96 protein-coding genes and 1 riboswitch (1 of these 97 only partly in view) are annotated in these 115,343 nt (G+C 72.3%); of the genes, 72 read left to right on the top strand and 24 right to left on the bottom strand.

Annotation, left to right across the window (positions count from 1 at the left end):
• From secF to AMK18_RS23250, 3 genes are all read left to right on the top strand, one after another.
• Window positions 1-541: the final stretch of a protein translocase subunit SecF gene (gene secF / locus AMK18_RS23260; RefSeq protein WP_018103878.1), read on the top strand. The gene continues 554 nt to the left of window position 1, outside the view; 541 of the gene's 1,095 nt are visible here — the last part of the coding sequence; the start codon falls outside the window, past its left edge; its stop codon occupies window positions 539-541.
• Window positions 541-1,092, top strand: a complete 552-nt coding sequence (locus AMK18_RS23255) for an adenine phosphoribosyltransferase (protein ID WP_073864348.1) — start codon at window positions 541-543, stop codon at window positions 1,090-1,092. Before secF ends, AMK18_RS23255 begins: the two co-directional genes overlap by 1 nt.
• 150 nt (window positions 1,093-1,242) lie before the next feature.
• Window positions 1,243-3,801 carry a RelA/SpoT family protein gene (locus AMK18_RS23250; protein ID WP_018103880.1) on the top strand — a complete coding sequence of 853 codons (2,559 nt, stop codon included), beginning with the start codon at window positions 1,243-1,245 and terminating at the stop codon, window positions 3,799-3,801.
• Window positions 3,802-3,870: 69 nt separating this feature from the next.
• Here AMK18_RS23250 and AMK18_RS23245 read toward each other — a convergent pair whose 3' ends face one another.
• Entirely contained in the window at window positions 3,871-5,100 is a 1,230-nt protein-coding gene (locus AMK18_RS23245; protein ID WP_018103881.1) for a DUF349 domain-containing protein, read from the bottom strand.
• Between the two features lie 173 nt (window positions 5,101-5,273).
• A complete protein-coding gene (locus AMK18_RS23240; protein WP_073864346.1) occupies window positions 5,274-6,068 on the bottom strand; it encodes a peptidylprolyl isomerase in 795 nt (264 codons plus the stop codon).
• A 149-nt stretch (window positions 6,069-6,217) separates the two neighbouring features.
• On the opposite strand from AMK18_RS23240, the gene AMK18_RS23235 reads away from it, so the two are divergent.
• From AMK18_RS23235 to AMK18_RS23220, 4 genes are all read left to right on the top strand, one after another.
• Window positions 6,218-6,913, top strand: a complete 696-nt coding sequence (locus tag AMK18_RS23235) for an MBL fold metallo-hydrolase (RefSeq protein WP_073864344.1) — start codon at window positions 6,218-6,220, stop codon at window positions 6,911-6,913.
• An 11-nt stretch (window positions 6,914-6,924) separates the two neighbouring features.
• Complete coding sequence (gene hisS / locus AMK18_RS23230) at window positions 6,925-8,187, top strand: histidine--tRNA ligase (protein ID WP_073864342.1); 1,263 nt, start codon at window positions 6,925-6,927, stop codon at window positions 8,185-8,187.
• A 276-nt stretch (window positions 8,188-8,463) separates the two neighbouring features.
• On the top strand, window positions 8,464-9,099 hold the full coding sequence (locus AMK18_RS23225; RefSeq protein WP_073864340.1) for a vitamin K epoxide reductase family protein: 636 nt from the start codon (window positions 8,464-8,466) through the stop codon (window positions 9,097-9,099).
• A gap of 71 nt (window positions 9,100-9,170) precedes the next feature.
• Window positions 9,171-10,547, top strand: coding sequence for a replication-associated recombination protein A (locus tag AMK18_RS23220; RefSeq protein WP_073864339.1), 1,377 nt, complete (start codon window positions 9,171-9,173; stop codon window positions 10,545-10,547).
• A gap of 31 nt (window positions 10,548-10,578) precedes the next feature.
• On the opposite strand, the gene AMK18_RS23215 is transcribed toward AMK18_RS23220, so the two are convergent.
• Window positions 10,579-11,280 carry a DUF2470 domain-containing protein gene (locus AMK18_RS23215; RefSeq protein WP_026171626.1) on the bottom strand — a complete coding sequence of 234 codons (702 nt, stop codon included), beginning with the start codon at window positions 11,278-11,280 and terminating at the stop codon, window positions 10,579-10,581.
• Between the two features lie 188 nt (window positions 11,281-11,468).
• On the opposite strand from AMK18_RS23215, the gene rpsD reads away from it, so the two are divergent.
• A complete protein-coding gene (rpsD, locus tag AMK18_RS23210; RefSeq protein ID WP_018103888.1) occupies window positions 11,469-12,083 on the top strand; it encodes a 30S ribosomal protein S4 in 615 nt (204 codons plus the stop codon).
• Here rpsD and AMK18_RS23205 read toward each other — a convergent pair.
• Window positions 12,071-14,215 (bottom strand): ATP-binding protein, encoded by a 2,145-nt coding sequence (locus tag AMK18_RS23205; RefSeq protein WP_107422359.1) that lies wholly within the window; start codon window positions 14,213-14,215, stop codon window positions 12,071-12,073. The two genes, rpsD and AMK18_RS23205, sit on opposite strands and share 13 nt — an antisense overlap.
• A 218-nt stretch (window positions 14,216-14,433) precedes the next feature.
• Here AMK18_RS23205 and AMK18_RS23200 point away from each other — a divergent pair, with 218 nt between their 5' ends.
• The 14 genes from AMK18_RS23200 to nusB all read left to right on the top strand — a co-directional run bounded on the left by AMK18_RS23200 (window position 14,434) and on the right by nusB (window position 27,689).
• Window positions 14,434-14,874, top strand: a complete 441-nt coding sequence (locus AMK18_RS23200) for a DUF948 domain-containing protein (RefSeq protein ID WP_018103889.1) — start codon at window positions 14,434-14,436, stop codon at window positions 14,872-14,874.
• 7 nt (window positions 14,875-14,881) lie between these two features.
• Complete coding sequence (locus AMK18_RS23195; protein ID WP_018103890.1) at window positions 14,882-15,229, top strand: DUF6167 family protein; 348 nt, start codon at window positions 14,882-14,884, stop codon at window positions 15,227-15,229.
• Window positions 15,229-17,898, top strand: coding sequence for an alanine--tRNA ligase (gene alaS / locus AMK18_RS23190; RefSeq protein ID WP_018103891.1), 2,670 nt, complete (start codon window positions 15,229-15,231; stop codon window positions 17,896-17,898). Before AMK18_RS23195 ends, alaS begins: the two co-directional genes overlap by 1 nt.
• Before the next feature lie 8 nt (window positions 17,899-17,906).
• Window positions 17,907-18,380 carry a Holliday junction resolvase RuvX gene (ruvX, locus tag AMK18_RS23185; protein WP_198957065.1) on the top strand — a complete coding sequence of 158 codons (474 nt, stop codon included), beginning with the start codon at window positions 17,907-17,909 and terminating at the stop codon, window positions 18,378-18,380.
• A 95-nt stretch (window positions 18,381-18,475) separates the two neighbouring features.
• Window positions 18,476-20,254, top strand: coding sequence for an endolytic transglycosylase MltG (gene mltG, locus AMK18_RS23180; protein ID WP_073864337.1), 1,779 nt, complete (start codon window positions 18,476-18,478; stop codon window positions 20,252-20,254).
• Complete coding sequence (locus AMK18_RS23175; protein WP_073864333.1) at window positions 20,241-21,077, top strand: shikimate dehydrogenase; 837 nt, start codon at window positions 20,241-20,243, stop codon at window positions 21,075-21,077. Before mltG ends, AMK18_RS23175 begins: the two co-directional genes overlap by 14 nt.
• Window positions 21,078-21,222: 145 nt before the next feature.
• Complete coding sequence (gene aroC, locus AMK18_RS23170) at window positions 21,223-22,407, top strand: chorismate synthase (RefSeq protein WP_026171627.1); 1,185 nt, start codon at window positions 21,223-21,225, stop codon at window positions 22,405-22,407.
• Window positions 22,404-22,946: a shikimate kinase gene (locus tag AMK18_RS23165; protein WP_018103896.1), complete on the top strand. Its 543-nt coding sequence runs from the start codon at window positions 22,404-22,406 to the stop codon at window positions 22,944-22,946. Before aroC ends, AMK18_RS23165 begins: the two co-directional genes overlap by 4 nt.
• Window positions 22,943-24,037: a 3-dehydroquinate synthase gene (gene aroB / locus AMK18_RS23160; RefSeq protein WP_018103897.1), complete on the top strand. Its 1,095-nt coding sequence runs from the start codon at window positions 22,943-22,945 to the stop codon at window positions 24,035-24,037. Before AMK18_RS23165 ends, aroB begins: the two co-directional genes overlap by 4 nt.
• The gene (gene aroQ / locus AMK18_RS23155) at window positions 24,034-24,474 is read left to right on the top strand and encodes a type II 3-dehydroquinate dehydratase (protein WP_018103898.1); all 441 of its coding nucleotides are present in this window, start codon (window positions 24,034-24,036) and stop codon (window positions 24,472-24,474) included. The genes aroB and aroQ overlap by 4 nt, the downstream gene beginning before the upstream one ends.
• Window positions 24,475-24,599: 125 nt before the next feature.
• Entirely contained in the window at window positions 24,600-25,454 is an 855-nt protein-coding gene (locus AMK18_RS23150) for a Pro-rich N-terminal domain-containing protein (protein WP_018103899.1), read from the top strand.
• Between the two features lie 76 nt (window positions 25,455-25,530).
• Window positions 25,531-26,637, top strand: a complete 1,107-nt coding sequence (locus AMK18_RS23145; RefSeq protein ID WP_073864332.1) for an aminopeptidase P family protein — start codon at window positions 25,531-25,533, stop codon at window positions 26,635-26,637.
• 51 nt (window positions 26,638-26,688) lie between these two features.
• Complete coding sequence (efp, locus tag AMK18_RS23140; protein ID WP_018103901.1) at window positions 26,689-27,255, top strand: elongation factor P; 567 nt, start codon at window positions 26,689-26,691, stop codon at window positions 27,253-27,255.
• 2 nt (window positions 27,256-27,257) lie between these two features.
• Window positions 27,258-27,689, top strand: coding sequence for a transcription antitermination factor NusB (gene nusB, locus AMK18_RS23135; RefSeq protein WP_018103902.1), 432 nt, complete (start codon window positions 27,258-27,260; stop codon window positions 27,687-27,689).
• Window positions 27,690-27,851: 162 nt separating this feature from the next.
• Here the strand turns inward: nusB and bldD are convergent, their stop codons facing one another.
• Window positions 27,852-28,352 carry a transcriptional regulator BldD gene (gene bldD, locus AMK18_RS23130; RefSeq protein ID WP_018103903.1) on the bottom strand — a complete coding sequence of 167 codons (501 nt, stop codon included), beginning with the start codon at window positions 28,350-28,352 and terminating at the stop codon, window positions 27,852-27,854.
• A 221-nt stretch (window positions 28,353-28,573) separates the two neighbouring features.
• Here bldD and pyrR point away from each other — a divergent pair, with 221 nt between their 5' ends.
• The 14 genes from pyrR (at window position 28,574) to AMK18_RS23060 (ending at window position 45,184) form a co-directional block, all read left to right on the top strand.
• A complete protein-coding gene (pyrR, locus tag AMK18_RS23125) occupies window positions 28,574-29,158 on the top strand; it encodes a bifunctional pyr operon transcriptional regulator/uracil phosphoribosyltransferase PyrR (protein ID WP_018103904.1) in 585 nt (194 codons plus the stop codon).
• Window positions 29,159-29,245: 87 nt separating this feature from the next.
• Complete coding sequence (locus AMK18_RS23120) at window positions 29,246-30,229, top strand: aspartate carbamoyltransferase catalytic subunit (RefSeq protein WP_018103905.1); 984 nt, start codon at window positions 29,246-29,248, stop codon at window positions 30,227-30,229.
• A gap of 2 nt (window positions 30,230-30,231) precedes the next feature.
• On the top strand, window positions 30,232-31,518 hold the full coding sequence (locus AMK18_RS23115) for a dihydroorotase (protein ID WP_018103906.1): 1,287 nt from the start codon (window positions 30,232-30,234) through the stop codon (window positions 31,516-31,518).
• Complete coding sequence (locus AMK18_RS23110; protein ID WP_018103907.1) at window positions 31,515-32,090, top strand: PH-like domain-containing protein; 576 nt, start codon at window positions 31,515-31,517, stop codon at window positions 32,088-32,090. Before AMK18_RS23115 ends, AMK18_RS23110 begins: the two co-directional genes overlap by 4 nt.
• Window positions 32,087-33,226, top strand: a complete 1,140-nt coding sequence (gene carA / locus AMK18_RS23105) for a glutamine-hydrolyzing carbamoyl-phosphate synthase small subunit (protein ID WP_073864330.1) — start codon at window positions 32,087-32,089, stop codon at window positions 33,224-33,226. The genes AMK18_RS23110 and carA overlap by 4 nt, the downstream gene beginning before the upstream one ends.
• On the top strand, window positions 33,219-36,527 hold the full coding sequence (gene carB, locus AMK18_RS23100) for a carbamoyl-phosphate synthase large subunit (RefSeq protein ID WP_073864329.1): 3,309 nt from the start codon (window positions 33,219-33,221) through the stop codon (window positions 36,525-36,527). The genes carA and carB overlap by 8 nt, the downstream gene beginning before the upstream one ends.
• A gap of 55 nt (window positions 36,528-36,582) precedes the next feature.
• On the top strand, window positions 36,583-37,692 hold the full coding sequence (locus tag AMK18_RS23095) for a quinone-dependent dihydroorotate dehydrogenase (RefSeq protein ID WP_073864327.1): 1,110 nt from the start codon (window positions 36,583-36,585) through the stop codon (window positions 37,690-37,692).
• On the top strand, window positions 37,689-38,528 hold the full coding sequence (gene pyrF / locus AMK18_RS23090) for an orotidine-5'-phosphate decarboxylase (RefSeq protein WP_018103911.1): 840 nt from the start codon (window positions 37,689-37,691) through the stop codon (window positions 38,526-38,528). The genes AMK18_RS23095 and pyrF overlap by 4 nt, the downstream gene beginning before the upstream one ends.
• 245 nt (window positions 38,529-38,773) lie before the next feature.
• Window positions 38,774-39,097, top strand: coding sequence for an integration host factor (locus AMK18_RS23085; RefSeq protein WP_018103912.1), 324 nt, complete (start codon window positions 38,774-38,776; stop codon window positions 39,095-39,097).
• 38 nt (window positions 39,098-39,135) lie between these two features.
• Window positions 39,136-39,753 carry a guanylate kinase gene (gmk, locus tag AMK18_RS23080; protein WP_026171628.1) on the top strand — a complete coding sequence of 206 codons (618 nt, stop codon included), beginning with the start codon at window positions 39,136-39,138 and terminating at the stop codon, window positions 39,751-39,753.
• Between the two features lie 82 nt (window positions 39,754-39,835).
• Window positions 39,836-40,108: a DNA-directed RNA polymerase subunit omega gene (gene rpoZ, locus AMK18_RS23075; RefSeq protein WP_003970369.1), complete on the top strand. Its 273-nt coding sequence runs from the start codon at window positions 39,836-39,838 to the stop codon at window positions 40,106-40,108.
• A 147-nt stretch (window positions 40,109-40,255) separates the two neighbouring features.
• A complete protein-coding gene (gene coaBC, locus AMK18_RS23070) occupies window positions 40,256-41,458 on the top strand; it encodes a bifunctional phosphopantothenoylcysteine decarboxylase/phosphopantothenate--cysteine ligase CoaBC (protein WP_018103915.1) in 1,203 nt (400 codons plus the stop codon).
• A 239-nt stretch (window positions 41,459-41,697) separates the two neighbouring features.
• Window positions 41,698-42,921, top strand: coding sequence for a methionine adenosyltransferase (gene metK, locus AMK18_RS23065; RefSeq protein WP_073864325.1), 1,224 nt, complete (start codon window positions 41,698-41,700; stop codon window positions 42,919-42,921).
• 127 nt (window positions 42,922-43,048) lie between these two features.
• A complete protein-coding gene (locus tag AMK18_RS23060; RefSeq protein WP_073864324.1) occupies window positions 43,049-45,184 on the top strand; it encodes a primosomal protein N' in 2,136 nt (711 codons plus the stop codon).
• A 151-nt stretch (window positions 45,185-45,335) separates the two neighbouring features.
• Here AMK18_RS23060 and AMK18_RS23055 read toward each other — a convergent pair whose 3' ends face one another.
• Window positions 45,336-45,812 carry a hypothetical protein gene (locus tag AMK18_RS23055; protein ID WP_018103918.1) on the bottom strand — a complete coding sequence of 159 codons (477 nt, stop codon included), beginning with the start codon at window positions 45,810-45,812 and terminating at the stop codon, window positions 45,336-45,338.
• A 243-nt stretch (window positions 45,813-46,055) separates the two neighbouring features.
• Between AMK18_RS23055 and fmt the strand changes: the two genes are divergently transcribed.
• From fmt to AMK18_RS23035, 4 genes are all read left to right on the top strand, one after another.
• A complete protein-coding gene (gene fmt, locus AMK18_RS23050; RefSeq protein WP_073864322.1) occupies window positions 46,056-46,988 on the top strand; it encodes a methionyl-tRNA formyltransferase in 933 nt (310 codons plus the stop codon).
• A gap of 65 nt (window positions 46,989-47,053) precedes the next feature.
• Window positions 47,054-48,487, top strand: a complete 1,434-nt coding sequence (locus tag AMK18_RS23045; protein WP_073864320.1) for an RsmB/NOP family class I SAM-dependent RNA methyltransferase — start codon at window positions 47,054-47,056, stop codon at window positions 48,485-48,487.
• A gap of 114 nt (window positions 48,488-48,601) precedes the next feature.
• Entirely contained in the window at window positions 48,602-49,285 is a 684-nt protein-coding gene (gene rpe, locus AMK18_RS23040) for a ribulose-phosphate 3-epimerase (RefSeq protein ID WP_018103921.1), read from the top strand.
• Window positions 49,286-49,432: 147 nt separating this feature from the next.
• Window positions 49,433-50,449 carry a sugar-binding transcriptional regulator gene (locus AMK18_RS23035; RefSeq protein ID WP_018103922.1) on the top strand — a complete coding sequence of 339 codons (1,017 nt, stop codon included), beginning with the start codon at window positions 49,433-49,435 and terminating at the stop codon, window positions 50,447-50,449.
• A 77-nt stretch (window positions 50,450-50,526) separates the two neighbouring features.
• Here AMK18_RS23035 and AMK18_RS23030 read toward each other — a convergent pair whose 3' ends face one another.
• A complete protein-coding gene (locus AMK18_RS23030) occupies window positions 50,527-51,549 on the bottom strand; it encodes a terpene synthase family protein (protein ID WP_018103923.1) in 1,023 nt (340 codons plus the stop codon).
• Window positions 51,550-51,856: 307 nt separating this feature from the next.
• Here AMK18_RS23030 and AMK18_RS23025 point away from each other — a divergent pair, with 307 nt between their 5' ends.
• From AMK18_RS23025 to AMK18_RS23010, 4 genes are all read left to right on the top strand, one after another.
• Window positions 51,857-53,323, top strand: a complete 1,467-nt coding sequence (locus tag AMK18_RS23025) for a GuaB1 family IMP dehydrogenase-related protein (RefSeq protein ID WP_073864318.1) — start codon at window positions 51,857-51,859, stop codon at window positions 53,321-53,323.
• Between the two features lie 129 nt (window positions 53,324-53,452).
• Window positions 53,453-53,908: an Lrp/AsnC family transcriptional regulator gene (locus AMK18_RS23020; protein ID WP_018103925.1), complete on the top strand. Its 456-nt coding sequence runs from the start codon at window positions 53,453-53,455 to the stop codon at window positions 53,906-53,908.
• A 259-nt stretch (window positions 53,909-54,167) separates the two neighbouring features.
• On the top strand, window positions 54,168-54,965 hold the full coding sequence (locus AMK18_RS23015; protein ID WP_073864316.1) for a carbon-nitrogen hydrolase family protein: 798 nt from the start codon (window positions 54,168-54,170) through the stop codon (window positions 54,963-54,965).
• A 54-nt stretch (window positions 54,966-55,019) separates the two neighbouring features.
• A complete protein-coding gene (locus AMK18_RS23010) occupies window positions 55,020-56,720 on the top strand; it encodes a flavin monoamine oxidase family protein (protein WP_018103927.1) in 1,701 nt (566 codons plus the stop codon).
• A 12-nt stretch (window positions 56,721-56,732) separates the two neighbouring features.
• On the opposite strand, the gene AMK18_RS23005 is transcribed toward AMK18_RS23010, so the two are convergent.
• Window positions 56,733-58,124 (bottom strand): uracil-xanthine permease family protein, encoded by a 1,392-nt coding sequence (locus AMK18_RS23005; RefSeq protein WP_073864314.1) that lies wholly within the window; start codon window positions 58,122-58,124, stop codon window positions 56,733-56,735.
• A 332-nt stretch (window positions 58,125-58,456) separates the two neighbouring features.
• Window positions 58,457-59,683 (bottom strand): MFS transporter, encoded by a 1,227-nt coding sequence (locus AMK18_RS22995; protein ID WP_018103929.1) that lies wholly within the window; start codon window positions 59,681-59,683, stop codon window positions 58,457-58,459.
• Window positions 59,684-59,805: 122 nt separating this feature from the next.
• On the opposite strand from AMK18_RS22995, the gene AMK18_RS22990 reads away from it, so the two are divergent.
• The gene (locus tag AMK18_RS22990) at window positions 59,806-60,996 is read left to right on the top strand and encodes an ROK family transcriptional regulator (RefSeq protein ID WP_073864310.1); all 1,191 of its coding nucleotides are present in this window, start codon (window positions 59,806-59,808) and stop codon (window positions 60,994-60,996) included.
• A gap of 40 nt (window positions 60,997-61,036) precedes the next feature.
• On the opposite strand, the gene AMK18_RS22985 is transcribed toward AMK18_RS22990, so the two are convergent.
• Window positions 61,037-63,382 (bottom strand): chitinase C-terminal domain-containing protein, encoded by a 2,346-nt coding sequence (locus AMK18_RS22985; protein ID WP_073864309.1) that lies wholly within the window; start codon window positions 63,380-63,382, stop codon window positions 61,037-61,039.
• Window positions 63,383-63,657: 275 nt separating this feature from the next.
• Window positions 63,658-63,788, top strand: a riboswitch (FMN riboswitch).
• Window positions 63,789-63,943: 155 nt separating this feature from the next.
• Here AMK18_RS22985 and ribD point away from each other — a divergent pair.
• From ribD to AMK18_RS22935, 10 genes are all read left to right on the top strand, one after another.
• Window positions 63,944-65,044 (top strand): bifunctional diaminohydroxyphosphoribosylaminopyrimidine deaminase/5-amino-6-(5-phosphoribosylamino)uracil reductase RibD, encoded by a 1,101-nt coding sequence (ribD, locus tag AMK18_RS22980; RefSeq protein WP_073864307.1) that lies wholly within the window; start codon window positions 63,944-63,946, stop codon window positions 65,042-65,044.
• Window positions 65,045-65,662 carry a riboflavin synthase gene (locus AMK18_RS22975; RefSeq protein ID WP_073864305.1) on the top strand — a complete coding sequence of 206 codons (618 nt, stop codon included), beginning with the start codon at window positions 65,045-65,047 and terminating at the stop codon, window positions 65,660-65,662.
• The gene (locus AMK18_RS22970) at window positions 65,659-66,303 is read left to right on the top strand and encodes a nicotinamide mononucleotide transporter family protein (protein WP_018103934.1); all 645 of its coding nucleotides are present in this window, start codon (window positions 65,659-65,661) and stop codon (window positions 66,301-66,303) included. The genes AMK18_RS22975 and AMK18_RS22970 overlap by 4 nt, the downstream gene beginning before the upstream one ends.
• Window positions 66,300-67,598, top strand: coding sequence for a bifunctional 3,4-dihydroxy-2-butanone-4-phosphate synthase/GTP cyclohydrolase II (locus AMK18_RS22965; protein WP_073864303.1), 1,299 nt, complete (start codon window positions 66,300-66,302; stop codon window positions 67,596-67,598). The genes AMK18_RS22970 and AMK18_RS22965 overlap by 4 nt, the downstream gene beginning before the upstream one ends.
• A gap of 29 nt (window positions 67,599-67,627) precedes the next feature.
• Window positions 67,628-68,113: a 6,7-dimethyl-8-ribityllumazine synthase gene (gene ribH / locus AMK18_RS22960; protein WP_018524272.1), complete on the top strand. Its 486-nt coding sequence runs from the start codon at window positions 67,628-67,630 to the stop codon at window positions 68,111-68,113.
• 34 nt (window positions 68,114-68,147) lie between these two features.
• Window positions 68,148-68,420, top strand: a complete 273-nt coding sequence (locus tag AMK18_RS22955) for a phosphoribosyl-ATP diphosphatase (protein ID WP_018103937.1) — start codon at window positions 68,148-68,150, stop codon at window positions 68,418-68,420.
• 63 nt (window positions 68,421-68,483) lie between these two features.
• A complete protein-coding gene (hisG, locus tag AMK18_RS22950; RefSeq protein WP_073864302.1) occupies window positions 68,484-69,332 on the top strand; it encodes an ATP phosphoribosyltransferase in 849 nt (282 codons plus the stop codon).
• A 25-nt stretch (window positions 69,333-69,357) separates the two neighbouring features.
• Window positions 69,358-69,822 carry a PH domain-containing protein gene (locus tag AMK18_RS22945; protein WP_073864300.1) on the top strand — a complete coding sequence of 155 codons (465 nt, stop codon included), beginning with the start codon at window positions 69,358-69,360 and terminating at the stop codon, window positions 69,820-69,822.
• A gap of 186 nt (window positions 69,823-70,008) precedes the next feature.
• Window positions 70,009-71,370 carry a hemolysin family protein gene (locus AMK18_RS22940; protein WP_073864298.1) on the top strand — a complete coding sequence of 454 codons (1,362 nt, stop codon included), beginning with the start codon at window positions 70,009-70,011 and terminating at the stop codon, window positions 71,368-71,370.
• A complete protein-coding gene (locus tag AMK18_RS22935) occupies window positions 71,367-72,464 on the top strand; it encodes a hemolysin family protein (protein ID WP_018103941.1) in 1,098 nt (365 codons plus the stop codon). The genes AMK18_RS22940 and AMK18_RS22935 overlap by 4 nt, the downstream gene beginning before the upstream one ends.
• 48 nt (window positions 72,465-72,512) lie before the next feature.
• Here AMK18_RS22935 and AMK18_RS22930 read toward each other — a convergent pair whose 3' ends face one another.
• Window positions 72,513-74,402 (bottom strand): AAA family ATPase, encoded by a 1,890-nt coding sequence (locus AMK18_RS22930; protein ID WP_198957064.1) that lies wholly within the window; start codon window positions 74,400-74,402, stop codon window positions 72,513-72,515.
• Between the two features lie 389 nt (window positions 74,403-74,791).
• The gene (locus AMK18_RS22925) at window positions 74,792-75,376 is read right to left on the bottom strand and encodes a uridine kinase family protein (protein WP_073864294.1); all 585 of its coding nucleotides are present in this window, start codon (window positions 75,374-75,376) and stop codon (window positions 74,792-74,794) included.
• A gap of 192 nt (window positions 75,377-75,568) precedes the next feature.
• On the opposite strand from AMK18_RS22925, the gene AMK18_RS22920 reads away from it, so the two are divergent.
• Window positions 75,569-76,921 (top strand): peptidase C39 family protein, encoded by a 1,353-nt coding sequence (locus tag AMK18_RS22920; protein ID WP_073864293.1) that lies wholly within the window; start codon window positions 75,569-75,571, stop codon window positions 76,919-76,921.
• 25 nt (window positions 76,922-76,946) lie between these two features.
• Entirely contained in the window at window positions 76,947-77,996 is a 1,050-nt protein-coding gene (locus AMK18_RS22915) for a glucose 1-dehydrogenase (protein ID WP_073864291.1), read from the top strand.
• Between the two features lie 32 nt (window positions 77,997-78,028).
• Here the strand turns inward: AMK18_RS22915 and AMK18_RS22910 are convergent, their stop codons facing one another.
• Entirely contained in the window at window positions 78,029-78,679 is a 651-nt protein-coding gene (locus AMK18_RS22910; RefSeq protein WP_073864289.1) for a TetR/AcrR family transcriptional regulator C-terminal domain-containing protein, read from the bottom strand.
• 72 nt (window positions 78,680-78,751) lie between these two features.
• Between AMK18_RS22910 and AMK18_RS22905 the strand changes: the two genes are divergently transcribed.
• Entirely contained in the window at window positions 78,752-80,164 is a 1,413-nt protein-coding gene (locus tag AMK18_RS22905; RefSeq protein WP_073864287.1) for an FAD-dependent oxidoreductase, read from the top strand.
• A 22-nt stretch (window positions 80,165-80,186) separates the two neighbouring features.
• On the opposite strand, the gene AMK18_RS22900 is transcribed toward AMK18_RS22905, so the two are convergent.
• On the bottom strand, window positions 80,187-80,651 hold the full coding sequence (locus AMK18_RS22900; RefSeq protein WP_073864286.1) for an MSMEG_6728 family protein: 465 nt from the start codon (window positions 80,649-80,651) through the stop codon (window positions 80,187-80,189).
• Window positions 80,652-80,798: 147 nt separating this feature from the next.
• Here AMK18_RS22900 and AMK18_RS22895 point away from each other — a divergent pair, with 147 nt between their 5' ends.
• The 4 genes from AMK18_RS22895 to AMK18_RS22880 all read left to right on the top strand — a co-directional run bounded on the left by AMK18_RS22895 (window position 80,799) and on the right by AMK18_RS22880 (window position 85,334).
• Window positions 80,799-81,485 carry a response regulator transcription factor gene (locus AMK18_RS22895; protein WP_073864284.1) on the top strand — a complete coding sequence of 229 codons (687 nt, stop codon included), beginning with the start codon at window positions 80,799-80,801 and terminating at the stop codon, window positions 81,483-81,485.
• A gap of 121 nt (window positions 81,486-81,606) precedes the next feature.
• On the top strand, window positions 81,607-82,740 hold the full coding sequence (wecB, locus tag AMK18_RS22890; protein WP_073864282.1) for a non-hydrolyzing UDP-N-acetylglucosamine 2-epimerase: 1,134 nt from the start codon (window positions 81,607-81,609) through the stop codon (window positions 82,738-82,740).
• 46 nt (window positions 82,741-82,786) lie between these two features.
• Window positions 82,787-84,121 carry a glycosyltransferase family 2 protein gene (locus AMK18_RS22885; protein WP_073864280.1) on the top strand — a complete coding sequence of 445 codons (1,335 nt, stop codon included), beginning with the start codon at window positions 82,787-82,789 and terminating at the stop codon, window positions 84,119-84,121.
• Between the two features lie 37 nt (window positions 84,122-84,158).
• Window positions 84,159-85,334 carry a PP2C family protein-serine/threonine phosphatase gene (locus AMK18_RS22880; RefSeq protein WP_107422358.1) on the top strand — a complete coding sequence of 392 codons (1,176 nt, stop codon included), beginning with the start codon at window positions 84,159-84,161 and terminating at the stop codon, window positions 85,332-85,334.
• 58 nt (window positions 85,335-85,392) lie between these two features.
• Here the strand turns inward: AMK18_RS22880 and AMK18_RS22875 are convergent, their stop codons facing one another.
• A complete protein-coding gene (locus tag AMK18_RS22875) occupies window positions 85,393-89,682 on the bottom strand; it encodes a S8 family serine peptidase (protein ID WP_073864276.1) in 4,290 nt (1,429 codons plus the stop codon).
• Between the two features lie 338 nt (window positions 89,683-90,020).
• Between AMK18_RS22875 and AMK18_RS35700 the strand changes: the two genes are divergently transcribed.
• Window positions 90,021-94,118, top strand: a complete 4,098-nt coding sequence (locus AMK18_RS35700; RefSeq protein ID WP_073864274.1) for a S8 family serine peptidase — start codon at window positions 90,021-90,023, stop codon at window positions 94,116-94,118.
• Between the two features lie 45 nt (window positions 94,119-94,163).
• Here AMK18_RS35700 and AMK18_RS35525 read toward each other — a convergent pair whose 3' ends face one another.
• The gene (locus AMK18_RS35525) at window positions 94,164-95,015 is read right to left on the bottom strand and encodes a helix-turn-helix transcriptional regulator (protein WP_274535305.1); all 852 of its coding nucleotides are present in this window, start codon (window positions 95,013-95,015) and stop codon (window positions 94,164-94,166) included.
• Window positions 95,016-95,222: 207 nt separating this feature from the next.
• On the opposite strand from AMK18_RS35525, the gene AMK18_RS22860 reads away from it, so the two are divergent.
• Window positions 95,223-99,008, top strand: a complete 3,786-nt coding sequence (locus AMK18_RS22860; protein ID WP_073864270.1) for a S8 family serine peptidase — start codon at window positions 95,223-95,225, stop codon at window positions 99,006-99,008.
• A 194-nt stretch (window positions 99,009-99,202) separates the two neighbouring features.
• Complete coding sequence (locus AMK18_RS34510) at window positions 99,203-99,352, top strand: SCO1431 family membrane protein (protein WP_018103949.1); 150 nt, start codon at window positions 99,203-99,205, stop codon at window positions 99,350-99,352.
• A 66-nt stretch (window positions 99,353-99,418) separates the two neighbouring features.
• Here the strand turns inward: AMK18_RS34510 and AMK18_RS22855 are convergent, their stop codons facing one another.
• Window positions 99,419-100,693, bottom strand: coding sequence for a glycoside hydrolase family 18 protein (locus tag AMK18_RS22855; protein ID WP_018103950.1), 1,275 nt, complete (start codon window positions 100,691-100,693; stop codon window positions 99,419-99,421).
• Between the two features lie 395 nt (window positions 100,694-101,088).
• On the opposite strand from AMK18_RS22855, the gene AMK18_RS22850 reads away from it, so the two are divergent.
• Window positions 101,089-102,261, top strand: coding sequence for an acyl-CoA dehydrogenase family protein (locus AMK18_RS22850; RefSeq protein WP_018103951.1), 1,173 nt, complete (start codon window positions 101,089-101,091; stop codon window positions 102,259-102,261).
• 397 nt (window positions 102,262-102,658) lie between these two features.
• On the opposite strand, the gene AMK18_RS22840 is transcribed toward AMK18_RS22850, so the two are convergent.
• The gene (locus AMK18_RS22840; RefSeq protein ID WP_018103952.1) at window positions 102,659-103,054 is read right to left on the bottom strand and encodes a hypothetical protein; all 396 of its coding nucleotides are present in this window, start codon (window positions 103,052-103,054) and stop codon (window positions 102,659-102,661) included.
• A 202-nt stretch (window positions 103,055-103,256) separates the two neighbouring features.
• On the opposite strand from AMK18_RS22840, the gene AMK18_RS22835 reads away from it, so the two are divergent.
• The 4 genes from AMK18_RS22835 (at window position 103,257) to fxsA (ending at window position 107,491) form a co-directional block, all read left to right on the top strand.
• The gene (locus AMK18_RS22835) at window positions 103,257-103,697 is read left to right on the top strand and encodes an Lrp/AsnC family transcriptional regulator (protein ID WP_018103953.1); all 441 of its coding nucleotides are present in this window, start codon (window positions 103,257-103,259) and stop codon (window positions 103,695-103,697) included.
• A 212-nt stretch (window positions 103,698-103,909) separates the two neighbouring features.
• Window positions 103,910-105,550, top strand: a complete 1,641-nt coding sequence (locus AMK18_RS22830) for an amidohydrolase (protein WP_018103954.1) — start codon at window positions 103,910-103,912, stop codon at window positions 105,548-105,550.
• Window positions 105,551-106,077: 527 nt separating this feature from the next.
• Window positions 106,078-106,845 (top strand): polyprenol monophosphomannose synthase, encoded by a 768-nt coding sequence (locus tag AMK18_RS22825; RefSeq protein ID WP_018103955.1) that lies wholly within the window; start codon window positions 106,078-106,080, stop codon window positions 106,843-106,845.
• Window positions 106,846-106,900: 55 nt separating this feature from the next.
• Complete coding sequence (fxsA, locus tag AMK18_RS22820; RefSeq protein ID WP_018103956.1) at window positions 106,901-107,491, top strand: FxsA family membrane protein; 591 nt, start codon at window positions 106,901-106,903, stop codon at window positions 107,489-107,491.
• Between the two features lie 56 nt (window positions 107,492-107,547).
• Here the strand turns inward: fxsA and AMK18_RS22815 are convergent, their stop codons facing one another.
• The 4 genes from AMK18_RS22815 to yczE form a co-directional block, all read right to left on the bottom strand.
• On the bottom strand, window positions 107,548-107,922 hold the full coding sequence (locus tag AMK18_RS22815) for an RNA polymerase-binding protein RbpA (RefSeq protein WP_003959706.1): 375 nt from the start codon (window positions 107,920-107,922) through the stop codon (window positions 107,548-107,550).
• A gap of 274 nt (window positions 107,923-108,196) precedes the next feature.
• Window positions 108,197-109,564 (bottom strand): MFS transporter, encoded by a 1,368-nt coding sequence (locus AMK18_RS22810; protein WP_073864266.1) that lies wholly within the window; start codon window positions 109,562-109,564, stop codon window positions 108,197-108,199.
• A gap of 51 nt (window positions 109,565-109,615) precedes the next feature.
• On the bottom strand, window positions 109,616-110,380 hold the full coding sequence (locus AMK18_RS22805) for a glycerophosphodiester phosphodiesterase (protein WP_073864265.1): 765 nt from the start codon (window positions 110,378-110,380) through the stop codon (window positions 109,616-109,618).
• Window positions 110,377-111,039, bottom strand: a complete 663-nt coding sequence (yczE, locus tag AMK18_RS22800) for a membrane protein YczE (protein ID WP_073864264.1) — start codon at window positions 111,037-111,039, stop codon at window positions 110,377-110,379. The genes AMK18_RS22805 and yczE overlap by 4 nt, the downstream gene beginning before the upstream one ends.
• Before the next feature lie 102 nt (window positions 111,040-111,141).
• On the opposite strand from yczE, the gene AMK18_RS22795 reads away from it, so the two are divergent.
• Entirely contained in the window at window positions 111,142-112,641 is a 1,500-nt protein-coding gene (locus tag AMK18_RS22795; protein ID WP_073864262.1) for an SCO1417 family MocR-like transcription factor, read from the top strand.
• Between the two features lie 52 nt (window positions 112,642-112,693).
• Here the strand turns inward: AMK18_RS22795 and AMK18_RS22790 are convergent, their stop codons facing one another.
• Entirely contained in the window at window positions 112,694-114,283 is a 1,590-nt protein-coding gene (locus tag AMK18_RS22790) for a hypothetical protein (RefSeq protein WP_073864260.1), read from the bottom strand.
• 37 nt (window positions 114,284-114,320) lie between these two features.
• Entirely contained in the window at window positions 114,321-114,515 is a 195-nt protein-coding gene (locus tag AMK18_RS22785; RefSeq protein ID WP_018103962.1) for a hypothetical protein, read from the bottom strand.
• 243 nt (window positions 114,516-114,758) lie between these two features.
• Here AMK18_RS22785 and AMK18_RS22780 point away from each other — a divergent pair, with 243 nt between their 5' ends.
• Window positions 114,759-115,151: an ankyrin repeat domain-containing protein gene (locus tag AMK18_RS22780; protein WP_073864259.1), complete on the top strand. Its 393-nt coding sequence runs from the start codon at window positions 114,759-114,761 to the stop codon at window positions 115,149-115,151.
• Window positions 115,152-115,343: the final 192 nt, after the last annotated feature.

Genomic DNA, 115,343 nt, shown 5'->3' with positions numbered 1-115,343 from the left:
CGGCTTCGAGGTCACCCCGGGCACCGTGATCGGTCTGCTGACCATCCTCGGTTACTCCCTCTACGACACGGTCGTCGTCTTCGACAGCCTCAAGGAGGGCACGAAGGGGATCACCAAGCAGACCCGGTGGACGTACAGCGACGTCGCCAACCGCTCCATCAACAGCACGCTGGTCCGCTCGATCAACACCACCGTCGTCGCCCTGCTGCCGGTCGCCGGCCTGCTGTTCATCGGCGGCGGCGTCCTCGGCGCCGGCATGCTGAACGACATCTCGCTCGCCCTCTTCGTCGGCCTCGCGGCCGGTGCGTACTCCTCGATCTTCATCGCCACCCCGCTGGTCGCCGACCTCAAGGAACGCGAGCCGCAGATGAAGGCCCTGAAGAAGCGGGTCCTCGCCAAGCGCGCGGCCGCCGCCGCCAAGGGCGAGACCGAGGAGGACGAACGAGGCGAGGGCGACTACGAGGACGCCGCCCCCGCGGGTGCCGTCGTCGGACAGCGCCAGCAGCCGAGGGGCCACGGCCGGACCCCGGGGAAGCGCTGATGACCAGCACCACCGAGAGCACCAGGGAGCTGCTGCTCAGCCGCATCCGTGACGTGGCGGACTACCCGAAGCCGGGCGTGATGTTCAAGGACATCACCCCGCTGCTCGCGGACCCGGTCGCCTTCACGGCGCTCACCGACGCCCTCGCGGAGCTGTGCCTGCGGCACGGCGCCACGAAGATCGTCGGCCTGGAGGCCCGCGGCTTCATCCTGGCCGCGCCCGTCGCGGTCCGGGCCGGCCTCGGCTTCGTACCGGTCCGCAAGGCCGGGAAGCTGCCGGGGGCCACGCTCAGCCAGGCGTACGAGCTGGAGTACGGCACCGCCGAGATCGAGATCCACGCGGAGGACCTGTCCGCCGACGACCGGATCATGGTCATCGACGACGTGCTCGCCACCGGCGGCACCGCCGACGCGTCCCTGGAGCTCATCCGCCGGGCCGGCGCCCAGGTCGCCGGGGTCGCCGTCCTCATGGAGCTCGGCTTCCTGGCCGGCCGGGCCCGCCTGGCCGACAGCCTGCGCGGGGCCCCGCTGGAGGCCCTGATCACGGTCTGAGGACCTGCCGCACCGACGCCGACGGGCACCCGGGAACAACCGGGTGCCCGTCGGCGTTGTCAGGGCTCTCACGGTCCCCGGGGGAGGACCGGCCGCCGGGTCGTTACGATGGCCCTTCCGGGTGTGTCCGGATCCGCACGAGGAGCGCTCTTGCCAGACGAGGCCCAGCCAGTCGCCGCCCCGCAGCCCGACAAGCCCGGGGGCGCCTCCGCCACGCCCGCGAAGCAGCAGCCCGCGGAGAAGCCGAAGCCTCCGGCGCCCCAGCCCGGCACGGGCCCGGCGCCCGCCGAGGCCAACGGCCCCGCGCCCGCTTCCCCCGCCCAGCCGGCCGCACCCGCCCCGACCGCGCCCAAGCCCCCCGCGAAGCCCGCCGCCGGGTCCACCTCGCCCACCGGCCCGGCCTCCCGCTCCGGCGGCTCCTCCAACCGCGTCCGGGCCCGCCTCGCCCGGCTCGGCGTCCAGCGCTCCAGCCCGTACAACCCGGTCCTCGAACCGCTGCTGCGGATCGTCCGCGGCAACGACGCCAAGACCGAGACCGCCACGCTGCGCCAGATCGAGCGGGCCTACCAGGTCGCCGAGCGCTGGCACCGCGGCCAGAAGCGCAAGAGCGGCGACCCGTACATCACGCACCCGCTCGCCGTCACCACGATCCTCGCCGAGCTGGGTATGGATCCGGCCACCCTGATGGCCGGGCTGCTGCACGACACGGTCGAGGACACCGAGTACGGCCTGGACACCCTGCGCCGTGACTTCGGCGACCAGGTCGCCCTGCTGGTCGATGGCGTCACCAAGCTGGACAAGGTCAAGTTCGGCGAGGCCGCCCAGGCCGAGACCGTGCGCAAGATGGTCGTCGCCATGGCCAAGGACCCGCGCGTCCTGGTCATCAAGCTCGCCGACCGGCTGCACAACATGCGCACCATGCGGTATCTCAAGCGGGAGAAGCAGGAGAAGAAGGCCCGCGAGACGCTGGAGATCTACGCCCCGCTCGCCCACCGCCTGGGCATGAACACCATCAAGTGGGAGCTGGAGGACCTCGCCTTCGCGATCCTCTACCCCAAGATGTACGACGAGATCGTGCGGCTGGTCGCCGAGCGCGCGCCCAAGCGCGACGAATACCTCGCCATCGTCACCGACGAGGTCCAGGCCGACCTGCGCGCCGCCCGTATCAAGGCCACCGTCACCGGACGGCCCAAGCACTACTACAGCGTCTACCAGAAGATGATCGTGCGGGGCCGCGACTTCGCCGAGATCTACGACCTGGTGGGCATCCGCGTCCTCGTGGACACCGTCCGCGACTGCTACGCGGCGCTCGGCACCGTGCACGCGCGATGGAATCCGGTCCCCGGCCGGTTCAAGGACTACATCGCGATGCCCAAGTTCAACATGTACCAGTCGCTGCACACCACGGTGATCGGTCCCAGCGGCAAGCCCGTCGAGCTCCAGATCCGTACGTTCGACATGCACCGCCGCGCCGAGTACGGCATCGCCGCGCACTGGAAGTACAAGCAGGAGGCCGTCGCGGGCGCCTCCAAGGTCCGCACCGACGTCCCCAAGAACACCGGGCGCGGCCAGGACACCGTCAACGACATGGCGTGGCTCCGCCAGCTCCTGGACTGGCAGAAGGAGACCGAGGACCCCAGCGAGTTCCTGGAGTCCCTGCGCTTCGACCTCTCGCGCAACGAGGTCTTCGTCTTCACGCCCAAGGGCGACGTCATAGCGCTGCCCGCCGGGGCCACCCCGGTCGACTTCGCGTACGCCGTCCACACGGAGGTCGGCCACCGCACGATAGGAGCACGGGTCAACGGCCGGCTCGTGCCGCTGGAGTCCACGCTCGACAACGGCGACCTGGTCGAGGTCTTCACCTCGAAGGCGGCCGGCGCCGGGCCCTCCCGCGACTGGCTGGGCTTCGTCAAGTCGCCCCGGGCCCGCAACAAGATCCGCGCCTGGTTCTCCAAGGAGCGCCGCGACGAGGCGATCGAGCAGGGCAAGGACGCCATCGCGCGGGCCATGCGCAAGCAGAACCTGCCGATCCAGCGCATCCTGACCGGCGACTCGCTGGTGACCCTGGCGCACGAGATGCGCTACCCGGACATCTCCTCGCTGTACGCCGCGATCGGCGAGGGCCATGTGGCCGCCGCGGGCGTCGTGCAGAAGCTGGTCCAGGCCCTCGGCGGCGAGGACGCGGCCAACGAGGACCTGGAGGAGAGCACCCCGCCCTCCCGCAGCCGCACCAAGCGCCGCTCCAACGCCGACCCCGGGGTCGTCGTCAAGGGCGTGGACGACGTCTGGGTCAAACTCGCGCGCTGTTGTACGCCCGTGCCCGGCGACCCCATCATCGGCTTCGTCACCCGGGGCAGCGGCGTTTCCGTGCACCGCGCGGACTGCGTGAACGTCGACTCGCTCTCCCAGCAGCCGGAACGGATCCTGGAGGTCGAGTGGGCGCCCACCCAGTCCTCGGTCTTCCTGGTCGCCATCCAGGTCGAGGCCCTGGACCGGTCCCGGCTCCTGTCGGACGTCACCCGGGTCCTCTCGGACCAGCACGTCAACATCCTGTCCGCCGCCGTCCAGACGTCCCGGGACCGGGTGGCCACCTCGCGCTTCACCTTCGAGATGGGCGACCCGAAGCACCTCGGCCACGTCCTGAAGGCGGTACGGGGCGTGGAGGGCGTCTACGACGTCTACCGGGTGACCTCGGCCCGCCGCCCGTAGCACGCGTACAGGAGAGGGGCCCTTCCGCACCGTGCGGAAGGGCCCCTCTCCTGTACTACGGAAGCCGGATCAGCCGCCGAACTCCTCCAGGCCCTTGAGCGCCTGGTCGAGCAGGGCCTGCCGGCCCTCCAGCTCACGGGCCAGCTTGTCCGCGCGGGCGTTGTTGCCCGAGGCGCGGGCCGCGTCGATCTGGCCGCGCAGCTTGTCCACGGCCGCCTGGAGCTGACCGGTCAGACCCGCGGCGCGGGCCCGCGCCTCCGGGTTCGTCCGGCGCCACTCGGCCTCCTCGGCCTCCTGGAGCGTCCGCTCCACCGCCTGCATCCGTCCCTCGACCTTCGGACGGGCGTCACGCGGTACGTGGCCGATGGCCTCCCAGCGCTCGTTGATGCCCCGGAACGCGGCCCTGGCCGCCTTCAGGTCCCGCACCGGCACCAGCTTCTCGGCCTCGTCGGCGAGCTCCTCCTTCAGCTTGAGGTTCTCGCCCTGCTCCGCGTCGCGCTCCGCGAAGACCTCGCCACGGGCGGCGAAGAAGACGTCCTGAGCACCGCGGAAACGGTTCCACAGCTCGTCCTCGGCCTCGCGCTGGGCGCGGCCCGCCGCCTTCCACTGGGTCATCAGGTCGCGGTAGCGGGCGGCCGTGGCCCCCCAGTCCGTGGACCCGGAGAGCGACTCGGCCTCGGCGACCAGCTTCTCCTTGACCTTGCGGGCCTCCTCGCGCTGGGCGTCCAGCGAGGCGAAGTGGGCCTTGCGGCGCTTGGAGAACGCCGAGCGGGCGTGCGAGAAGCGGTGCCACAGCTCGTCGTCGGACTTGCGGTCGAGCCTGGGCAGGCCCTTCCACGTGTCCACGAGGGCGCGCAGCCGCTCGCCCGCGGAGCGCCACTGCTCGCTCTGCGCCAGCTCCTCGGCCTCGGCGACCAGGGCCTCCTTGGCGTGCTTCGCCTCGTCGGCCTGCTTCGCCTTCTGGGCCTTGCGCTCCTCGCGACGCGAATCGACCGTCGCGACGAGCGCGTCCAGCCGCTTGCGCAGCGCGTCCAGGTCGCCGACGGCGTGATGCTCGTCGACCTGGGTGCGCAGGTGCTCGATGGCGGTCGTCGCGTCCTTCGCGGACAGATCGGTGGTCTTCACCCGCCGTTCGAGGAGGCCGATCTCGACCACAATGCCCTCGTACTTGCGCTCGAAGTAGGCCAGGGCCTCCGCCGGTGAACCGGCCTGCCACGATCCGACAACCTGCTCGCCGTCGGCTGTACGCACGTACACGGTGCCCGTCTCATCGACTCGGCCCCACGGGTCGCTGCTCACAGCGCCTCCTCCACCTGATGCCCGCGAGGGGATCACCCCCCTGGCATCGTCCACAGTTTCCTGGGGCGGGCACCGCCCGCCCTGCACGACGCCAATCTAGGCGACGGGCCGCCCGGCTGTCCGCACTCAGCACGGCCGGATTTATTCGCCGCCCGGCGGGCCCGCCCCCTCGATCACTTCTTGTCGACGGTCAGCTTCGAGATGTTCACGGCCTTCTTCGGCGCCCCGTCGGGGCCGCCGCCGTCCACTCCGGCCTTGCCGACGGCCTGCACGGCCTTCAGCGACTTCGCGTCCATCGTGCCGAACGGCGTGTACGTGGGCGGCAGCTTGCTGTCCTTGTAGACCAGGAAGAACTGGCTGCCGCCGGTGTGCTCCTGACCGGTATTGGCCATCGCCACCGTGCCCGCCGGGTACGTCACCGAGCCGTCCGCGCCCGCCTTGCCCAGCGCGGTCAGGTTCTCGTCGGGGATCGTGTAGCCCGGACCGCCCGTGCCGTCGCCCTTGGGGTCGCCGCACTGGAGGACGTAGATGTTCTCCGTGGTCAGCCGGTGGCACTTGGTGCCGTCGAAGAACTTCTTGTCGGCCAGCGACTTGAAGGAGTTCGTCGTGTGCGGGGTCTTCGACGCGTCCATGGTGAACGCGATGTCGCCCTGGCTCGTCTTGAGCGACATCGTGTACGTGGCCTTCTTGTCGATCTTCATCGCGGGCTCGGGCTTCGCCTCCTCCGTGGGGGAGGGCGACGCCTCGGCCGACGGGCTCTGGCTCGCCGCCGCGTCCGTCTTGTCCTTGTCGTCGTTCCCGCTGGTGGCGAGGTACGTCGCGCCGCCGATGACCGCCACCACGGCGACCGCCGAGGTGATGGCGAGCGTCAGCCGCCTCGTACGCCGCCGGGCGTCCTCCCGGCGTCGCTGCTGCCGCTCGTACTTCTCCCGGGCGAGCTGCCGCCGCCGCTGATCGCTGGTGACCACCGGGTGTTCTCCTTGTACGTCGTGTGTTCGAGCCTGGGTCGCCCCGTACCGTATATGGGTTAGCTGTGGAATGAGGAGCGCCGGTAGGCTCTGAACTGCTGTGACCTCGCGGTCGCTCTTCCGCGTAGGACGACCATTTAAGGACGATCGTGCTGATTGCCGGGTTCCCCGCCGGGGCCTGGGGGACCAACTGTTACCTGGTCGCCCCCGCCGCGGGTGAGGAGTGCGTGATCATCGACCCGGGCCACCAGGCCGCCGCCGGAGTCGAGGAAACGCTGAGGAAGCATCGGCTCAAGCCCGTCGCCGTCGTCCTCACACACGGCCACATCGACCACGTCGCCTCGGTCGTCCCGGTGTGCGGCGCGCACGATGTCCCCGCCTGGATCCACCCCCGGGACCGCTACATGATGAGCGACCCGGAGAAGGCCCTCGGCCGCTCCATCGGGATGCCGCTCATGGGCGAACTGACGGTGGGCGAGCCGGACGACGTCCAGGAGCTGACCGACGGCGCCCGGTTGAGCCTCGCGGGCATGGAGTTCGGCGTCGCGCACGCGCCCGGCCATACCAAGGGGTCGGTGACGTTCAGGATGCCCGAGACCCCGGAGGTCCCCCCGGTCCTCTTCTCGGGCGACCTGCTCTTCGCCGGCTCCGTCGGACGCACCGACCTGCCCGGCGGCGACCACGCCGAGCTCCTCGAGTCGCTGGCCCGTGTGTGCCTGCCGCTCGACGACTCGACCGTGGTGCTGTCCGGCCACGGCCCCCAGACGACCATCGGCCGCGAGCGCGCCACCAACCCGTTTCTGACCGGGATGACCGGTGCGGACGCGCCCCGACGAGGAATGTGACGAGAGCGATCGTGAGCACCTTCAAGGCCCCCAAGGGCACGTACGACCTGACGCCGCCGGACTCCGCGAAGTACCTGGCGGTGCGCGAGGCGATCGCCGCCCCGCTGAAGAACTCCGGCTACGGCTACATCGAGACCCCCGGCTTCGAGGACGTGGCCCTCTTCTCGCGCGGCGTCGGTGAGTCCACCGACATCGTGACCAAGGAGATGTACACCCTCACCACCAAGGGCGGCTCCCAGCTCGCCCTGCGCCCCGAGGGCACCGCTTCGGTGCTCCGCGCGGCCCTGGAGGCCAACCTCCACAAGCTGGGCAACCTGCCGGTCAAGCTCTGGTACTCCGGCTCGTACTACCGCTACGAGCGCCCGCAGAAGGGCCGCTACCGCCACTTCTCGCAGGTCGGGGCGGAGGCCATCGGCGCCGAGGACCCGGCGCTCGATGCCGAGCTGATCATCCTGGCCGACCAGGCGTACCGTGCGCTGGGCCTGCGCGAGTTCCGGATCCTGCTGAACTCGCTGGGCGACAAGGAGTGCCGCCCCGTCTACCGGGACGCGCTCCAGGGCTTCCTGCGCGAACTCGACCTGGACGAGGAGACCCGCCGGCGCATCGAAATCAACCCGCTGCGCGTCCTGGACGACAAGCGCCCCGAGGTCCAGAAGCAGCTGACCGGCGCCCCGGTGCTGCGCGACTTCCTCTGCGACGCGTGCAAGGCGTACCACGAGCAGGTCCGCGACCTGCTCAACGAGGCCGGGGTGATCTACGAGGACGACGAGAAGCTGGTCCGCGGCCTCGACTACTACACGCGCACCACCTTCGAGTTCGTCCACGACGGCCTCGGCTCGCAGTCCGCGGTGGGCGGCGGCGGCCGCTACGACGGGCTCTCCGAGATGATCGGCGGCCCGGCGCTCCCGTCGGTCGGCTGGGCGCTCGGCGTGGACCGCACGGTCCTCGCCCTGGAGGCCGAGGGCATCGAGCTGGACCTGCCCTCCACCACCAGCGTCTTCGCGGTCCCGCTCGGCGAGGAGGCCCGCCGGGTCCTGTTCGGCGTCGTCACCCGGCTGCGCCGGGAGGGCGTGGCCGCGGACTTCGCGTACGGCGGCCGGGGGCTGAAGGGCGCGATGAAGAGCGCCAACCGCTCGGGCGCCCGGTTCACGATCGTGGCCGGCGAGCGCGACCTGGCCGAGGGCCACGTCCAGCTCAAGGACATGGAGTCCGGCGAGCAGATGCCGGTCCCCGTCTCCGACGTGGTCGAGACGGTCCGCGCGCGCCTCGCCTGAGACGTGCGGGGGGCGGGCGGTGGGCCCGCCCCCTCGCGTCAATGTGGTGGGCGCGGATTCATCCCGCACGGTGATTCCGGCTGTGCGGGAGGTGACGCCGGGGTGAGAGGCCTGCGGGGTGTGAGGGACCTCGTCGCGGCTGCGGGGCCCGGGATCCGCTCCGGGACCGGGCCGCTCGGGTGCGTACGTCTTTATGTGCATCGAACGGAAGAGCGGCCCGGCCGTGCGGCACAATGACCCTGCCCCAGCAGGCTACTCAGTGACGGAAACGGCGATATGACGACTGCAGCGGTTGACCATCCCTCCTCCGACCAGGACGAGAGGGGCGGGAAGCGGACCATCGGCGGCAGCCGCGCGCTGGCCATCCTGCTCATGATCACGGGCGCCGCCGGAACGCTCGCCGCATGGGTCATCACGCTCGACAAGCTCAAGATGATGGAGGACCCCTCCTTCGTCCCCGGGTGCAGCCTCAACCCCGTGGTCGCCTGCGGCAACATCATGAAGAGCGAGCAGGCGTCCGCCTTCGGCTTCCCCAACCCCTGGCTCGGCATGGTCACCTACCCGGTGATCATCGCCATCGGCCTGGCCATCCTCGCCGGAGCCCGCTTCCGCCCCTGGTACTGGCTCGGCATGAACGCGGGCACGCTGTTCGGCGTCGGCTTCTGCACCTGGCTCCAGTACCAGTCGCTGTACAACATCAACTCGCTGTGCCTGTGGTGCTGCCTGGCCTGGGTCGCCACCATCCTGATGTTCTGCTACGTCACCACGCACAACATCCGGCACCGGATCATCCCCGCGCCCTCCTGGCTGCGCAACGGCCTCACCGAGTTCCACTGGGTTCCCCCGGTGCTGTGGATCGGCATCATCGGCATGCTGATCCTGACCCGCTGGTGGGACTTCTGGACCAGCTGACCCGCGCCGTACCGCCGGGCCGGACGACCGGCCCGGAGGCGTTGTCAGTGCGGTGACATAGGCTTCGAGACGTGGAGCCCGACCTCTTTACCGCCGCTGCCGAAGACCGCCAGGAGAAGGATCCGTCCAGCAGCCCGCTGGCCGTCCGGATGCGTCCCCGTACCCTGGACGAGGTCGTCGGCCAGCAGCATCTGCTCAAGCCGGGCTCGCCCCTGCGCCGCCTGGTCGGCGAGAGCGGCGGCGGACCGGCCGGCCCCTCGTCGGTCATCCTCTGGGGCCCGCCCGGGACCGGCAAGACCACCCTCGCGTACGTGGTCAGCAAGGCGACGAACAAGCGGTTCGTGGAGCTCTCCGCGATCACCGCCGGCGTCAAGGAAGTCCGCGCCGTGATCGAGGGCGCCCGCCGCGCCACCGGGGGGTACGGCAAGGAGACCGTCCTCTTCCTGGACGAGATCCACCGCTTCTCCAAGGCCCAGCAGGACTCCCTGCTCCCCGCCGTCGAGAACCGCTGGGTCACCCTGATCGCCGCCACCACGGAGAACCCGTACTTCTCCGTCATCTCCCCGCTCCTCTCGCGCTCGCTGCTGCTCACGCTGGAGCCCCTGACCGACGACGACCTGCGCGGCCTGCTGCGCCGCGCCCTCACCGACGAGCGCGGGCTCGGCGGCGCGGTGGGCCTGCCGGAGGACGCCGAGGAGCACCTGCTGCGCATCGCCGGGGGCGACGCCCGCCGCGCGCTGACCGCCCTGGAGGCCGCCGCCGGGGCCGCGCTGTCCAAGCAGGAGGAGGAGATCACGCTCCTCACCCTGGAGGAGACCGTCGACCGGGCGGCCGTGAAGTACGACCGGGACGGCGACCAGCACTACGACGTGGCCAGCGCCCTGATCAAGTCGATCCGGGGCTCCGACGTCGACGCGGCCCTGCACTACCTGGCCCGCATGATCGAGGCGGGGGAGGACCCGCGTTTCATCGCCCGGCGGCTGATGATCTCGGCCAGCGAGGACATCGGCCTCGCCGACCCCACGGCGCTGCCCACCGCGGTCGCGGCCGCCCAGGCGGTGGCCCTGATCGGCTTTCCCGAGGCGGCGCTCACCCTCAGCCACGCCACCATCGCGCTGGCCCTCGCCCCCAAGTCCAACGCGGCGACGCTGGCGATCTCCGCCGCCCGCGAGGACATCCGCAAGGGGCTGGCCGGCCCGGTCCCGGCCCATCTGCGCGACGGCCACTACAAGGGCGCGGCCAAGCTGGGCCACGCCCAGGGCTACGTCTACCCGCACGACGTGCCCGGTGGCATCGCCGCCCAGCAGTACGCGCCGGACGCGGTGAGCGACAAGCAGTACTACCGCCCCACCCGCTACGGCGCCGAGGCGCGGTGCGCGGACGTGGTGGACCGGGTCAGGGAGCGGCTGGGCCGGGCGGACGGCGAGGACGGGACGGGCACGGCCTGAGTCCGTGCCCGGCGGGCGTCCGACGCGCTCCTCAGTGACCGGCGGCCGCGAAGAGCGTGTGCATGGCGTGGCTGAGTTCCACCACGTCCCGCACCGGCTCGGGGAACTCGAAGCGGGCGTCGAAGCAGCCGCCCTCCTGCTCGCAGAAGCGCACCCGCAGCCCGAACCGGTCAAGCACCAGCGGCACCACGGCCGGCCGGTGCTCGGGGCAGGAGCACACGGCCCGCTCGCCGAGCAGTTCGCACAGCGACGCCAGCTCCTCCGTGTGCGAGGAGTAGAGGTGCTGGAGCAGCTCGGCCTCGTGGAGGGCGAGCGGGTCGGGGGCGGCGTCGCGGAAGCTCTCGGCCTCGACGTCCTCCACGCCCCACAGGTCGTCGATGTGCGCCTCGTCGGTCTCCAGGCGGAGCATCATCCGGCCGGGGCCCGCCATTCCGGGGACGGCGGTCAGCCAGCCGCTGACTCGGGCGCGGCCCCGGATCCGGTGGGGTACCGAGACCGGGGCGACGTCCGTGACCTCCAGCACGGCCGGCAGCTCGTCGTCCTGGGCGTGCGTCGCGGCCCGTACGGCCGGGGAGTCCGCGGGGAATTCCAGGAACAGATCGCCGTCCGGTCCCACGCCCCGGGAAAGCGGCATGAGCTGGTCCGAGCCCGCGGCTTCGAGCCCGGGAACGAGCAGTACCGCGGAGCAGGTACTCTGTACGAGAGTTCGTGTGCGCTCGGCTGCTGACGGCATCCGTGTGATTTCAAGCCCGCTGGGACGCGGCTGACCACGATCTGATCGGTCCTCCGTCATCTCGACGCCATCAGGCGCGTCGATGCTGTCTGTGCTGTCCGTGACGTGTGTGGTGTTCCCAGGGCGAGACATGCGATCTCCTTGAGTAAGGTGAGCCTAACCTAACCTACAACGGAGGTCTGGAGAACGTGCCTAATCAGTCGCGTCCCAAGGTCAAGAAGAGCCGCGCGCTCGGCATCGCGCTGACGCCGAAGGCGGTCAAGTACTTCGAGGCCCGCCCCTACCCGCCGGGCGAGCACGGCCGCGGCCGCAAGCAGAACTCGGACTACAAGGTCCGTCTGCTCGAGAAGCAGCGTCTGCGTGCGCAGTACGACATCAGCGAGCGCCAGATGGCGCGTGCCTACGACCGCGCCAAGAAGGCCGAGGGCAAGACGGGCGAGGCGCTGGTCGTCGAGCTCGAGCGCCGCCTCGACGCGCTGGTCCTGCGTTCCGGTATCGCCAAGACGATCTACCAGGCGCGCCAGATGGTCGTCCACGGCCACATCGAGGTCAACGGTGGCAAGGTCGACAAGCCGTCGTTCCGCGTCCGTCCGGACGACATCGTCATGGTCCGTGAGCGCAGCCGCGACAAGCACCCCTTCCAGGTTGCTCGCGAGGGTGGTTACGACACCGACGGTGAGACCCCGCGCTACCTGCAGGTGAACCTGAAGGCCCTGGCCTTCCGCCTTGACCGGGACCCGAACCGCAAGGAAATCCCCGTGATCTGCGACGAGCAGCTCGTCGTCGAGTACTACGCCCGCTGATCCAGGCGTAGCCGCTCTTCACCGGCGCTCAGGCCCGCCCCTTCCCGGTCCCCGGGGAGGCGGCGGGCTTTCGCGTTCTCCCGCCCCAGCAGCGCCCGGGCGACCGCCGCGTCCGGCGCCAGCTCACCGCCCGCGCCGAGCGCCGCCGCGTACCGCGCCCCGCCCAGCTCCCGCAGCGCCAGCTCCTCGCAGCGGGCCCTCGGCGCCCCGTAGTACGCCGAGCCGAACAGCGGCAGCCCCACCGAGGGCCAGATCCGGTCGGCCGCCCCCTGGAGCAGCGCCGCCTCGGCCGCGTCCCCCTCGGTGACCGTGACCAGGGCCAGCAGTTCGAGGACCAGGACCGTGCCGAGCAGGTCGTGGAAGCCGTGGCTGATGGCGAGCGATTCGAGGAGCAGCCCCCGGGCCCGCTCGGGGTCGCCCCGCTCCAGGGCGGCGTAGGCCAGGACGTACAGCGCGTAGCTCAGGGCCCACCGCTCGCCGTGGTCCTCGCAGATGTCCCGGACCTCCTCGCAGATCGCGACGGCCCGCTCCGCGTCCCCCAGGAAGCCGGTGGCCATAGCCAGTTCGACCTGGGCCATCAGGACGTTGCTGTTCAGCTCGCCCAGCTCCCGGTAGCGGGCGAGCGCGTCGTCCAGGAGGCCCCGGGCGCGCTCCATGTCGTCGGTGACCAGGGCCAGGCATCCGGTGCGGTGCACGGCGTACGCGGCGGCGGTGGCGTCGCCCGCCGCCTCGGCCTCCTCCCGGCACTCCGTCAGTGCGGAGATCGCCCCCACCGGGTCCCCCTGGAGGACGGCCACGTAGCCCAGCACCCACAGGGCCTTCAGCCGCGAGGAGTCGTACGGGGTCTCCTCCTCCAGTACGTGCTCCAGCCAGTGCCGGCCCTCCGAGAGGCGCCCGCAGCCGACCCACAGGAACCACAGCGTGCCCGCCAGGTACTGCGCCAGATGCGCTTCCTGCGGGGACTCCAGGGAGCATTCCATGGCCCGGCGCAGATTCGGCAGCTCGCTCTCGGCCCGGGCCGCCACCTCTGCCTGCCGGGGGCTGAACCAGTCCAGCTCGCACCAGGTCGCGAGCCCCAGGAACCAGTCGCGGTGACGGCGGCGCAGCCGGTCGGTGTCCCCGGTGGCGGCCAGCCACTCGGCCCCGTACTCGCGCACGGTGTCCAGCATCCGGTAGCGGGTCCCAGCGGGGGAGTCCTCACGCAGCACCACGGACTGGGCCAGCAGCCCCGACAGCACGTCGAGCACCGAATCGGCGGGCAGGTCGGGCCCGCTGCAGATGTACTCGACGGCCTCCAGGTCGAACTGCCCGGCGAAGACCGAGAGCCGGGCCCACAGCAGCCGCTGCGGCGGCGCGCACAGCTCATGGCTCCAGCCGATGGCCGTCCGCAGCGTCTGGTGCCGCTCCAGCGCGCCCCGGCTGCCCCCGGTCAGCAGCCGGAAGCGGTCGTCCAGCCGTTGCAGCACCTGCTCGGTCGACAGGGCCCGCAGCCGCCCCGCCGCCAGCTCCAGGGCCAGCGGGATCCCGTCGAGCCGGCGGCACAGCTCCCGGGCGTGGGCGCGGCCGCGCTCGGTCAGCCGGAAGTCGGGGCGCACCCCGGCGGCCCGCTCGGCGAACAGCCGGAGCGCGTCCTCGTCGGTCATGGTCGCGAGCGGGTGGACGGCCTCGCCCGCCAGCTCCAGCGGCAGCCGGCCCGCCGCCAGGACCCGCAGCCGCGGGGCGCGGCGCAGCAGCTCCCGCACCAGCGCGGCGCACTCGTCCACCAGGTGCTCGAAGCCGTCGATCACCAGCAGGAGGCCGAGGTCGGCGCAGTGCTCCACGATCGCCGCGCGGGGCGGCCGGGCGGTGTGGTCGGTGAGCCCCAGCGCCTCGGCCACGGCGTGTTCCAGCAGATCGGCGTCGTGGACGGCGGACAGCTCCACCAGCCACACCCCGTCGCAGTACCGTTTCTCCAACAGCGCCGCGGCTCTGGTGACCAGGCGGGTCTTGCCGACTCCGCCCACCCCGGTCACGGTCACGAGCCGGGACTCGTCGAGGGAGCGGGCGAGAGCGGCCAACTCGCTCTCCCGGCCCACGAAGTCGTTCAGCTCGGCGGGCAGATTGCCCGGGTGCGGATTCTGAGGGCGTCGCATGAGACACGCAGAGTACTGGCTTGAAAGCGCTCCGTACAATCTCGTCCCGCTCATCCCCGCCGCACGCCCCGTCGATGCGGTGCGGGGCGTGAGCCCCGGCGCGATAGGCTCGGGGGAAGGCGAACCGGCCGCCGTGACGGCCCTCGCCGCAGAGCAGGAGAACAAGACAGAGACTGACGACAAGCCAGAGAGCGCGGTGCACTGTGTCCGGTGGTGAGGTGGCCGGGATCATCGTGGCCGTCTTCTGGGCGATCCTGGTTTCGTTCCTCGCCGTCGTGCTGGTGAGGCTCGCCCAGACGCTCAGGGCGACCACCAAACTCGTGGCGGACGTGACCGAACAGGCCGTCCCCCTGCTCGCGGACGCTTCCGCGACCGTACGCTCCGCGCAGACCCAGCTGGACAAGGTCGACGCCATCGCGACGGACGTGCAGGAAGTCACCTCCAACGCCTCCGCGCTCTCCACCACGGTCGCCTCCACCTTCGGCGGGCCGCTGGTCAAGGTCGCCGCGTTCGGCTACGGGGTCCGGCAGGCCATCGGCCGCCGGTCCGCGCCCGAACCGGAGGCGCGGTCCCGGCGCTCGGTGATCGTCGGCCGGACCGTCCCGTCCGCGCGCGGCAGGAAGCGCGGCGGCCGAAATTCCCGCGGATCTAAGGACTGACGCAGCGATGTTCCGCCGTACGTTCTGGTTCACCGCCGGCGCAGCCGCCGGGGTATGGGCCACCACCAAGGTCAACCGGAAGATCAAGCAGCTGACCCCCGAAAGCCTCGCGGCGCAGGCCGCCGACAAGGCGATCGTGGCCGGTCACAAGCTCAAGGACTTCGCGCTGGACGTCCGCGAGGGCATGGTCAGGCGCGAGGCCGAACTCGGCGAGGCGCTGGGCCTCGAAGCGGCTGACCCCCGCGAACTGCCCCCGGCGCGCCGCCCGGCCATCGAGGCGGCCGACGCGGACCCGGCCCCCGCCACCTACCGCAAGCTTCCCTACCACTCGTACAACCGGAATGAGGACCACTGATGGAGTCGGCAGAAATTCGTCGCCGCTGGCTGAGCTTCTACGAGGAGCGCGGTCACACCGTTGTCCCTTCGGCGTCGCTCATCGCGGACGACCCGACTCTGCTGCTGGTCCCCGCCGGCATGGTGCCCTTCAAGCCCTACTTCCTCGGTGAGGTCAAGCCGCCCGCGCCGCGCGTCACCAGCGTGCAGAAGTGCGTGCGTACGCCGGACATCGAGGAGGTCGGCAAGACCACCCGGCACGGCACCTTCTTCCAGATGTGCGGCAACTTCTCGTTCGGCGACTACTTCAAGGAAGGCGCCATCGAGTACGCCTGGGAGCTGCTGACCAGCTCCGTGGCGGACGGCGGCTTCGGGCTCGACCCCGAGCGCCTGTGGATCACCGTCTACCTGGACGACGACGAGGCCGAGGCAATCTGGCGCGACAGGATCGGCGTCCCGGCCGAGCGCATCCAGCGCCTGGGCAAGAAGGACAACTTCTGGTCCATGGGCGTTCCCGGCCCCTGCGGCCCGTGCTCCGAGATCAACTACGACCGCGGTCCGGAGTTCGGCGTCGAGGGCGGCCCGGCCGTCAACGACGAGCGCTACGTGGAGATCTGGAACCTGGTCTTCATGCAGTACGAGCGCGGCGCCGGCGAGGGCAAGGACGACTTCCCGATCCTCGGCGACCTGCCCTCCAAGAACATCGACACCGGTCTCGGCCTCGAACGCCTCGCGATGATCCTGCAGGGCGTGCAGAACATGTACGAGACCGACACCCTGCGCGTCGTCATGGACCGCGCCACCGAGCTGACCGGGGTGCGCTACGGCGCGGCCGACGCCACCGACGTCTCCCTGCGCGTGGTCGCCGACCACATCCGCACCTCCGTCATGCTCATCGGCGACGGCGTCACCCCCGGCAACGAGGGCCGCGGCTACGTGCTGCGCCGCATCATGCGCCGCGCCATCCGCAACATGCGCCTGATGGGCGCCACCGGCTCCGTCGTCCGCGAGCTGGTCGACGTCGTGGTCAACACGATGGGGCAGCAGTACCCGGAGCTGATCACCGACCGCAAGCGCATCGAGACCGTCGCGCTCGCCGAGGAAGCCGCGTTCCTGAAGGCCCTCAAGGGCGGCACCAACATCCTGGAGACCGCGGTCACCGAGACCAAGGCCTCCGGCGGCACGGTCCTCGCCGGCGACAAGGCGTTCCTGCTCCACGACACCTGGGGCTTCCCGATCGACCTCACCCTGGAGATGGCCGCCGAGCAGGGGCTCTCCGTGGACGAGGACGGGTTCCGCCGCCTCATGCAGGAGCAGCGGGCCAAGGCCAAGGCCGACGCCAAGGCCAAGAAGACCGGCCACGCCGACCTCTCCGCCTACCGCGAGGTCGCCGACAACTCCGGCGTCACCGAGTTCACCGGCTACACCATGACCGAGGGCGAGTCGACCATCGTCGGCCTCCTCGTGGACGGTGTCCCCTCGCCCGCCGCCACCGAGGGCGACGAGGTCGAGGTCGTCCTCGACCGCACCCCGTTCTACGCCGAGGGCGGCGGCCAGCTCGCCGACCAGGGCCGCATCCGGCTCGACAGCGGCGCCGTGATCGTGGTCCGCGACGTCCAGCAGCCGGTCCCGGGCGTCTCCGTGCACAAGGGCTCCGTCCAGGTCGGCGAGGTCACGGTCGGCGCGTCCGCGTACGCGGCCATCGACTCCACCCGCCGCCGCGCCATCGCCCGCGCCCACAGCGCCACGCACCTCACGCACCAGGCGCTGCGTGACGCGCTCGGCCCGACGGCCGCCCAGGCCGGTTCGGAGAACTCCCCGGGCCGCTTCCGCTTCGACTTCGGTTCGCCCGCCGCCGTTCCCGGCACGGTCCTCACCGACGTCGAGCAGAAGATCAACGAGGTCCTGGCCCGCGAGCTCGACGTGCAGGCCGAGGTCATGTCGATCGGCGAGGCGAAGAAGCAGGGCGCCATCGCGGAGTTCGGCGAGAAGTACGGCGAGCGCGTCCGCGTCGTCACCATCGGGGACTTCTCCAAGGAGCTCTGCGGCGGTACGCACGTCCACAACACCGCCCAGCTCGGCCTGGTCAAGCTGCTCGGCGAGTCCTCCATCGGGTCCGGCGTGCGCCGCATCGAGGCCCTGGTCGGCGTCGACGCGTACAACTTCCTGGCCCGGGAGCACACGGTCGTCGCCCAGCTCCAGGAGCTGGTCAAGGGCCGCCCCGAGGAGCTGCCGGAGAAGATCGCGGGCATGCTCGGCAAGCTGAAGGACGCCGAGAAGGAGATCGAGAAGTTCCGCGCGGAGAAGGTCCTCGCGGCCGCCGCCGGTCTCGTGGACTCCGCGATCGACGTCCGGGGCATCGCCCTGGTCACCGGCCAGGTGCCGGACGGCACCTCCGCCGACGACCTGCGCAAGCTCGTCCTCGACGTGCGCGGCCGCATCCAGGGCGGCCGCCCGGCCGTCGTCGCGCTGTTCACGACGGCCAACGGGCGCCCGCTGACCGTCATCGCGACCAACGAGGCGGCCCGCGAGCGCGGCCTCAAGGCCGGCGACCTCGTCCGTACCGCCGCCAAGACCCTCGGCGGCGGGGGCGGCGGCAAGCCGGACGTCGCCCAGGGCGGCGGCCAGAACCCGGAGGCGATCGGCGACGCCGTCGCCGCCGTCGAACGCCTCGTCACCGAGACGGCGTGACGCCGGGCATGACGGAGATGCGCCGCGGTCGCCGGCTGGCGATCGACGTCGGGGACGCCCGGATCGGGGTCGCCTCGTGCGACCCCGACGGGATCCTCGCGACGCCGGTGGAGACCGTGCCGGGACGCGATGTCCCGGCCGCCCACCGGCGGCTGGGACAGATCGTCGCGGAGTACGAACCGATCGAGGTCGTCGTCGGACTGCCGCGCTCCCTGGGCGGCGGAGAGGGTCCGGCCGCCGCCAAGGTCCGCGCCTTCGCCGATGTGCTCGCCCGAGCGGTCGCACCCATTCCGGTGCGCCTGCTGGACGAGAGGATGACCACAGTGACGGCCAGCCAGGGGCTGCGTGCCTCGGGCGTGAAGTCCAAAAAGGGCCGATCCGTCATCGACCAGGCTGCCGCTGTGGTGATCCTGCAGAACGCTCTGGAGTCGGAGCGCTCTTCGGGCAATCCGCCGGGCGAGGCCGTCGAAGTAGTGGTCTGATCGCAATACGGTAACGTTCCGCGCGATGCGGCGGTGTTCGAACAAACACCGCACAGCAAAGAGACGGAACATCGTCTCGCGGCTCAAGGGGATCGATGACTGAGTATGGCCGGGGCCCCGGCTCCGAACCATGGCATCCCGAGGATCCCCTGTACGGGGACCAGGGGTGGGGCGGCCAGCAGCCTGCCCACGGCCAGGCCCAGTACGACGGCCAGAACCAGTACGACGGCACGAACCAGTACGGCGCCCAGCAGCAGTACCCGCAGGGCCAGTACGACCCGTACCAGCAGCAGCCGCAGGACCCGTACGGCCAGCAGTACCAGCAGCAGGACCCGTACCAGCAGCAGCCGCAGCACCATCAGCAGCAGGACCCGTACGCCCAGCAGTACCAGCAGCAGGCGTACGGGAACCAGCACCCGCAGGACCCGTACGGGCAGCAGCCCCAGCAGCCGCAGCCCGGCTACGACACCGGCTGGGACACGGGCCAGCAGGCGGTGCCGCCGTACGAGGGCCAGCCCGTCGCCACGTACGGCTACGGCGAGACGAACGACTACTACGGCACCCCTGAGGCGTACCCGCCCCCGCAGCCCCCGGGCCGCCGCGAGGCCGCTCCCGCCGAGGCGCCCGAGGCGGCCCCGGACTGGGACCCGGAGGAGCCGCCGGAGGAGACCCACCCCTTCTTCACGGGCGTGGACGAGAAGGACGACCGCAAGAAGCCCCGGGACGACGACTACGACGACGAGGACGACGACCGCGACAGCGGCGGCGGCGAGCGCCGGGGCAAGGGCAAGAAGAAGAAGGGCCGCAGTGGCTGCGCGTGCCTGGTCGTCTCCCTGGTCCTGGTCGCCGGCGTCGGTGGCGCGGGCTACTTCGGATACTCGTTCTACCAGGACCGCTTCGGCCCCGCCCCGGACTACTCGGGCAGTGGCTCGGGCTCGGTCGAGGTGGAGATCCCGAAGGGCGCGTTCGGGTACGACATCGGCAACATCCTCAAGAAGGCCGGCGTCGTGAAGAGCGTCGACGCCTTCGTCTCGGCGCAGAACGAGAACCCGAAGGGCAAGGGGATCCAGGCCGGGGTCTACCTCCTCCACTCGCAGATGTCGGCCTCCGAGGCCGTGAAGATGATGGTGGACCCGAAGAGCCAGAATCTTCTGGTGATTCCGGAGGGCTACCGGAATGCCGCTGTTTACGCGCTCGTGGACAAGCGGCTCGGCCTCAAGAAGGGCACGACCAAGGAAGTCGCGAAGTCCAAGAGCGGCGAATTGGGTCTGCCCGACTGGGCGAGCAAGAACAAGGACATCAAGGACCCGCTCGAAGGCTTCCTCTATCCGGCCGCGTATCCGCTGACGAAGGAGACCAAGCCGGAGGCGATCCTGAAGAGCATGGTCGAGCGGTCCAACGACGAATACAAGAAGCTCGACCTCACGGGAACGGCGAAAAAGTACAAGCTGGACGGCCCGTGGCAGGTGCTCACGGTGGCGAGCCTGGTCCAGGCGGAGGGTCTGACGCACGACGACTTCCGCAAGATGGCCGAGGTCGTCTACAACCGGCTGAAGCCGAACAACACGATCACGAACCGGAAGCTTGAGTTCGACTCCGCGTTCAACTACCTCAAGAACCAGAGCAAGATCAAGATCGGTTCGAACGAGATCCGCACCAACCCGGATCCGTACAACACCTATTACCACCCCGGTCTGCCGCCCGGCCCCATCAGCAACCCTGGCGACGAGGCTCTGCGCGCGACCCTCAGTCCCACGGGCGACGGCTGGATGTTCTTCATCTCGCTCGACGGCAAGAAGACCCAGTTCACCAAGACGGCGGCCGAGCACGAGAAGCTCAACGAGAAGTTCAAGGAACAGCATGGCCTCCAATGACCGGCGGCACCGCGCCGCCGTCCTCGGCTCGCCCATCGCCCACTCGCTCTCCCCGGTCCTGCACCGGGCCGCCTACGCCGAACTCGGCCTCGACCACTGGTCGTACGGCCGGTTCGAGGTGGACGAGCAGACGTTGCCCGGGTTCATCGAGGGGCTGGACGGGAGCTGGGCCGGGCTCTCGCTCACCATGCCGCTCAAGCGCGCGGTCATCCCGCTGCTCGACGGGATCACCGACACCGCCGCCTCCGTCGAGGCAGTGAACACCGTGGTCTTCGGCGAGGACGGCCGCCGCACCGGCGACAACACCGACATCCCCGGCATGGTCGCCGCCCTGCGCGAGCGCGGCGTCGACAAGGTGGAGTCCGCCGCGATCCTCGGCGCGGGCGCCACCGCGTCCTCCGCGCTGGCGGCCCTCGCGGGCATCTGCGCCGGACCCGTCACCGCGTACGTCCGCAGCGCGGCCCGCGCCGACGAGATGCGCGGCTGGGGCGAACGGCTCGGCGTCGACATCCGCATCGCCGACTGGGCCGAGGCCGACCGGGCACTGGCCGCGCCCCTCGTCATCGCCACCACCCCCGCGGGCGCGGCCGACGCGCTGGGCGGGGCCGTCCCTGAGCGGCCCGGCACGCTCTTCGACGTGCTGTACGAGCCGTGGCCGACCCGGCTCGCCTCCGCCTGGGCGGACCGCGGCGGCGCAGTCGTCGGAGGTCTCGACCTCCTCGTGCACCAAGCCGTCCTCCAGGTCGAGCAGATGACGGGCCGCTCGCCCGCCCCGCTCGCCGCCATGCGGAAGGCCGGGGAAGAGGCGCTGGCCGCCCGCTGACGCCCGCCCGGGCCCGGCCGCGCCGTCCGTCTGCTGGACCGGCGGCGGGGCGGGGGCCCCGGTCGTGGGAGGATCGGAGGCGGCGGGCCAGGGCCGCGCACCCGGTCGCGCCGCTGGATTTCAGGCGCGAGCATGAGGAGCACCGTTGAGCAGGTTGCGCTGGCTGACCGCGGGGGAGTCGCACGGCCCCGCACTGGTGGCGACGCTGGAGGGCCTTCCCGCCGGCGTCCCGGTCACCACGGAGATGGTGGCGGACGCGCTCGCCCGGCGACGGCTCGGTTACGGCCGCGGTGCGCGGATGAAGTTCGAGCAGGACGAGGTCACCTTCCTCGGCGGTGTCCGGCACGGCCTCACCATGGGCTCCCCGGTCGCCGTGATGGTCGGCAACACCGAGTGGCCCAAGTGGGAGCAGGTCATGTCGGCCGACCCGGTCGACCCCCAGGTGCTGGCCGAGCAGGCCCGTAACGCCCCGCTGACCCGGCCCCGCCCCGGCCACGCCGACCTCGCCGGCATGCAGAAGTACGGCTTCGACGAGGCCCGCCCGGTCCTGGAGCGCGCCAGCGCCCGGGAGACCGCGGCCCGGGTCGCCCTCGGTGCCGTCGCCCGGTCCTACCTCAAGGAGACCGCGGGCATCGAGATCGTCAGCCACGTCGTGGAGCTGGCCGCCGCCAAGGCGCCGTACGGGGTCTACCCGGTCCCCTCCGACGTGGAGCGGCTCGACGCCGACCCGGTGCGCTGCCTCGACGCCGACGCGAGCAAGGCGATGGTCGCCGAGATCGACCAGGCCCACAAGGACGGCGACACCCTCGGCGGCGTCGTCGAGGTGCTGGCGTACGGCGTGCCCGTCGGTCTCGGCTCGCACGTGCACTGGGACCGCAGGCTCGACGCCCGCCTCGCCGGGGCGCTCATGGGCATCCAGGCCATCAAGGGCGTCGAGGTCGGCGACGGCTTCGACCTCGCCCGGGTGCCCGGGTCCAAGGCGCACGACGAGATCCTGGTGACCGAGGACGGCATCAAGCGCGCCTCCGGCCGGGCCGGCGGCACCGAGGGCGGCCTCACCACCGGTGAGCTGCTGCGCGTCCGCGCCGCGATGAAGCCCATCGCCACCGTGCCGCGCGCCCTCGCCACCGTCGACGTCGTGACCGGTGAGCCCGCCAAGGCCCACCACCAGCGCTCCGATGTCTGCGCCGTCCCGGCCGCCGGCATCGTCGCCGAGGCGATGGTCGCCCTGGTCCTGGCCGACGCCGTCGCGGAGAAGTTCGGCGGCGACAGCGTCACCGAGACCCGTCGCAACGTGACGTCGTACCTCGACCACCTCCAGATCCGGTGAGCGGTCCCCTGGTCGTCCTCGTCGGACCCATGGGCGTCGGCAAGTCCACGGTCGGCGAACTGCTCGCCGGCCGGCTGGGCACCGGCTACCGGGACACCGACGCGGACGTCGTCGCGACCGCGGGCAAGCCCATCGCCGAGATCTTCTACGACGAGGGCGAGGACCACTTCCGGGCGCTGGAGCGGGACGCCGTCCGCGCCGCCGTCGCCGAGCACACCGGCGTCCTCTCGCTCGGCGGCGGGGCCGTCCTGGACGAGTCGACCCGCGCGCTGCTCGCCGGCCACCCGGTCGTCTACCTCTCGATGGACGTGGACGAGGCGGTCAAGCGGGTCGGGCTCAACACCGCCCGCCCGCTGCTCGCGGTCAACCCGCGCCGGCAGTGGCGCGAGCTGATGGAGGCCCGCCGCCACCTCTACACCGAGGTCGCCCGCACGGTCGTCGCCACCGACGAGCGCACACCCGAAGAGGTCGCCCAGGCGGTCCTCGACGCACTGGAGCTGCCGGACGGGGCCCCGTCCGGCCGGGAGAACACACCATGACCCAGCAGGCACCCATCCGCGTCCGCATCGCCGGCAGCGCGGGCACCGACGCGTACGAGGTACTGATCGGCCGGCAGCTCCTCGGCGAGCTGCCCGGGCTCATCGGTGAGCGGGCCAAGCGCGTCGCGGTCCTCCACCCCGAGGCGCTCGCCGAGACCGGCGAGGCGGTCCGCCAGGACCTCGCCGGGCAGGGCTACGAGGCCATCGCGATCCAGCTGCCCAACGCCGAGGAGGCCAAGACCGTCGAGGTCGCCGCCTACTGCTGGAAGGCGCTCGGCCAGACCGGCTTCACCCGCACCGACGTCATCGTCGGTGTCGGCGGCGGCGCCACCACCGACGTGGCGGGCTTCGTCGCCGCCTCCTGGCTGCGCGGGGTGCGCTGGATCGCCGTACCGACGACCGTGCTCGGCATGGTCGACGCGGCCGTCGGCGGCAAGACCGGCATCAACACCGCCGAGGGCAAGAACCTCGTCGGCGCCTTCCACCCGCCGGCCGGGGTCCTCTGCGACCTGGCCGCCCTGGACTCGCTGCCCGTCCACGACTACGTCTCGGGCATGGCCGAGATCATCAAGGCGGGCTTCATCGCCGACCCGGTGATCCTCGACCTGATCGAGGAGGACCCGCAGGCCGCGCGTACGCCCGCCGGACCGCACACCGCCGAGCTCATCGAGCGCTCGATCCGGGTCAAGGCCGACGTCGTCTCCAGCGACCTCAAGGAGTCCGGTCTTCGCGAGATCCTGAACTACGGCCACACCCTGGGCCACGCGATCGAGAAGAACGAGCGCTACAAGTGGCGCCACGGTGCCGCCGTCTCGGTCGGCATGGTCTTCGCCGCCGAACTCGGCCGACTGGCCGGCCGCCTGGACGACGCCACCGCCGACCGGCACCGCGCGATCCTCGAATCCGTCGGGCTGCCGCTCACCTACCGGGGCGACCAGTGGCCCAAGCTCCTGGAGAACATGAAGGTCGACAAGAAGTCGCGCGGCGACCTGCTGCGCTTCATCGTCCTGGACGGCCTCGGCAAGCCCGCCGTCCTGGAGGGCCCCGACCCGGCCGTCCTGCTCGCCGCCTACGGGGAGGTCGCGGCATGACCCGCCGGGTCCTCGTGCTCAACGGCCCCAACCTCGGCCGGCTCGGCTCCCGTGAGCCCGACGTCTACGGCTCCACGTCGTACGCCGGGCTCGTGGAGGCGTGCCGCACCCTCGGCAAGGAACTCGGCTTCGACGCCGACGTGCGCGAGACCAACGACGAGGGCGAGCTGATCCGCTGGCTCCACGAGGCCGCCGACGGATCGATTCCGGTCGTCATCAACCCGGGTGCCTTCACGCACTATTCGTACGGGATGCGGGACGCGGCCGCCCAGCGCACCGCCCCGCTGATCGAGGTCCACATCTCGAACCCGTACGCACGGGAGGAATTCCGCCACACCTCGGTGATCGCCCCGGTCGCCACCGGGACCGTGGCCGGATTCGGCATCGGCTCCTACCGTCTCGCCCTGCGCGCCCTGGCGGACGAACTCGCGGACTGAACAGGCGCGTCACGGAGCTCCGGGCACTCCGGACCCTCCCCGGCCGTTGTCCGTGTGGCGGCCGGGGAAGGTACGGTTGCCGTTGCACCAGCGCCAGTTGCCTGTACGAGACGGAGTTGCACCGGATGCAGCACGCAGTGGGGGCCCCGCTGCCTCCGCCCCAGGGTCCCGGAAACGGCCCCGTCGGCTGGCCGCACCAGGCCCAGCACCCCGGCCCGCCGCACCAGCCCCCGGCCGGTCCGCCCGCCGGGCACCCCGGCCCGCCGCCCGCGGGCCCGCCCGCGCCGCAGGGCCACGGCTGGAACGGACCGGCGCCGCAGCAGGCCCCGGCCCCGGTCTCCCGCGAGACCACCGGGCACATCCAGCTGCCGGCCGGCAGACCCGTACCGCTTCCGGCGCCGCCCGCCGAGCCCGGCACGGGCAACGCGACGCTCGCGGTGCTCCTGATCGGCCCGGCGGGCGCCGGGAAGACCACCGTGGCCCGGCTCTGGGCGGCCCGCCGCCGGGTGCCCACCGCGCACGTCAGCCTGGACGACGTCCGCGAGTGGGTCTGCTCCGGCTTCGCGGACCCGCAGGCCGGGTGGAACGACCAGTCGGAGGCGCAGTACCGGCTGGCCCGCCGCACCTGCGGCTTCGCCGCCCGCAACTTCCTGGCCAACGGGATCTCCTGCATCCTGGACGACGCCGTCTTCCCGGACCGGCCGGTCGTCGGCCTCGGCGGCTGGAAGCGGCACGTCGGCCCCGGACTCCTGCCCGTCGTGCTGCTGCCCGGCCTGGAGATCGTCCTGGAGCGCAACGCCGAGCGCAGCGGCAACCGCCGCCTCTCGGACGAGGAGGTCGCCCGCATCCACGGCCGGATGGCCGGCTGGTACGGCTCCGGGCTGCCGATCATCGACAACTCGACGTACGACGTGGAGACCACCGCCCGGGTCCTGGACGACATACTCGCCCGGTCCCTGGCCAGCCCCCCTTCCTGGTAGCCGGCGGCGCCCGGCCCGACCCCCGGTCGGATGCGCCCGCCGGGCGGGCCCGGCGCCGCGCTCGTACGCTCGACGCATGTCAGAGGTGTACGCCGTCCGACGCGGGCTGCTCCGCGACCGGTGCGCCGCAGTCGGATCCGCGGCCGCCCTGGTCTCCCGCCCCGCCAACGTCCGCTACCTGGCCGGGGGAGCGCCCCCGGGTGCCGTGCTGCTGCTCGGCCCCGGCGAGGACGTCCTGCTCTGCCCCCGTCCACCGACCGGTGATCCGGCCGACGGGCGCACCGACGAGCACGTGCGGGTCGATTCGCTGCCGGTGGCGGGCGGGGACCCCGTGGTCGCCGCCGCCGACCTGGCCGCGGCGGCCGGGGCGGAGTCGCTGGCCGTCGAGGAGCACGACCTGACGGTCGCCCGGCACCGGGCCATGGCCTCGGTCGCCCCGAAGCTGCGGCTGGCCGATCTGGGCGCGACGGTCGAGCAGCTGCGCATCGTCAAGGACGAGGAGGAGATCGGCTGCCTGCGGATCGCGGCCGAGATCACCGACCAGGCCCTGGGCGAACTCCTCGAATCGATCCTCGTCGGCCGCACCGAACGGCACCTGGCGCTGGAGCTGGAACGCCGGCTGGTCGACCACGGCGCCGACGGCCCCGCCTTCGCGACCTCCGTCGCCACCGGACCCAACTCCGGCCGGGGCCGCCACCGGCCCTCGGACCGGCGGGTCGAGGAGGGAGATTTCCTCTCGGTCTGCCTGGGCGCCAACTACCGCGGCTACCGCTGCGAGGTCGGCCGGACCTTCGTCATCGGAACGGCTCCCGCCGACTGGCAGATCGAGCTGTACGAGCTGGTTTTCGCCGCTCAGCGGGCCGGCCGCGAGGCCCTGCTGCCCGGCGCCGAGTACCGCGACGTGGACCGGGCCGCCCGCCATCTCCTGGACTCCGCGGGCCACGGTGAGGGCCTGGCGCCCTTCACGGGCCACGGGGTGGGGCTCGAAATCGATGAGGACCCGCAGCTGGCACCCGCCGCCATGGGTAAACTGGACGCTTGTGTGCCGGTCACCGTCGAACCGGGGGTCCACCTCCCGGGCCGGGGCGGGGTCCGGATCGATGACACGCTCGTCGTGCGCCCCGAGGCGGACGGCGGACCCGAGCTACTCACCATTACGACCAAGGAGCTGCTCGCGCTCTAGCGCGCGTCCCTCGGTCGTTCCACCAGCTTCAGCCCAGGAGATTCCGCAACCGTGGCTTCCACGAACGACCTCAAGAACGGCATGGTGCTCAAGCTCGACGGGGGCCAGCTCTGGTCCGTAGTCGAGTTCCAGCACGTCAAGCCCGGCAAGGGCCCGGCCTTCGTGCGCACCAAGCTCAAGAACGTGCTCTCCGGCAAGGTCGTCGACAAGACCTTCAACGCAGGCATCAAGGTCGAGACGGCCACCGTCGACCGGCGCGACATGCAGTTCTCGTACATGGACGGCGACTACTTCGTCTTCATGGACATGGACACGTACGACCAGCTGATGGTCGACCGCAAGGCCGTCGGCGACACCGCCAACTTCCTGATCGAGGGCTTCACCGCCTCCGTCGCCCAGCACGACGGCGAGGTGCTGTACGTCGAGCTGCCGGCCGCCGTCGAGCTGAAGATCCAGCACACCGACCCGGGCGTCCAGGGCGACCGCTCCACCGGCGGCACCAAGCCGGCCACCCTGGAGACGGGTTACGAGATCGGCGTCCCGCTGTTCATCACCACGGGTGAGACGATCAAGGTCGACACCCGCTCCGGCGAGTACATCAGCCGGGTGAACAAGTAGTCGTGGCTGCTCGTAACACGGCGCGCAAGCGCGCCTTCCAGATCCTCTTCGAGGCCGACCAGCGCGACGAGTCCGTGCTGACGGTCCTCGCGGACTGGGTACGGCACTCGCGGTCCGACACCCGCCAGCCGCCGGTCACCGAGTACACGATGGAGCTCGTGGAGGGGTACGCGCAGTACGCGGACCGCATCGACGACCTCATCGTCACCTACGCCGTGGACTGGGAGCTCGACCGCATGCCGGTCGCCGACCGGAACATCCTGCGGCTCGGTGCCTACGAGCTGATCTGGGTCGACGGGACCCCGGACGCGGTGGTCATCGACGAGGCGGTGCAGATCGCCAAGGAGTTCTCCACCGACGACTCCCCGTCCTTCGTGAACGGCCTGCTGGCCCGTTTCAAGGACCTCAAGCCGAACCTCCGCCGGGAGCAGTGACCCGGCGGCGTTCCGCCGCCGAAGGGCCCACGGCTGAAGCCGTGGGCCCTTCGGCATGCCCGGGCACGGCTCCCGGGCGTAGCGCGTACAAAAAAGCCGGGCCCGGCGGGGCACCCGTTCGGGGCCCCGCCGAACCCGGCGGCACGTTTCTCCGGGGGCTGCTCAGCCCTCGTCGTGGGCGACGGCGCGGCGCGCGTCCGCGTCGAGCACGCCCCAGCTGATCAGCTGCTCGGTCAGCACCGAGGGCGACTGGTCGTAGATCACGGCCAGCGTGCGCAGGTCGTCCTGGCGGATCGACAGCACCTTGCCGTTGTAGTCGCCGCGCTGGCTCTGGATCGTCGCCGCGTAACGCTGGAGCGGACCGGCCTTCTCCGGCGGCACGTGCGCCAGGCGCTCCAGCTGGAGGACCAGCTTCGGCGGCGGCTCGGCGGCACCGCCGGGCGTCGTGCCCGGCAGGAGCTCCTGGACCGGGACGCCGTAGAAGTCCGCCAGCTCGGCAAGGCGCTGCACGGTCACGGCACGGTCGCCGCGCTCGTACGAACCGACCACGACGGCCTTCCAGCGGCCCTGGGACTTCTCCTCCACGCCGTGGAGGGAGAGGCCCTGCTGGGTGCGGATGGCACGGAGCTTGGCCCCGAGCTGTTTTGCGTATTCGCTGGACATAAGGCTCCCCGGACGCTGGAACGTACGCGGCTGGGCCGCGTGGCTGGTAACTCACTGTGAGGTTACGCAGCGTTACTTGGTCGCGTCAAGCTGAGATGGTCCGTACCGGCTTTCCCCGGGGGTGGGGACGAGCTCCGGTACGGGCCCTGGTAACGTGGATGACGCAATTTCGACGTCCTTTAAGGTCCGTCCCGTGAGGCGGAGAAGGAGGTCCGTTTCTTATGGACGCACAGTACGACGCCACCGGCAATGCGGCACGCCCCGTTCTGGAGGCTCCCGACATCGCCCGGGTCCTGACCCGCATCGCCCACGAGATCGTCGAGCGCGCCAAGGGCGCCGACGACGTGGTGCTCCTCGGCATCCCGACCCGCGGGGTCTTCCTCGCCGGGCGGCTCGCCGCCAAACTCGAAGAGATCACCGGCCGCACGATCCCGGTCGGCTCCCTCGACATCACCATGTACCGCGACGACCTGAGGCTGCGCCCCGCGCGCGCCCTGGCCCGCACCGAGATCCCCGGCGAGGGCATCGAGGGCCGACTGGTCGTCCTCGTGGACGACGTCCTCTTCTCCGGCCGCACGATCCGCGCCGCCCTCGACGCGCTCGGCGACATCGGCCGGCCCCGCGCGGTGCAGCTCGCGGTCCTCGTGGACCGCGGCCACCGCGAACTGCCGATCCGCGCCGACTACGTCGGCAAGAACCTCCCCACGTCGCTGCGGGAGACGGTCAAGGTCCAGCTCGCCGAGGAGGACGGCCGCGACGCCGTGCTGCTCGGGGTCGAGCAGGCCGCCCCCGCGGTCGAGCGCTAGCTCTCCTGCCCGTACGGCCCGCCCGCCGTGCGGCGGCTTCCGCGCGCCCGCATGCCTGAAACCTCCAGCCACCCGGAGAACACCCAGATGAAGCGTCACCTCATCTCGGCCGCCGACCTCACCCGCGACGACGCCGTCCTGATCCTCGACACCGCCGAGGAGATGGCCAGGGTCGCGGACCGGCCGATCAAGAAGCTCCCGACCCTGCGCGGCCGGACCGTCGTCAACCTCTTCTTCGAGGACTCGACGCGTACCCGCATCTCCTTCGAGGCGGCCGCCAAGCGGCTGTCCGCCGACGTCATCAACTTCTCCGCGAAGGGCTCGTCCGTCTCCAAGGGCGAATCCCTCAAGGACACCGCCCTGACCCTGGAGGCGATGGGCGCCGACGCCGTCGTCATCCGCCACGGCGCCTCCGGAGCCCCGTACCGGCTGGCCACCTCCGGCTGGATCGACGGCGCCGTCGTCAACGCGGGCGACGGCACCCACGAGCACCCCACCCAGGCCCTCCTGGACGCCTTCACGATGCGCCGCAGGCTCGTCGGCCCCGACGCCGGGCTCGGCAAGGACCTCGACGGCCGCCGCATCACCATCGTCGGCGACATCCTGCACAGCCGGGTCGCCCGCTCCAACGTGCACCTGCTGAACACGCTCGGCGCCCACGTCACCCTCGTCGCCCCGCCCACCCTGGTCCCGGTCGGCGTCGAGCAGTGGCCCTGCGACGTCAGCTACAGCCTGGACGAGGTGCTGCACCGGTCCGACGCTGTGATGATGCTCCGTGTGCAGCGCGAGCGGATGAATGCCGCCTACTTCCCGACCGAGCGCGAGTACTCGCGCCGCTACGGCCTGGACGGCGAGCGGATGGCGAGGATGCCCGAGCACGCCGTCGTCATGCACCCCGGGCCCATGGTCCGCGGCATGGAGATCACCGCCGAGGTCGCCGACTCCGACCGCTGCACGGTCGTGGAGCAGGTCGCCAACGGCGTCTCCATCCGCATGGCCGTGCTCTACCTGCTGCTCGGCGGCTACGAGTCAGCCGCCCCCACCGCCGCCCGTACCGAGGAGAACAAGTAACCATGAGCAAGATCCTTATCCGCGGTGCGAAGGTACTCGGCGGCGACCCGCAGGACGTCCTCATCGACGGCGAGACCATCGCCGCCGTCGGCACCGGCCTCGACGCCGGCGACGCCACCGTGATCGAGGCGGCGGGCCAGGTCCTGCTCCCCGGCCTGGTCGACCTCCACACCCATCTGCGCGAGCCCGGCCGCGAGGACTCCGAGACCGTCCTCACCGGCACCAAGGCCGCCGCGGCCGGTGGCTTCACCGCCGTCCACGCCATGGCCAACACCTTCCCGGTCGCCGACACCGCCGGTGTGGTCGAGCAGGTCTGGCGCCTCGGCAAGGAGTCCGGCTACTGCGACGTCCAGCCCGTCGGGGCCGTCACCGTCGGCCTGGAGGGCAAGCAGCTCGCCGAGCTCGGCGCCATGCACGACTCCGCCGCCGGGGTGAAGGTCTTCTCCGACGACGGCAAGTGCGTGGACGACGCGGTCATCATGCGCCGCGCCCTGGAGTACGTGAAGGCGTTCGACGGCGTCGTCGCCCAGCACGCCCAGGAGCCCCGCCTCACCGAGGGCGCCCAGATGAACGAGGGCGTCGTCTCGGCCGAGCTGGGCCTCGGCGGCTGGCCCGCCGTCGCCGAGGAGTCGATCATCGCCCGCGACGTCCTGCTCGCCGCGCACGTCGGCTCCCGGGTCCACATCTGCCACCTGTCGACCGCGGGCTCCGTGGAGATCGTGCGCTGGGCCAAGTCCAAGGGCTGGAACGTCACCGCCGAGGTCACCCCGCACCACCTGCTCCTCACCGACGAGCTCGTCCGGAGCTACAACCCGGTCTACAAGGTGAACCCGCCGCTGCGCACCGAGGCCGACGTGCTGGCGCTGCGCGAGGCGCTGGCCGACGGCACGATCGACTGCGTCGCCACCGACCACGCCCCGCACCCGCACGAGGACAAGGACTGCGAGTGGGCCGCGGCCGCCATGGGCATGGTGGGCCTGGAGACCGCGCTCTCCGTCGTCCAGCAGACGATGGTCGAGACCGGGCTGCTCGACTGGGCCGGCGTCGCCGACCGCATGTCGGCCCGTCCCGCGGCCATCGGACGGCTCGACGGACACGGCCGCCCCGTCTCGGCCGGTGAGCCTGCCAACCTCACGCTGGTCGATCCGGCATACCGTGGAGAGGTGGACCCCGCGGGCTTCGCCTCCCGCAGCCGCAACACCCCGTACGAGGGGCGCGAGCTGCCGGGCCGAGTGACCCACACCTTCCTGCGGGGCCGTGCCACGGTCGTCGACGGGAAGCTCGCGTGACAACACAGACCCTGTACCAACTCGCCGCCGAGCAGAAGTCGGCGGAAGTCACCGACTGGTCCGCCCGGATCAGCTGGGTGATCGGACTCCTCGTCCTCGTCGCGTTCGTCTACTGGCTGATGCGCCAGGGCTGGAAGTGGCGCGGAAACCTCCAGTCCGACCTGCCCGCCCCGGCCACCGCGCCCGAGGGCTTCGCGGACGGCGAGAAGCTGCTCACCCTCTCCGGCCGCTACCACGCGTCGACCACGGCCGGGCAGTGGCTCGACCGGATCGTCGCCCACGGCCTCGGCACCCGCAGCCGCGTCGAGCTCACCCTCACCGCCGAGGGGCTCGACGTCGTACGGCCCGGCGCCGCGGACTTCTTCGTCCCGGCCGCCGACCTGCGCGGCGCCCGCACCGAGAAGGCACTGGCGGGCAAGGTCCTGCCCGAGGGCGGACTCCTCGTCATCACCTGGGCGCTCGGCGACCGGCTGATCGACTCCGGATTCCGCTCCGACCACTCGGCCGAACACCCCGCCTGGGTCGACGCCGTCAACCACCTCACCAGCACTACGGAAGGCATCGCACGATGACGACCTCCACCCGGGGAGCCCAGGTTCCCGCCGTACTCGTCCTGGAGGACGGCCGCATCTTCCGCGGCCGCGCCTACGGGGCTGTGGGGGAGACCTTCGGCGAGGCGGTCTTCTCCACCGGCATGACCGGCTACCAGGAGACGCTGACCGACCCCTCGTACCACCGCCAGGTCGTCGTGATGACCGCCCCGCACGTCGGCAACACCGGCGTCAACGACGAGGACCCCGAGTCGAAGCGGATCTGGGTCTCCGGCTACGTCGTCCGCGACCCCGCCCGCACCCCCTCCAACTGGCGCTCCCGCCGCACCCTCGACGAGGAGCTGGCGAACCAGGGCGTCGTCGGCATCAGCGGCATCGACACCCGCGCCCTCACCCGCCACCTGCGCGAGCGCGGCGCCATGCGCGTCGGCATCTTCTCCGGCGACGCGGTCGCCGACGAGGCGGCGATGCTGGCCCGCGTCCAGGAGGCCCCCGAGATGAAGGGCGCCGACCTGTCCGCGGAGGTCGCCACCAAGGAGGCGTACGTCGTCCCCGCGATCGGGACCAAGAAGTTCACGGTCGCCGCGGTCGACCTCGGCATCAAGGGCATGACCCCGCACCGGATGGCCGAGCGCGGCATCGAGGTCCACGTGCTGCCCGCCACCGCCACCCTGGAGGAGGTCTACGCGGTCGCCCCGGACGGCGTCTTCTTCTCCAACGGCCCCGGCGACCCCTCCACCGCCGACCACCCCGTCGCGCTGATGCAGGGCGTCCTGGAGCGGCAGACCCCGCTCTTCGGCATCTGCTTCGGCAACCAGATCCTGGGCCGCGCGCTCGGCTTCGGCACGTACAAGCTGAAGTACGGCCACCGCGGCATCAACCAGCCCGTGCAGGACCGCTCGACCGGCAAGGTCGAGGTCACCGCGCACAACCACGGCTTCGCCGTCGACGCCCCCCTCGACAAGGTCTCCGACACCGCCTACGGGCGCGCCGAGGTCTCCCACGTATGCCTGAACGACCAGGTGGTCGAGGGCCTTCAGCTGCTCGACCGGCCGGCCTTCAGCGTCCAGTACCACCCCGAGGCGGCCGCCGGCCCGCACGACGCCGCGTACCTCTTCGACCGCTTCGTTTCCCTGATGGAGGGCCAGCGTGCCTAAGCGCTCCGATATCCAGTCCGTCCTGGTCATCGGCTCCGGCCCGATCGTCATCGGGCAGGCCGCCGAGTTCGACTACTCCGGCACCCAGGCGTGCCGCGTGCTCAAGGCCGAGGGCCTGCGCGTCATCCTGGTCAACTCCAACCCCGCGACGATCATGACCGACCCGGAGATCGCCGACGCCACGTACGTCGAGCCGATCACCCCGGAGTTCGTCGAGAAGATCATCGCGAAGGAGCGCCCCGACGCGCTGCTGCCCACCCTGGGCGGCCAGACCGCGCTGAACACCGCGATCTCCATGCACGAGAACGGTGTCCTGGAGAAGTACGGCGTCGAGCTCATCGGCGCCAACGTCGAGGCCATCAACAAGGGCGAGGACCGCGACCTCTTCAAGGGCGTCGTGGAGGCCGTCAAGGCGAAGATCGGCTACGGCGAGTCCGCCCGCTCGGTCATCTGCCACTCCATGGACGACGTCCTCGCCGGCGTCGACACGCTCGGCGGCTACCCCGTCGTCGTCCGCCCCTCCTTCACCATGGGCGGCGCCGGCTCCGGCTTCGCCCACGACGAGGAGGAGCTGCGCCGCATCGCGGGCCAGGGCCTCACGCTCTCCCCGACCACCGAGGTGCTGCTCGAAGAGTCCATCCTCGGCTGGAAGGAGTACGAGCTGGAGCTGATGCGCGACCGCAACGACAACGTCGTGGTCGTCTGCTCCATCGAGAACTTCGACCCGATGGGCGTCCACACCGGTGACTCGATCACCGTCGCCCCGGCGATGACCCTCACCGACCGCGAGTACCAGCGGCTGCGCGACATCGGCATCGCGATCATCCGCGAGGTGGGCGTCGACACCGGCGGCTGCAACATCCAGTTCGCGATCGACCCCACCGACGGCCGCGTCATCGTCATCGAGATGAACCCGCGCGTCTCCCGCTCCTCGGCGCTCGCCTCCAAGGCCACCGGCTTCCCGATCGCCAAGATCGCCGCCAAGCTGGCCGTCGGCTACACGCTGGACGAGATCCCGAACGACATCACCGAGAAGACCCCGGCCTCCTTCGAGCCGACCCTCGACTACGTCGTCGTGAAGGCCCCGCGGTTCGCCTTCGAGAAGTTCCCCTCCGCCGACTCCACCCTCACCACCACCATGAAGTCGGTGGGCGAGGCCATGGCGATCGGCCGGAACTTCACCGAGGCGCTCCAGAAGGCCCTGCGCTCCCTGGAGAAGAAGGGCTCGCAGTTCACCTTCACCGGCGACCCCGGCGACAAGGCCGAGCTGCTGGCCGAGGCGGTCCGCCCGACCGACGGCCGCATCAACGCCGTCATGCAGGCGATCCGGGCCGGTGCCACCCAGGAGGAGGTCTTCGACGCCACGAAGATCGACCCCTGGTTCGTGGACCAGCTCTTCCTGATCAAGGAGATCGCCGACGAGCTGGCCGCCGCCGACAAGCTCGTCCCCGAGCTGCTGGCCGAGGCCAAGCGGCACGGCTTCTCCGACGTCCAGATCGCCGAGATCCGCGACCTGCGCGAGGACGTCGTCCGCGAGGTCCGCCACGCGCTCGGCATCCGCCCGGTCTACAAGACGGTCGACACCTGCGCCGCCGAGTTCGCCGCGAAGACCCCGTACTTCTACTCCTCGTACGACGAGGAGACCGAGGTCGCGTCCCGCACCAAGCCCGCGGTGATCATCCTGGGCTCCGGCCCCAACCGCATCGGCCAGGGCATCGAGTTCGACTACTCCTGCGTCCACGCCTCCTTCGCGCTCAGCGACGCCGGCTACGAGACCGTGATGGTCAACTGCAACCCGGAGACGGTCTCCACCGACTACGACACCTCCGACCGCCTGTACTTCGAGCCGCTGACGCTCGAAGACGTGCTGGAGATCGTGCACGCCGAGTCCCTGGCGGGCCCGATCGCGGGCGTCGTCGTCCAGCTCGGCGGCCAGACCCCGCTGGGCCTGTCGCAGGCGCTCAAGGACAACGGCGTGCCCGTCGTCGGCACCTCCCCGGAGGCGATCCACGCCGCCGAGGACCGCGGCGCCTTCGGCCGCGTCCTGGCCGAGGCCGGCCTGCCCGCCCCCAAGCACGGCACCGCGACGACCTTCGCCGAGGCCAAGGCGATCGCCGACGAGATCGGCTACCCCGTCCTCGTACGCCCGTCGTACGTGCTCGGCGGGCGCGGCATGGAGATCGTGTACGACGAGGCCCGGCTCTCCGCGTACATCTCCGAGTCCACCGAGATCAGCCCCACCCGGCCGGTCCTGGTCGACCGCTTCCTCGACGACGCCATCGAGATCGACGTCGACGCCCTCTACGACGGCACCGAGCTCTACCTCGGCGGCGTCATGGAGCACATCGAGGAGGCCGGCATCCACTCCGGCGACTCCGCCTGCGCGCTGCCGCCGATCACCCTCGGCGGCCACGACGTCAAGCGGCTGCGCGCCTCCACGGAGGCCATCGCCAAGGGCGTCGGCGTCCGCGGCCTGATCAACATCCAGTTCGCGCTCTCCGGCGACATCCTCTACGTCCTGGAGGCCAACCCGCGCGCCTCCCGGACCGTGCCCTTCACCTCGAAGGCGACCGCGGTCCCGCTCGCCAAGGCCGCCGCCCGGATCTCGCTGGGCGCGACCGTCGCCGAGCTGCGCGAGGAGGGCCTGCTGCCGAAGACCGGTGACGGCGGCACGCTGCCGCTGGACGCGCCGATCTCCGTCAAGGAGGCCGTCATGCCGTGGTCGCGCTTCCGCGACATCCACGGCCGCGGCGTCGACACCATCCTCGGCCCGGAGATGCGCTCCACCGGCGAGGTCATGGGCATCGACTCGGTCTTCGGCACCGCGTACGCCAAGTCGCAGGCCGGTGCCTACGGGCCGCTGCCCACCAAGGGCCGCGCCTTCATCTCGGTCGCCAACCGCGACAAGCGCTCGATGATCTTCCCGGCCCGCGAGCTGGTCGCCCACGGCTTCGAGCTGCTGGCCACCTCCGGCACCGCCGAGGTCCTCAAGCGCAACGGCATCAACGCCACGGTCGTGCGCAAGCAGTCCGAGGGCGCCGGTCCGAACGGCGAGCCGACCATCGTCCAGCTGATCCACGAGGGCGGTGTCGACCTCATCGTCAACACCCCGTACGGGACCGGCGGCCGGCTCGACGGCTACGAGATCCGCACCGCGGCCGTCTCCCGCTCCGTGCCCTGCCTGACCACGGTCCAGGCGCTCGCCGCGGCCGTCCAGGGCATCGACGCCCTCAACGGCGGAGACGTCGGCGTCCGTTCGCTCCAGGAACACGCGGAACATCTGACCGCGGCCCGCGACTAGGAAGCCCACAGGGGGACACCGGAAACGGTGTCCCCCTCTTCATGAGGACACCGTGATGTACAAGTTCTTCTTCCAGCTGGTCTTCAAGCGCATGGACCCGGAGCAGGCCCACTACCTGGCCTTCCGCTGGATCCGCCTGGCCGCCCGCGTCCCCGTGCTGCGCACCTTCCTGGCCGCCGCCCTCGCCCCCCGGTACAAGGAGCTGCGCACCGAGGCCCTGGGCCTGCGGATGCACGGCCCCTTCGGGCTCGCCGCCGGCTTCGACAAGAACGCGGTCGCGATCGACGGCATGGCGATGCTCGGCTTCGACCACGTCGAGATCGGCACCGTGACCGGCGAGCCGCAGCCCGGCAACCAGAAGCAGCGGCTGTTCCGCCTGGTCGCGGACCGCGCGCTCATCAACCGCATGGGCTTCAACAACGAGGGCTCGGCCGCCGTCGCCGAGCGCCTGGCCGCGCGCAACCCGGTCTTCCGCACCACCGTCGGCGTCAACATCGGCAAGACCAAGGTCGTCCCCGAGGCCGACGCCGCCGCCGACTACGTGAAGTCCACCGAGCGCCTGGCCGCCCACGCCGACTACCTCGTCGTCAACGTCTCCTCGCCCAACACCCCCGGCCTGCGCAACCTCCAGGCCACCGAGTCGCTGCGCCCGCTGCTCACCGCCGTGCGCGAGGCGGCCGACCGCACCGTCACCCACCGCCGCGTCCCGCTGCTCGTCAAGATCGCCCCGGACCTCGCGGACGAGGACGTGGACGCGGTCGCCGACCTGGCCGTCGAGCTGGGCCTGGACGGCATCATCGCCACCAACACCACCATCGCCCGCGAGGGCCTGGGCCTGAAGTCCCCGGCGTCCTTGGTGAAGGAGACCGGCGGCCTGTCCGGCGCCCCCCTCAAGGAACGCTCCCTGGAGGTCCTGAGCCGCCTGTACAGCCGCGTCGGCGACCGGATCACCCTGGTGGGCGTCGGAGGCGTCGAGAACGCCGAGGACGCCTGGCAGCGCATCCTGGCCGGGGCCACCCTCGTCCAGGGCTACAGCGCCTTCATCTACGAGGGCCCGTTCTACGCCCGCGCGATCCACAAGGGCCTGGCCGCGCGCCTGGCCGCCTCCCCGTACGCCACGCTCGCCGACGCCGTCGGCGCGGAATCCCGGAAGGCAGCGAAATGACCCTGGAACCCTTCGGCGCCCGGCTGCGCCACGCCATGGACACCCGAGGCCCGCTCTGCGTCGGCATCGACCCGCACGCCTCCCTGCTCAGCGCCTGGGGGCTCCCCGACGACGTGACGGGCCTGGAGCGCTTCACCCGTACGGTCGTCGAGGCGCTGGCCGACCGGGTCGCCGTGCTCAAGCCGCAGTCCGCGTTCTTCGAGCGGTTCGGCTCGCGCGGCATCGCCGTCCTGGAGAAGGCCGTCGAGGAGGCGCGCGCGGCCGGTGCCCTGGTCCTGATGGACGCCAAGCGCGGCGACATCGGCTCCACCATGGGCGCCTACGCGGCGACCTACCTGGACAAGGACTCGCCGCTGTTCTCGGACGCGGTCACCGTCTCGCCGTACCTCGGCTTCGGCTCGCTGCGGCCCGCGCTCGACGCGGCGGCGGTCTCCGGCGCCGGTGTCTTCGTCCTCGCGCTGACCTCCAACCCGGAGGGCGCCGAGGTGCAGCGCGCCACCGCTGCCGACGGCCGTCCGCTGGCGCAGCTGATGCTCGACCACATGGCCGCCGAGAACGCGGGCGCCGCCCCGCTCGGCTCGGTCGGCGCGGTCGTCGGCGCCACGCTGGGCGACGCGGGCGTGGACCTCGCGATCAACGGGCCGCTGCTCGCCCCGGGCATCGGCGCGCAGGGGGCGACCCCGGCCGATCTGCCGGGCGTCTTCGGCGACGCGGTCCGCAATGTGGTGCCCAGCGTGAGCCGGGGCGTGCTGCGCCACGGCCCGGACGTGGCGGGGCTGCGCGAGGCCGCCGGACGGTTCGCGGACGAGGTCCGCGCGGCCGTCTCGGACCGCTGACCCTGCCACGTAACCGTGTGTTGACGGAATCCTGACGAAAAAACTCGGTGGTTATGCCTGAAAAGTCCTGGTCGGCAGAGGCTGACCAGGACTTTTCGTCTGTTCTCGCTGACTCCGGCGGCCTTGGCCGCTAGTCTCCGTCGAGAGCCGACGCGCACGGGGTGTTCGCGGCTCAGCAGGTGAGGGGCGATCCCGCCGCCTCACCGGTCCGTATCCGACAGATCGACATCCGAGGTGACGTAGGCGTGGCTCTTCCGCCCCTTACCCCTGAACAGCGCGCAGCCGCGCTCGAAAAGGCCGCCGCGGCTCGCCGGGAGCGGGCCGAGGTCAAGAATCGACTCAAGCACTCCGGCGCCTCCCTCCACGAGGTCATCAAGTCGGGCCAGGAGAACGACGTCATCGGCAAGATGAAGGTCTCCGCCCTGCTGGAGTCCCTGCCCGGTGTGGGCAAGGTCCGTGCCAAGCAGATCATGGAGCGGCTCGGCATCTCCGAGAGCCGTCGTGTGCGGGGTCTTGGCTCCAACCAGATCGCATCCCTGGAGCGCGAGTTCGGCGGCACCGCCGCCTGACGTTCTCAGGCACCCCTGAGAACCTGGATAATCGCTCCATGGCTGCAACATCCCGGGGGACGTCCCCCGTACCCCCGGACGTACGTCCGCGGCTGACCGTGCTCTCCGGCCCCTCGGGGGTCGGCAAGAGCACGGTCGTCGCACATATGCGCAAGGTCCACCCCGAGGTGTGGCTCTCGGTGTCGGCGACGACCCGCAAGCCCCGCCCCGGCGAACGCAACGGCGTCCACTACTTCTTCGTGGACGACGAGGAGTTCGACAAGCTGATCGCCAACGGTGAGCTGCTGGAGTGGGCCGAGTTCGCCGGCAACCGCTACGGCACGCCGCGCCGCGCCGTGCAGGAGCGGCTGGAGGCGGGGGAGCCGGTGCTCCTGGAGATCGACCTCCAGGGCGCCCGGCTGGTCCGCCAGTCGATGGCCGACGCCCAGCTGGTCTTCCTCGCCCCGCCGAGCTGGGAGGAGCTGGTCCGCCGGCTCACCGGCCGAGGGACCGAGGCGCCCGAGGTCATCGAACGCCGGCTCGGTGCCGCCAAGGTGGAACTGGCCGCCGAAGCGGAGTTCGATACGACGCTCGTCAACACCTCCGTCGAGGACGTGGCACGTGAGCTGCTAGCCTTGATGCTGGAGGCTTCCGGCCACCGCGCCGCCGGCGAGTGAAACACCGGCAGCGGGGGCCCGGCACCAAAGCCCCTGACTGTCAAAGAATTCTTTGATCTTCATCCCCTTCGGAAGGCAGAGCGTGTCCTCTTCCATCACCACGCCCGAGGGCATCATCAACCCGCCGATTGATGAGCTCCTCGAAGCAACCGACTCGAAGTACAGCCTCGTGATCTACGCCGCCAAGCGCGCGCGCCAGATCAACGCGTACTACTCGCAGCTCGGTGAGGGCCTCCTCGAGTACGTCGGTCCGCTCGTCGACACCCACGTGCACGAGAAGCCGCTCTCGATCGCGCTCCGCGAGATCAACGCGGGCCTGCTCACGTCCGAGGCCATCGAGGGCCCCGCGCAGTAAGCAGCGAAGACGCACCTTCACCTCGGGCCCGGCGGACATCCGCCGGGCCCGAGGTGTGTCTCCGGGCCGACCGTCCGGTGCGCGTACCCGTGAGGCAGCATGGAGGCGTACGTACGCAGGGTGCGTAACCGAGTGCGGGGAGACGCAGTGGACAAGCCGAAGGTCGTTCTGGGGGTCAGCGGCGGCATCGCCGCGTACAAGGCGTGCGAGCTGCTGCGCCGGCTGACCGAGTCCGGCCACGACGTACGGGTCGTCCCCACCGCGTCCGCCCTCCACTTCGTCGGCGCCGCCACCTGGTCGGCGCTCTCGGGACACCCCGTCTCCACCGAGGTCTGGAACGACGTCCACGAGGTGCCGCACGTCCGGATCGGGCAGCACGCCGACCTCGTCGTCGTCGCTCCCGCCACCGCCGACATGCTGGCCAAGGCCGCCCACGGCCTCGCCGACGACCTGCTCACCAACACCCTGCTCACCGCCCGCTGTCCGGTCGTCTTCGCCCCGGCCATGCACACCGAGATGTGGGAGCACCCGGCCACCCAGGAGAACGTCGCGACGCTGCGCCGCCGGGGCGCCGTCGTCATCGAGCCCGCCGTCGGCCGCCTCACCGGCGTCGACACCGGCAAGGGCCGTCTCCCCGACCCGGGCGAGATCTACGAGGTCTGCCGCCGGGTCCTCGCCCGGGGCACGGCCGCCCCCGACCTCGCGGGCCGCCATGTGGTGATCAGCGCCGGCGGTACGAGGGAACCCCTCGACCCGGTCCGCTACCTCGGCAACCGCTCCTCCGGCAAGCAGGGCTACGCGCTCGCCCGCACCGCCGTCGCGCGCGGCGCCCGGGTCACCCTGGTCGAGGCCAACACCGGGCTGCCCGACCCGTCCGGCGCCGACGTCGTCCGCGCCGGAACCGCGACCCAGCTGCGCGAGGCCGTGCTGAAGGCGGCCCGGGACGCCGACGTGGTGGTCATGGCGGCCGCCGTCGCCGACTTCCGGCCCGCCGAGTACGCCACCGGCAAGATCAAGAAGAAGGACGGCCAGGAGCCCGCCCCGATCGCCCTGGTCCGCAACCCGGACATCCTCGCCGAGGTCTCCGCCGAGCGCGCCACGCCCGGGCAGATCGTCGTCGGGTTCGCCGCCGAGACCGACGACGTCCTGGCCAACGGCCGCCAGAAGCTCCGCCGCAAGGGCTGCGACCTGCTGGTGGTCAACGAGGTCGGGGAGCGCAAGACCTTCGGCTCCGAGGAGAACGAGGCCGTGGTGCTCGCCGCCGACGGCACCGAGACCCCCGTCCCGTACGGGCCCAAGGAGGCCCTGGCCGACACGGTGTGGGACCTGGTCGCGGCGCGCCTCGGATGAATTTCAGGTGACACGCCGGGGCCGCCAACACCCCCGCGACACGGTCCCGGACCTTGCGGCAACAGGCTTCCGGGGCCTTCCGGACCTGGTGGAACGCGTCACAGGACGGCCAAAGGGCGAGACACGTTGTCCGCCGGCCGGAGCCGACCGATAAACTGCTCCCTGGACCGTGCCGGGCGCAGCTCCCGGACCGTCCGGCCAATGATCAGCCAGCAGCCGCTGCAACCCCAGGGAGCGATGTGTCCCGCCGTCTCTTCACCTCGGAGTCCGTGACCGAGGGCCACCCCGACAAGATCGCCGACCAGATCAGCGACACCATTCTCGACGCGCTCCTGCGCGAGGACCCGTCCTCCCGCGTCGCCGTCGAGACCCTGATCACCACCGGTCTCGTGCACGTCGCGGGTGAGGTCACGACCAAGGCGTACGCCGATATTCCGACGCTGGTCCGCAACAAGGTCCTGGAGATCGGCTACGACTCCTCGAAGAAGGGCTTCGACGGCGCCTCCTGCGGCGTCTCGGTGTCCATCGGGGCCCAGTCCCCGGACATCGCCCAGGGCGTCGACACCGCCTACGAGAAGCGGGTCGAGGGGTCCTCCCGCGGAGAAAAGGAGGACGAGCTCGACAAGCAGGGCGCCGGCGACCAGGGCCTGATGTTCGGCTACGCCTGCGACGAGACCCCCGAGCTCATGCCGCTGCCGATCTTCCTCGCGCACCGGCTCTCCCGCCGGCTGTCCGAGGTCCGCAAGAACGGGACCATCCCGTACCTGCGCCCCGACGGCAAGACCCAGGTCACCATCGAGTACGACGGTGACAAGGCCGTCCGCCTCGACACGGTCGTCGTCTCCTCGCAGCACGCCAGCGACATCGACCTCGACTCGCTGCTCGCGCCCGACATCCGCGAGTTCGTGGTCGAGCACGTGCTGAACCAGCTCATCGAGGACGGCATCAAGCTCGACACCGAGGGCTACCGCCTGCTGGTCAACCCGACCGGCCGCTTCGAGATCGGCGGCCCGATGGGCGACGCCGGTCTCACCGGCCGCAAGATCATCATCGACACCTACGGGGGCATGGCCCGCCACGGCGGCGGCGCCTTCTCCGGCAAGGACCCGTCGAAGGTGGACCGCTCGGCCGCCTACGCCATGCGCTGGGTCGCCAAGAACGTCGTCGCCGCAGGTCTCGCCGCCCGCTGCGAGGTCCAGGTCGCGTACGCGATCGGCAAGGCCGAGCCGGTGGGCCTCTTCGTGGAGACCTTCGGGACCGCCGCGATCGAGACCGAGAAGATCGAGCACGCCATCGGCGAGGTCTTCGACCTCCGCCCGGCCGCGATCATCCGCGACCTCGACCTGCTGCGCCCGATCTACGCGCAGACCGCCGCGTACGGCCACTTCGGCCGCGAGCTGCCCGACTTCACCTGGGAGCGCACGGACCGGGTGGACGCGCTGCGCGCCGCCGCCGGTCTGTAAGCACCGCAACGCCGGTCATCCGCCGGAGCCCGGACGCCGTCACGGTGTCCGGGCTCCGGCGTTTCACGGCGGAGGGGTACGGGGACGGGCGGCGCCGTTGTCCGAGGCGTCTGGTAGGGATGGAGCTGTGAGCAGCGAGAACGAGCGGTCCGACGAGCCGGGGGCGCCGGAACAGCTTGCGCTGATCCGGGAGGCCGTCCGCCGGGCCGACGTGCCGCGCGCCAAGCCGCGCACCTGGCGCGGTGCCGCCCTCGCCAAGGAGCTGCCCGTCGCCCGCGTCCTCGTCAACAAGGGCGCGCTCCATCTCGACCAGTACTTCGACTACGCCGTCCCCGAGGAGCTGGACGCCGACGCGCAGCCCGGGGTCCGCGTCCGGGTCCGCTTCGGCGCCGGGGGCCGCAATGTGCGCGGCGGGCGGCGCGAGGGAGGCGGGCTCGTGGACGGCTTCCTCATCGAGCGGCTGGCCGAGTCCGACTACAACGGGGCGCTCGCCGCCCTCGCCTCCGTCGTCTCGCCCGAGCCGGTCCTCGGCCCCGGCCTCCTCGCCCTCGCCCGCGCCGTCGCCGACCGGTACGCGGGCAGCCTCGCCGACGTCCTCCAGCTCGCCGTCCCCCCGCGCAACGCGCAGGCCGAGGCGAAGCCGTCGCCCGCGCCCCTGCCCGCCCCCGCGCCCCCCGCCCCCGGGAGCTGGGAGCGGTACGCGCAGGGGCCCGCGTTCCTCTCCGCGCTGGCCGGCGGGGGCGCCCCCCGGGCCGTGTGGACCGCGCTGCCCGGACCGCACTGGCCCGCCGAGATCGCCACCGCCGTCGCCGCGACCCTGTCCTCCGGGCGCGGCGCCCTCGTCGTCGTCCCCGACGGGCGGACCGCCGCCCGGGTCGACGCCGCGCTCACCGCCCTGCTCGGCGAGGGGCGGCACGCGCTGCTCACCGCCGGTTCCGGGCCCGGGAAGCGGTACCGGGAATGGCTCGCCGTGCGGCGCGGCTCCGTCCGGGCGGTGGTGGGGACCAGGGCGGCGATGTTCGCGCCCGTCGCCGACCTCGGGCTCGTCGTCGTCTGGGACGACGGTGACTCCAGCCACAGCGACGACCGCGCTCCCTTCCCGCATGTCCGCGAGGTCCTGGAGCTGCGGGCCACGCACGGCCGGTGCGCCTTTCTGCTCGGCTCCGTCAGCTGCACGGTGGAGGCCGCGCAGCTCGTGGAGAGCGGGTGGGCGCTGCCGCTGCGCGCCGACCGGGAGCAGGTGCGGGTGGCGGCGCCCGTCATCCGCACCGTGGGCGACGGCGAGCTCGCGCGGGACGGGGCTGCCCGGGCCGCCCGGCTGCCCAGCCTCGCCTGGCAGACCGTCCGGGACGGGCTGCGCACCGGGCCGGTGCTGGTCCAGGTGCCCCGGCGGGGTTACGCCCCCCGGCTCGCCTGCGAACGCTGCCGGGAGCCCGCCCGCTGCCGGCAGTGCGCGGGGCCGCTGGAGGCGCCGGACCAGCAGGACCTGAACTGCGCGTGGTGCGGGCGGGCCGAGACGTCCTGGCACTGCGTGGCCTGCGGGGGGCGGCGGTTGCGCGCCCAGATCGTGGGGGCCCGGCGCACGGCCGAGGAGCTGGGCCGGGCGTTCCCGGCGGTGCCGGTGCGGACGTCGGGGCGTGACCATGTCCTCGACTCGGTGCCGGACCAGCCCGCGCTGGTCGTCAGCACGCCGGGCGCCGAGCCGGTCGCCGAGGGGGGCGGGTACGCGGCGGCGCTCCTGCTCGACGGCTGGGCGATGGTCGGCCGGCCCGACCTGCGCGCCGGTGAGGAGGCGCTGCGCCGGTGGACGTCCGCCGCCGCGCTGGTCCGGGGGAGGCCGGAGGGCGGCACGGTGGTGGTCGTCGCCGAGCCGACGCTGCGGCCCGTGCAGGCGCTGGTCCGCTGGGACCCGGTCGGGCACGCCCGGCGGGAGCTGGCGGAGCGGGCCGAGCTGGGCTTTCCGCCGGTGTCCCGGATGGCGTCGGTGACGGGGGAGCCGGAGGCGCTGGCCGCGTTCTTCGCGGGGGCGCGGTTGCCCGGGGACGCGGAGGTGCTGGGGCCCGTGCCGGTGCCGGCCGCGGAGCCGGGGCGGCCCCGGCGGGCGTTCGAGGCGCCGGCGGGGGAGGTCTGGGAGCGGGCGCTGGTGCGGGTGCCGCCCGGGAGTGGGGCGGCGTTGGCTGCGGCGTTGCGCGCTGCGCGCGTGGCGCGCGGTGGGGGTGGGGGGGCGGTTCGGGTGCGGGTGGATCCGGTGGACATCGGTTGAGGTGTTTGTCCTCAATCGCCGGACGGGCTTGATTTTGGCTGACGTGCTTGTTTTGCGCGGGCGCGACTGACGTGTGAGTGCGGGCGCGTTTGATGCGTGAGGCGGGTCGTCCCCTCGCGTGTGTGAGGGGACGACCCGGCTCAGCCCCGGGTCAACCGTTGCGGGGTCCCGGGAAGGGGTTGGGGCGGTCTGCGGGGGGTTGGGGGGCTCGGGCTGCGGGGACCGTGGGGCCGCGTTGGGGGATGACCTCCGCGGACTCGGGGGCCGTGGGCTGCGGGGTCGTGCGCCGTGAGCCGTAACGGCGGTGGACGGCCTGCTTGGTGACCCCGAGCGCGGAGCCCACCGCGTCCCAGGAGAAGCCCAGCGAGCGGTCGAAGTCCACGGCCGCCGTGACCAGCGTCTCGACGCTGTCCCGCAGTTCCTGGGCCAGTCTGACCGTCGGGGCCGGGGCCCTGCCGTAGACGACGAAGCCCGCGGACGGGCCGGAGCGGCGCGGACGGTAGACGTTGCCCAGCTGTGCGGTGAGCGTGCGCAGTGCGTCCACCTGCCGCCGGACCCGCTCGATGTCCCGCACCAGGAGATGCAGGCTGGCCCGCGCTTGGGCGTCGTGGGTTGCGTGGTCGGCCATGAAGAAGCCTCTCGAACCGGCGTTGAAAGGGATCGGGCCGCACCAGGGCGGCTCGCTTCGGTCAATCTCTCTTGACCAACGCCGCACCGGGGGATCTGGTCACGCTCGGGGGGCGTATGCGCACCTGCGAGGGGCGCGCGACTGTGCGTACGCCCCCCGGCCCGCCGCCCCATAGACTTGTGCGTTGCTCGTCACCGTAACGTTTCGGCCTGAGAGTCCGGCCTGAGAGGCAGTCAGCCACCCATGAAGCTCGTCTTCGCAGGCACCCCCGAGGTAGCCGTCCCCGCACTCGACGCCCTGATCGCCTCCGGCCGGCACGAGGTGGCCGCCGTCGTGACCCGGCCCGACGCGCCCGCGGGGCGTGGCCGGCGGCTGGTGGCCAGCCCGGTCGCCGAGCGCGCCGAGGAGGCCGGGATCGAGGTGCTGAAGCCCGCCCGGCCCCGGGACGAGGACTTCCTCGCGCGGCTGCGGGAGATCGCCCCGGACTGCTGCCCGGTCGTCGCGTACGGCGCGCTGCTGCCCAAGGTGGCGCTCGACATCCCGGCGAAGGGCTGGGTCAACCTGCACTTCTCGCTGCTGCCCGCCTGGCGCGGCGCCGCCCCCGTGCAGCACGCGGTGATGTCCGGCGACGAGGTGACCGGGGCGTCCACCTTCCTGATCGAGGAGGGTCTGGACTCCGGACCGGTCTACGGCGTCCTGACCGAGGAGGTCCGCCCGACCGACACCAGCGGCGATCTGCTGACCCGGCTGGCGTTCGCCGGGTCCGGGCTGCTGGCCGCCACCATGGACGGCATCGAGGACGGCACCCTGCACGCCGTCCCGCAGCCCGCCGACGGGGTCACCCTCGCGCCGAAGATCACCGTGGAGGACGCCCAGGTCCAGTGGTCCGCGCCCGCCCTCCGCGTCGACCGCGTCATCCGCGCCTGCACCCCGGCGCCGGGCGCCTGGACGCTGTTCCGGGGCGAGCGCCTGAAGCTCGTCCAGGCCACCCCCGCCGTGGACCGGTCCGAGCTGGCGCCCGGTGAGCTGTCGGCCGGCAAGAACAACGTGTTCGTCGGCACCGGGTCGCACGCCGTCGAGCTGCTGTGGGTGCAGCCGCAGGGCAAGAAGCCGATGCGCGCCGCCGACTGGGCGCGCGGGGTGCGCATCGTCCCCGGCGAGCTGGTCGGGAGCTGAGAGCCGCGGGGCGGCACGTAGGCTGGGAGGGTTCGTCCTCTCACCTCCAGCGGAGCACCTTTCACGTGAACGACCAGCCGCGTCGCCGTCCCGCCAAGCCGCACCGCCGTCCCCAGAAGGACCCGGTCCGCTTCCTCGCCTTCGAGGTCCTGCGGGCCGTGGACGAGCGCGACGCGTACGCGAACCTCGTCCTGCCCCCGCTGCTGAAGAAGGCCCGGGCCAAGGGCGACTTCGACCACCGCGACGCCGCCCTGGCGACCGAGCTGGTCTACGGGACGCTGCGCCGCCAGGGGACGTACGACGCGATCGTCGCCGCCTGCATCGACCGGCCGCTGCGCGAGGTGGACCCGCCGGTCCTGGACGTGCTGAACATGGGCGTGCACCAGCTCCTCGGCACCCGTATCCCGACCCACGCGGCGGTCTCCGCGAGCGTGGAGCTGGCCCGGGTGGTGCTGGGCGAGGGGCGCGCCAAGTTCGTCAACGCCGTCCTGCGCAAGGTGTCCGCCGACGACCTCGACGGCTGGGTCGAGAAGGTGGCCCCCTCCTACGAGGACGACGCCGAGGACCATCTCGCGGTCGTCCACTCGCACCCGCGCTGGGTCGTCTCCGCGCTCTGGGACGCGCTCGGCGGCGGCCGCGCCGGGATCGAGGACCTGCTCGACGCCGACAACGAGCGCCCCGAGGTCACCCTCGTCGCCCGCCCCGGCCGCTCCACCACGGACGAGCTCATCGAGGAGCTGGGCGAGGACAACTCGCTCCCGGGCCGTTGGTCGCCCTACGCCGTGCGGATGGCCGAGGGCGGCGAGCCCGGCGCCCTGACCGCCGTGCGCGAGAGCCGGGCCGGGGTCCAGGACGAGGGCAGCCAGCTCGTCGCCGCCGCCCTGGCGGCCGCCCCGCTGGAGGGCAGCGACGCCCGCTGGCTCGACGGCTGCGCGGGCCCCGGCGGAAAGGCGGCTCTGCTCGCCGCCCTCGCCGCCGACCGCGGCGCCGCCCTGCTGGCCGCCGAGAAGCAGCCGCACCGCGCCCGCCTCGTGGAACGCGCGCTGGCCGGCAACCCCGGCCCGTACCAGGTGATCACCGCCGACGGCACCCGCCCGCCGTGGCGCCCCGGCAGCTTCGACCGGGTCCTGATGGACGTGCCGTGCTCCGGGCTCGGCGCGCTCCGCCGTCGCCCCGAGGCCCGCTGGCGCCGCCGCCCGGAGGACCTGGAAGGCTTCGCACCCCTCCAGCGCGGGTTGCTGCGCGAGGCGCTGAAGGCCGTACGCGTCGGCGGTGTCGTCGGGTACGCGACCTGCTCGCCGCACCTCGCGGAGACCCGGGTCGTCGTGGAGGACGTGCTCAAGGGGCGCGGCGGGGCGCCCGTCGAGGCGGAGTGGATCGACGCCCGTCCGCTGCTGCCGGGCGTGCCCGCGCTGGGCGACGGACCCGACGTTCAGCTCTGGCCGCATCTGCACGGCACCGACGCGATGTATCTGGCGCTGCTCCGCCGTACCGCCTGACCGCAGGCCCCTCACCGGGGCGAAACGCCGGGAATGTGCGAACCGTAATGATCCCGTGAGCCTTTGGAGCGCACCGAGGCCGGGAAGTGACGCAGAACATGGCAGGCTTGGCCCATGGCCCAGATCAACCCGAGTATTCTCTCCGCCGATTTCGCGCGCCTCGCCGATGAGGCCAAGGCCGTCGAAGGTGCCGACTGGCTCCATGTCGATGTCATGGACAACCACTTCGTGCCCAATCTGACCCTCGGCGTTCCGATCGTGGAATCGCTCAGCAGGGCCACGGACACGCCGCTGGACTGCCACCTGATGATCGAGGACGCGGACCGCTGGGCACCGCAGTACGTCGAGGCGGGGGCCGGGTCGGTCACCTTCCACGCCGAGGCCGCCGCCGCCCCCGTGCGGCTGGCCCGGGAGATCCGCGCCAAGGGCGCCCGCGCCTCCATGGCGCTCAAGCCCGCGACGCCCATCGAGCCGTACGAGGACCTGCTCCCCGAGCTCGACATGCTGCTGATCATGACCGTGGAGCCGGGCTTCGGCGGCCAGGCGTTCCTGGACATCATGCTGCCGAAGATCCGCCGCACCCGTGAGCTGATCTCCAAGCACGGGCTCGATCTGTGGCTCCAGGTCGACGGCGGCGTCTCCGAGACCACCATCGAGCGGTGCGCCGAGGCCGGCGCCGATGTCTTCGTCGCCGGGTCGGCGGTGTACGGGGCGGGCGACCCCGCCGCCGCGGTGCGGGCCCTGCGCGCCAAGGCCGACGGGGCGATCGGCGCGGCCGGCTGGGCCTGCGCGCACTGAGTCCGGGGCGGCCGGAGCGGGCGAGCGGCGCCCCGGCCAAGGGCAGATGAACGGGGTCCGACGGGACCGGTCAGGGATCGCCGTATCTGACAGGATGAACGGCGTATCAAGAGCGTGAACAGCAGTGAGGAGAACGCGGTGTCTGCAATGTCGGCGGGCCGGTCCGCCCTGCGGATGGGGCCCGCGGAGCTGGTGCAGGCGGCGGCCATGGCCCGCCGCTTCTACCTCGAGGGCAAGTCCAAGATCCAGATCGCCGAGGAGTTCGGCGTCAGCCGCTTCAAGGTCGCCCGGGTGCTGGAGACCGCCCTGGAGCGCGACCTCGTACGCATCGAGATCCGGGTCCCGGCCGAGCTGGACGCCGAGCGCTCCGACGCGCTCCGGGCCCGCTACGGGCTGCGCCACGCGGTCGTCGTGGAGTCCCCGGCGGAGGAGCAGGACGACGCGGCGGACCCGGAGAACCTGGGCGAGGTCGCGGCCGACCTGCTCGGCGAACTGGTGAACGAGGGCGATGTGCTCGGGCTCGCCTGGGGCCGCTCCACCATCCACATGGCCGCCGCCCTCGACCGGCTGCCCCCGTGCACGGTCGTGCAGCTCACCGGGGTGTACGACGCGGGCACCGCCGAGCGCGGTTCGGTGGAGGCCGTGCGGCGCGCCGCCCAGGTCTCCGGGGGCGAGGCGCACCCGATCTACGCGCCGATGCTGCTGCCCGACCCGGCGACCGCCGCCGCGCTGCGCCACCAGACGGGGATCGCCCGGGCCTTCGAGTACTTCGACAAGGTGACGGTCGCGGCCGTCTCCATCGGTTCCTGGGAGCCGGGCATCTCGACCGTGCACGACATGCTCTCCGACGAGGAGCGCCGGCACTACGCCTCGCTCGGTGTCGCCGCGGAGATGTCCGCCCACCTCTTCGACGCGGAGGGCCGCCGGGTCGGCCGGGACCTCGGCGAGCGGTGCATCACCGTCGAGGCGGACCGGCTGCGCCGGATCCCCGAGGTGGTGGCCATCGCGGGCGGGCAGCGCAAGGCCGCCGCGATCGGCGCGGTGCTGCGGTCCGGCCTGGTCACCAGCCTGGTGACGGACACGGCCGCCGCCGACTACCTCCTCACCGAGTCCGCCGCCCCACGCCGCCCGGCCCTGGAGCGCGCGGACCCGGACGGCGACTGAGCCGTAAGGGCACACGGTCGTACGGGAGAGGGGCGAGCGGTCCGTGACCGCTCGCCCCTCTCCCGTATTTCCGGTGCTCAGTCCTGGGAGAGGCCCAGGACCGTGGACTCCAGATACTGCTCCGGCTGCTCGTACTGGCTGACGTCGGCCGGGTTGTAGCGGGGCGTCTGCCGGGACCAGTCGAGATTGCCGCGCATCCAGCTGCGCATGCCGTCGAGATACGGCTCCAGCATCGGCGTCAGCTGCGGATACGCCTCCAGCAGCTCGGTCTCCGCCGTCAGGAAGCGCTCCGTCTCGACGGCGATCTCCGCGCAGACGTGCTCCAGCGCCTCCTGCTTGCCGTAGCCGCGGTGGTGGCGGACCAGGTGGACGAGGTTGTGGATCTCGCCGAGCACCTGCTCCTTCTCGTACGAGTACACGTCATTGGCCCAGCAGACGTGGTTGCAGGACGCTTCGAGCGCGGTGATGAACCGGGGGTCGTTGTGGATCGAGGAGGGTGCCTCGATGCCCGCGACGATCTCTATCAGGTCCATGCAGACGATGATCGCGCCGGTGTGGCGGCGCTTCTCTATGTACAGCTCCTCCGACGGCACCACGCCCGCCGCCCGGTTCCCGGCTTCCCAGGTGGTGGCGGTGGTGAGGTACTTCTTCAGGTGCCAGGCGAACCTGCGCCGCCAGTGCACCGCTGCGGTCGGCGTCGTACGTTGCCACAGGTCGATGAGGGCCACCACGGCGGCGGGCAGCTCCTCGTTCTCCAGCACACCGGTGCGGGTGCCCTCGACCACGGCCAGCATCAGGGCGACGACGTCCCGCACCCGCTCCGGGCTCCGGCCGAGATGGCCGTCGTCCAGCTGGTCGTCCACGAGGAAGAGCCAGACGAACCAGTCGGCGACCAGGTCCAGATTCTCACTGTCGGCGGTCGGGTAGACCATGCCGACGAACGCGCCGAAGTCCGCCTGCTCGAAGCGCTCTCTGGCCGAATCCCGGTGCACCAGACCGGTGTTGCGGGTCCAGGTGTCCAGATGATCCCGTACGTGGGCGACGTGCGGGTTCGTCCGCTGGGGGAACGGGCAGTAGATGTCCGGCAGTTCGTTCTCCACGGGCGGGTCGTGATCCTCTCCGGTCGTACGGGTGACGGAAGTTGAGCATGATCCGTCCGTTCATCCGGGGCGTTGTGGTGACCCACGGGACCTGCGGGTTTGAAGCTACCTGACCCCCTGTCACCAGGTCCAGGGCAGATGATCGGGAATGGTTGAAAGCTGTTCGGGTAAGGTCCGGGGGTAAGGCAGGTGGCACTTGCCCGGGACTCCCGCAGCGGCCCTTTCGTAGGAACATACGAGCGTGGGAGTCATTTGCTGTGTCTTCGTGGAAGCGACCTGCGCCATTTCGTATGAAAAAATGAGTGTTATGCGTTTTCTTGAGCCCGGCACCGGTCGCTATACAGAGTCCCCCTCCGTTCCGTACGACCTCACGTACGACGACGTCTTCATGGTCCCGGGCCGGTCGGCGGTCGGATCGCGCCAGGGTGTCGACCTGTCCTCGCCCGACGGCAGCGGCACCACCATCCCTCTCGTCGTCGCGAACATGACCGCGATCGCGGGCCGCCGGATGGCCGAGACCATCGCCCGCCGCGGCGGCCTCGTCGTCATCCCTCAGGACATCCCGATCGAGGTCGTCACCGAGGTCGTCGCGTGGGTGAAGACGCGCCACCTGGTGCTCGACACGCCCATCGAGCTGTCGCCCGGCCAGACCGTCGCGGACGCGCTGTCCCTGCTGCACAAGCGCGCGCACGGCGCCGGGGTCGTCGTGGACGCCGAACGCCGGCCCGTCGGCGTGGTCACCGACCACGACCTGTCCGGCGTGGACCGCTTCACCCAGCTCTCCGAGGTCATGTCCAAGGACCTGGTCGTCCTGGACGCGGACATCGACCCGCGCGACGCCTTCAACAAGCTGGACGGCGCCAACCGCAAGCTCGCCCCCGCCGTCGACGCGGACGGGCGCCTCGTCGGCATCCTCACCCGCAAGGGCGCCCTGCGCGCCACGCTCTACACCCCGGCCACCGACGCGGACGGCAAGCTGCGGATCGCCGCCGCCGTCGGCATCAACGGCGACGTGGCCGGCAAGGCGAAGCAGCTCCTCGACGCGGGTGTGGACACCCTCGTCGTGGACACCGCGCACGGTCACCAGGAGTCCATGATCAGCGCGGTGCGCGCGGTCCGGGCGCTGGACCCGCAGGTGCCGATCGTGGCGGGCAACATCGTCGCCGCCGAGGGGGTGCGCGACCTCATCGAGGCCGGCGCGGACATCATCAAGGTCGGCGTCGGACCCGGCGCCATGTGCACCACCCGCATGATGACCGGCGTGGGCCGCCCCCAGTTCTCGGCCGTGCTGGAGTGCGCCGCCGAGGCGAAGAAGTACGGCAAGCACGTCTGGGCCGACGGTGGGGTCCGCCACCCGCGCGACGTCGCCATGGCGCTCGCCGCCGGTGCGTCCAACGTGATGATCGGCTCCTGGTTCGCCGGGACCTACGAGTCCCCGGGCGACCTCCAGCAGAGCGCCGACGGCCGCTTCTACAAGGAGTCCTTCGGCATGGCGTCCGCGCGCGCCGTGAAGAACCGGACCTCCGACGAGTCCGCGTACGACCGCGCCCGCAAGGCGCTCTTCGAGGAGGGCATCTCCACCTCGCGGATGTTCCTGGACCCGGCGCGCCCCGGCGTCGAGGACCTGATCGACTCGATCATCGCGGGCGTCCGCTCCTCCTGCACGTACGCGGGCGCGGGCTCCCTCGCGGAGTTCGCCGAGAAGGCCGTCGTCGGGGTGCAGAGCGCCGCCGGCTACGCGGAGGGCAAGCCGCTGCACGCCAGCTGGAGCTAGGGCCTCCGGCCGGGGTTCGCCCGGCCCCGGGTGACCCGTGGTCTACTGCCGGGGGACGGCACGCGTCGTCCTCCGGCACAATCATGCCCGGCTCCGGCCTGGCCACCGCAGAGAAGTGACCCGTACGACGTGCGACTGAACGACCTCGACGAACGCATCGTCCACGCCCTGGCCGAGGACGCCCGCCGCTCCTACGCCGACATCGGCTCGATCATCGGCCTGTCCGCGCCCGCCGTGAAACGCCGGGTCGACCGGCTGCGCGCCGAGGGGGCCATCACCGGGTTCACCGTGCGCGTTGACCCGGCGGCGCTCGGCTGGGAGACCGAGGGGTACATCGAGATCTACTGCAGCCGCAACACGTCCCCGGAGTCCATCAAGCAGGGGCTCGCCCGCTATCCCGAGGTCGCCTCCGCGTCCACGGTCACCGGCGACGCGGATGCGCTGGTGCAGGTCTTCGCGGCGGACATGCGGCACTTCGAGCAGGTGCTGGAGCGGATCGCGGGGGAGCCGTACGTCGAACGGACGAAGTCCGTGCTGGTTCTCTCGCCGCTGTTGCGGCGGTATTCGTCGGGGTCCCCGGGGTAGCGGCCGTCCGCCCGGTGGGCCGGGTCCTCCGGCGTCGGTTCCGTCCTCAAACGCCGGACGGGCTGGGGTGGGCGCGACGGGCGGGGATGGCCGCGATGGGCCGGGATGGCCGTTGGTGTCGCGCAATGAATCGCCGCTCCCCGTGCGATCCGCGCAACGGATCGGCCGTCGGTGCGCAACGGTCGCGTCTTGTTCGGGCCGAAGCGTGGAACGTACCGTTTCTACGTCCCCGCCCCGCTCGTATCGTCCGAGGTCAGCCATGCCGTCGTTGCGCACCGCCCTGCTCCAGAGCTCCGGGCGTCCCGGCTCGGTCGCCGGGTCCGTCGAGCTGCTGGCGGACGCCGCGCGCCGCGCCGCCGCCACCGGGGCCCGGCTCCTGGTCTGCCCCGAGCTGTACCTCACCGGGTACGCCATCGGCGACGACGTCCCCCGGCTGGCCGAGGCCGCCGACGGGCCCGCCGCCCGCGCCGTCGCCGAGATCGCCGTGCGGCACGGGATCGCCGTCCACTACGGCTACCCGGAGCGCGAGGGCGACACCCTGTACAACTCCGCGCAGCTCATCGGCCCCGACGGCATCACGCTCGCCAACTACCGCAAGACCCACCTCTTCGGGGACTTCGAGCAGCGCTGGTTCACCCCCGGCGGGCAGCCCGTGGTCCAGGCTGAGCTGGACGGGGTCCGTATCGGCCTGCTGACCTGCTACGACGTCGAGTTCCCGGAGAACGTACGGGCGCACGCCCTGGCCGGTACCGATCTCCTGCTGGTCCCGACCGCGCTGATGCACCCCTTCTCGTTCGTCGCCGAATCCCTCGTCCCGGTCCGCGCCTTCGAGAGCCAGCTGTACCTCGCGTACGTCAACCGGACCGGCCCGGAAGGCGAGTTCGACTTCACCGGGCTGAGCTGCCTGGCCGGTCCTGACGGCACGGTCCGTGCCCGTGCGGGGCGCGGCGAGGAGCTGGTCACCGGCGACGTCGACCTCGCCCTGCTGGCCGCCTCCCGGGCCGCCAACCCGTATCTGCGCGACCGCCGCCCCGGCCTGTACGGCTCCCTCGTCTGAGCCGGTCCGCCCCCCCTTCACGTCTTCGCCCGTCCCGCAAGGAGCCCGTACCCCATGACCGCCGTGCCCCCCGCCGTCCAGCACACCGAGGAAGCGGCCCCGCCGATCACGATGTTCGGGCCGGACTTCCCGTACGCGTACGACGACTTCCTCGCCCACCCGGCGGGCCTCGGCCAGATACCGGCGACCGAGCACGGCACCGAGGTGGCCGTCATCGGCGGCGGGCTCTCCGGCATCATCACCGCGTACGAACTGATGAAGATGGGCCTCAAGCCGGTCGTCTACGAGGCCGACCGCATCGGCGGACGGCTGCGCACCGTCGAGTTCGAGGGCTGCGCCACCGACGGCGAACCGCTCACCGCCGAGATGGGCGCGATGCGCTTCCCGCCCTCCTCGACCGCCCTCCAGCACTACATCGACCTCGTCGGCCTGGAGACCAAGGCGTTCCCCAACCCGCTCTGCCCGGCCACCCCTTCGACCGTGGTCGACCTCAAGGGCGAGTCGCACTACGCCACGACCATCGATGAACTCCCGCAGGTCTACCGCGATGTGATGGACGCCTGGAACCGCTGCCTGGAGGAGGGCGCCGACTTCTCCGACATGAACCGGGCGATGCGCGAGCGCGACGTGCCCCGGATCAGGGAGATCTGGTCCCGGCTGGTCGAGAAGCTGGACAACCAGACCTTCTACGGCTTCCTCTGCGACTCCGACGCCTTCAAGTCCTTCCGGCACCGCGAGATCTTCGGCCAGGTCGGCTTCGGCACCGGCGGCTGGGACACCGACTTCCCCAACTCCATCCTGGAGATCCTGCGCGTCGTCTACACCGAGGCGGACGACCACCACCGCTCCATCGTCGGCGGCAGCCAGCAGCTCCCGCTGCGCCTGTGGGACCGCGAGCCGCGGAAGATCACGCACTGGCCGCTCGGCACCTCGCTGTCCTCGCTGCACGGCGGCGAGCCGCGCGGGGCCGTCACCCGGCTGAACCGTACGGCCGGCAACCGGATCACCGTCACCGACGCCTCCGGCGACATCCGCACCTTCCGGGCGGCCGTCTTCACGGGGCAGTCGTGGCTGCTGCTCTCCAAGATCGCCTGCGACGACGCGCTCTTCCCGATCGACCACTGGACGGCGATGGAGCGCACCCACTACATGGAGTCGTCCAAGCTGTTCGTTCCCGTGGATCGGCCGTTCTGGCTGGACAAGGACGAGACGACCGGCCGCGACACGATGTCGATGACGCTGACCGACCGGATGACCCGGGGCACGTACCTGCTGGACGACGGGCCGGACCGCCCGGCGAGCATCTGCCTCTCGTACACCTGGTGCGACGACAGCCTGAAGTGGCTGCCGCTCTCGGCGACCGAGCGGATGGACGTCATGCTGAAGTCGCTCGGCGAGATCTACCCGAACGTCGACATCCGCAGCCACATCACCGGCAACCCGGTCACCGTCTCCTGGGAGAACGAGCCCTGGTTCATGGGCGCGTTCAAGGCCAACCTGCCCGGCCACTACCGCTACCAGCGGCGGCTGTTCACCCACTTCATGCAGGACCGGCTGCCCGCCGACAAGCGGGGCCTGTTCCTGGCCGGTGACGACATCTCCTGGACGGCCGGGTGGGCCGAGGGGGCCGTGCAGACCGCGCTGAACGCCGTGTGGGGCGTGATGACCCACTTCGGCGGCGCGACCGACGCGACCAACCCCGGCCCCGGCGACCGCTTCGACGAGCTGGCCCCGGTGGAACTCCCGGAGGACTGAGCGGGGCCCCGGTCAGGAATCCTTCGCCGGGGACTCCTCGTCGTACGCCGAGGTGCCCGAGTCGAGCAGCGGCTCCTGGGTCTTGAGGTGCGCCGGGGCGAAGGCGCGCAGCACGTGGTAGCCGGTGATCACGACGATGGTGCCGAGGGCGATCCCGCTCAGCTCGAAGTTGTCCGTGATCTTCAGGCTGACCCCGCCGACGCCGATGATGATGCCCGCTGCGGCCGGTACCAGGTTCAGCGGATTGCGCAGGTCCACCTTGGCGTTCAGCCAGATCTGGGCGCCGAGCAGGCCGATCATGCCGTACAGGATGACCGTGATGCCGCCGAGCACCCCGCCCGGGATCGCCGCCACGACCGCCCCGAACTTCGGGCAGAGGCCGAAGAGCAGGGCGAAGCAGGCGGCGGCCCAGTAGGCGGCGGTGGAGTACACGCGGGTCGCGGCCATCACGCCGATGTTCTCGGAGTACGTGGTGTTCGGCGGGCCGCCCACGGCCGTGGACAGCATCGAGGCGGCGCCGTCCGCCGCGATGGCGGTGCCCAGCTTGCCGTCCAGCGAGCGGCCGGTCATCTCGCCGACCGCCTTCACGTGCCCGGCGTTCTCCGCGATCAGGGCGATGACGACGGGCAGGGCGACCAGGATCGCCGACCACTCGAAGCTCGGCGCGTGGAACGACGGCAGCCCGACCCAGTCGGCCTTTCCGACGCCCGACAGGTCCAGCCGCCAGTGGTCCACCGACTCGGCGCCCCCGGCGGGGGAGTGGATCTTGCCGAAGACCAGGTCGAGCAGCCAGGACAGGACGTAGCCGAAGACCAGCCCCAGGAAGATCGCGATCCGCGAGAAGAAGCCGCGCAGGCACACCACGGCCAGACCGGTGAACAGCATCACCAGGAGGGCCGTCCACTGGTCCTGCGGCCAGTACGTCGACGCGGTCACCGGGGCCAGGTTGAACCCGATGAGCATGACCACCGCGCCCGTCACCACCGGCGGCATCGCCGCGTGGATGATCCGCGCGCCGAACCGCTGCACCGCGAGACCGGCGAGGAAGAGCACCACGCCGACCACGAAGACCGCGCCGGTCACCACCGCGCTGTCGCCGCCGCTCGCCCGGATCGTCGCGGCGACCCCGACGAACGAGAGCGAACAGCCCAGATAGCTCGGCACCTGGCCGCGCGTGGCCAGCAGGAAGATGGCCGTCGCGACACCCGACATCATGATCGCGAGGTTCGGGTCGAGGCCCATCAGGACCGGCGACACGAACGAGGCGCCGAACATGGCGACCACGTGCTGCGCGCCGAGCCCGAAGGTGCGGGGCCAGGAGAGCCGCTCGTCGGGGCGGACCACCGCTCCCGGTGCGGGCGTCTTCCCGTCGCCGTGCAAGGTCCAGCGCACGCCGAGGCCCATGGTTGCTCCCTGTGTGTAGGTGCGTGAGCCCGTGCCGGCCGGGCATGGCGCTCATCGCGGAAAAGATCAGCGCCATGCTAGGCCCTGTCGTCACATTCCCGTCTGCCGGGCGACGCCATGCACGCACTCTCGCCGCACCGGCCCCAGACCCCAGTACGTCCAGTACAGGGGTCTGGGGCCGGCACGCCGAGAGCACGCACCTGACGCCGCCCGGCCCGCCCTCCGGGCGGACGACGGGAATGTGACGACAGGGCCTAGTGGTGCCCGGCCCGCGCGCCCCGGCCGGACCCACCCGTTCCGGTTCACCGGTGTCGCGGCGCCCCGGGGAGGGGTCAGGCGCCGGGCTCCGCCGCCGCGTCCCGGACCGCCGCACCCTGCGACGTCGGCTTGCGGTCGCCGGCCCGCAGCACTCCGGCGCCCAGGACCAGGCCGAACGCCAGCACCGACACCAGGCCGAACGACACGACCAGCGAGGTCGCCTCGGCCAGCGAACCGATCGCCGACGGGGCGATGAGGCCCGAGGTGTACGTGATCGTCGCGACGCCCGCGATGGCCTGGGCGGGCTTGGGCCCGCTGCGCCCGGCCGCCGCGAAGGCGAGCGGGACCACCACGGCGATACCGAGCCCCATCAGCCCGAACCCGCACATCGCGAGGGCCACGTGCGGGGCGGTGACCACCAGGACCCCGCCGACCGTGGCCAGGACGCCCCCGGCCCGTACGGTGCGCACCGCGCCGAAGCGGTCGACCACCCGGTCCCCGGCGATCCGGGCGACCGCCATCGTCAGCGCGAACGCGGTGGTGGCCACCGCCGCGAGACCGGCTGAGCTGTCCAGCGTGTCGCGGAGGTAGACCGCCGACCAGTCGAGGCTGGCGCCCTCGGCGAAGACCGCGCAGAAGCCCACCGCACCGATGATCAGGGCCGACTTGGGCGGCAGCGCGAAACGCGGCGGCGGCTCCTCGTCCGGCTCGCTGCGCAGGTCGAACACCCACTGACAGGCGGTCAGGCCGAGCAGGGTCAGCACCGCGGCGGCTATCACGTGGTGCAGCCGGGCGTCCGTGCCCGCGTGGGCGGCCACCGTGCCCGCCGCCGAGCCCAGCAGGGCGCCCACGCTCCACATGCCGTGCAGCCCGGACATGATCGACTTGTCGAGCCGGTTCTCCACCTCGACGCCGAGCGCGTTCATCGCCACGTCGGACATGCCGGACGAGGCCCCGTACACGAACAGCGCCGCGCAGAGCGTGAGCAGGTTGGGCGCCAGGGCGGGCAGGATCAGCGCCAGCGTCCACAGCGACAGCAGCCCGCGCAGGGCGGTCCGCGCGCCGAAGCGGTGGCTCACCGCGCCGGCCAGCGGCATCGCGACCGAGGCGCCGATGGCGGGGAAGGCCAGCGCGAGGCCCAGCTGGCCCGCGCTCACGCCCGCGTGGTCCTGGATCCAGGGGACCCGGGTGGCGAAACTGCCGGTCACCGACCCGTGCACGGTGAAGACCGCCGCGATGGCATACCTGGCCCGCCGCACCTCCTTGGTGCCGAAGACCGTAGCCGTGGATGTGGTTGTCATACCGCCGTGCCCTCCCCTGAAGTCCTGTGCCACGATGCGGGCGATAAACTATCAGGAACCCTGCCTGATAAATAGACCGTCCGTACGACTCCGGTCCGGCGGTGATCTGGAAGGATTCCGGCATGCCCGCATCACCGAGCACCGCCCGGGCCATCAACGACCGGCTCGCCCTGCGGCTCCTTCAGCAGGACGGCCCCCTGACGGCCACGCAGCTGAAGACCCTGACCGGGCTCTCCCGGCCCACCGTCGCGGACCTGGTCGACCGCCTCCAGGGCGCGGGCCTCATCCATGTCGTCGGCGAGACCGGGGCCGACCGCCGGGGGCCCAACGCCCGGCTCTACGGCATCGTCGCGGACCGCGCGCTGCTGGCCGGGCTCGACGTGCGCACCGACAGCGTCGCCGTCGTCATCGCCGATCTGCTGGGCGCGACGCTGGCCGAGGCGACGCTGCCGGTCGGCGAGACGGAGGGGGACGACGCCGTGGAGCGGGCCGTCGCGCTGCTCGCGTCCACCGTCCGCAACGCGGGAAGCGCACCCCTGCACAGCGTCGGCATCGGCGCGCCCGGGCTGATCGACCCGGTCACGGGCGAACTGAGGGACAGCAGCGGGCTGCCGGCCTGGCACCGCAGCCTGGTCCGGGCGCTCCAGGAGCGGCTTCCGGCGACGGTGCTGGTCGAGAACGAGACGAACCTCGCCGCCGTCGCCGAGCACCGCGTCGGCGCGGCCCGCGACCACGACACGTTCGTCCTGCTCTGGCTGGGCCACGGGGTGGGGGCGGCGGTCATGCTCGACGGGAAGGTGCGCCGGGGGGCCTCGGGCGGCGCGGGCGAACTCGGCTTCCTGCCGGTCCCCGGCACGGCGGGCACGCCCTCGGCCGTCAACTGCGACGGGGGCTTCCACTCACTGGTCGGCTCGGCGCCGCTCTGCGAACTGGCCGCGCGATACGGGATCGTCGTGACACAGCAGGGTCAGGAGCCCGGTGCGGCGGTGGCCGTCCGGGCGGCGCTCGCGGGGGAGGGCGACAGCGAGGGCTTCCTCGGCGCCCTGGCCGACCGGATCGCGGTGGGCGCCGCGGCGGTGGCCTCGGTCCTCGACCCCGGGCTCGTCCTGCTCTCCGGCGAGGTGGGCCACGCGGGGGGCGGCGCTTTGGCCGCCCGGGTCGAGGAGCGGCTGGCCGCGATGTCCCCGCTGCGCACCGGGGTGCGGGCGGGGCTGCTGGGCGGCACGGCGGTGCGCCGGGGGGCGCTGCTCGCGGCGCGCGATGCGGCGCAGGAGGCGATCTTCGCGCCGCAGTCGAGCCCGTCCGGCGTGTGAGGACGGAACCGGTTCGCCGGACGGGCTCGACGGGCGGGGTTCAGCAGGCGCCGAGGTCCTGCCAGACGCCCCATTCACCGGTGGAGCCGGGCTTCTCGCCCTTCGTCCACCACTTCGCCTTCCACTGGTGGCCGTCCTGGCTCACCGTCGTACCGGCGCCGTACTCCGCGCTCGCGCTCCACGCCGCCGCCGCGCAGGTGCCGCCCGACGGGTCGGGGCTCGGGCCGGTGGAGCCGGACGGGTCGGGCGTCGGGGTCGAGCCCGTGCCCGGCTGGACCACGGTCGTGCCCCGGGCCAGGTCCGCCGCCAGCGCGTAGGACTTCCCGCCGAAGGTCACCGTCCAGTTGGACGGCGTGGACGTCGGCAGGTAGTACACGAAGTCGACCTGGACCGACGCGCCGGGCGCCAGGCTCTGCCAGGACGGCAGCTTCAGCGAGACGCGGTTGTAGTCGCCCTTCAGCCCGCCGACGTTGTTCGCGGCGGTGTGATCACTGCGCACGATCGTCGTGCCGAAGCCCGACTGGTCCTTGGCGTTGGCGGGCGCCGAGGTGGAGTAGTCGAACTGGAACTCCGTACCGCCGGGCAGCGTCGCCTCGGTGTTGTTGGTGATCGTCAGCTTGGGGCTGATCGGGTAGTTGGAGTCGCCCAGCGGGAACTGGCCGAACGACACGTCGATGTCCAGCGCCTGGGTGGGCAGGTCGATCGTGGAGCGCTTCGCCCCGTACGGCGCCGCCGTCTTGAAGGTGTCGTACATGGTCGAGGTGAGCGTGGAGCCGGGCTCGTACTGCCCCTTGGCCGCGTTCCAGCCGTAGTCCCCGGCCAGCTCCCAGATCATCGTGCCGCCGATGCCCTTGTCGGCCACGTAGTCCGCCTTGGCCTGCACGGACTGCTCGTCCTCGGTGGAGAGGAAGACCTTCTTGTCGGCGTTCCACAGCCACGGCGCGACGAGCGTCGAGTCGTAGTTGCGGACGTAGGTGCCGGTCAGCTTCGTGTCCGCGGGGAATCCGTAATCCGTGACGTAGTCGCCGACGATGCCCTTCTCCAGGTTCTTCGCGTGCCACATCGGGTTGGACCCGGCGGGCGACTCCTTGCCGTTGGTGTCCAGGTCGTGCCAGAGGTTGTCGATGCCGACGGCACCGTCACCGCACTTGGTCAGCCCCGCTCCGGCCGGGCAGTCGGTCGAAGCCGCCTTGCCCCACAGGCCGTTGGTGCCGCCCTGCACGTTCTTGAAGCCGCGGGTGTAGTACGGCAGGCCGATGTTGATCCGGCCGGACGGCATCGAACCGCGGAAGTAGTGGTAGGCCCAGTCCGTGTTGAGGTAGCCGGTGCCGCCGTACTGCGAGGTCGAGTAGACGCTCGCCTGGGCGAGCTCCGCGTCCTTGCCGTCGTCGTAGAGCGCGGCGTTGGGGCCGACGTACTCGTTCCAGGCGCCGTGCAGGTCGTACGACATGATGTTGACGTAGTCCAGGTACTTCTGGACCTGGAACGTCTCCATGCCGCGCAGCAGGTAGCCCGACGAGGGGGCGGCGACGCTGAGCAGGTAGTGGTGGCCGTCGGCGGCGGAGGCCCGGTCCAGCTTCTCGCGCAGGGTCTTCATCAGCGCGGCGTAGCCCTTGACCAGACCGGCGCGGCGGGCGTTGGACAGCGTCCAGTCCAGCGGGTTGCCCGCGTCCTTCATGGTCGTCGGGTACTCGTAGTCGATGTCGACGCCGTTGAAGCCGTACTTCCGGATGAAGTCGACCGCCGAGTCGGCGAAGGTGTCGATCCCGGCCTGGTTGACCGAGCCGTCGGCGTTGGTGGCCATGGAGTAGAAGCCGCCCGAGCCGACCCGCTCGCCGTCGTCGCCGAAGTAGCCGCCGGTCTCGGCCCAGCCGCCGACGGAGACCATCGTCTTCACGTTCGGGTACTGCTTCTTGAACTTGCTGAGCAGGTTGAAATGGCCCTTGTAGGGGAGGTCCGGGTCCATCTCGGCGCCCTTGACGCCCGGCCAGGTCATCCCGGTGGAGGCGTTTTCCGGCCCATCCGCGCCCACGGAGAGCTTGTTGGCCCCGTCGATGTGGGCGAAGGCGTAGTTGAGGTGGGTGACCTTGTCCCAGGGGATGTCGGAGGCCAGGTAGGCGGGCTTGCCGTCCTTGCCGGTCCGCCAGTTGGTGAAGTAGCCGATGACGCGCCGGGGGTGGTCGGCGCCCATCTTCTCGCGGCCCTCGGAGTCGTACACGGAGCAGTAGGGGACGGAGACGCCCGGCGTCTCGTAGAGCCCGTCGGGGCGACAGGACTCCTGGTCGGCGGCCTGCGAAGGCGTCGCGGCGAGCGAGCCGATCAGCAGCGCGGCGATGCCTGCGCCGGCGGCGAGGAGCGTGGCTCTCGCACGGGTGGGGGACAGCACGTTCGGTTCCTCCTGGGGAGGTCGGCAGAACACAACTGAACAAGGGGGTGGGTCGTGCCTGGTCCCGGGCGTGCGCACACCGCGGAACCGCTCCTCGGAGGTGACGCAGAGATTAAGAGGACTAGACCAGTGCGTCAATAGGTCTGGACCAATCGCGATAGATTCCTGTACGGATGTCCGAAAGAGTTCTTGTCACGTGCTGTCTGTGAGCCACTCCACAGCGTTCACCCGGTTGGCCCCTGCCGGGTCGTGGCACACTGATCGTGTACCAGCAGCAGCGCACTCCGGGGTCGGTGCAATTCCGAACCGGCGGTTACAGTCCGCGACCCGTCCGCATCCAGCGGCCGGTTGACCAGGTGAAATTCCTGGACCGACGGTTAAAGTCCGGATGGGAGGCAGTGCGCGGCGGGCCGTTTCGCGGGTACGCCGCCGTCGGCGGAGGTTCCGGATCACCGGATTCCTCCGTGTTTTCCGGCTTGAGGCGTCCCTGTCGTGCGTTCCGCTTCTTCTGTCGTCATCGACAGGCCCCGGAGTCCGTGCCCGAAGAGGCAGGAGGACCCGGTGGACACCGCAGCCGACATCACCGCCATGCGCCGAGCCATCACGCTCGCCGCCCGCGGCCTCGGCTCCACCAGCCCCAACCCGGTCGTGGGATGCGTCGTCCTCGACGCCGCCGGCGCGACCGCGGGCGAGGGCTTCCACCAGCGCGCCGGAGGCCCGCACGCCGAGATCCACGCCCTGCGCGCGGCCGGCGACCGGGCCCGGGGCGGCACCGCCTACGTCACCCTCGAACCCTGTAACCACACCGGTCGCACCGGCCCCTGCGCCCAGGCGCTCATCGAGGCCGGGATCGCCCGTGTCGTGTACGCGGTCGGCGACCCGAACCCGCAGGCCACCGGCGGCGCCGACACGCTCCGCGCCGCCGGAGTCCGGGCCGAGGCGGGCCTCCTCGCCGACGAGGCCGAGGCGGGCAACGCGGCCTGGCTCACCTCCGTCCGCCGGGGCCGCCCGCACGTCACCTGGAAGTACGCGGCCAGTCTCGACGGCCGGGTCGCCGCCGCCGACGGGACCAGCCGCTGGATCAGCTCCGCCGAGTCCCGCGCCGACGTGCACCGGCTGCGCGCCGAGGCCGACGCGGTCCTCGTCGGCTCCGGCACCGCCCGCGCCGACGACCCCCAGCTCGGGGTGCGCGGCGTCGACGGCGCGGTCCAGCCCCTGCGCGTCGTCATGGACACCCGCGCCACCGCCGTACGGCCCGGCGCCCGGGTCCTCGACGCCACCGCGCCCACCCTGGTCGCGGTCGCCGAGGACGCGGAGACCGGCCACCTGCCCGACGAGGTGGTCCTGCGCCTGCCCCGCGCGGCCGAGGGGCCCGGGCTCGATCCCGCCGCCCTGCTCGCCGCCCTCCACGAGCGCGGTGTCCGCTCCGTACTCCTCGAAGGGGGCCCGGTCCTCGCCGGTGCCTTCGTCGCCGCGGGACTCGTCGACAAGGTCGTCGGCTATCTCGCCCCCGTCCTCATCGGCGCGGGCCCCGCCGCCCTCGCCGACGCCGGAATCTCCACGCTCACCGAGGCGTTGCGCCTCGACGTGACGGAGACCGTCCGCATCGGCCCCGATCTGCGCGTCACCGCCGTCCCCGGCCCCGCCCGGAAGGAAAACTGAATGTTCACCGGAATCGTCGAAGAACTGGGCGAGGTCACCGCCGTCGAGCAACTGGACGACGCCTCCCGCTTCCGCCTGCGCGGACCCGTCGTCACCGAGGGCGCCAAGCACGGGGACTCCATCGCCGTGAACGGCGTCTGCCTGACCGTCGTGGACCTCGGCGAGCACGAGTTCACCGCCGACGTGATGGCCGAGACGCTGAACCGCTCCAGCCTCGGCGCCCTGACGACCGGCTCCCGCGTCAACCTCGAACGCCCCATGGCGCTCGGAGGGCGGCTCGGCGGCCACATCGTCCAGGGCCACGTCGACGGCACCGGCCGCATCCTGGAGCGGCGGCCCTCCGAGAACTGGGAGATCGTCAAGATCTCGCTCCCGGACGCCCTCACCCGGTACGTGGTGGAGAAGGGCTCGATCACCGTCGACGGCGTCAGCCTGACCGTGGTGGACGCCGCGCCGGACTACTTCACCATCAGCCTCATCCCCACCACCCTCGCGCTGACCACCCTCGGCATCAAGGGGCCCGGCGACCCGGTCAACCTCGAAGTGGACGTCATCGCGAAGTACGTCGAGCGGCTGCTCGGCCACGGCACGCCGGAGACCGGGGAGGAGGCGAAGTGAGCGCCCTGCACTGGCTGAACTCCGAGGCGTTCACCGTCCTCGACCAGCACATCATCTGGTCCGACATGATCGGCAACACCGTCGGCCTGATCGCCCTCGCGCTCGGCTGGCTGCGCTCGATATGGACCTGGCCCGCCCAGCTCCTGTCCGGCGTCGTGCTGGTCGCCGCCAACGTCTCCGTCCAGCAGGCGGGCAGCGTCGGCAAGCAGGTCATCGTCATCGCGGTCGCCGTCTGGGGCTGGCAGCAGTGGACCCGGGGCCGTCAGCAGGCCCAGGACGGTTCCATCGCGGTCCGGTTCGCCACCTGGCGCGAACGCGGCTACCTGGTCGGCGGGGCGGCCCTCGGCACCCTCGCGGTCGGCGGCCTGTTCACCGCCTTCCCCTCGCTCTCCTGGAGCCCCTGGGCGGACGCCTACATCTTCGCGGGCACGCTGGTCGCGATGCTCGCCCAGGCGCGCGGCATGGTCGAGTTCTGGTTCGCCTGGCTCCTGGTCGACCTCGTCGGCGTCCCGCTGAACTTCCACAGCGGGCTCGCCTTCTCCGGTCTCATCTACGTCGTCTACGGCGCCCTCGTCCTGTGGGGCATGCGCGACTGGTGGCTGCGTACGCGGACACCCGCTCTGGAAGGAGCCACGGCATGACTGCCCAGCCCACCTGGTTGCACCGGGAACACGAAGTGCCCGTCGAGGACCTGGCCCTGGACCCCGTCGAGCAGGCCATCCGCGACATCGCGGCGGGCCGCCCCGTCGTGGTCGTGGACGACGAGGACCGCGAGAACGAGGGCGACCTCGTCATCGCCGCGGAGAAGGCCACGCCCGAGATCGTCGCGTTCATGATGAGCGAGTGCCGTGGACTGATCTGCGCGCCCATGGAGAGCGACGAGCTGGAACGGCTCGAACTGCCCCAGATGGTGGACCACAACACCGAGTCGATGAAGACCGCCTTCACCGTCTCCGTCGACGCCACGGCCGCCCACGGCGTCTCCACCGGCATCTCCGCCGCCGACCGCGCCACCACGCTCCGGCTGCTCGCCGACGGGGTGGCCGGACCCGGCGACTTCGTCCGCCCCGGCCACGTCTTCCCGCTGCGCGCCCGCTCCGGCGGGGTCCTCGTGCGCAACGGCCACACCGAGGCCGCCGTCGACCTGGCCCGGCTCGCCGGGCTCCGGCCCGCCGGGGCGATCGTCGAGATCGCGGGCGAGGACGGGGTCATGCTCCGGCTGCCCCAGTTGGTGCCGTTCGCCCGCAAGCACGGCCTCACGATCATCTCCATCGAGGACCTGATCGCGTACCGCCGCAGCAACGAGCCCACCGTCCGCCGCGAGGCCGAGGTCCGGCTCCCCACCCGCTTCGGCGCGTTCACCGCGTACGGCTACCGCTCCACCGTGGACGGCGTCGAACACGTCGCGCTGGTCCACGGCGACATCGGGGACGGCGAGGACGTCCTGGTCCGGGTCCACTCCGAGTGCCTGACCGGCGACATCTTCGCCTCCGAGCGCTGCGACTGCGGCCCCCAGCTGCACGCGTCCATGGAGCGGATCACGGACGAGGGACGCGGTGTCGTCGTCTATCTCCGCGGCCACGAGGGCCGGGGCATCGGCCTGCTCTCCAAGCTCCGCGCGTACGAGCTCCAGGAGCGCGGCGTCGACACGCTCGACGCCAACCTGGAGCTCGGCCTGCCCGCCGACGCCCGGGACTACGCGGCGGGCGCGCAGATCCTCGCGGACCTCGGCGTGCGCAGCCTCCGCCTGATGACGAACAACCCGGACAAGACCGCCGCGCTCACCCGGCACGGCCTGACCGTCACCGGGCGCGAGCCGATGCCCGTCCAGGCCGGCGAGCACAACCTGCGGTACCTGCGCACCAAGCGCGACCGCATGGGACACGACCTGCCCTGGCTCGACGCGGTCCCCGCGTCCGCCTGCGGCAACCAGTAGCACACCCGTACAGAGAACCCAGGAGAGACATGAGCGGCAAGGGCGCACCCGAACTGTCCGTACGCAACTGCGGTGACCTGCGTGTGGCGGTCGTAGCCGCGCAGTGGCACGAGAAGGTCATGGACGGCCTGGTCGACGGCGCCCTGCGCGCCCTGCACGAGCTGGGCATCGACGAGCCCACCCTGCTGCGGGTCCCGGGCAGCTTCGAGCTCCCCGTCGTGGCGAAGGTGCTGGCCGGGCGCGGGTACGACGCGATCGTCGCCCTCGGCGTGATCATCCGCGGCGGCACCCCGCACTTCGAATACGTGTCCCACGGCGTCACCAACGGCCTGACCCAGGTCGCCGTGGACACCGGAGTCCCGGTCGGCTTCGGTGTCCTCACCTGCGACACCGAGGAGCAGGCGCTCGACCGCGCGGGCATCGAAGGGTCCAACGAGGACAAGGGGCACGAAGCGGTCACCGCCGCAGTCGCCACCGCCGCCACACTGCGCTCGGTCAGCGAACCCTGGCGCTGAGTGCGGGCGCGGCACCCCGTATTCTGAGCACATCATGGCGAACAAAACCTTCGAAGAGCTCTTCGCCGAGCTGCAGCTCAAGGCCGCCAACGGCGACCCCTCCACCTCCCGCACCGCCGAACTGGTGGAGAAGGGGGTCCATGCCATCGGCAAGAAGGTCGTCGAGGAGGCCGCCGAAGTCTGGATGGCCGCCGAGCACGAGAGCAAGGACGCCGCCGCCGAGGAGATCTCGCAGCTGCTGTACCACGTCCAGGTGATGATGGTCGCGCGCGGGATCTCCCTGGACGACGTCTACGCCCACCTCTGAGCCAGGCCCCGAACCCTCCCGTACGTCATCCCGCCACCCCTTTCGCAAAGGAAACCCGACCTCATGCTGCGCATCGCCGTCCCCAACAAGGGTGCTATCTCCGGGCCTGCGATGGCGATGCTCCATGAGGCGGGCTACAAGCAGCGCAAGGAGTCGAAGGAACTCGTCCTGGTGGACCCGGCCAACGAGGTCGAGTTCTTCTACCTGCGCCCCCGCGACATCGCGATCTACGTCAGCTCGGGCCGCCTCGACATCGGCATCACCGGCCGCGACCTGCTGCTGGACTCCGGTGCCGAGGCCGAGGAGATCCTCCAGCTCGGCTTCGCCCGCTCCACCTTCCGCTACGCCACCAAGCCCGGGACCGTCGCGGGCCCCGAGGGCTTCGACGGCCTGACGATCGCCACCTCCTACGAGGGCATCGTCGCCAAGCACCTCGCCGAGGCCGGGGTCAACGCCTCCGTCGTCCACCTCGACGGCGCCGTCGAGACCGCGATCGAACTCGGCGTCGCCCAGGTCATCGCGGACGTCGTGGAGACCGGCACCAGCCTGCGCAACGCGGGCCTCGACGTCATCGGCGAGCCCATCATGACCTCCGAGGCCGTCGTCATCCGGCGCACCGGCGCCCCCGCCGACGAGCCCAAGGTCCAGCAGTTCCTGCGCCGCCTCCAGGGCGTCCTGGTGGCCCGCAGCTACGTGATGATGGACTACGACTGCCGCGTCGAGCACCTGGAGCGCGCCGTCGCCCTCACCCCGGGCCTGGAGTCGCCGACCATCTCCCCGCTGCACCACGAGGGCTGGGTCGCCGTCCGCTCCATGGTCGCCGCCGCCGAGGCGCAGCGGATCATGGACGACCTGTACGACCTCGGCGCCCGCGCCATCCTCACCACCGCGATCCACGCCTGCCGTCTCTGACGGCGGGGGACGGAAGAAGAGCACGATGTCAGCCCCCGCACCGCCGCCCGGCCCGCCGGCCCTGCCGGTCACCTTCCGGCCGACCCGTACTCGGGTGGTCCTGCTGACCGTCGGCGCGGTGATGTTCGCCGTCATCACCGTCGTCGCCTTCACCCTCGAACAGCTCAGCGGGGGAGAGCGGGTCAGCTTCGTCTTCACCGCGCTGCTCTTCTTCGGCGTCCTGGCGCTGCTCAGCCGTCCCAAGGTCGTCGCGGACGAGGAGGGCGTGACGGTGGTCAACCTCACGCGCAGCCGCCGTCTCTCCTGGGCCGAGATCGTCCGCGTCAACCTGCGGGTCGGCGACCCGTGGGTCTTCCTCGACCTCAGCGACGGCACCAGCATGCCCGCCCTCGGCATCCAGCCCGGCATCGCCAAAAAGCGCGCCATCCAGGACGCCCGGGCCCTGCGCGCCCTCGCCGAGAACCACGGCACCGGCACGGACAACGGCTGAGCCCCTTGCCCCGTACGGCCTCCCGTTGATTACTCTGGAGGGCGGTGGCGCCCCGTGCGCGCCCCGCCCCGCCCGAAGGCCCCTGCGGCCGGCGGGGATTTTCCTGCGACCCGAGGAGTGACTCCCTCCAGCAATGGACGGATCGTCCGGTAGTACCTGCGCCGCCCCCTCCGCGGAGGCGGCGGCATGACAACCCCCCTCTTGCTGCTCAGCGCGGCATTCCTTCTCATCCTCGCCAACGGCTTCTTCGTGGCGGCCGAATTCGGTCTCGTCACCGTGGAACGCGCGGACGCCGAGCGCGCCGCCGCCGAGGGCGACCGGCGGGCCCGCACCGTCACCGACGCCCTGCGCGAGCTCTCCTTCCAGCTCTCCGGCACCCAGCTCGGCATCACCATCACCTCCCTGGTGGTCGGCATGCTCGCCGAACCGGCGCTCGCCCAGCTGCTGGACGGACCCTTCGCCCTGACCGGGCTGCCCGACGGCGCCGTGCCCACCGTCAGCGTGGTCACCGGCATGCTGCTCGCGGCGGCCGTCCAGATGGTCATCGGCGAGCTCGTCCCGAAGAACTGGGCGGTCTCCCGCCCGCTGACCGTCGCCCGGTTCGTCGCCGGACCGCAGGCCCGCTTCACCCGGCTCTTCCGGCCGGTGATCGGCGCCCTGAACACCGCGGCCAACCGTCTCGTACGCCTGCTCGGCGTCGAGCCCACCGAGGAGCTGGCCTCCGCCCGCACCCCGGGCGAGCTGGTCTCCCTCGCCCGGCACTCCGCCGAGGCGGGCACCCTCGAACAGGACACCGCCGACCTCTTCGTACGGACCCTGTCGCTCGCCGGGCTCACCGCCCAGCACGTCATGACCCCGCGCGTGAAGGTCAGCGCCCTGCAGACCTCCGCCACCGCGGAGGACGTCCTCAACCTCACCCGCGCCACCGGCCTGTCCCGCTTCCCCGTCTACCGGGAACGCATCGACGAGGTCGTCGGCATGATCCACCTCAAGGACGCCCTGGCCGTCCCGGCCCCCGACCGGCTGCGCACCACGGCCGGCCGGATCGCCGTGCCGCCGCTCCTGGTCCCCGAGACGCTGCCCGTCGAACAGCTCCTCCAGCGCCTCCGCAAGGAGCAGCCGATCGCCGTCGTGGTGGACGAGTACGGCGGCACCGCCGGGGTCGTCACCCTGGAGGACATCATCGAGGAGCTGGTCGGCGAGGTCCGCGACGAGCACGACGCGGAGGGCGCCGACCGCCCCGAGCTGGCCCCCGCCCCGCCCGAGGACGGCAGCCCCGCCTGGGACGCCGAGGGCAGCTGCCGGGTCCTCACCCTGCGCCGCATAGGACTCGACGTGCCCGACGGCCCGTACGAGACGGTCGCCGGGCTCGTCGCCGATCTGCTGGGCCGCATCCCCGCCCCCGGCGACCGGGCCGAGCTCCCCGGCTGGCGGATCGCGGTCCGCCAGGTCGGCCACTACCGGGCCGAGAAGGTCCGCTTCGTCCGGGTGGCGGCCGCCGCCGGTGCGGACGCCTCGGAGCCGGCGGTCCTGGAGGCGGCGCGATGAGCCTCGTCCAGCTGGTCTTCGCCGGACTCCTGGTCCTCGCGAACGGTTTCTTCGTCGGCGCGGAGTTCTCGCTCGTCTCCGTCCGCCGCAGCCAGATCGACCCCCTCGCCGCCGCCGGTTCCGGCCGCGCCCGCCAGGTGCTGTACGGCCTGGAGAACCTGCCGCAGATGATGGCGGCGGCCCAGTTCGGCATCACCGTCTGCTCCCTGACCCTCGGAGCCGTCGCCGAACCCACCGTCGCCCACCTCCTGGAGCCGGTGTTCGCCGCCGTGCACCTGCCCGAGGGGCTGATCCACCCCCTCGGCTACGTCCTCGCGCTCGTCCTCGTCGTCTTCCTCCACCTCGTCATCGGCGAGATGGTCCCGAAGAACCTGGCGATGGCCGCGCCCGAGAAGACCGCGCTCTGGCTGAGCCCCGGCCTCGTCGGCTTCGCCCGCCTCTGCCGCCCGGTCACGGCGGCGCTCGGCGCCTGCGCCCGGCTGGTGCTCCGCCTCTTCGGCGTCGAACCGAAGGACGAGGTGGAAGCCGTCTTCACGAGCGAGCAGCTCAACCGCCTCGTGGAGGACTCCGGGCAGGCCGGCCTCATCGAGCCCGAGGCGCAGGAACGCCTGGAGGACGCCCTGGAGCTGGGCAGCCGCCCCGTCACCGACGTCCTGCTGCGCCGGGCGTCCCTGGTGACCGTGGACCCGTCGGTCACCCCGCGCCGCATCGAGGAGCTGACGGTCCGCACGGGCTTCTCGCGCTTCCCGGTCTGCGCCGAGGGCGGCGGCCCCTTCATGGGCTACCTGCACGTCAAGGACGTCCTCGACCTGGAGGACGGCGACCGCGCGGTGCCGCAGCAGCTGTGGCGCCCGATGGCCACCGTCCGGGCCGAACTCCCGCTGGACGACGCCCTCACCGTGATGCGCCGCGCCGCCACGCACCTCGCCCAGGTCGCGGACGCCTCCGGCCGGGTGCTCGGCCTGGTCGCGATGGAGGACGTCCTGGAGACGCTGGTCGGCGAGGTCCGCGACCCGGCGCACCGGGTGGCGGAGCCGCGCCGCACGGAGGAGCGGACGACGGACCCGGACGGAGCGGGCGCCCTGGTGGGCTGAGGCGGGCTCCGGCCGCCGGAGGGTTTCCGGCGGCCGGAGCGCCGTTCCTCACAGGCCCGGCGGCTCCTGCTGCCCCCGGCCCACCGGTCCGCGCCCCGACAGGACCTCGCCGTACGCCTGCATCAGGTCGGGCAGCCGCAGCGTGGCCAGGTCGTCCCGGGTGGGCAGGGTCGTACAGCCGGAGAGCCGGAGGTCGCGGTAGGCGCAGCTCTTCTCGTACAGCGTCCGCAGGAAGCGGCCGTTGCCCAGCTCGTCCAGCCAGCCCTGGTCCACCACATGGCCGCTGATCGAGCGCAGCTCGTCCAGCGACTCCTCGTCCCACACGTCGCCGTTCTCGGCGGCCAGCACCTCGCCGATCGCGGTGAGTTCGAGGGGCCGGTAGCTCGGGAAGTCCACCCGGGTCGTGAAGCGCGAGGAGAGCCCGGGGTTGGTGGACAGCAGCCGGTCCATGCCCTCCGGATAGCCGGCCAGGATGACGACCAGGTGGTCCCGGTTGTCCTCCGCCCGCTTGAGCAGCACCTGAAGCGCCTCGTCGCCGTACGCGTCGCCCTTGCTGTACCCGGTGTTGGACAGGCTGTACGCCTCGTCCACGAACAGCACCCCGCCCAGCGCCGAATCGATCAGCTCGTTCGCCTTCACGGCGGTCTGGCCCAGGAACTCGCCGACCAGGTCCGCCCGTTGCGCCTCCACGAGGTGGTCGCCGCCGAGCAGCCCCAGCGCGTAGAAGACCCGGCCCAGGATGCGGGCCACGGTCGTCTTGCCGGTGCCGGACGGTCCGGAGAACACGAAATGCCGCTTCGGCGGCTGTACGGGCAGCCCCTGGTTCGCCCGGAGGCGCGCCATGTTGAGCTGCGCCGAGAGGGCCTTGACCTGGCGCTTCACCGGTTCCAGACCGACCATCCGCTCCAGCTCGGCCAGCGCCTCGGCCAGCAGCGCCGGGTCGCTGGGCCCGGCCGGGAACGGCTGCGGCGCCCGGGACTTCGCCCGCACCCCGCCGGGCATTGGGGCGCCCCCGGCACCGGGCACGTCCTGCGGTTCACCGCCGGGCGGCAGCTCCCGCCCGTCCGCCTGGTCGGCGCCCGGCGGCGGGGCGCCCTCCGCGTAGAGCGCGTCCGCCTCCACCCCGGTCAGGGAGACGGACGCGAGCCCCGGCACGTCCTCGGAGCCGTCGAGTCCGTCGTAGTCCGCGATGGCCGCGAGGCGCGCGGAGGTGTCCATGAAGGCCGGGTCGATGCGGTGCACGGCGCGGTAGAGGGGGAGGGCGGCGGCGCTGCGGCCGGTGCCCTCGTGGGCGCGGGCCAGCCAGTAGCGCAGCTCCTTGCGCTGCGGCTGCTCGCTGCGGCACCGCATCAGGGCCGTCGCGAGCATCGGCTCCGCCTGCCCGTACATCTCGAGGCGGACCCGGGCCATCCCGCCGAACAGCCCCGCCTCGATGCCCAGCAGGGGGTCCTCGATCAGCTGCTCGGTGTGGCGCACGAGCTGTTCCCAGTCCTTGACCAGGTAGGAACGGCAGGCGTGCAGGAAGCGGACCTGGGGGTCGGTCTCCACCGGCGGCAGGGCGGCCAGCGCCCGGTCCAGCTCGGCGACATGGCGGCCGTCCAGCCAGTGCGAGGCGTGCGCGAGCAGCAGGTCGCGCGGGCTCTCCAGCACCGGCTGCACCCACCAGCCCAGCCAGTACCAGGAGTTGAGCGTGCGCCGGTAGCGGGTGCGCTGCTCGCCGAAGCGGTCGCGGTGGCGGTGCATGTGCAGCAGCGCCGACGCGGTGTCGACGCGCAGCGCGTGCAGTCCGAGCCAGGCGTCCGCCATGCCGGGGTCCTGGCCCACGGCCGCCCGGAACTCCTCCTCGGCCTGCGGATACGCGCCCATCGTGTAGGCGTCCACGCCCCGCAGCCAGGCGAGGTCGGCCGGGGCCTGCGCGCCCTGCGTACCGAAGTCCATCAGGTCCCCCACAAACGTGCCCCCAGGATGTCCCGCCCGAAAGCCCGCCGAGGCGCGCCGAATCGCTGTGCCGTGGACGGGAATTGACCGCACCGAGAGGCATCGTACCTGTGCGGTGCGTATCCGACGAAGGGTGCCGCGGGCCGAAGAGGAGCCGTGACCCAGGGTGAGGAAGAGGGCGCCGGAAGGGCGCCGGGAGCACAGAACGAAGCCCCCGGTCACGGGGGAACAACCGGGGGCTTCGTGTCTGCGGGGGCTCCGAAAAGCCGCACATTGAGAACGTAAGACCTGTACCGCCCCCGGGTCAAGCGGAGTTGAGGTACTTCCGAGTCGTTTTCCGGCGGCGCGAGAGGGCGGTGCGAGCCGGTCACACCGGGTGACGGAACGGTTCAGCGCCGCTGCCGCAAGGGTCCCTCCAGCCACGCGTACCCCTCGGGCAACTGCCGTACCAGAGCGTCCGCCCAGGGGCGCGACGGGTCGGCCGCGAAGTGAGCGGTCTCGGCCGCCGTCCAGCCGTCCCAGAAGGAGCGCAGCGCCGGTCCGTCGCGCCGTCGGCCGCGCGCCCAGGACTCCTCGGCGGGCAGGTCCATCCACAACAGCCGCGCCAGCAGGGGCCGGAGGGTGCTGCGGCCCGCGCCGACGCCCTCGATCAGGACGACGGGCGCGGGCTCCAGGGTCCTGACCGGCCCGAAGGCCCGTGCCGTCCAGTCGTACGGCGCGTAGCGCGCGGGTGCGCCGCGCGACAGTGGCCCCGTCACCTGCTCGCGCAGCCGGCCGGTCCAGGCGAACAGCTCCTCGTGCGTGGCCAGATCGTCCAGGTGCAGCACGGGCGCCCCGCCGAGCGCCGCCGCGAGCCGTCCGGCGAAGGTGCTCTTGCCCGATCCCGCGTGCCCGTCGACGGCGACCAGCCGCACCGGTCCGCAGGACGGCGGGAGGGCGGAGAGCCGCGCGGCATGGAGCGCGAGATCGTTCATGCGCCCAGCCTACGAGCCGGGGCGCGCGGTAGCCCGTTCGGCCCAGCCGCAGGTCACGCCAGTGGTGCAGACCAATATTGGTTGATCGGCACGGGTCGAATCGCTGGCCGAACCGGGACGCGACCCGCGATAGTTGGCCCACTGTCGTGCACCGCAGCCCCATTCCGCAGACGACGACCGGGGGTCTCGCCCATGCCCAGTCCCACCTCACGCCGCACCGTGCTCGCCGCCGCCATCGTGGCGGCCGCCGGTGCCGGAACGCTCTCGTCCGCCGCCTCCGCGGCGGCGGCCCCGCGCCGCGCCCGGCCCGCGCCGCCCTCCGTGGACCACCACGCCTGGACCACGTACACCGACTGGCGCTGCGGCGACCGTGCCGGGACCCGCGCGGTCGCCGGCCGCCGTGCCGGTCTGGTCATCGCCCACCCGCTGGGCAGCACGGACTACACCGACCCGCACACCGGGACCACCGCCGCCTGGGAGTACGCGACCTGGACCTCGCCCGTCCACCGCTCCCGCGTCCCCGCGACCGAGGTGATCGCCTCCTGGAACGCGGAGACCCCGGCCGGCACCTGGATCCAGGTCGAGCTGTGCGGCCGCTACTCGGACGGCACCGAGACCCCGTGGTACGTGATGGGCCGCTGGGCCGCCGGTGACGCGGACATCCGCCGCACCTCGGTGGACGACCAGAGCGACGGCAAGAGCTCCATCTGGACGGACACCTTCTCGGTGGACGACGTGGCGAGCGGCCTGCGCCTGTTCACGTACCGCCTCCGGCTGACCCTGTACCGCACCCCCGGCAGCCGCCTCACGCCGACGGTGTGGCGGGTGGGCGCGATGGCCTCGGACATCCCGGACCGCTTCACGGTGCCCGCGAGCACCCCGGGGCTGGTCCGCGAGCTGCCGGTGCCGCGCTACTCGCAGAACGTCCACGTCGGCCAGTACCCGGAGTACGACAACGGCGGTGAGGCGTGGTGCAGCCCCACCTCCTCGCAGATGATCATCGAGTACTGGGGCCGCAAGCCCTCCGCCGCCGACCTGGCCTGGGTGGAGCCCGGCATACAGGATCCCTCGGTCTGCCACGCCGCCCGCTTCACGTACGACAACCAGTACGAGGGCTGCGGCAACTGGCCGTTCAACGCCGCCTACGCGGCCACGTACCCCGACATGAGCTCCGCCGTGACCCGGCTCGGCTCCCTCAACGACGTGGAGACGCTGGTCCGCGCGGGCATCCCCGTCATCACCTCCCAGTCCTTCCTCAAGGAGGAGCTGACCGGCGCGGGCTACGGCACCTCGGGCCACCTGATGACGGTCATCGGCTTCACCGCCGACGGCGACGTCATCGCCAACGACCCCGCGTCCCCGAACGACGACGCGGTCCGCCACGTCTACAAGCGCCACGAGTGGGAGACCATCTGGCTGCGGACGAAGCGGTACGACGCGAGCGGCAACGTCAAGAGCGGGACGGGCGGGGTCTGTTACGTCTACTGGCCGGCCCACCCGACCCCGGCGCAGCGGTCGGCGCTGCGGTCGTTCGGGCTGATCTGAGCCCGGCGCTCCGGGAAGGGGACCCATGCGTGCCGTGACCGTCCGGCCCTCGGCCGGCAACAGCCTTGAGGTCCGCGAGGTCCCCGACCCGGTGCCGGGTGCGGGGGAGCTCCTGGTCGACGGGATCTCCGTGGGGGTCTGCGGCACGGACCGGGAGATCCTGGCCGGTGCGCTCGGGGCGGCGCCGCGGGGCGAGGACCGGCTGGTCATCGGCCATGAGTCGCTGGGCCGGGTGCGGCAGGCGCCCGCGGGCAGCGGCTTCGCCGCCGGTGACCTGGTCGTGGGCGTCGTGCGGCGCCCCGATCCGGAACCGTGCGGCGCCTGCGCCCGGGGCGCGTTCGACATGTGCCGCAACGGGCGCTACACGGAGCGCGGGATCAAGGAACGGCACGGGTACGCCAGCCGGTTCTGGACCGTCGAGAGCGATTACGCGGTCCGGCTCGACCCGTCCCTGGAGCGCGTCGGCGTCCTGCTCGAACCGGCCACCGTGCTCGCCAAGGCGTGGGAGCAGGTCGAACGGATCGGCGCGCGCTCCTGGTTCGCGCCGGAGCGGGTCCTGGTCACCGGCGCCGGGCCGATCGGCCTGCTCGCCGCACTGCTGGGCGCGCAGCGCGGGCTCGACGTCCACGTCCTGGACCGGGTGACCTCGGGGCCGAAGCCCGGTCTGGTGGCCGCCCTGGGCGCCACGTACCACAGCGGCTCCATCGACGACGTCGCCTCCGCCCTCCGGCCCGACCTCGTGATCGAGGGGACGGGCGCCGGGGACGTGGTCCTGGGCGCGATGCGGGGGACCGCGAGCTACGGGATCGTCTGCTTGATCGGTGTGTCGCCCGAGGCCCACCGGCTGCCGGTGGCGGCGGGCGCGCTCAACAACGAGCTGGTGCGGGGAAACATCGCCGTGGTGGGCTCCGTCAACGCCGATCTGCGCCACTACCACGCGGGCGCCGAAGCCCTCCGCCGCGCCGATCCGGCCTGGCTGGAGCGGATGATCACCCGGCGGGTGCCGCTGCGGGACGCCGCCGACGCGTTCACGCCCCAGGAGGGTGACATCAAGGTCGTCATCGATCTCGACTGACGCCCGGGGCGTCCGGGGCGCCGCGCGCGCCGTCAGTCGACGCCGTAGGCCGCCGCGACGCCCGCGATCACCAGGTCGAGCGCTTCCTCGTAATGCCGCTCGTAGTCCGCGAAGATCTCCGCGCCCGCCGCGGCGGTCAGCGGGTAGGCGGCCAGCATCCGCGCGCGCTCGGCCACGTCGAAGCCCTCCCGGCGCAGGCCCGGCAGGGGCTCGACGCCCTGCTGCTCGATGACGAAGCCGAGCGTGAACATGTACGTCGTCGTGGCCGCCCGCACCGCCTGGGCCAGGGTGAACCCGGCGGCGGTGAGCAGTCGCAGGCTCTCCTCCATCTGCTCGGCGTGCACCGCGCCGGTGAAGCGCGAACCGCTGAACACCCGGGCGCCGTCCCGGTAGCCGAGCAGCGACGTCCGCAGCGCGTGGTTGGTCTTCCGCAGCCGCTCCCGCCAGGTGTCGCCCGGGTCGAGCGGGGTCCCGGCGACCATGCGCCGGTACATCTCCGTCGCCATCTCGTCCAGCAGCGCCTGCTTGTCCTTGAAGTGCCAGTACAGGGCGGGCGCCTTGACGTCCAGCTCCTTCGCGATGGCGCGCAGGGTCAGCCCGTCCAGGCCCACCTCGTTCAGCAGGCTCAACGCCGTGTCCGCGACCCGTCGGCGGTCGAGGGGGGCGCGTCGTTCGGTACTCACGCTTGACAGCTTAACGCCGTTAAGGACATCCTCGGAACCACCGAGCACTTAACAGCGTTAAGGAGAATCGTCATGGACGCGGATGTCGTGATCGTCGGCGCGGGCCCCACCGGTCTGGCCCTCGGAGTGGACCTGGCCCGGCGCGGCGTGCACGCGCTCGTCCTGGAACGCGCGGACGAGCTGTTCCCCGGCTCCCGGGGCAAGGGCCTCCAGCCCCGCACCATGGAGGTCTTCGACGACCTCGGGGTCATCGACGCGATCCACGCGGCGGGCGGCACCTACCCGGTCGGCATGGTCTGGCGCGACGGCGAGCGGGTCGGCGAGCACCACCTGTTCGACCCGGTCGAGCCGAGCGAGGACTCGCCGTACAACACACCGTGGATGGTGCCGCAGTGGCGCACCCAGGAGATCCTGGCCGCGCGGCTGGCCGAACTGGGCGGCGAGGTCGCCTCCGGCCGGGAGGCGGCCGGCCTCACGCAGGACGCGGAGGGCGTCACCGTGCGGCTCTCCGGCGGCGGTACGGTGCGCGGCCGCTATCTGGTCGCCGCCGACGGCGGCCGGTCCGCGGTGCGCCGCGCGCTGGGCATCGGGATGACGGGGGAGACCGTCGACCCGAACCCGATGCTGGTCGCGGACGTCCGGATCACCGGCCTGGACCGCGACAACTGGCACATCTTCCCGCCCCGCGACGGCGACGACCACCTCGCGATCTGGCCGCTGGCCGGCACCGAGGACTTCCAGGTGACCGCCCGGTTCGCGGAGGGCGCCGACGTCGACCTCACCCCGGACGGCATCCGCAAGGTCGTCGCCGAGCGCTCGCACCTCTCCGCCGAGGCCGTGACCGAGGTGCGCTGGGCCTCGGACTTCCGCCCCCGCGCCGCCCTGGCCGACCGCTTCCGGGCGGGCCGGGTCTTCCTCGCCGGGGACGCCGCGCATGTGCACTCCCCGGCGGGCGGCCAGGGCCTGAACACCAGCGTCCAGGACGCCTACAACCTGGGCTGGAAGCTGGGCGCGGTCCTGACGGGCGGCGCCCCGGCCGCGCTTCTGGACAGCTACGAGGAGGAGCGGCGCCCGGTCGCCGCCCAGATGCTCGACCTGTCCACCGGCGTCCACCGCGGCGAGGTCCGCCGAGGCGGTGCCACCCGCCAACTGGGCCTCGGATACCGCGAGTCGCCGCTCACCGAGGAGACGCGCGAGACGGTCCCGGAGGGCGCGCTCCGGGCCGGCGACCGCGCCCCCGACGGGACCGTGGACGGCGTACGGCTCTTCGACGCCTTCCGGGGTCCGCACTGGACGCTGCTCGCGCTCGGGACCGACGCACCCGCCGCCCCCGGCGGACCGGTCGCCCGGGTGGTGAGCGGGAGTGCGCCCGGCGCGTACGGCACCGGGCTCTTCCTCGTACGGCCGGACGGGTACATCGGCTGGACCGGCACCACACCGGACGGCCTCGACGCCTACCTGCGGCGGTTCGGCCCGACCGGCTGAGGGTGCTGAGGCCGCTGACGCCCTAGGCCCGGTCCGACGAAGGCCACACGTACGGCAGGTCGTCCGGCACATCGGGAAACCGGCCCCGGTAGTGCTCCGGGTCCTTGCGGACCAGCGCCGACTGATGGCTCCGGTGGAAATCCGGGTCCCCCAGCCACGGTGGAAGCTCCCCCTCCGCCGCCAGCTCGGGCTGCGGGCGGACCGGCGCGCCGTCCGTGTGGGCCCGGTAGTCGTGGACGAGGGTGCCGGCGCAGGTGTCGGCGCGCCCCTCGGCCGTCCAGACCGCGCAGACGTCGAGCCCGTACCGGACGAGCGCCTCCTCGTACCCGGCCCACATCCGCACCGCCGGATGCCTGCGCCACCCGTATCCCGGCACGGTCAGGCCGCGGAACACCTGCAGAGCCTCCACCCGCTGCTTGCCGAGCCGCCTGGCGTCCAGGACGGCGGCCGACTCCGTGAAGCCGGAGTAGGGGAGAAAGGTCTGCATACGCCCTGTCTACCCGCGCGGCGGCCGTTCCGCTTTCCGTGCGCGGTGGGCGGTGGACGGGCATTGCTGGTTCACTCGAAGTACGTGCCCGCCCGCGCCGCGCACGTGCCGGCGCGGGACGGACTGCCTGGAGGGCGACGGTCCGCGATGCCGAGACTCTTGATCGTGGAGGACGACCCGGCGTCGGCCCTGGCGTTGCGCGAGCTGCTCGCGGGGGACGGGTACGAGGTGCTGCACGCCGCCGACGGCCGGGACGCGCTGCGGCTGCTGTTCGAGGAGCGGCCGGCCCTGATGCTGCTCGATCTGGGAGTGCCCGGGCTGGACGGCTGGCGGGTGCTGGCCCGGACCCGGGACATGAGCGACCTCCCGGTCATCGTCCTCTCCGCCCGCGACGACCTCGCGGACCTGGTGCGCGGGCTGCGCGGCGGCGCCGACGACTACGTGGTCAAGCCGTTCCGGAACGAGGAGCTGCTGGCCCGGGTCGAGGCCCTGCTGCGCCGGTCCGGTGCGGGGCGGGTCGGGGACGAGGTGAGCAGCCACCTCAGGCTGCTCGCGGACCGCCGGACCGTCCTGTGGCACGGGGCCGAGGTCCGCCTCAGCGACATCGAGTACCGGCTGCTGCAATTGCTCGTACGCAACCGGGGCGCCGTCGTCACCACGGAAGTCCTGCTCGACCGGGTGTGGCACGACACGACCGCGCTCGGCCGGGACCGGGTGAAGTTCGCCGTGCTCCGGGTCCGCCGCAAGCTGACCTCGGCGGCCGGTGCCGGAGTGCCGGACCCGGTCGAGTCGGTGCGGGGCGTCGGCTACCGCTTCGTCGGCGGAGCCGAGTGAGTCCGCGGGAGGGCAGAACGACCCTGTCGTACGTCCCCGATGGCCGCCCCGCACCGGAAGCAACCGTTCGACAACGTTGTCGCAGCTGTTTTGGCAACCATGTTCATCAAGACTCGGGGGCATGGCTACTCTTCCTTCCCACAGCGTCGCCGTCGTCCTCGGCACCCGCCCCGAGCTGGTCAAACTCGCCGAGCTGATCCGGGTGCTCGGGCCCGCCGCCCGGGTCGTGCACACCGGCCAGCACTACGACGGGGGCCTGTCCGGAGGCTTCCTCGAAGAGTTCGGGCTGCCCGAGCCACGCTTCCTCACCGGTGTCGGCGGGCGGCCCAGGGCGGTGCAGGTCGGCGCCGCGCTCACCGGTCTCGACCAGCGGTTCGCGGCCGACCCGCCGCGCGCGGTCGTCGTCCAGGGCGACACCAACGCCGCCCTCTCCGGCGCCCTCGCCGCCAACGCCCGCTCGCTGCCGCTCGTCCACGTCGAGGCGGGGCTGCGCAGCCACGACCGGAACATGCCCGAGGAACACAACCGGGTCCTCATCGACCGGCTGGCGGACGTGCTGTGCGCCGCCACCCCCGACAACCGCGCCCACCTCATCGAGGAGGGGATCGACACGGACCGCATCGCCGTCACCGGCAACACCGTGGTCGAGGCGGTCCACGACCATCTGCCGCCGCCGGACGAGCGGTCCCGCCTCCTCGCCGACCACGGGCTCGACGCGGACGGCTACGTCCTGGCCACCGTGCACCGCCCGGAGAACACCGACGACCCAGCCGTGCTGGCCGTCGTGCTCGGCGAACTCGCGGGCCTCGCCAAGCGGCTGCCGGTCGTCATGCCCCTGCACCCGCGTACCCGGGCCCGTATCGAGGAGGCGGGACTGTGGCCGCTGCTCGACCCGGTCACCGTCGTGCCGCCGACGGGCTACGGCACCTTCCTGGCCCTCGCCCGGCACGCGGCGCTGATCATCTCCGACTCGGGCGGCATCCAGGAGGAGGCCACCGTCCTCGGCCGGCCGCTCGTCGTCGTCCGCCGGTCCACCGAACGGCCCGAATCCCTCACCGACTTCGCGGACCTCGTGGAGCCCGGCCTCGGTATCGAGACCGCCGCGCGCCGCAGGCTCGCCGAGGGTCCGGACGGCCTGCGGCGGCTCGCCGGACTGCCCAGCCCGTACGGCGACGGCGGCGCCTCGCGCCGGATCGCCGGTCTCACCGCGGACGTGGCGCTGCCGGGCGGTGTGCCCGGCCCGGTGCCCGTCTGAGCCCCGGAGCGTCCGCCACCGCCCGCCGCCTCCCAGGAGCGTCCGCATGGTCCTCGATCTCTTCCTCTATGTCTTCCCGTTCCTCCTGCTCGCCTGCTTCCTCCTCTACTGGGCCGGTGCCCGCCGGGCCTACGCCCGCCGGCGGCCCTCCCGTACCGGCGATCCCGACGCCTTCGGCTGGCACTTCTTCGTGCCCTGCCGTGACGAGGAGGCCGTCATCGGGACCACCGTGAACCGGCTGCGCGCCGACTTCCCGGGCGGGCACGTCTGGGTGATCGACGACGCGAGCGAGGACCGGACGGGCGCGATCGTGGGCGCGCTCGCCGCCCGTGACGACCGGGTGCACCTCGTCTCCCGGCGGCTGCCCGACGCCCGCAAAGGCAAGGGCGCCGCGCTCAACGCCGCGTACGCGGCACTCTCCGGGGAGCCCGGCCGGGACCGGGCCGTCGTCTGTGTGGTCGATGCCGACGGCAGGCTGTCGCCGGACGCGCTCGCCCACGCGGCGGGCCCCGACGGCTTCGGCGACCCGGAGACCGGCGGGGTGCAGATCGGCGTCCGCATGCGCAACGTCGAGGACGCCCGCCCGCTGCCCGGCCGGGGCAGGCTCGCCAACGCCTGTGCCCGGCTCCTGATCCGCATGCAGGACGCGGAGTTCGCCGTGTCCAACACCGGCATGCAACTCCTGCGCCGCCGCACCGGCTCCGTGGGCCTCGGCGGCAACGGCCAGTTCACCCGGCTCACCGCGCTCGACCGGATCGCGGCGGAGCACGGCCGCCCCTGGGCGCGCGCGGCGCTCCTGGAGGACTACGAGCTGGGCGTCCGGATGCGGCTGGCCGGCTACGGCGTGACCCATCTGGCGGACACCTGGGTCACCCAGGAGGCCTTGCCGCGCACCCGGCGCTTCCTCACCCAGCGCACCCGCTGGGCTCAGGGCAACATCCAGTGCGTGCGGTACGCGGGCCGGATCACCGGCTCCCGGCACTACTCGGCCAAGGGCGTGCTGGAGTGCCTGTACACCTTCTTCCAGCCGGTCGCCCATCTCGCGACCCTGCTGCTGAGCGTCCTCATGCTGACCGCGCTCGTCATCGACGGCGAGGCCGCCCATGTGGTGCTCTCCGCCTGGCCGGTCGCGCTGGCCCTGGGCCTCCTGTCGGTCGTCCCGTTCGTGCTGTGGGGCCCGGTCTACCGCCGCGAGTTCGCCCCCGAACGGTCGCGGCTCACCGGGGTGCTCTGGGGGATCGCGCTCTGGCTGTACGCGTACCACCTGTTCATCGTCTCGGCGCGCGGCTTCGTCCGGCTGCTGCGGGGCCGTACGGGCTGGGCGAAGACCCGGCGCAACGCCGAGACCGCGGCCGACGGCAGGGTCGCCATCGAGGTCTGAGACGTCCCGGGACCGGGGCATCCGTAGAGGGAGAGTCATGAAGAACCCGAGAATGCCGACCTTCAAGCATCTCGACTGCGGCGGCGCCTGGGCCGTACTCGGCATCGCCCTGCTCGACCTGGTGCTGGGGGAGGAGGTGAAGCTGCTCGCCCTCTACGCGGTGGGCCCGGTCGTCGCCTCGGCACGCGGGCGCCCTCCGGCCGTCGTCGGCACCGGCCTCTTCGCGGCGGTCTGGGCCACGGTGCTGGCGTACCACGACGACGTGCTCACGTCCCCCAGAGCGGCGGTGTCGCTGCTGGCCGTCGCCGTCGTCACCGCCGTCGCCACCGTGGCGGCGCGCATCCGGCAGGGCCACGAGAGCGGGCACGCCGTGATGCGCGACGTGGCCGCCACCGCCCAGGACGCCCTGGCCCCGTCGGTCCCCGAGACGGCGGGGCCCGTGCACCTCGCGGCGTCGTACGAGTCCGCGGCGGACGCGGCGCGGATCGGCGGCGACTTCTACGAGGTGGTGCCCGTCCGGGGCGGCGTCCGGGTGCTGATGGGGGACGTCCAGGGGAAGGGGCTGCGGGCCGCCGGGCTCGCGGCGGCCCTGCTGGGCGCGTTCCGGGAGTACGCGGCGGTGTCGCCGAGCCTGGACGAGGTCGGTGTGCGCCTGGCGTGCGCCCTGGCCCGCCGGCCCGACGACGAACGGTTCGCCACCGCCGTGCTCGCCGAGCTGACCTCGGACGGCCGGATGACCGTGCTCAACTACGGCCATCCGGCGCCGCTGGTGGTCCGGGCGGGCGGCGGAGTGACGTGGACCGAGCCGGACCGGCCCGGGATGCCGCTCGGGCTCGATGCCCTGGGGGACGGCCGGCCAGGACGTCACCGGGGCCTGCTGCACGACGGGGACCGCGTGCTGTTCCACACCGACGGACTGGCCGAGGCCCGGGACGAGGACGGCCGCTTCTACCCGCTCGGCTCGCACAGCGGACTGCTGCGCGACGCGCCGGTCGAGCGCTGCCTGGCCAGGATGCGGGAGGACGTGCACCGGCACGCCGCGCCGTGCGGGGCGGACGATTCGGCTCTGCTGCTCCTGGAGTTCGACGGTCCGGCGGGGGCCGGCGGTGTCCTGCGGGGCGGCGCTGCCCAGGTCCCGCTCCGGGCGGCGGAGCTCGGTTGCGATGTGTGCGCCGTGGAGGACTGCCCGATCGCCGCTCGGCTGAGGGCCTGAGAGCGCGCCGCCCTCCCCGCCACCGGACACCCGGCGGCGGGGAGGGCGGACGAGGGGGTCAGGAAGGCAGCTCGGCCAGGACGACCTTGGTCGAGCCCCCTTCCTGGATGTCCATGGCGTAGTAGGCCACCTCGCCCCGGTTGTTGAGGGAGATGCCCTCCAGCGGCACGAAGCGCGTGGTGCCGGTCATGGCCGACAGCTCGTACATGCGGCCCTGGGGGTCCCAGACCACGGCGGTCTCCGTGTCCGGCGCGGTCTGCGCGGTGCCCATGATCCAGCCGGCGTCGTTCACCTTCAGCGCGTGGGCGTCGAAGCCGAAGTCGGGGAGCCGGGTCATGGTGCCACCGGGCTTCAGGACGAACGCGTCGTCGCCGCTGGTCCCGACGATCTCACCGGAGGCGTTGACCGACTCGGCGTAGCTGTCGGCCATGCCCGGCAGCGTGCCCAGGTCGGTGATCTTCCCGTCCGCGTCCCACTTCACGGCGCGGCGCCGGCCGTCCTTGGAGGAGTGGCCGATCACCGTGCCGGCGTTGTTGACGGCGAGCGGCTCCGTCAGGTTCCGGCCCTCGGTGAGGTGCGGCAGCCTGCGGAATCCGGTGGCCGCGTTCCAGACGAAGCCCTCGTTCACCTCAAGGCTGCGGCCGGTCGCCGGGTCGGTGATGTTGCCCGTGGCGTTGCCCACGACCGTACCGGAGTCGTTGACGGCGAAGCCGCGCGCGAAGCGGTAGGTCTCCCAGTCGGGCAGCGGCAGGGTGGTGAGCTTCCCGTCCGCGTCCCAGAAGGCCGCCCGGGTGCCCTCATCGGGGAGCGTCAGCTGCCCGGTCGCGTACCCCTTGGACCCGCTCTGGTTGAGGACGTGGCCGTCGCGGGCGCCGGCGTTGTCGAGCAGAGTGACGCCGTTCGCCGCGTCCCAGCGCATCGGCCGGCTCTGCCCGGAGACCTGCTTCGATCCGGCCATGCGACCGTTGTCGTCCAGACTGAAGGCGAGGGCCGGGCCGAACGAGGACGTGATCTCCGCGTGCGGCGTGACGACCTTGCCGATCAGCACGTCCGCGCTGCCCAGCGGGGTGCCGGTGTCGCTCGCCAGCGTGAACCGGCCCACCAGACGGCGGCCCGACGGCGGCATGGTGTCGGCGACCAGGCGGCCGCTGACCTTCGTGGACTTCCCGGTGCCGAGTTTGACCGGCTTGTCCTGGTCCACGGTCACCGAGCCGAGCGACGAGGAGAACATCGTGTCCTGGATGTCGAACTCGGTGCTGCCCGACGGCACGTCCGTACCCGCGATGTAGAGCAGGTAGTAGCCGGGCGTGGGCTTGTCCAGCACGATGGACTCGCGGGAGCCGCCGTTGGTCGAGGAGGCGATGAGCTGCCCCGACTGGGCCAGCAGATACAGGTCCAGGTCCGCGTCCGGGTCGGAGGCGTTGCCCATCGACACCTCGAAGCGCGTCGCGTCCCGGGGGACCGTGACCTGCTTGCCGGTCATCTGCTGGTCGGCGACGGTCGGATGGGCCTCGGACAGTGCGCCCAGGGCGCCGCCCACCGCGTGCGCGGTCACCGGCGCGAACCGGTTGACGGCCGTGAAGCTCTTCTCGGTCGCCGAGTGCAGCGCCGCCTCGTCGATCACCGAGGACGCCGGGTCGAGCGTGGCCCCCTGCACGGTCGCGGTCAGCCGGTACGGGTTGGTGAGCTGCGGCGAGGTGCGGCGCGCCTCGACCTCGAACTCCCAGACACCGGGCATCGGCTGCGCGTACGTGCGCGAGCCCGAGGTGCAGTCGGCCTCGTCCGAGAAGTGGGTGTAGCAGCGGCTGACGGCGGTGTCCTCGACCGGCAGGCCCTGCGGGTCGACCGCCAGGAACCGGGTCTGGCTGTCCCGGGAGACGCCGGACAGGTCCACCTTCAGCGCCGCCGCGCCCTTGGGCACGGAGACGAAGAACGAGCGGGTGGCGTTGCGGTCGACCGTGCCCGCGGTGGACACCGCGTACGACGGCTTCGCCGGGTCGGCGGCGGCCACGACGGTGACCGGGACGAGCAGGTCGGTGCCGGGGGTGGCCGGGTCGTCCACGCGCAGCAGCGCCGAGTGCGCGCCGGTGGACTTGGCTTGGGCGCGGACGGTGACGGAGGTGGCCCTGTCCTGGTCCAGCCGGACCGAGCGCGGGGCGCTGAACGTACCGTCGTTGCCGAGCCAGGACAGGCGGGCCTCACGGCTGCCGGAGCCGGTCCGGGTCAGCTTCACGGTGTAGTTCTTCGGGCGGTGCAGCGGCTGCCCGCCGTCGACGGGGGAGCAGCGGTTGTAGACCCCGGTGCCGGACTCGGGGGTGGTCAGCATGCCCGCGAGGACACCGCAGACCGGCGCCTCGACGGAGTACGCCGTCGGCTTCGGTCCCTTCGCCAGCAACTTCCACGCCGCCGGTACGGAGACGAGCCCGGCGCCCTGTGCGTACGCGGGCTGGTCCGGCAGGTACGTCGCCGAGCTGGTCAGCGCGGTGCGCATCCCGGCGGGCGACACCTTGACGTGCGAGGCGGACGCGGCGGAGAGCAGGACGGCGACGGCGCCCGCGGCCTGCGGCGAGGCCATCGACGTACCGTTGAACATGCCGTAGCCCGGGGGGAGTTCGTAACCGGCCTGGGGCACGCCCTCGCCGGGCAGCCAGGTCGGGATGGAGGAGACCGCCGCGCCCGGGGCGACGATCTCCGGCTTCATCCCGCCGTCCTCGCGCGGTCCGCGCGCGGAGAACGGGAAGAGCGACTGACGGTCCTTCACCTCGGAGCCGTAATCCGCCCACCAGGTGTCCTTGCTGACCGAGGCGCCCACCGCGATGACCTGGTCGGCAACGGCAGGGTCGGAGACCGTGTTCATGCCGGGGCCGTCGTTGCCGGCCGACGAGACGATGTGCACGCCGTACTGGTCGATCAGCCGGTTGTAGAGAACCGAGCGGACGTTGACGCCGTCATTGAGCGCGGGCAGCCCGCCGATCGACAGGTTGACGACGTCGGCGCCCTTGTTGACGACGACGTCGATCATGCCCTCGGTGAGGGCGTACGCGGTGCAGCCGGCGGCGAAGAGGCAGACGCGCTCGGAGACGATGCGGGCGCCGGGCGCGGCGCCGTCCATCGTCCCGCCGAACAGCCCGTGGCCCGCGGTGATGCCCGCGACATGGGTGGCGTGGGCGCCGGAGACGATGCCGATGCTGACGAAGTCCGCCTTCTTGCCGACGCTCGTGCCGCCCCGCGCCGACAGGTCCACGTCGTCGCGGTACTCGACGGTGAACGGCATGGACTCGGCGACGGCCGTGTCCGGGTCGTCCTTGCCGAACGTGGCCCACTTGCCGGACTTCGCGTACGGCTCGACCACGTCGGCGTCGCCGAAGGTCCGGTCGAGATCGGCGTCGACCCACACCCGGTGGTCCGCCTTGCGGTACAGGACGCCGAACACGTCCTTGTAGTCGCCGTCCCGGTTGACGTCCCCTTCGAGCTCGCCGCCCCAGGTGTCGGACTCCTTGAACAGCTGGAACTCGTAGTCGCCGTCGGGGGCCTTGTAGTCGACCCCGCCGTAGCGGAAGGTGCCGTCCTTCGCGGTGACCTTGAGCCGCATCTCCAGCCAGGTCGGGTCGCCGTCCGTCACCGGGTCGGTCGCGGTGACCCAGTCCTTGATCTTCGGCTGCCCGGTCGTGGTGGTGCGCAGGGCCGGGTGGGCGAGGTCGACGCCGGTGTCCAGGATGCCGACGGTGACGCCCCGGCCGTCCCAGGTGCGGTGGTCCTCGGTGAAGCCGGTGGACCCGGTCTCGGCCACGGGGAGGTACGGGTTGTCGGCCGGGGTGGTGCGGCCGGGGGCCTTCGGCGTGGCCGGGCCGTGGCCGTCGTGGCCCTGCTTGTCCTTCTCCCGGTCCTCGGTGGTGACCGGCGACGGGTCGGGGATCTTGTACGTCTCGTTGAGGTCGACAGCCCGGACCGAGGAGAGCGCGGCGAGGGCGGTGACCTTGCCGGTCGGCACGGTGGCGCGGACGTAGCCCAGCTTGTCGTCGGCCCTGGCGACCCGGCCGCCGAGGTCCGCGACCTTCTTGCGCAGCGCCCCGGTGTCGCCCTCCCGGGTGGCCAGCAGGACGGTGACCGTCTTGGCCTTCCTGCTCTCGGCCTTCTGGAGCAGCGTGCGGTCGTGGGCGCCCAGCTTGTCGCGCGGGGCGGTCAGGGCCTTCTTGGGCGCGTCCGGGACGGCCGCGCCCAACGGGTGCGGTACGTCGGCGGCCTGGGCGGGCAGTGCCGACAGGCTCAGCAGCGAGCCGGTCAGGCCCGCCGCGAGCACGGCGGCGGTGAACCGGCGTCTGCGGCGCGTGGTGATGGGGCGGGACATGGGTGCCCTTTCGCGTGGCGGGGGCCTCGGCAGGACCGGGACCGCGTCGGGGATCTCCCGCCGGAACCCCGGGCACCGGCGAAAGGTCGTGGCACGGGTCTACCGAGCCCGGCCGGGGCGCCGCAGCACACGTGCGTGGCGGATGCATGACACGACGTGTTGTCGCCACATCCCGAACCGGCCCGTCCCCGATGGCGACTTGACGACAGGCGGAATCTCGCCACCGGTATCCCGTTCCCACCGGAGGCCCACGCGCCGACGATCGCGATGCCGTCCCCCGCAGCTCATGAGGCGAGGGGGACCCCGTCCGTCCCCTGCCAGAGCGGAGCCCACGCATCATGACGCAAGCCCTGGGGCGCAGACACCTGGCCCTGGCCGCGGCGGCAACCGTGCTCGCCACCCTCGCGGCCACCGCCCCCGCCGCCTTCGCCGCACCCTCCCCGTCCGGTACGCCGGACGCCGGTGCGCTGCTCGCCTCGCTGGACGACCAGGAGCGGGGAGCCCTGCACCGCATGGCCGCCCTGGACCTGGGCGGCCTGCACATCACCGACAAGGCTGCGCTGCGCAGCAGCAAGCCCGTCGACGTCATCGTCCAGCTGAAGACCCCGCCCGCCAGGACCGCCCGCCTGCTCGCCGCGGCGGAGGGCCGCACGGTCAGCGAGTCCGCCGCCCGGGACGCCGTGACCAAGGCGCACCAGCGCTTCCGCACCGGGCTTGACGGCATGTTCGCGAAGGGCGGCGCCAAGGCGGCCGCCGCACCGAAGCCCGGGCGCACCTACACCCACAGCTTCGACGGGGTCAGCCTCCGGATCCCCGGCGACCGCGTCGCCGAACTCCTCGACAACGACGAGGTCACCGCCGTCTGGCCGGACACCACGGTCAAGGCCCTCGACCGCCCTTCCCCCGTCGACGGCGGCGGGGGAGGGGCTCCCGGCACCGCGCAGGACGACGACGGGGTGGCCCGGCTGCACGCCGAGGGCATCACCGGCAAGAGCGTCAAGGTCGGCATCATCGACACCGGCATCGACTACCACCACCCGGACCTCAAGGCCGCCTACAAGGGCGGCTACGACTTCGTGGACGACGACGCCGACCCGATGGAGACCACGTACGCGGACTGGAAGGCGTCCGGCCAGGCCGAGACCAACCAGGGCTCCACGTACTACACCGAGCACGGCACGCACGTCGCCGGGATCGTCGCGGGCCGGGGCGACTCCTCGCAGGAGCGCGCCGCGCACGGCGTGGCGCCCGGCGCCTCCGTGTACGCGTACCGGGTGCTCGGCCCGTACGGCAGCGGGCGTACGAGCGACATCATGGCCGCGATGGACCGGGCGGCCGACGACGGCATGGACGTCGTCAACATGTCGCTCGGCGCGGCGGTCAACGACCCGATGAGCCCGCAGGCGATAGCCGCCGACAACCTCGTGCTCGCCGGGATCACCACCGTCATCGCCGCCGGCAACAGCGGCCCGGGCGGCAACACCCTGGGCACCCCGGGCGCCGCCGCGCTGCCGCTCACCGTGGGCGCGCACGACGAACCGATGACGCTGCCGGAGTACCGCATCGCCGCGGGCACCACCACCGCCACGGGGCGGCTGCTCGCCCGCCCGTTCGGCGACGCGCTCCCCGGCCTGACCTCGGGCACCTACCCGGTCGCCGATGTCGGCACCGGCACCGCGGCCGGGTACAGCGGCAAGGACGTCAAGGGCGCGGCCGTGCTCGTGAAGCGCGGCGGGATCACCCTGGACGAGAAGGTGCGCCGCGCCGCCACCATGGGCGCCGTCGCCGTCCTCCTCGTCAACGACAACGCGGACGAGGGGCACATCCCGAACTACATCGGCGAGAGCCCCGCCTACGCCCCGGCCTTCTCGCTCACTGCCGCCGAGGGCGCCGCGCTGGCCGCCGGGACCGCCGACGCCACCGCCCGCCTCACGTTCACCGAGGGCGGCACCTTCGTGCTCGGCAGCGGAGCGCTCGCGGACTTCAGCTCGCGCGGCCCGGCGTACGGCACCGGCGCCATCAAGCCCGAGGTCACCGCGCCCGGCGTCAGCGTGCTCTCCTCCGTCCCGGCGGACACCGTCGCGCCGGAGACGGGCGACTACTCCGCCGCGTACGCCCGCCTCAGCGGCACCTCCATGGCCTCGCCGTACGTCGCCGGGGCCGCCGCGCTGCTGCTCCAGCACGACCACCGGCTCACGCCGGACGGGGTCAAGGCGGCCCTGATGAACACCGCCCGCCCGATGCCCGGCAAGGTGAGCGTCTTCGACGCGGGCGCCGGCGCGGTCGACCCGTACGCCGCCGTGCACACCGGGACCTCCCTCCAGGTGGCCGCGAAGACCCCGTACGTCTCCCTGGACGGCACCCGGTCCGAGCTGGACCACCGCACCGGCGCCCTCGACCTCGGGGTGCTCCCGGTCGGCCGCTCCACCCGGGTCGAGAAGCGGCTCGACTTGGTCAACGACAGCGGTTCCAAGGGGCGTTACGAGGTCGGCGTCGCGTTCACCCGGGGCAACGGGGCCTCCGGGGACGCCCGCGCCGCCGGTATCACCCTGTCCGCCGACAGCCAGGTGACCGGCAAGCCGCACGGCAGTACGCCCGTCCGCACCACGCTGCGCGTTCCGGCCGACGCCCCGGCCGGGTACTACGAGGGCTTCGTCACCCTGACCCCCGTACAGGGGAAGGGACTTCACACCCTGCGCATGCCGTTCGGGCTGCGTGTCGCCGAGTCCGGCTTCGCCGAGGTCGACATGACGAAGCCGGTCCTCTCGACCAACCAGTTCTCCGACGCCGGGTCCGTCGGCGGCGGTGCCGCCACGTTCAACCTGCGCATGGCCGGGCAGCTGACGAGCGTCGACGTGCTCCTCGCCGACACACGGGGCAGGGACCTCGGCTACATCGGCGGGATCAACACGACCGGTCTGACCGAGGGCGTCCTCTACGGTCCCGCGACGGTCGGCGCCTGGTACCACCCGGTGACCGGGCGCGCGGCCACTCCCTTCGACCCCCGGGGCCGCTGGATCGCGGACGGCCACTACAAGCTGCGCATCGTGGGCACCGACGCCTTCGGCTCCACCGACTCCGTGCTGCGTGACATCTACGTGGACTCCCACGCCCCCGCCTACGACGACGCGTACGGCGCCTGGGACACCTCGCACCCCGTGGTTGTCGAACGCCCGGCGGACGCCACATCGTTCGAGCTGAGGGGGCGGCTTCGCGACACGGAGGCCGACGCGATCCACGCCGCCGGGCTCGACATCGGCCAGGACGACAACGCGCTGTACTACTCCAACTACAGCCCCAACTCGCCCACCGGCCACGTCAACGCCGACGCCGAGGGCAACGTCGACCTCCGCATTCCGATCTCTGCCGGACCGCCGACCGCCTACATCAAGCTGTGGCCCGCGGACGCCGCGGGGAACATCGGGGACGTACGCGTCATCAACCTGATGAAGGAAGGCATGCCGTACGTCGTCGCCGACGCCGACCAGGTGGCCGCGCGCGACGGCGACCGGGTCACGTACACCCTGACGGCCCACCACCTGAAGAACTGGAAGTCCTTCACCTCCCAGATCCGCTACGACGACCGCAACATCCGGATCACCGGCATCGAGCCGACCGCCGAACTGGCCGCCCACGGCCCGTCGAAGATCACCACCACCGAGGTGTCGGCCGGGGCGTCCTCGTACACCACCGTCAACTTCGACGTCTCGGACCCGGAAGGGCTCACCGACGACTCGATGCCGCTGCTCAAGGTGTCGTACGAGGTGACGGGCGAGCACTGGACGGCGACGGCGGGGCTCACCACGGGCACCACCAGCGCCATGGACACCACCGGCACCAAGGTGCCGCTGAACATCCAGTTCTACGGCGGCGTCAGGATGCTGAACGCGCAGTCCTCCTTCACCGCCCGGCCCGCCGCCGAGGCGCTGCTGACCAAGGACTACGCGTACGACACCGAGCGCGACTACCGCCTCGACGGCATCCGGACCGAGCTGACCGCGCCGGACGGTACCCGGCGCACCCTGGACGCCGACGCGGCGGCCCGGGTCTCGGCCGGGGATCTCGCGCCCGCCGAGAAGCCGTACCGCCTGGAGGTCCGGGTACCCGGCCACTTCACCTGGACCGAGGACATCGATCTCGGCCTCACGGGCTACGGGGCCGTGGCCGGAACGAGCGGTTCGTCCGTGGCGTCCCTGGTCGCGGGTGACGTCAACGGGGACGACGTCATCGACGTACGTGACGCCGCCGCCGTGTACGACGCCCGGGGGACCGCGAGGCGTTCCGCCGACATCAACCACGACGGGACCGTCGACGGGAAGGACCTGACCTGGGTGGTGACCAACTACCTCCAGCAGAACACCATGGCGGACCGCTTCACCGACCCGGTGAAGCGCCTGCACGGCCGGACGCTGGAGTACTACACCGCCCGAATGTGACGACCGCCGCCCGGGGCGCGTGCGGCGCCCCGGGCAACGTCCCGCTCACACCCAGTTGTTGCGCATCGCGTACCAGCCGAGCTGGACCCGCGAGGAGACCGAGGCCGCGTCCATCAGGGCGCGCAGCCTGCGCTGGACCGTACGGGGCGACGTGCCGAGCTGGTGGGCCGTCGCCGCGTCCGTGAGGCCGGACAGCATCAGCTGGAGCAGCCTGCGGTCGGTCGGATCCAGGTCGCCGTCCTCCCGCAGATAGGGGCGCGAGCGCTGCCACACCGACTCGAACAACTCGACCGCCAGCCGTACGAGGGGCGGCCCGAGGACCATCGACCTGCCCGCCTCCAACTGCACCATGGCGGTCTCCTCGTCGGCTATGAGGAGCTTGATCAGGGGCTGGTCCACCACCCGCACCTGATGACCGGCCGCCAGCCGCTCGTCCAGCGCCCGCAGCGCCGCCGGTTCGGTGAGGAAGGCCCGGTCCACGACCACGCGGTACGCGGCGTGGGGATTGCCGTCCTTGCGCCACGGCGGCTCCGCCTCCGCCTCCTGCGCCCCCTCCGCCTCGCCCTCCGCCGCGCTCACGCCCTCCGGGTCCGCCAGCGTGGACGGGACGGGGGCGACCGTGTTGGCCCCCGACTGAAATCCCATCAGGGACGTCCGGGCCCCGTACTCCAGCTCGTACAGCCGACGGGCCTGGGCCTCGCGCCCCTCCCAGAACTCCACGAACTGCCCCGGCACCTCAAGGCCGTCGGGCCGCCACGCCCCCAGCAGCCGCACCAGTGAGTCATCGGCCCGGCGCAGGTCCTCCTGCAACCGGATCAGGGAGGAGCGCACGGAGGCGGGCGGGCCGGGGGACGGCTCTGCCCGCGGGGACGGTGGCACTTCTGGACGGGACGACATGGCTCAAGTGTCGCCACCTGCGGCTCGGCCTGGCAACGGACCCCCCGCACGGTGGCGGCGACCGGCTCCGCGCAGGTGTCGGGATTACGCCATGGCAGCCACTCGCCAGCCCCAAGGGCCCCACGGCGCGCCGGTGTTGGCCACGCTGCTGCTCACCGGGCCCCTCCCTCCGAGGTCGCCGGACCCCTTCCCTCCTGGAGACCAACGATGAGACGTACGAGGCCATGGCGCCGGACAGCCGCAGGGCTCGCCACCGCCGCCCTGCTCGCGGCGGCCGCCCCCGCCGCCTCCGCCGGCACCCCGGCGGACGCCACCCGGCCGCTCACCGACGGCCCCGGCCGCGCGGTCACCGTCACCCTGATCACCGGCGACGTGGTCGAGGCCCAGGTGGACGGCACCGGCCGGGTCCTCTCGGCGGCCCTGCGCGGCACCGACGGCACCGACCACGCCGCCGCGACCTGGCAGGACGGCAGGCGGACCTATGTGTTCCCGCAGGGCGTCGAGCGCCTGGTGGACGCCGGGCTCGTGGACGCCGCGCTCTTCGACATCGGGCGCCTCGTCGCCGACGGCTACGACGACGCGCACACGGACACCCTGCCCGTCGTCGTGGAGTACGCGGGCGGCGCGGCCCGGGGCCTGCGCGCCGCCGCCGTCCCGGGCACCCGGACCACCGCGACCCTGGAGTCCATCGGCGGCGCCGGACTGGCCGTCAGCAAGAAGTCGGCCGCCGAGGCCTGGCAGCAGCTCGCGCCGAGCACCCCGAGCGACGGGCAGCCCGCAGCCGGGCACCCCGCCGCCCGGACCACCAACACCGGCGCCGTCAGCAAGGTCTGGCTCGACGCCAAGATCCGGGGCACCGCCGTCAGCGCCCCAGGCACCCCGACCGTGCCCCTCACCGGCGCCACGACCGCGCACCGGGCCGGGCTCGACGGCTCCGGCGTCAAGGTCGCCGTCCTGGACACCGGGGTCGACGCGGGCCACCCCGACCTCGCCGGGCGCGTCGCCGGAAGCGCGACCTTCGTCTCCACCCCGGCCACCGACGACCGCACCGGCCACGGCACCCACACCGCGTCCACCGTGGCCGGCACCGGCGCCGCCTCCCACGGCACGTACGCGGGCATGGCCCCCAAGGCGGACCTGCTCATCGGCAAGGTGCTGGACGACGACGGCTCCGGCTCGATCAGCGGCATCGTCAACGGCATGGAATGGGCGGTCGGCCAGGGCGCCCGCGTCGTCTCCATGTCGCTCGGCTCCGACGGCGACACCGCCTGCGCCGGACCCGGCGTCGACGCGGTGGAACGCCTCAGCGACCAGGCCCTGTTCGTCATAGCCGCCGGCAACGCCTCGCTGCGCGGCACCGTCTCCACCCCCGGCTGCGCGCCCAGCGCCCTCACCGTCGGCGCGGTCGACCGCGAGAACGCCACCGCCTCCTTCTCCAGCCGGGGCCCCTCCGTCGACGGTGTGAGCGCCAAGCCCGACATCGCGTCCCAGGGCGTCGGCGTCGTCGCTGCCAACTCCGGTGGCCGGGGCGCCCAGGCGTACCAGGAGATGTCCGGCACCTCGATGGCGACCCCGCACGTCGCGGGCGGCGCCGCCCTGCTCCTCCAGCAGCACCCCGAGCTGACCCCGGCCGGGCTCAAGGCCCTGCTCACCTCGTCCGCGCGGTCCACCGACGCGGCGGTCCTGGAGCAGGGCGCGGGCCCGATGGACGTGGCCCGCGCGGTGTCCCAGCCGGTCACCGCCCCGCCCGTGCCGCTCCTGGGCGACTTCGCGTACCCGCAGCGGAACCTCGCCCCGGTGGACCGCACGGTCACCCTCACCAACCTCACCGGCAAGGACGTCCGGCTCGGCCTGCGCGTCGAGGACGTCCGGGGCGACGACGGCAGCCGCCTCTCCGGCTTCGCGCGTCCCGCCCGCACCACGGTCACCGTCCCGGCGCGGGGGACCGCCGAGGTGCCGGTCCGCATCGACCCGGGCGCCCGGCTGAGCGCCGGGGCGTACGGCACGGTCACCGGCCGCCTCGTCGCGACCGGGTCGCACGGGGTCCGCGTCACCGTGCCGTTCGGTGTGCACATGGAGGTCCCGTCCGCCGACCTCACCGTCAAGGGCCTCGACCGGCACGGCGACCCGGCGTCGTCCCCGTCCGCCTTCCAGCTGTTCGACGACCACCGCGACACGGCGAAGCGCTACACCCTCGGCTACCCCGAGCCCGGCAGCACCACGATCCGGGTGCCCCTCGGCACGTACGCGCTGAGCGGCCTCGTCATGACCCGCGACGAGCCCGGCGGCATCGGCAGCGTCGACTCGGTCAGCCAGCTCTACCGCGAGAAGCTGACGGTCTCCGGCGACACCGAGGTCACGCTCGACGCCCGCGACGCGCGCCGCGTCTCCTGGGACACCGAACGCCCCAGCCAGAGCGCCGGGTTCGCCCTCGGCCTCGCGATCGGCCTGGACGACTCCCGCCGCCTCCAGGCCGGATACCTCACCACCGTCCCGTCGTACGTCAAGGGGATCTACGCCCAGCCGGTGCACGGCGACGACCGGCTGACGTTCCTCGCCGCCGCCCGGCAGACCGCGCCGCGCGCCGTGCTGACCGTCACCGGAGGCCGGGTCCTGGACTCGCTCCCGGTGCAGAAGGGGACCGAGTTCGACGGCAAGGGCTCCGCGCCGGTGACGTACATCGGCAAGGGCACCGACGCGAACTTCGCCGCCCACGACCTCACGGGCCGCATCGCCCTCGTGGACGCGGGCACCGGCGGCGGCAACGCCTTCACCTGGGACACCGCCGCGAGGAAGGCCGGCGCTACGGGCGTGCTGGCGGCCGTCCCGGAGAGCGAGGGGCGGTTCCAGATCACCGGTCCCGAGGGCATCCCGCAGGCCACCATCACGGCGGCCGACTCACGGGCGATCAAGGCCGCACTGGACAAGGGCGACGTCCGTCTGTCCTGGTCCGGCACCGCGACCGACCGCAGCCCGTACGTGTACAACCTGGCCTCCACGTCGCACGGTTCGATCGTCACCGGCACCCGGCGCGTCCGGGACCGCGACCTCGCGGCCACCGACGCCCGCTACCACGTCCAGGGCCCGGACGACGCGACGTACTGGTCGGACGTCAAGGTCGGCCTGCCGGGCATCCCAGCAGTCTGGGCGGGTGGCACCACCCTGCCGCTGCACGCGCCCCAGCAGCGCACCGAGTACTTCACCCCGGCAGGCCGCGACGGGCTGACGTGGACCACGCTGATGCGCCGGGACCTCGGCCCGTACGGCAGCACCTCGTACGACGGGCCGCGCGAACTGGACAAGGGCCGTACGACGTCCCAGTGGTACAAGTCGCCCTACGGGCCGGTCCGCAACACCTACGCCCAGCCCCTGATGAACCGCGAGAGCAGCCGCCTGGGCTTCACGATCGCCCCGTTCGGCGACGCGGGCGGGCACGACTCCACCCTCGGGTCGACGGACAACGGCACCCGGCAACTGCTGCTCGACGGCGAGCCGCAGAACCTGGTCTCCGGCACCTTCGACCTTCCGCAGGAGAAGGCCGAAGTGACGTTCCGCCAGCAGTGGCAGCGCCGCGCCGGTGCCATGGACCGCACCGGCCTCGCCTACGCCACCGAGTGGGTCTTCACCACCGACGCTTCGGACCAAGGCGCCCAGCACCTGCTCGTCCCCGTCCTCGACGTACCGTCCGACCTGCGCAACTCCCGCCCTGCGGGGGAGTCGACCACGATCGGCCTCGGCGCCGTCACCGACGACTCGGCGCGGCCCGCCACGCTGCGGAAGGTGAGCCTGGAGTACGCGTACGGCACCGAGTCCACCGTCGACGCGGTCACCGGCTGGCACGAGGCCCGCGTCACGTCCACCGGTAGCGGCCGGCAGGCTCGCCTTCCGGGCGACGCGCCCGCCGGAACGTTCGTCCACCTGAAGGTCACGCTCACGGACAAGCAGGGGGCGCGGGTGAGCCAGACCATGATCAGGGCGTACGAGGTGCGCTGACCGCGCGGTGTGGTCTCCGGCACACCCGGCACCGCCCCCGCGTACGGTTTGCGCACGTCGTGGGGGCGGTGCCGGGGCCGGGCGCCCGGGGGAGTGACGGACGTCTCTACCCCCGGACCCGCCGGGCTGGCACTGTGGTCGGGTCCCGGCCGGGTGCTGGGTACACCTTCTGCCGGCCGACCGAACGAGATGCCATGAGCGCGACTGCCGCCACCCTCACCGCCGCCCGCCGCCGCGCCCGCACCGGCGGCCCCGACGACGGCCCCCAGCTGCTGGAGCACATCGTGGGCTGGACCCTCGTGGTCGTGGTCGCCATGCTCGTCACACAGCTCGGCCTGCTCTAGCGCATACGCGTCGGGGGCGGGGAGCCCGACCGGCTCCCCGCCCCCGACGTTCACCGCGCTACCGGGTCAGTCGATCGCCTTGATCAGCTCGCCGTCGGTGGTGTCACCGCTCAGCTCCCAGAAGAAGGTGCCGCCCAGGCCCTGCTGGTTCTTGTACGCCATCTTGGTGCCGATGGTCTCCGGGGTGTCGTAGCTCCACCAGTTGCTGCCGCAGTGCGCGTACGCCGTGCCCGCGACGGTGCCCGTGGCGGGGCAGGTGTTCTTGAGGACCTTGTAGTCCTCGATGCCCGCCTCGTACGTGCCCGCGGCCGCGCCGGTCGCCGTTCCGCCCGGCTCGTCCTGCGTGACGCCGGTCCAGCCGCGCCCGTAGAAGCCGATGCCGAGGAGCAGCTTCGAGGCCGGGACGCCCTGCGCCTTCAGCTTCTCGATGGCTGCCTCGCTGTTGAAGCCGTCCTTCGGGATGCCCTCGTAGGAGGTCAGCGGGGAGTGCGGGGCGGTCGGGCCCTTCGCGTCCCAGGCACCGAAGAAGTCGTACGTCATCGGGTTGTACCAGTCGACGTACTGCGCCGCGCCGCCGTAGTCGGCGGCGTCCAGCTTGCCGCCCTCCGAACCGTCCGCGCTGATCGCCGAGGTGACCAGGTTGTCGCCGCCGAACTTCGTACGCAGCGCCGACAGCAGGTTGCCGTAGGCCTCCCGGCCACTCGTGTCACAGGTCAGGCCGCAGTCGTTGGGGTACTCCCAGTCGATGTCGATGCCGTCGAACACATCGGCCCACCGCGGGTCCTCGACCAGGCTGTAGCAGGAATCGGCGAACGCGGCCGGGTTCTGCGCGGCCTCACCGAAGCCGCCGGACCAGGTCCAGCCGCCGAAGGACCAGAGCACCTTCAGGTTGGGGTGCAGCTTCTTCAGCTTGCGCAGCTGGTTGAAGTTGCCCCGCAGCTCCTGGTCCCAGGTGTCCGCGACGCCGTCGACGGACTGGTCGGCGGTGTACGCCTTCTCGTAGTCCGCGTACGAGTCACCGACCGTGCACTTGCCACCCTGGACGTTGCCGAAGGCGTAGTTGATGTGCGTGAGCTTGTCGGCCGAGCCCGAGGTCTCGATGTTCTTGACGTGGTAATTGCGGTCGTAGACACCCCATTCGGTGAAGTATCCGACCACCTTGTCACCGGCCGCTGTGGGGGCGGCGGGTGCTGCTGCCGGTGCGGCGGCCCGGGGCGCGGCGGGGGCCGCGCCGGCGGAACCGGTGCCGGCGACGCCGAGCAGGGCTGCGCCCAGAGCGGCGGTACACGCGGCAGCGGCGAGGGCCCGCAGACGGGCTCCCGGGCGATGCAGTCCGGTCATGGTTGCTCCTCGTGGGGGAGGGGACGTGCCAATGGACTACCGGCTTCCGGCGCTCAGATTTGGCATGAACGCGGAAAGCCGGTTCGCCGGGAACGGTAGATGGACTAGACCAGTTGGGTCAATGGTTCGGACCAATATCGATGATCTCCGGGTGTCCGGAGCCGGGTTCCGGACACCCGGTCATCCATATGTTCGGTCAACCGGTGACGGATGCCATCCGATCGGGCATACTCGTCCCGCCACAGCCGCCTGCCTGCGCCTCTCGTAATCCGGGAGGGCAACATCGGCTGGGCAGCAGTGATTTCGGGCATCGCCCGGAGATCCCCCCCCGGCGGCGCCGCTCACACCCCGCGCGTGCGACCGCCGCAACGCCCGACAGGGAGGAGAGCGCCGTCATGTCCGACCGTGCCCCGCAGTGGGTCGAACGCCGTCTGCCCACCGAGGAATCCAGCCAGCTGATCGACCTCGTACGGGACATCGCCCAGCGGGAGATCGTCCCGGGGGCGGCCGAGGAGGAGGAAGCGGGCCGCTTCCCCCGCGAGGTCTTCACCCTGCTCTCCGAGTCAGGCCTGCTCGGCCTGCCCTACGACTCCGAACACGGCGGCGGCGACCAGCCGTACGAGGTCTACCTCCAGGTCCTCGAAGAGCTCAGCGCCGCCCGGCTCACCGTCGGCCTCGGCGTCAGCGTCCACTCCCTCGCCTGCCACGGACTCGCCGGCTACGGCACCAAGGAGCAGCGCGCCGAACACCTCCCGTCGATGCTCTCCGGCGGCCTGCTCGGCGCCTACTGCCTCTCCGAACCGGCCTCCGGCTCCGACGCCGCCTCGCTGCGCACCAAGGCCGTACGGGACGGCGACGACTGGGTGATCACCGGCACCAAGGCCTGGATCACGCACGGCGGCATCGCCGACTTCTACACCGTGCTGGCCCGCACCGGCGCCGAGGGCGCCCGGGGCATCACCGCCTTCCTCGTCCCCGGTGACGCCGCCGGGCTGAGCGCGGCCGTCCCCGAGAAGAAGATGGGCATGAAGGGCTCGCCCACCGCCCAGCTCCACTTCGACGGCGTCCGCATCCCCGACGCCCGCCGGATCGGCGAGGAGGGCCAGGGCTTCGCGATCGCCCTGTCCGCCCTCGACTCCGGCCGCCTCGGCATCGCCGCCTGCGCCATCGGCGTCGCCCAGGCCGCACTGGGCGCGGCCCTCGACTACGCCACCGGCCGCAAGCAGTTCGGCCGCCCCATCGCGGACTTCCAGGGCCTGCGCTTCATGCTCGCCGACATGGCGACCCGCATCGAGGCCGGCCGCGCGCTCTATCTGGAGGCCGCCCGGCTGAGGGACGCGGGCCGCCCCTTCTCGCGCCAGGCCGCCATGGCCAAGCTCTTCTGCACGGACGCCGCGATGCAGGTGACCATCGACGCCGTCCAGGTGCTCGGCGGCTACGGCTACACGCAGGACTTCCCCGTCGAACGCCTCATGCGCGAGGCCAAGGTGCTCCAGATCGTGGAGGGCACCAACCAGATTCAGCGGATGGTCATCGCGCGCCACCTCGCGGGCCCTGAGTCCCGCTGACCCGCAGCGGCCGCTCGGACCACACGGGCGTCGTCATGATCCGGTTCCAGTCCTGGTCATGACGGCCTGGCAGGGTCCGGCCCGTGCTCTCCCAGTGCCGCAGCAGCGCCCGGTAGATCGGCGGATCGCTCGAATGGGGCACCGCGCGCGGCGCGGACCGGGGCGGTTCGGACCGGGACGCCGGTACGGAACCGGACTGCGGAACCGATTCTTCGGAGGGCGGAGCGGCGAGACGGCGGCGCCCGGGGCCGGCCGTGGAATGCAGCGGGGTCATACCGGGGCAACGCCGTGGGGTGCGGCGGGGTCACTGGCTGTTCGATTCGGGCGAATGTTCACCCGGTTCCCCCCGGCTGCCGGGTTGCTCCCGCACCCCGGCCGCGCGTTCGGGAAGGAAGGCTCAGGCGGCCTCGCGCCGGAGCGGAGCGGCCACCCGGATCGGGCGGGAACCGGCACCGCCGGCGTGCGAGAAGGGCTGCGTCCGCCAGTCCAGCCCCTGCGGGAGCGTCAGCAGCAGCGCCGTCTCCTGCTCCTGCACCCCGTCCGCCTCGGCCGGCGGGTCCCCGGCGGCACGGCCCGTACCGGGGCACACGGTGAGCACGAACGGGTTCCACGGGGACGGGCACAGCGCGTGCTCCGGGAGCACGTCCTCGTCCGCCAGGAGCGCGATGGGCTGCGCGCAGTCCGGGCACACGACCCGGTACATCTCGAAGGTGTCGTACGCGTCGGGAGCGGAGTCCTCGAACGGATCAACGGGCTCCGGTTCGGTACGTCCGGTGAGCTTCAGGTGTGGCATGGGAAATCCCCCCTCGGATGGGCCGGCATGACGCTGTGGCCTCGGCCACAGCAAGCACTTCCCGCCACCGATCGGCCGTAACCGTTCCGTGTCCCCCTACTGTCGCGTAAACCTGTGGCGTTGGTCACATGCCCGGCGCAGGTGCCGTCCCAAGGGCTGGGCAGCTGTGCCGGGAACGACTCATGGCCATAGATTGATCCATATGGAGGAGCTGGACCGTCACATCGTGGAGTTGCTCGTCAAGGACGGGCGGATGAGCTACACCGACCTGGGCAAGGCCACCGGCCTGTCCACCTCGGCGGTTCATCAGCGCGTCCGCAGGCTGGAGCAGCGCGGGGTGATCCGCGGCTACGCCGCGGTCGTGGACCCGGAGGCGGTCGGCCTGCCGCTGACCGCGTTCATCTCCGTCAAGCCGTTCGACCCCAGCGCCCCGGACGACATCGCCGAACGGCTCGCCGGCGTCCCGGAGCTGGAGGCGTGCCACAGCGTCGCCGGCGACGAGAACTACATCCTCAAGGTCCGCGTGGCGACCCCGCTGGAGCTGGAGAACCTGCTCACCCGCATCCGCTCGCTCGCCGGCGTCTCCACCCGCACCACGGTCGTCCTGTCCACCCCGTACGAGGCACGCCCGCCGCAGATCTAGGGGGTGTCTGATGGGTCCCCGTGGAGGAAGGAGCGGCGTCTGGTGCGTGCGATCGCAAGGCGCCGGGAAGTCCTCGTAGCGGAGCTACTAGGGCTTTTCGGCAACGCGGCGAGCGCGCGTGCCAGGCGACGCGACGCCGCGGGGACCCATCAGACACCCCCTCCAGGGGGGCGCGCACGGGGGCGGTCCCGGCAGGCGGGAGACTGGTGCTCATGACCGAGAGCACCGCCCCCCAGAGCGAACACCGCACCGTGCTGCTGCGCGGTGGAGACGTCCACAGCCCCGCCGACCCCTTCGCCACCGCCATGGTGGTCGAACGGGGCCATGTCGCCTGGGTGGGCTCCGAAGGCGCCGCCGACGCCTTCGCGAGCGGCGTCGACGAGGTGATCGACCTCGAAGGGGCCCTGGTCACCCCCGCGTTCACCGACGCCCACGTCCACACCACCTCGACCGGTCTCGCCCTCACCGGGCTCGACCTCTCCGGCGCCCGCACCCTCGGCGACGCCCTCGCCCGCGTCCGCGCCCACGTCACCGCCCACCCCGCCGACCGGGTCGTCCTCGGACACGGCTGGGACGCCACCCGCTGGCCCGAGCAGCGGCCGCCCTCCCGCGCCGAGCTGGACGAGGCGGCGGCCGGCCGGCCCGTCTACCTGCCCCGGGTCGACGTGCACTCCGCGGTCGTCAGCACCGCCCTGCTCGACCTCGTCCCCGGCGTCACCACGATGCCCGGATACGACCCCGAGGGACCGCTGACCGCCGCCGCCCACCACGCCGTGCGCGCGGCCGCCCACGACGCCGTCACGCCCGCCCAGCGCGCCGAGGCGCAGCGTGCCGCGCTGCGCCACGCCGCCTCCCTCGGCATCGGCTCGCTCCACGAGTGCGGCGGCCCCGACATCTCCGACGAGGACGACTTCACCGGGCTGCTGAAGGTGGCCGCCGAGCAGCCCGGGCCCCGGGTCTTCGGCTACTGGGCCCAGGAGGTGGCCGACGAGAAGGACGCCCGGCGGATCCGCGAGCTCGGCGCCGTCGGCGCGGCCGGCGACCTCTTCGTGGACGGCTCGCTCGGCTCCCACACCGCCTGCCTGCACGAGCCGTACGCCGACGCCCCGCACACCGGCACCGCCCACCTGGACGCCGCCCGGATCGCCGCCCACGTCGCCGCCTGCACCGAGGCGGGGCTCCAGGCGGGCTTCCACGCCATCGGGGACGCGGCGCTCTCGTCGGTCGTCCAGGGCGTCAGGGCCGCCGCCGAGAAGGTGGGCCTGGCCCGGGTGCGGGCCGCCCGGCACCGCGTCGAGCACGCGGAGATGCTCACCCCGGAGACCGTCGCGGCCTTCGCGGAGCTGGGCCTCACCGCCTCCGTCCAGCCCGCCTTCGACGCCGCGTGGGGCGGCGAGGAGGGCATGTACGCCCAGCGCCTCGGCGTCGGCCGGGCCGCCACCCTCAACCCGTACGCGGCGCTGCTGCGGGCCGGTGTGCCGCTCGCCTTCGGCTCGGACAGCCCGGTGACCCCGCTGGACCCATGGGGGACCGTACGGGCCGCCGCCTTCCACCGGACGCTGGAGCACCGCGTCTCGGTCCGGGCCGCCTTCACCGCGCACACCCGGGGCGGCTGGCGGGCCCTGGGGCGGGACGACGCGGGGACCCTGGTGCCCGGCGCCCCGGCCGACTACGCGGTGTGGCGCACCGACCAGCTGGTGGTCCAGGCGCCCGACGACCGGGTGGCGCGCTGGTCGACCGACCCCCGGTCCGGGACGCCGGGACTGCCCGACCTCAGCCCCGGTGCCGACCTGCCGGTCTGCCTGCGCACCGTGGTCCTCGGACAAACTGTCTACGTAAGGCCGAACGAGTGACGTGCGGACATTCCGGTCCGCCGATCGAAGGCCGGTCCGCTCTTCCGCCACCTGGGGATCTTCGGGACTGACCAGGCAATTTCGGTAATCGACGCAGGTCAGGCAAGTATTGACAGAATGCGGCCATCGGCCGGTAGGTTCGGCCGAGTCCACCACAGGACGTCCGACCGGTAAAACCTCCACGCAGTCGTCGAACGCCGCTGGGTCACGGGGTGGTGTGCCGCACCGGCGCACCGCCACTGACAGCCAGGTTCAGCGCCCGCGCCTCGGGGGCGAGGGAAGGTTTCAGCCGGACGGAGGGTGCGACCCGGGTGGGGCCCGGACGTTCAGTAGACAACGGCTCTAGGTCGACCCGCAGCCAGCGGGTCCCAGGTCGGCCCGAAGGACTCCGGGCCCCGATCCGCACTTCTGTCCCCGATTCCGCTCTTCTGTCCGCCGCGGCTCCCGCGCCACCCCGACCGGGTCGGCGTCCCGCCCCGCCGCGCTCGATATGGTGTGCACCTGCGTACGGACGTGAGGGGCAGTAAGTGAACGACGGCGGTCAGCGGCAATTCGGTCCGCTCGGCAGTGTCTTGGTGATCATCCCGACCTACAACGAGGCCGAGAACATCAAGCCGATCGTGAGCCGGGTGCGCGCCGCCGTGCCGGAGGCCCACATTCTCGTCGCCGACGACAACAGCCCCGACGGCACGGGCAAGCTGGCCGACGAGCTGGCCGCGGACGACGACCACGTCCACGTCCTGCACCGCAAGGGCAAGGAAGGGCTCGGCGCGGCCTACCTCGCCGGCTTCCGCTGGGGCATGGACCACGACTACGGCGTCCTGGTCGAGATGGACGCCGACGGCTCCCACCAGCCCGAGGAGCTGCCCCGGCTGCTCACCGCGCTCAAGGGCGCGGACCTGGTCCTCGGCTCCCGCTGGGTGCCCGGCGGCCGGGTGGTGAACTGGCCCAAGTCCCGCGAGTTCATCTCGCGCGGCGGCAGCACGTACTCGCGGCTGATGCTGGGCCTGCGGACCCGGGACGTCACCGGCGGCTACCGCGCCTTCCGCACCGAGACCCTGAAGGGCATCGGTCTGGACGCGGTCGCCTCGCAGGGCTACTGCTTCCAGGTCGATCTGGCCCGCCGCGCGATCGAGGCCGGTTTCCACGTAGTGGAGGTGCCGATCACCTTCGTGGACCGCGAGGTCGGCGACTCCAAGATGAGCAAGGACATCCTGGTCGAGGCGCTGTGGCGGGTGACCGCCTGGGGCGTCACCAGCCGGACGAACAAGGTGCTCGGCCGCCGTACCCCCTGAGGTCCGCCCTCACCCCCTTACGGCGTACGGACGCGCGGCCAGGCACACTGGGGGCATGACGACCGGCACACCGCCCCCGACCGCCCGCAGGCGCTCGCGCGCCCGGACCTTCGTACCTCTCGCCGTCGCCGCCTGGGCGGTGCTGGAGATCTGGCTGCTGATCCTGGTGGCCGATGTCGCGGGCGGGCTGACCGTCGTGATCCTGCTGGCCGCCGGGATCGTGCTCGGCGCCGCGGTGATCAAGGGCGCGGGCCGCCGGGCCTTCCGCAACCTCACGGAGACGCTTCAGCGGATGCCGGGGCAGCCGGGCGCGGACGGCTCCTCGCCCGTCGACCCCGAGAGCGGCCGGGGCAACGGCTTCCTGATGCTCGGCGGGCTGCTGATCATGATCCCCGGCCTGATCTCGGACGTGGCCGGGCTGCTGCTCCTGATCCCGCCGGTGCGCACGGCGCTCAGCCGTTACGCGGAACGCTCGCTGGACCGCCGCATGCGGAGGGCCGCTCCCGGTGGCTTCTCGGACGCCTTCCAGCAGGCCCGCATCCACCGCCCGGACGGCAAGGTGGTCCAGGGCGAGGTCATCCGCGACGAACCGCCCCGCGACCACCCGGGCCCGAACGACGACCCCCGCCCGCCGCTCACGCCGTGACAAAAACCGCGGGCCCCGACACAGATTCTGTGTCGGGGCCCGCGGTTTTTGCTCGGTCAAGCAGACTTCCTGCTGTCCCGAGGGTGCACAGCAATGTTCATCGCCCCGGAGCGCAGGACGGCCAGCCGTTCGGCCAGCACCTCCTCCAGCTCCTCGCGCGTGCGCCGCTCCATGAGCATGTCCCAGTGCGTACGCGCGGGCTTGCCCTTCTTCTCCTCGGGGCCATCCCCGTCCACCAGGAGTGCCTGGGCGCCACACGCCTTGCACTCCCACTCCGGCGGAATTTCGGCCTCTACCGAGAACGGCATCTCGAATCGATGTCCGTTCTGGCATGCGTACTCCACCGCCTGGCGCGGGGCCAGATCGATGCCGCGGTCCGTCTCGTAGCTGGTAACCACGAGTCGCGTGCCGCGGAGAGCTCGCTCACTCATGAATCGTGCCTCCCGGGCTTGTCGCCCACAGGACAGGTGTCGCTGTCGTCGTCAATCGGTCAACGTCCGGTCGGCGGCAAAGATTCCCGTTGCCGGTCATGCGTCGCCCGTCGAACCGCTGATTTTCAGGTTTCCCAGGGTTCAAGTACCCGCCCATACCCGGTTTGTCACCTTTGACGGAAGTTGTCACCCAACGGTTCGCGAAGTTCCACTCGCCGTAACGGTCACCCGGGGCAGGCCAAAGGCGTACACTACCGGCCTTTTACTTCAACGTCTAAATCCGCTCCGGCACGGGGTTTCCCGCCGCCGCCACCGCCTGCCTGAGCGGGACCCGCGCGAGCAGTACCGAACCCACGACGAAGAAGACCACCAGCGAGATGATCGCGTCCCGGTAGCTGCCGGTCAGCTGGTAGGCGAGACCGAAGACCAGGGGCCCCAGCCAGCTCAGGCCGCGGTCGCTCATCTCGTACGCCGAGAAGTACTCGGCCTCCTTGCCGCGCGGCACCAGATGCGAGAACAGCGACCGGGACAGTGCCTGGCTGCCGCCCAGCACCAGGCCGATCGCCGCCGCCAGCACGTAGAAGAAGACGGGCGACCCGGCGGGCAGGAAGTATCCGGCGACCAGGATCAGCGTCCACACCACCAGCGAACCCAGGATCGTGCGCTTCGCGCCGTACACCCGGGCCATCCGGCCCATCGCCAGTGCCCCGGCCACCGCGAGCACCTGCACCAGCAGCACCGCCGTGATCAGCGTCGACTGGCCGAGGCCCAGCTCCTCGGAGCCGTACACCGACGCCTGCGAGATCACGGTCTGCACGCCGTCGTTGTAGACCAGGTAGGCGAGCAGGAAGGACAGGGTCAGCGGATGGCGCCGCATGTCCGCCAGCGTGGCCCGCAGCTGCCGCCAGCCCGAGCCCGTCGCCGCGCCCCGGCCGCCCGGCGCCACCCGCCGGTCGCGCAGCCGGCGCAGCGGGATGACGGTGAAGACGCCCCACCACAGGCCCGCCGACGCCAGGCAGATCCGCACCGCCTGGGACTCGGAGAGGCCGAAGGAGTCGTGGCCCGAGTACAGGATCAGATTCAGTACGAGGACGAGCGCCCCGGAGGTGTAGCCGAACGCCCACCCCCGCGAGGAGACGTCGTCGCGCTCCTCCGGCTCCGCGATCTGCGGCAGGTAGGAGTTGTAGACCATCATCGCCACCGCCGTCGCGGCGTTCGCCACGATGAGCAGGAAGGCGCCGAGCAGATAGCGGTCCCCGTCCAGGAAGAACATGGCGGTCGTCGCCGCGGCCCCGGTGTAGGCCGTCACCGCGAGGAGCGGCTTCTTGCGGCCCGTACGGTCGGCCGCCGCGCCCACCACGGGCATCAGGACGATCGCCAGGACGAGCGAGGCCGACACCGCGTACGCGAACAGCGATCCGGCGCGCACCGGGATGCCGAGCGGGTGGACGAAGCCGTCCGGGTCCGCGGCGGACTTGGCGACCGAGGTCAGATACGGGCCGAGGAAGACCGTGACGACGCTCGTGGAGTAGACGGAGCAGGCGAAGTCGTAGAAGTACCAGCCGCGCTGTTCCCGGCGCCGCGCGTCCGGGCCGGTCGCGCCCTCGGCCGGCCCGGTGGTGTCTGCGGTGTCGGCCGTCATGGCGCCCCCTGGAAATCTCCCCGTGAAGACACCCACCCGGGCGGCGGCGGGTCAGGCCCAGGCCCCCCGCTCGCTCAGCACCGTGCGCAGCGTCTCGATGTGATCGGTCATGATGCCATCCACCCCCAGGTCCAGGAGAGCGGCCATCCGCTCCGGTTCGTTCACCGTCCACACATGCACCTGGAGCCCGCGCGCATGGGCCTCGCGCACGAAGCGGCGGTCGACCACCCGGATGCCGTTCTGGCTCTCCGGCACCTGCGCGCACACCGCTCCGGCGCGCAGCGCGGCCGGGATGCCGTACGAGCGCAGCCGCAGGCCGAGCACCCCGCGCACGCCGTACGAGGTGGCCAGGCGCGGGCCGCCCAGCCGGTGCGCCCTGGCCACCCGGGCCTCGGAGAACGAGCCGACGCACACCCGGTCCCAGGCGTCCGCCGCGCGGATCAGCTCCAGGAGCGGCAGGAGGGCGGCCTCCGCCTTCACGTCCACGTTCCACCGGGCCTCGGGGAAGGTCTCCAGCAGCTCCTCGAACAGCGGCAGCGGCTCGCGCCCGGCGACCCGGGCCCGGCCTATCTCGCTCCACGGCAGCTCCGCCAGGCGGCCCCGGGCGTCCGTCACCCGGTCCAGCGTGGCGTCGTGGAAGGCGACGAGTCGGCCGTCCGCCGACGCGTGCACATCGGTCTCGAAGTAGCGGTACCCGGCGTCGGCGGCCCGGCGGAAGGCGGCGGCCGTGTTCTCGATGCCGTCCGCGGCCCCGCCCCGGTGGGCGAACGCGAGCGGCACGGGGTGGTCCAGATAGGGGTGGCGTTCGGAGGTCACCGCCGCAGTATGGACCGCCGGGGCGCGGACGTCCCGGCCGAGGGGGCGCTTTCCCCGGGGATCGCGAAGACCCGCAGGAAGACCTGGGCGAGCGGGCCGATGGCCAGGGCGTACAGGACCGTGCCGACGCCGAGGGACCCGCCGAGCAGGAATCCGGTGACCACGACGGCGATCTCGATCGCGGTGCGGACCAGCCGGATCGACCGGCCGGTCCGCCGGTGCAGCCCGGTCATCAGGCCGTCCCGGGGGCCGGGGCCGAACCGGGCGCTGATGTACAGCCCCGTCGCCACACCGTTCAGCACGATCCCCGCCGCCATCACCCCGGCCCGTGCCACCAGGCCGTGCACCTCGGGGACCAGGGCGAGCGTGCCGTCCATCGCGATCCCCACGGCGAACACGTTGGACACCGTGCCCAGACCCGGCCGCTGCCGCAGCGGGATCCACAGCAGCAGCACGATCGCCCCGATGATGATCGAGACCACCCCGATGCTGATCCCGGTGCGCTCGGCGAGGCCCTGGTGCAGCACGCCCCACGGCTCCAGGCCGAGACCGGCGACGACCAGGAGGGCCGAGCTCGCCCCGTACAGCGCGAGCCCCGCGTACAGCTGGACCAGCCGACGGGTGAGGTGCGCCCCCTGCGGGACGAGGGTGTTGGACAAGGAGTGCCCCCTGGTGTGGTGGTGTTGGACCGCTCCGTGTCACTCTGTGGCAGGGGATTGGCCGCCAACCATGGCCAATCCGAGGAAGGTGGACTGATTCTCATGGCGCAGTGGACTTCGGCGGTCGGCGCGGCCCAGCTGGCCCGGCAGCTCCAGGCCCAGCAGCAGCGGCCGGCCGGACCCGGCAGCCGCCGCCCGCCCGCCTACCGCGCCCTCGCCGACGGCATCCGGCTGCTCGTCCTGGAGGGCCGGGTCGCGGTCGCCGCCCGCCTCCCCGCCGAACGCGAGCTCGCCCTCGCCCTCGCCGTCAGCCGCACCACCGTCGCCGCCGCCTACGAGGCGCTGCGGGCCGAGGGCTTCCTGGAGTCCCGGCGTGGCGCGGGCAGCTGGACGGCGGTCCCGGCGGGCAACCCACTGCCCGCCCGCGGCCTGGAACCCCTGCCGCCCGAGGCCCTGGGCTCCATGATCGACCTGGGCTGCGCCTCGCTGCCGGCACCCGAGCCCTGGCTGACCCGGGCCGTCCAGGGCGCCCTGGAGGAGCTGCCCCCGTACGCCCACACCCACGGCGACTACCCCGCCGGGCTGCCCGCCCTGCGCCAGATGATCGCCGACCGCTACACCGCCGACGGCATCCCGACCATGCCCGAGCAGATCATGGTCACCACCGGCGCGATGGGCGCCATCGACGCCATCTGCCACCTCTTCGCCGGACGCGGCGAACGCATCGCGGTGGAGTCCCCGAGCTACGCCAACATCCTCCAGCTGATGCGCGAGGCGGGCGCCCGACTGGTCCCCGTCGCGATGGAGGAGGGGCTCGGCGGCTGGGACCTGAACCGGTGGCGCCAGGTCCTGCGCGACGCGGCGCCCCGGCTCGGCTACGTCGTCGCCGACTTCCACAACCCGACCGGGGCGCTGGCCGACGAGGAGCGCCGCCGGGCACTCGTGGACGCCGCCCGCTCGGCCGGCACGGTGCTCGTCGTGGACGAGACGATGCGGGAGCTGCACCTCGACGAGGACGTGGCGATGCCGCGCCCGGTCTGCGCGTTCGACCCGGCGGGCAGCACGGTCCTGACCGTGGGCTCGGCCAGCAAGGCGTTCTGGGCGGGCATGCGGATCGGCTGGGTACGGGCCGCGCCCGACGTGATCCGCAGCCTGGTCGCCGCCCGCGCGTACGCCGACATGGGCACCCCCGTCCTCGAACAGCTCGCGGTGAACTGGCTGATGCGCACCGGCGGCTGGCAGGAGGCCGTGCGGCTGCGCCGGGAACAGGCCCGGGAGAACCGGGACGCGCTCGTCGCGGCCGTGCGCCGGGAGCTGCCGGAGTGGGAGTTCTCCGTGCCCGCCGGCGGGCTCACGCTCTGGGTGCGCACCGGCGGCCTCTCCGGCTCCCGGCTCGCGGTCGCCGGGGAAGGCGTCGGGGTGCGGGTGCCGTCCGGCCCTCGGTTCGGGGTCGACGGCGCCTTCGAGGGCTACGTACGGCTGCCGTTCACGGTCGGCGGCCCGGTCGCGGACGAGGCGGCCCAGCGTCTCGCCCAGGCGGCCCGGCTCGTCGGCGCGGGCGGCGGGGCGGGCGTGGAGGCACCGCGCACGTTCGTGGCGTGAACGGAGGAGGGCCCGGCACGCTGCCGGGCCCTCCTCCGTCGCCGTCACGCGTTCAGTCGCCGACGGTCACGGACTCCAGCGCGACCGGCGTCTCCACGGCCTCGGCCGGTGCCGGTTCCGGCGCCCCCGCCTCGACCGCCGTGCGCCGCTCCGGCAGCAGGCTCAGCACCGCCGCGCGCTGCGCCTCGCTCGTGGCGTCGTCGTACGGGTCGGGCGTGGCCGGGACCTGGATGCGCAGCACAGGACCGGCGCCGAACCGGGCGTAGCCGCGGCCGGCCGGGGCGTCCGGCGGCGGGGTGGTGTGCGGTCCGGTGCCGAGCACCGACTCGACCTGCGCGGCGGTGCACTCGCCGAGCACCACCCGGGCCCTGGTGTGCGTGCGGACGGTCTCGCCGAGGCCGTCGAGGTGGTCGAACGCCTCGGCGAGGACCACGACGACATGGGCGGCCCGGCCGTGCCGCAGCGGGATCTGGAGCAGTTCCTGCGCGTCGGGCGTGCCGTCGCCGGACGGGCGGGCGAGCGCGCTCGGCCGGTCCAGCAGGATCCAGAGCGGCCGCGTCAGCTCCTCGGGGACCGGGTCCCCGGCCTGCCGGGCGCGGTTCGCCTCGATCAGCCGGCGCTCCGTCTCGTTGGCCGCCCACTCCAGCGTGGAGAGCGCGCCGGCGGGCCCGCACTCGACGGCCAGGACGCCTTCGCGCCCGGTGAAGCAGGCGTATTCGCCGGTGCCGCTGCCCTCCACGACGAGGATGTCGCCCTGCTGGAGCGCCTGGAGGGCGATGGACCGCAGCAGGGTGGTGGTGCCGCTGCCGGGCTGCCCGGCGACGAGCAGGTGCGGTTCGGTGGAGCGGGGGCCGGTGCGCCAGACGACGCCGGGCGCGTCCCGGGTGCCGGCGTTGTCGCTCACCGGGAGGGTGCGCGGCACGGCGTCCTCGTCCGTGAAGCCGAGGACGGTCTCGCCGGGGGCGGTGACGAAGCGCTGGGCGGTGAGCGAGGTCGGCAGGGCGTCCAGGACGCTCATCACCAGCCGGTTGCCCTCCTCGTCCCAGCTGAACCGGTACTCCCGGCCCCGGCCCGACTTGGCGTGCAGCAGCTGTTCGATCCGGGCCCGGGACTCGGGCTCGCTGTCGGTGAAGTACGCGGGATACGCGACCTGGAGGCGCGAGACGCGGCCGTCGCCGTCGAACGCGTAACCGCTGAAGACCTTGTCCCACTCGCCGCCGTGGCTGAACAGCGGCTCGGGGTCCTCGGCCGTCGAGAAATACGGCACGAGGGCTTCGTACAGGGACCGCAGACGGGCGGTCTCCGCCTCGTCGGGGCCGGTCCTGACGGGAGTGCGGTCGCGCCCCATCCATGCGGCTGCGCCCATCACCGTGACGAGGGCCAGCACCGGCCCGTACGGGATGAGCGCGACCACGAGTACGCAGGCCGCGACGAGGAACAGCGTGGGGCCACGCCGGTCCTTGGGCGTCGCGGCCCACTTCTGCCGTCCTGCGCCGGCCAGCAGCCGCAGACCGCGCGTCAGCGTGATCAGCGGATGGAGCACATCGGTGGCGCTGTCGGCGGCCGTGCGCGCGAACTCTCGACTGCGAGTGATCGAAGCGCTGCCGCTGCTCAGAATGCGGGGGAGTGGTCGCCTGGCCACGTCTGTCTCCTGAAGGGGTCGGTGCGGAGGCGGAGGGTCAGAACTTGATCCCGCCCAGGAGTCCGGCCAGGCTCGCTCCGCCCGCGGTGATGCTCGGTGCGATGGCGGTCCCGGCCAGGTAGAAGCCGAACAGGGCGGTGACGAGGGCGTGCGACGCCTTGAGGCCGTCCTTCCTGAAGAACAGGAAGACGATGATGCCGAGGATGACGACGCCGGACATGGAAAGGATCATGAGTGTTCTCCTGGTTGGAGGGGACGGTCACCATGAGTCCTTCCAGGCTCACCCCAAGTATCCGTAAGATAAAAGGCGTAATCGGGTGAAAAGGGTGATTATCCACCCGATCGGCGGAGGGGAAGCCCGGGCCTGATCATGAACCCGCCCGGGCAGTACCCTGTCGGTTCACTCGCACGGCCCCCGCCGTGCACGGGCCGGCCGCCGACGGCGGCCCGGACGGTCAAGGAAGGCGGTACCCCGATGAGCGACGTCCCCGATCCCGAGGTCGTGGAGCTGGCCTCCAAGGTGTTCGACCTGGCACGCGCCGGCGACGCCGACGCCCTCGCCGCCTACGTGGACGCCGGAGTGCCCGCCAACCTCACCAACGACCGGGGCGACTCGCTGCTGATGCTCGCCGCCTACCACGGCCACGCCGCCGCGGTCACCGCCCTCGCCGCCCGCGGCGCCGACCCGGGCCGGGCCAACGACCGGGGCCAGACCCCCCTCGCCGGAGCCGTCTTCAAGGGCGAGGAGGCGGTGATCCGCGCCCTCCTCGACGCGGGCGCCGATCCGGCCGCCGGAACCCCCTCTGCGGTCGACACCGCACGCATGTTCGGCAAGGACGACCTGCTGGAACTCTTCGGCGCCCGCTGAACGGGTACGTCGTAAATGTGGTCGCGGTGGCGAAATGGCTGGGTCATCATGACGTCGCGGGCCCGATCAGGGCCACCCGACGAGAGGCAGAGGAAGATGCTCTACACCAGGCGGAAGACGGCGGTCGGCGAATCATGTTGCTGTGCGGGCTAGGGCGTGTCCGGCGGATCGGGGTCGGGTAGGGCGCGGCGT

Source organism: Streptomyces sp. CB01249 (assembly GCF_001905735.1).
In the GTDB taxonomy this organism is placed as follows: Bacteria; Actinomycetota; Actinomycetes; order Streptomycetales; family Streptomycetaceae; genus Streptomyces.
Note: the sequence above shows the minus strand (reverse complement) of the source record. Positions and strands in the feature narration are given on the sequence as shown.

Bases quoted from the DNA above. Each gene is read 5' to 3' on its own strand.
- AMK18_RS23255 (WP_073864348.1), top strand. From the start codon at position 541: ATGACCAGCACCACCGAGAGCACCAGGGAGCTGCTGCTCAGCCGCATC.
- AMK18_RS23225 (WP_073864340.1), top strand. From the start codon at position 8,464: ATGACGACTGCAGCGGTTGACCATCCCTCCTCCGACCAGGACGAGAGG.
- AMK18_RS23215 (WP_026171626.1), bottom strand. From the start codon at position 11,280: ATGCCGTCAGCAGCCGAGCGCACACGAACTCTCGTACAGAGTACCTGC.
- AMK18_RS23205 (WP_107422359.1), bottom strand. From the start codon at position 14,215: ATGCGACGCCCTCAGAATCCGCACCCGGGCAATCTGCCCGCCGAGCTG.
- AMK18_RS23195 (WP_018103890.1), top strand. From the start codon at position 14,882: ATGTTCCGCCGTACGTTCTGGTTCACCGCCGGCGCAGCCGCCGGGGTA.
- alaS (WP_018103891.1), top strand. From the start codon at position 15,229: ATGGAGTCGGCAGAAATTCGTCGCCGCTGGCTGAGCTTCTACGAGGAG.
- ruvX (WP_198957065.1), top strand. From the start codon at position 17,907: ATGACGGAGATGCGCCGCGGTCGCCGGCTGGCGATCGACGTCGGGGAC.
- mltG (WP_073864337.1), top strand. From the start codon at position 18,476: ATGACTGAGTATGGCCGGGGCCCCGGCTCCGAACCATGGCATCCCGAG.
- AMK18_RS23175 (WP_073864333.1), top strand. From the start codon at position 20,241: ATGGCCTCCAATGACCGGCGGCACCGCGCCGCCGTCCTCGGCTCGCCC.
- aroB (WP_018103897.1), top strand. From the start codon at position 22,943: ATGACCCAGCAGGCACCCATCCGCGTCCGCATCGCCGGCAGCGCGGGC.
- aroQ (WP_018103898.1), top strand. From the start codon at position 24,034: ATGACCCGCCGGGTCCTCGTGCTCAACGGCCCCAACCTCGGCCGGCTC.
- AMK18_RS23150 (WP_018103899.1), top strand. From the start codon at position 24,600: ATGCAGCACGCAGTGGGGGCCCCGCTGCCTCCGCCCCAGGGTCCCGGA.
- AMK18_RS23145 (WP_073864332.1), top strand. From the start codon at position 25,531: ATGTCAGAGGTGTACGCCGTCCGACGCGGGCTGCTCCGCGACCGGTGC.
- bldD (WP_018103903.1), bottom strand. From the start codon at position 28,352: ATGTCCAGCGAATACGCAAAACAGCTCGGGGCCAAGCTCCGTGCCATC.
- pyrR (WP_018103904.1), top strand. From the start codon at position 28,574: ATGGACGCACAGTACGACGCCACCGGCAATGCGGCACGCCCCGTTCTG.
- AMK18_RS23120 (WP_018103905.1), top strand. From the start codon at position 29,246: ATGAAGCGTCACCTCATCTCGGCCGCCGACCTCACCCGCGACGACGCC.
- AMK18_RS23115 (WP_018103906.1), top strand. From the start codon at position 30,232: ATGAGCAAGATCCTTATCCGCGGTGCGAAGGTACTCGGCGGCGACCCG.
- carA (WP_073864330.1), top strand. From the start codon at position 32,087: ATGACGACCTCCACCCGGGGAGCCCAGGTTCCCGCCGTACTCGTCCTG.
- AMK18_RS23095 (WP_073864327.1), top strand. From the start codon at position 36,583: ATGTACAAGTTCTTCTTCCAGCTGGTCTTCAAGCGCATGGACCCGGAG.
- pyrF (WP_018103911.1), top strand. From the start codon at position 37,689: ATGACCCTGGAACCCTTCGGCGCCCGGCTGCGCCACGCCATGGACACC.
- gmk (WP_026171628.1), top strand. From the start codon at position 39,136: ATGGCTGCAACATCCCGGGGGACGTCCCCCGTACCCCCGGACGTACGT.
- AMK18_RS23055 (WP_018103918.1), bottom strand. From the start codon at position 45,812: ATGGCCGACCACGCAACCCACGACGCCCAAGCGCGGGCCAGCCTGCAT.
- fmt (WP_073864322.1), top strand. From the start codon at position 46,056: ATGAAGCTCGTCTTCGCAGGCACCCCCGAGGTAGCCGTCCCCGCACTC.
- rpe (WP_018103921.1), top strand. From the start codon at position 48,602: ATGGCCCAGATCAACCCGAGTATTCTCTCCGCCGATTTCGCGCGCCTC.
- AMK18_RS23035 (WP_018103922.1), top strand. From the start codon at position 49,433: ATGTCGGCGGGCCGGTCCGCCCTGCGGATGGGGCCCGCGGAGCTGGTG.
- AMK18_RS23025 (WP_073864318.1), top strand. From the start codon at position 51,857: ATGCGTTTTCTTGAGCCCGGCACCGGTCGCTATACAGAGTCCCCCTCC.
- AMK18_RS23015 (WP_073864316.1), top strand. From the start codon at position 54,168: ATGCCGTCGTTGCGCACCGCCCTGCTCCAGAGCTCCGGGCGTCCCGGC.
- AMK18_RS23010 (WP_018103927.1), top strand. From the start codon at position 55,020: ATGACCGCCGTGCCCCCCGCCGTCCAGCACACCGAGGAAGCGGCCCCG.
- AMK18_RS23005 (WP_073864314.1), bottom strand. From the start codon at position 58,124: ATGGGCCTCGGCGTGCGCTGGACCTTGCACGGCGACGGGAAGACGCCC.
- AMK18_RS22995 (WP_018103929.1), bottom strand. From the start codon at position 59,683: ATGACAACCACATCCACGGCTACGGTCTTCGGCACCAAGGAGGTGCGG.
- AMK18_RS22990 (WP_073864310.1), top strand. From the start codon at position 59,806: ATGCCCGCATCACCGAGCACCGCCCGGGCCATCAACGACCGGCTCGCC.
- AMK18_RS22975 (WP_073864305.1), top strand. From the start codon at position 65,045: ATGTTCACCGGAATCGTCGAAGAACTGGGCGAGGTCACCGCCGTCGAG.
- AMK18_RS22965 (WP_073864303.1), top strand. From the start codon at position 66,300: ATGACTGCCCAGCCCACCTGGTTGCACCGGGAACACGAAGTGCCCGTC.
- ribH (WP_018524272.1), top strand. From the start codon at position 67,628: ATGAGCGGCAAGGGCGCACCCGAACTGTCCGTACGCAACTGCGGTGAC.
- AMK18_RS22955 (WP_018103937.1), top strand. From the start codon at position 68,148: ATGGCGAACAAAACCTTCGAAGAGCTCTTCGCCGAGCTGCAGCTCAAG.
- hisG (WP_073864302.1), top strand. From the start codon at position 68,484: ATGCTGCGCATCGCCGTCCCCAACAAGGGTGCTATCTCCGGGCCTGCG.
- AMK18_RS22945 (WP_073864300.1), top strand. From the start codon at position 69,358: ATGTCAGCCCCCGCACCGCCGCCCGGCCCGCCGGCCCTGCCGGTCACC.
- AMK18_RS22940 (WP_073864298.1), top strand. From the start codon at position 70,009: ATGACAACCCCCCTCTTGCTGCTCAGCGCGGCATTCCTTCTCATCCTC.
- AMK18_RS22935 (WP_018103941.1), top strand. From the start codon at position 71,367: ATGAGCCTCGTCCAGCTGGTCTTCGCCGGACTCCTGGTCCTCGCGAAC.
- AMK18_RS22930 (WP_198957064.1), bottom strand. From the start codon at position 74,402: ATGGACTTCGGTACGCAGGGCGCGCAGGCCCCGGCCGACCTCGCCTGG.
- AMK18_RS22925 (WP_073864294.1), bottom strand. From the start codon at position 75,376: ATGAACGATCTCGCGCTCCATGCCGCGCGGCTCTCCGCCCTCCCGCCG.
- AMK18_RS22920 (WP_073864293.1), top strand. From the start codon at position 75,569: ATGCCCAGTCCCACCTCACGCCGCACCGTGCTCGCCGCCGCCATCGTG.
- AMK18_RS22915 (WP_073864291.1), top strand. From the start codon at position 76,947: ATGCGTGCCGTGACCGTCCGGCCCTCGGCCGGCAACAGCCTTGAGGTC.
- AMK18_RS22905 (WP_073864287.1), top strand. From the start codon at position 78,752: ATGGACGCGGATGTCGTGATCGTCGGCGCGGGCCCCACCGGTCTGGCC.
- AMK18_RS22900 (WP_073864286.1), bottom strand. From the start codon at position 80,651: ATGCAGACCTTTCTCCCCTACTCCGGCTTCACGGAGTCGGCCGCCGTC.
- AMK18_RS22895 (WP_073864284.1), top strand. From the start codon at position 80,799: ATGCCGAGACTCTTGATCGTGGAGGACGACCCGGCGTCGGCCCTGGCG.
- wecB (WP_073864282.1), top strand. From the start codon at position 81,607: ATGGCTACTCTTCCTTCCCACAGCGTCGCCGTCGTCCTCGGCACCCGC.
- AMK18_RS22885 (WP_073864280.1), top strand. From the start codon at position 82,787: ATGGTCCTCGATCTCTTCCTCTATGTCTTCCCGTTCCTCCTGCTCGCC.
- AMK18_RS22880 (WP_107422358.1), top strand. From the start codon at position 84,159: ATGAAGAACCCGAGAATGCCGACCTTCAAGCATCTCGACTGCGGCGGC.
- AMK18_RS22875 (WP_073864276.1), bottom strand. From the start codon at position 89,682: ATGTCCCGCCCCATCACCACGCGCCGCAGACGCCGGTTCACCGCCGCC.
- AMK18_RS35700 (WP_073864274.1), top strand. From the start codon at position 90,021: ATGACGCAAGCCCTGGGGCGCAGACACCTGGCCCTGGCCGCGGCGGCA.
- AMK18_RS35525 (WP_274535305.1), bottom strand. From the start codon at position 95,015: ATGTCGTCCCGTCCAGAAGTGCCACCGTCCCCGCGGGCAGAGCCGTCC.
- AMK18_RS22860 (WP_073864270.1), top strand. From the start codon at position 95,223: ATGAGACGTACGAGGCCATGGCGCCGGACAGCCGCAGGGCTCGCCACC.
- AMK18_RS34510 (WP_018103949.1), top strand. From the start codon at position 99,203: ATGAGCGCGACTGCCGCCACCCTCACCGCCGCCCGCCGCCGCGCCCGC.
- AMK18_RS22855 (WP_018103950.1), bottom strand. From the start codon at position 100,693: ATGACCGGACTGCATCGCCCGGGAGCCCGTCTGCGGGCCCTCGCCGCT.
- AMK18_RS22850 (WP_018103951.1), top strand. From the start codon at position 101,089: ATGTCCGACCGTGCCCCGCAGTGGGTCGAACGCCGTCTGCCCACCGAG.
- AMK18_RS22840 (WP_018103952.1), bottom strand. From the start codon at position 103,054: ATGCCACACCTGAAGCTCACCGGACGTACCGAACCGGAGCCCGTTGAT.
- AMK18_RS22835 (WP_018103953.1), top strand. From the start codon at position 103,257: ATGGAGGAGCTGGACCGTCACATCGTGGAGTTGCTCGTCAAGGACGGG.
- AMK18_RS22830 (WP_018103954.1), top strand. From the start codon at position 103,910: ATGACCGAGAGCACCGCCCCCCAGAGCGAACACCGCACCGTGCTGCTG.
- fxsA (WP_018103956.1), top strand. From the start codon at position 106,901: ATGACGACCGGCACACCGCCCCCGACCGCCCGCAGGCGCTCGCGCGCC.
- AMK18_RS22815 (WP_003959706.1), bottom strand. From the start codon at position 107,922: ATGAGTGAGCGAGCTCTCCGCGGCACGCGACTCGTGGTTACCAGCTAC.
- AMK18_RS22810 (WP_073864266.1), bottom strand. From the start codon at position 109,564: ATGACGGCCGACACCGCAGACACCACCGGGCCGGCCGAGGGCGCGACC.
- AMK18_RS22795 (WP_073864262.1), top strand. From the start codon at position 111,142: ATGGCGCAGTGGACTTCGGCGGTCGGCGCGGCCCAGCTGGCCCGGCAG.
- AMK18_RS22785 (WP_018103962.1), bottom strand. From the start codon at position 114,515: ATGATCCTTTCCATGTCCGGCGTCGTCATCCTCGGCATCATCGTCTTC.
- AMK18_RS22780 (WP_073864259.1), top strand. From the start codon at position 114,759: ATGAGCGACGTCCCCGATCCCGAGGTCGTGGAGCTGGCCTCCAAGGTG.